Below are 115,343 nucleotides of genomic sequence, written 5' to 3'. Positions count from 1 at the left end.
TGGTGAAGACCCCTACAATTCCGAGCAGGCCGTGCCGCGCGCCAGCCCAGTGAATGACGACGGCACTCCCATTCGCAAAGCCATTCCGGTGGATGCCGTAGATACCCCGGACGAAGACGCGCCCAAGCTCAAGCTGGCCCCGCCGCCGCCGATGAAGATCGAGCTGTGAGGATTAGCGCAGCAGCATCTTGCCCTTTTCTGGATCGAACTCCTTTTCCCATTTCGCCACGACGAGTGTGGCCAACGTGTTGCCGATAAGATTGGTGATGGCGCGAGCTTCGGACATGAAACGGTCGATGCCGATGAGAACCGCGAGACCTGAAACCGGAATGCCTGTGTCGATGGTGGACAGTGTGGCCACCAGCGTGATGAATCCTGCGCCGGTAACCCCTGCGGCCCCCTTTGAGGTCAGCAGGAGGACGCCAAGAAGAACGAGCTGATGCCAGAGGGTTAGCGGTGTGTTCGTGGCCTGGGCGACGAACAGCGCGGCGAGCGTGAGGTAGATGCAGGTGCCATCGAGATTGAATGAGTAGCCGGAGGGGATGACCACGCCGACCACGGACTTGTCACAGCCTGCTTTTTCGAGCTTCAGCATGAGCTGGGGCAGGGCGGTCTCGGAGGAGGAGGTGCCGAGCACCAGCAGCAGCTCGTCTTTGATGAACACCAGCATCTTCCACAGGCTGAAGCCGTTCCACCGTGCAATACCGCCCAGAACGACGAACACAAACAGCCCGCAGGTGAGATAGACACAGGCGAGCACCTTGGCCAGCTTGATGAGCATGCCCGGACCTTCCGAACCCACGGTGTAGGCCATGGCCGCGCAGGCTGCGACAGGTGCGATGCGGGTGATGATGGCGACCAGTTTGAAAAACACCTCCGAAACGCTGTGCAGCAGGTCGAGCACCGGCTTGCCCCGCTCCCCCATCTGGCAAAGCGCCACGGCGACCAGCAGCGCGAGAAACAGGGCCGGCAGCACCGAATCATCTGTAAACGCCCCCACGAAGGTCTTCGGCACGATGTTCATGAGGAAGGCCTTGGTGCTCGTGTCTCCCGCCTTGGCCTGGTATTCGCCGAGTTTTGTGGATTCCTTGGCGGAGGCGTGATGCTCCACCCCGGCACCGGGTTCGATCACGTTTGCCACCACGAGGCCGATGAGTAGAGCGACTGTCGTGACGAGTTCAAAATACAGCAGGGCTTTCCAGCCCACCCGGCCCACGCGCTTGAGGTCCCCCATGCTGGCGATGCCGCAGACCACGGTGCAGAAGATGATCGGGGCGATGAGCATCTTGATCGCCTTGATGAAAACCTCTGCCAAAGGCTGCAGGTCTGTCGCATTGTAGGAATGGCCAAAAATGACGATCGCATTCGTCGGTGGCCAGAGCAGGCCGAGCAGGACGCCCAGCACGATGCCGATGATCACCTGGACGTAGAGAATTTTGAGCCATTTCATGGGCGCGGATGCTGGCAGGTCCGGCGGCAAAAGCCAAGAGGCATTCTTGCACCCTCCGCCGGGCGTGCTAGGCTTGCAGCCCTCCAAACCACCAATCAGCACGCATCATGGGCAAAACACTCTTCGAAAAAGTCTGGGATTCGCACGTCGTCGGCACCCTCGACAACGGCCAGACACAGCTCCTCATCGACACGCATCTCGTCCATGAAGTCACCAGCCCGCAGGCTTTCGGCATGCTGCGTGATCTGAACCTGAAGGTGGCCTACCCGCACCGCACCTTCGCGACCGTCGATCACATCGTGCCGACCGACAGCCAGGTCTCGCCGTTTTCCGATCCTCTTGCGGAAGCGATGATCCAGGAGCTCAACAAGAACGCCAAGGACTTTGGCATCACCTATTTCAGCCTTTCCAGCGGCAAGCAGGGCATTGTGCACGTCGTCGGACCTGAGCAGGGGATCACCCAGCCCGGCACCACGATTGCCTGTGGCGACAGCCACACGGCCACTCATGGTGCTTTCGGAGCGATTGCCTTTGGCATCGGCACCACGCAGGTGCGCGACATCCTCGCCACGCAGACGATGGCGCTGGGCAAGATGAAGGTCCGCCGCATCAATGTGGACGGGCAGCTGCGCCCCGGTGTTTATTCCAAGGACGTGATCCTCCACATCATCCGCCTGCTCGGCGCGAACGGTGGCATCGGCTACGCCTACGAATACGGCGGCAGCCTGTTTGACGCGATGTCGATGGAAGAGCGCATGACCGTCTGCAACATGAGTATCGAAGGCGGTGCGCGCTGCGGCTACGTGAATCCGGACGAAAAGACCTTCGAATACCTCAAGGGCCGCCCTTACTCACCGACGGGTGATGCCTGGGACACTACTGTGGCCCAATGGCGTGCGGTCGCTTCGGATGCTGATTGCGTTTATGATGATGTCATTAACATCAAGGCCGAAGACGTGCCGCCGACGGTCACCTGGGGCACCAGCCCGGACCAAGCCATCGCCGTGACCGAAAACGTGCCGACTGCCGAAAGCGCCACCACCGAGCCTGGGCGCATCTCCATTCAGGACGCGCTTGATTACATGAAGCTGCCTGCTGGTCAGCCGATCAAGGGCACGAAGATTGATGTCGCCTTCATCGGTTCCTGCACCAACGGTCGTCTCAGCGACTTCCGCGAAGTGGCCAAGTTCATCAAAGGCCGCAAAGTGGCCGCGGGCGTGAAAGCCATCGCGGTTCCTGGGTCGCAGATCGTCGATGTGCTCGCCCGTAAGGAAGGTCTGCATGAAATCTTCAGTGAAGCCGGCTTCGAATGGCGTGGCGCAGGCTGCTCCATGTGCCTGGCGATGAATCCCGACAAGCTTGTCGGCGATCAGCTCTGCGCGTCTTCTTCGAACCGCAATTTCAAAGGACGTCAGGGCAGCACCACGGGACGCACCGTCCTGATGAGCCCCGTCATGGTCGCCGCCGCTGCTCTGACTGGCAGCATCGCGGATGCCCGTGAGGTGTTCTCGATTGCTGGTTAATCTTGGAACCCATTGTTTCGAAAGGCGCGGGTCGTGAGATCCGCGCCTTTTTTATGAAGTGCTTGAATCCAGAATTGTGCCGGAAGCGGATAAGACCAGATTCTTGAAAACTGTGGTTCTCATTTCGGCACTCCTCATTCTCGCATGTCTCGCGGTGAACGCGTGGATCATGTCGCCGACGCGCTGGCAATGGCAGCTTCAGCTGGCGACCACGGAGTTCGGTCACTGGCTTACGCTGCTGTCGCTGCTTTTGATTTATCCCGCCGCGCAGTCCTCGCGCTGGCTGGCGTTGGTCTGCCTGCTGCTCGCCATCGTGTTTTTCATTCCTGCCGTGCAGGCGTCGAGCATTGCAGCGGCGCAGGGGCTGCGCTTCTCATGGCTGCGTTTGTGGCAGCCGGTGCATGCTGAGAAATTCAGCGTGAAGTGTGAGCGTCGTACCTTTTGGCGGGAGGGGGATGAAGCGCTGGATGTTGTGATCTATCGGCCAGTTGGTGTTGAGAAACCGCTGCCGTGTCTTCTTATCGCCCATACCGGGGGCTGGGACAGTGGTGATCCGGGAGAATTTGTCGGAGCCAACACGGAGCTCGCTTCTCACGGCTATGTGTTGTGTTCCTATGCCTATCGACTTGCTCCGAAACACCGCTGGCCGGCGCAGGCTGAGGATACGCGTCGTGCCTTTACCTGGGTTCGCAGTCACGCTGCTGAACTCGGCATCGACGTGAACCGGATCGTTCTCATGGGCCGGTCCGCTGGCGCGCAGATCGCTGCTGCCTGTGCTTATGGCATGCCGGAGCTTGGTGCCTGTGGCTGCATCGACGTCTATGGCACGCCCAACATGCATCTCGCCCGCGAGTGGTCTGTGCCTGACGATTTGTTAAAATCCCTGACTCTGGTGCGCCAGTACATGGGCGGCGATCCGCACGAGGCGACGGAAGGTTATCGTACTGCTTCGGCGACTGAGTTTCTCGACTCGCACAGCCTGCCTACGCTGATCCTTCACGGCACTCTGGATTCTCTTGTCGGCATCGGTCACAGCCGCCGTTTCAGCACGAGCCTTGCGCACCGCGACGATCACTTCTTCCTCGAAATTCCCTGGGGTACGCACGGCATGGACTACTTTCCCTCCACGCCGGGCGGGCAGCTTTCCATGTCGGCCATTGTGCGCTTCATGGAACGATTTGCTCATGATGCTCCGTAGTGGAGGACATGTACCGGATTCTCAGTCTCTTCTGCGCGCTCACCTGCTCCGCCTTCGCCGGAGATCTTCAGCTCACTCTGCCACCTGTCGTGTATGCCACGCCGGATGTGCCGATGAGCATCTACCACGACAACATCGTGCTGACGGAGACTCCCGAGTCCTACCGCTTTGAGTTCACCTGCAAGCTGGGCAAAAACGAAGAACGCCGCTGGACGCTCACACCGAGTGATGCCGATGTGGGTGATCACCCGATTGCCATCACCGTCAAAGACGCTGGCGGCAAAGTGCTGGAGCAGGGAAAGACGATGCTGCACATCTCTCCGCGCAAATCGACTTCCTCCAAGCCGCTGCACCTGCTCATCGTGGGGGACAGCCTCACAAATGCGAGCTTTTACCCGAATGAAATCGCCCGCCTGCTTGCTCTGCCGGGCAATCCCAAGGCCACGCTGCTAGGCACTCATAAACCTGCAGGCGTAAAGCAAGGTGTCGCGCATGAAGGTTACGGTGGCTGGAAGTGGTCTGACTTCCTCACCAAATTCGCGCCGGAGACTCCGGGAGTGGCCGCAGGTCCCGTGGCTCGCAAGGCGACCAGCCCTTTTATCTTTCCGGCTGCGGATGGCAAAACCGGCGTCTTTGATTTGCAGCGCTACTTCAAGGAGCACTGCGGCAACCAGCAGCCCGATGTTGTCACTTTCCTCCTCGGCATCAATGACTGCTTCGGCGCCGATCCGAACAACCCGGATGCCAAGATCAATGAGGTGCTCGACAATGCGGACAAGCTTCTCGCTGCATTCCACAAGGCTGCGCCCAATGCCAAACTCGCAGTGGGACTGACTACGCCGCCGAATGCGCGCCAGGAAGGGTTCACGGCGAACTACAAGGACAAGTATCCACGCTGGGGCTGGAAGCGCATCCAGCACCGGATTGTGCAGCTCATGCTCAAGCGTCTCTTCAACCGGGAGAAGGACGGCATCTTCATTGTTCCCACGGAGCTCAATCTTGATCCTGTCGATGGTTATCCGAACAACAATGGCGTGCATCCCAATCCCGTTGGCTACGCCCAGATTGGCGCGAGCTTCTACTCATGGATGAAATCGAAGCTGTGAAGCGGCAGTTGAACGCCACTACTTCGCCACACTCTTCCTCCACCCATTCGTTCCTTCACGGAACAGCTCGTCCTTGAGCTTGGTCCCCAGGCCCGTTCCCGTGGGCAGCTGCGCCTTCCCGTTCACGATGACGGGCAGCGTATCGACCAGCTTGTCGTAGAACGAGCGGATGTGCGCCCGGACCGTCTCCTGAAACACGACATTGGCCGATGAGGCCGCGAGATGCAGGCCGCTGAACAGCGTGAGCGGGCCGGTGCAGTCGTGAATCGTCGCGGGGACGTTGAAGGTCTGCGCCATGTCGATGACACGGCGGGTTTCGCTGATGCCGCCGTTCCAGGTGGGATCGACCATGCAGTAGTCGCAGGCCTGCGCTTGCAGCACGCTCAAATATTCTTTGCGCCCAAGCAGCATCTCGCTCGCCGCGATGGGCAGACCACTCCGACGACGGAAATCAGCCAGCGTGGCTGCGTTATCGACGCGCAGCACGTCTTCCAGCCAGAGCGGTTTGATCTCGCGCAAAGCTTCGGCGATCCGTTCCGCCGCCGGGAGTTGGAAAAACGCGTGCCCTTCGATGGCGATGTCCATTTTCATGCCCACACGATCGCGAATCTCCCGCAGGGGTTTCATGCCTTCTTCGACATCGGTCCAGGAGATGTGCAGACCGCCGTTACGATGTGCCGCACGATCAAACGGCCACAGCTTCATCGCGGTGATGCCTTCAGCCAGCAGTTCCTCAGCGAGGTCACCCGCGGCAAAATGAGAGGCCCAGTTGTCTTGCAACGGTCCCTTGCTGCCGATGTCGCCATAGCCCGGCCAGCCCGGATGACGTGGAGCTTCCGCAGCACCTGCCAGCGCGCCGTAACTCGGACCGCCGCTCGTATTATACACCGGAACTGCATCACGCACCGGCCCGCCGAGCAGGCGATACACCGGCTGGTTGCAGGCCTGCCCAAGAATGTCCCACAGCGCGAGATCAATGGCCGACAGCGCCCGCATCTCCGCTCCCGGATGCCCAAACGGTGTGCAGCGCTCATAGATGAAGCGCCAGTGCGCTTCGATAGCCAGCGCATCGGCTCCGAGCAGGCGCTCCGCCATCCAATCGTGAATCAACGACGCGATGGCATGCGGTGTGTAATACGTCTCGCCGCAGCCGATGAACCCGTCCTCCGTGTGAATGCGGACGAGCAGCAGATTCGGCATGATGCCGGACGGAATGGCGGTTTCGATGGCGGTGATGCGTGACATGACGTGGGTCAGTGGGTGAAAATCTGGTGGAACATGGCGAATGAAATGAAGCCGTAAAACAAGGCGCACAAGACGAGCGCGATCTTGCGCCACAGGGGCGGCCGCAGCTCACGCGGCAGCAGCGTGGTGTTGAGGCGCAGGATTTGCAGCGCGGAGAAGGCCGTGATGGGTGCGGCGGTGGCACCGAGAATCATGAGCAGCAGTTTGGCATCGCCAAGGAATGCGCCGAAGCACGCGACCGCCGTGAAGCCGAGCAGCAGCAGGCCATAGAGCCGCCCCACCGGCATTTTCTTCGGCACCGCACCGCCTGCCCATGCCATGTCTGCCACCACGCGGGCCAGCACATCCACATTCGTCAGCGTCGTGGAAAACAGAATCCAGAAGCCGTTCATGAGGCCGAGAATCCAGAAGCCCTCCCACAGCTTGCGCATCTCCGCCGCTTGAAATACTCCCGCAGCAACACCGGTGACCTGCATGCCGGGCTGAAACAATGACGAGGCCAGATTCACCATCAGAAACATGCCCACGATGCATCCCAGCATCCACAGGCCGGATTGATCAATGATCGCGTAACGCCACCAGTCGCGCCAGCGCTTCAAATTTTCCGCGTTGATCGGAAACACGCTGCCTACGGGGGCCAATGTCTGCTCCGTGCTCCACACGCCGCCCATGTTGCCCGCTTTGGAAGCCATGCCGAAGCCCTTGTCACGAAACCAGTTGGCGATGGCAAGATTGCCAATGCCGCCGCTGCCTGCGAGCGCTGCAAACACCGCCAGCATCACGAAATCGACCTTCTCAGGAACCACTCCGAACGAGAAGAAGCCTGTCAGCGTGCTGCTCCAGTCCTTGAGCGGCACAAAGGTGAAGTTCACCCACAGCAGGAAACCGAAGATGAAGATGATCATCATCCACGACAGCCGTTCCAGCAGCCGCTCGACCTTTTTGCCTGATGCGAGCACCACGGCCGAGATCAACACGAGCGCCACCGTGATCCACGTCACAGTCGGCGCATCGGCATCCGTCGGTGCACGCCCTTGCAGGATCGCAAACGCCACCCCCGCGCATCCAGCCGCCGCCGCAGGCATGCCGAGCTGCGCAAAGCCTGCGAGCGCATAAAACACCCCCCACGCCCGCGATCCCGGCCGCATCCGCATGAAGCCCGTGAGCACCGGCTCTCCCGTGTAAAGCGTGTAGCGCACCGCTTCGAGATTCAGCAGTGACTGCAGAACAAATGCCAGCGTCGCGATCCACAGCACACTGCGTCCATGCTGCACCACAAACAACGGCCCCGCGATCCACTCGCCCATCCCAATGGCTCCCACGAGGAGAATGGCTCCCGGCCCAATGGTGCGCAGCGCATTGCGCCAACTGAATGGCAGTGGCGCTGGGAGATCGTCCGTCTTCCAAGGAGGAAGACAGCCGTGATTCGGGTTGGATGGGGCAGGTTCCATGAGATTTTATCCACCGCTCTTCAGACAGGCGATGATGGCTGGCCAGCTTGAACACTTTGAATCAGCCCGCGCATGTAGCCATAGGCGAACAAGCGGCCCATCATGGTGTAGCCGGGCTCGCCCTCTTCTTCGCCGTCGAGCTGCGGCACATGATCGGGACGCATGGGACCGGTGAAGCCGATGTCGTGATAGGCGCGCATGGCGGCAACCATGTCGGTGGGGCCGTTGTCATGAAACGTCTCGGCAAAACACTCTGCATTGCCACGCACGTCGCGAAAATGAACGTAGCGGATGTGCGGGCCGAGCCGGCGGATGGCGGCGGGAATATCGGCACCCATCTCTGCAAAGGTGCCCTGGCAGAAACAGATCGCATTGTGCCGGCTCGGTGAGAGGCGCATGAGCCGCTCGAAGTTTTCGACGCTGTTCATGATGCGCGCCTTGCCGGCGAATTCGGCCAGCGGTGGGTCATCGGGATGCATGACCATCGTCACGCCGTGTTTTTCTGCCACGGGGAGCAGTTCGGCAAGCATGCGCTCCAAGTTCGTCCACAGGGCGTCTGCCGTGATTGTTTCGTTGCCAGCCTGAATTGCCGCCGAGTTCAAAGACATGGCATGCTGCGCTTCTTTGAGATCAAAGGCCGTCACCAGCGCTCTGCCACGCTCCCTGGCATCCAGTTTGGTGCGCACCCAGTCGGTGCCGGCCATGAAGTTGTAACAGAGCAGCGGAATTTTCGCCTCGCTCATGTGTTCAAGCAGCCGTTTCTTCGCAGCCATGTCAGTGCCATCATCCTTCCCGAGCTTGATCTTCTCGATGGGCAGATAGCCTTCGATGATGCCCAGCTTTATGCCGTGGCGCTCGATTTGCGCCTTGGTTTTCAGCAGAGGCTCCAATTCTGGCCCTGGATATCGCACCGTAATTTCTTCCACGCCGCACTGGGCCGCGAGGGCCAGATGGTGATCATTGAGCGGTGTGAGGACGGAGGCAAGACGCATGAAAGATGGGTGCGGAGTGAACAAACAACGTGGGTGCTCCCGTAGTTTGTGCATGTCGCTCCGCGCTTTTTCGCTCACCATTCTGTTTACCAGTGCCGTCCTTGCTGCGCCGCCTGGAGCCACGCCGCTTTCGCCTCCAACTCCGCCGAAATCTGTGGCTCCTCATGTGCCGGCGAATTGGAAAGCTGGAACGGCCACTGTCGCGGTGACGCCGCAGAAGATGCTCTGGATGGCGGGATACGCGGGGCGCAAAAAGCCTGCGGAAGGCAAGGTTCAGGATCTGTTTGCCAAGGCGCTGGCTCTTCAAGACGAGCAGGGAAACAAGCTGGTGTTTGTCACACTTGATCTCATTGGCGTGCCGCAGCTTCTGCGTCAGGCCGTGGCGCAGCGTGCGGAAAAGGAGTTTGGGCTGCCGCCTGCCAATCTCGTCATGAACGCATCCCACACGCACAGCGGTCCCTCCATGCGCACCACACCACTGACGGACGCCGAGAAGGATAATCCAAAAGCCAAGGATGCCTGGGACTACACTCAGAAACTGCAAAATGATCTCGTCGGTTTGATTGGCAAGGCGCTTGCAGAAATGCAGCCCGCCCGCCTTACCTGGAACAAGGCGCGCTGCGGTTTCGCCATGAATCGTCGTCGTGACTACACGCTGCCGCCCGACCATCCGAACGCCAACAAGGCGCCCAATCCGGACGGTCCCGTGGATCATGAAGTGCCGGCGCTGCGCATCGAAGCGCCTGATGGCATGCTGCGTGCCACCCTGTTTGGCTATGCATGCCACAATACCAGCCTCGGCTTTTACAACTGGTGCGGTGACTATGCGGGCTTTGCGCAGGAATACCTGCAGGAGCATCGCCCCGGCTTCACGGCCTTGTTCCTGATGGGCTGCGGCGCTGATCAGAACCCATATCCACGTCGCAGCGATGTCGTTCCCGGTGTCACGGATCTGGAGCTTTCCATGCAGCATGGTCGTTCGCTTTCGAACGCCGTTGAAATGGCTCTTGTCGTCAATCCGCGTCCTGTAAATGGGCCGATCCGTGCCGCCTACGAGGAGATCAAACTCAGCTACGCCAAGGCGGGGCGCGCAGACCACGACTACCCGGTGCAGGTCATCAAGCTCGGCAACGATCTCACCTTCATCACGCTCGGCAGCGAAGTCGTGGTGGATTACTCGCTGCGCTTCAAGCGTGAGTTTGCCGGTGCCGCCGGTGTCTGGGTGGCCGGTTATTCCAATGATTACACCGGCTATGTCCCGAGCCTCCGCGTGCTCAAAGAAGGCGGCTATGAAGCTGCGGCCGGTTGGGCGGAAAGCGTGGAAGAACGCATCGCCGACAAGGTCCATGAACTGCACCAAAAACTTTCCCGATAATCCATGAAGACGCTCGCACTCCTCCTCGCATTCACCGTCTCGGCTCTCGCTGCCGAAACTCCGCTTTCGCTCACCCTGCAATCGCGTGCTCCTGCTGGCAAAGCGACGCTGGTGAAAGAGGCCTGGCTGCCCTCCCGCACCGCCATCATCGTCTGCGACATGTGGGATCTGCATCACTGCAAAAACGCCGTGACGCGTGAGGTCGAGATGGCTCCGCGGATGAATGAGGTGCTCGAAAAGGCCCGCAAGGATGGAGTGCTTATCATCCATGCGCCGAGCAGTTGCATGAAGCCCTACGAAGGAACGCCCGCACGTGAGCGTGCGAAGTCCGCACCCGCCGCCGCACGTCTGCCTGACAAAATCGCCGAGTGGTGCAAACAAATCCCGTCCGAAGAGATGGCCGTCTATCCGCTGGATCAAACCGACGGCGGTGAGGACGACGATCCCATCGAGCATGCGGCCTGGGCCAAGGAACTTGCTGCGAAGGGGCTCAATCCGAAAGCGCCGTGGACGAAGCAGATCGACGTGCTGCGAATTGATCAGGAGAAAGACGCCATCAGCGACAGCGGTGTGGAGATCTGGAATCTTCTAGAAGCGAGGAACATCGACAACGTGATCCTCATGGGGGTGCATCTCAACATGTGCGTCTCCGGACGCCCCTTCGGCCTGCGCCAGATGGCGAAGAACGGCAAGCACGTCGTGCTTATGCGTGACCTGACGGACACAATGTACAATCCTGCACGCTGGCCGTTTGTGAGCCATAGCCGTGGCACGGAGCTGTTTGTCGCTCATGTGGAGAAGCGCATCTGCCCCACGATCACGTCGGATCAGATCATCGGTGGTACGCCCTTCGCGTTCAGCGATGTCACGGCGGGCAACAAACGCCTGCAGATCATCCTTCTTGGCGACAGCACCACCGAAGCCAGCATCCCGAAGAAATTTGCGCCGGATGAACCGCAGATCGAGGACACGCTGCGCATCAAGCTGGCCGCCGAAGCCGACCTTCCTCCCTGCGATGTGTACAATGAAGGCGTCAGCGGTGAATTCATCCGCCGGCTGCTCGACACCCGCTACGACAAGGCGGTGAAAACCAAGCCTCAGGCCGATTACATCTTCATTCGCTACGGCATCAATGACATTGCCAAACGGCAGGACTTCAAAACGAACTTTCCCAAGGACTTTCGTGAGCTGCTCGCCCGCCTGCATGCGGACCATCCCAATGCCATGCTCATTCCCATGACGGTCATTCCATACACGCTTGAGAGTTTGCATGCGGACATCAATGACGTCGTCAAGAAGATCGCTGCTGAAGAAAAGCTGACGCTCTTTGACATCGCTCCTCGATACCTTGCGGAATTGAAGAAGGGGCCCGACATGCTGAACTACCGCCGCTACTCGCTCGCAAAGATTCCTGAGAATCTGCGCGGCTTTGCCACGCCTTATATCCAGCCTGGCGCGGATCCCACCGTGGTCGTGCTCGACAATCACCTCGACGGCATCTTTGGCCACCTGCCCGGCTGGGCGAGTGACCGTCATCCGAACCTCGCGGGTTATAACGTCATTGCCGATGAGACGGCCAAGTGGCTGGCGCCGGTGATTCGCGCCCGACAAGGTGGGAAGAAGTGATAAGGCCTGATACCTGCTGAAAACGTGCTTTGAGCGAGGCGGGATGTCTTACAGACGCTGCTTTCGCTGGCTGGATGGCGGGTTCAGGACGAAGCGCATTCTTCACCCTGCGAAAGCGGTAGCTCCGATGCAGGCTTGCGCCGTGCATCTGCGCGACCGCACTCCAAAAACGCTGCCGCGGTGCTATGGTTCAAAAACGCCTTGGTGTAGAGCTCTTCATTCCTGGGTATCACTTTTCGCGTGTTTGGAAAGTGCGGCTGTGTTTCTGTGAAGGCACCTCGACGGTGTAGCTTTTCCCATCGGCACTGACGGCGCAGTGAATGTGCTCGGCGGTGCAGCCTTCGGCCAGATCGCCATGGTTGGCGATCATCGTTTTGTCCGCCGTGTTTTCATGATCGTCGCGGACGTTTTCATGCACTTGATACATCGCCTGGATCGTCGGGGTCGATTTGAGCGCGTCCATGGCGGACTTGCTGGTGCCTTTGCGTGGGCCGTTGTTCATGACGGAAACCGTGGGCTGGAGACTGTGGATGAGCATGGGGTTGTTGCTTACATCCAGGCCGTGATGATTCACTTGATACAGATCCACTGTGCCGACGAGATTGTATGGGGAGACGAGTTTTTCTTCGACATTCCATGACAGATCGCCGCCATCAAAGAAGCGGAAGCTGCCGAATTGCAGCAGCATCACCACGCTGTTGGCGTTGTCAGTTGGGTCGGCTGCTTTGGGTGGCACGGAGCCTTTGAGCGGGTTTTCGGGCTGGTCGGGATAGGGTGGGATGAACTGCTGGTTCGCGCCCAGGCAGCGGAGCGTGAGCTTGGGACTGCCTTCGGCTTGTTTGAGTGGCACGATGGCACCGGCAGCCAGCGTGACGCGCTTTTCGACCTTGGCATCACGATAAGGGCGGCTTGTCAGCGTCCAGCGCATGTCCTGGGCCTTGCCGTCTGGACTGCCATCGGGGAGGCCTTTGTCGTAGAGAGTGCCGACCGGCATCAGTTCCGCCAGTTCGGCCAGACCGCCGAAGTGATCGGCATGAAAGTGTGTGATGATGACGTGATCAATGCGCGTGAGTTTGGCCTGCTCCGTTGCGACTTTCTTGATGCGCTGCGGATCGCGTCCGCCGGGATTGCCTGTGTCGATGAGCACCGACTCACCTGCTGGCGTCACAAGCAGGGTCGAGCCACCGCCTTCGGAGTCGATCCAGTAGATGTCGAGCGTCTTGTCACGCGCGGAAAGAGTGAGGGTGCAGGCAAGCAGGGCGGCGAGGATGGATTTCATGGTGGGTGAAGCGCCTTCTTCACGCTCGAAGAAGGCGCGTTCTCTCATCGCAGATGAATCTACCTCCCGGGTGGGTTCACTTCCTTCACCGTTGCGCCGTGGGTGTCGCTGAGGATCAGGATGGCAATTTTTTCGACGTTACTCAGTTCGGCAGGCTTGAGCATCTGGTAGTCGAGGCCGTTGGCGGGTGCGGCTTCATAAGGAGTGGGTTGCGGTGAACCATTTTCGGGGCCGTTGAGGCTGGCGTAGTCGAAGCGGCCGCGCAGGTCGGTGTAGCCGTCCTTGAAGAAGCGCACGGTGCCGTTGTTCAGGCGTGCGTACACTTTGACGTAGGCCTTCGGCAACGGCTTGTCGGTGGTGGTGTCGCGGGTTTCGAGACGGCCGTAGTTTTCGGAGAGTGTGAGCTTCAAGGTGTTGGCGTGATAGGCCTGGGTCTTGCGCTGTCCTGCTCCGAGGACTTCAACGAGTACGTTCGCTTTGGCGAATTCGGCGGGCAGCGCCAGTTCTAGCTTGGTTTGATCCTTCGGCAATGTCTGCGTGGCTGTTTTGTTCGGCTTGATGATGCTGAAGCGTCCGGCGTCCTGGCTCACGAAAGGATTGCTGCTGAAACTGAACTCGGGGTCCATGAGGTAGTAGTTCAGTGTGACCTCTTCGAGGTTTTTCCATGTGAGGGCGATTGTCTTGTTTTCGACTTTGAAATCAAAGCCAGGCTCGGTGGCGGCGAGTTCGGCCTGCTGTTTTTCGCGATCGGGCTTGTCGCCTTTTTCAGTCTTTGCGGTCTTGCCTTCGATTTCTTCGAGCTGCGTGGACACATCTGCGAACAGGAGCTTCCAGCGCGGCACGGGATGATCGGTATACTTCGCGGCAAGACCGCGTGCGGCGGCGAGATCGCCTTCATAAAAGGCGGCGTAGCACTGGAAGTAGTCGTGCTGGATCTTGGTGGGCAGCTTGGTGGCGTCGACGGTCTTGAAGCGTGCGAGTGCTTCTTCCACGCGGTCTTGCAGGAAGAGAAAGTAGGCCACGCTGAAGTTGTCCATGGCATCCAGCTGCGGCTTGTGCGCGAGGATGGCGAGAAGATTGGTGTACTGCTCTAGCACGGCGGGATTGGCGATGCGCCATTCGTCACCGACGCGGTGGGCGCGCTGGTTGACGAGCGGGGAATATTCGAGCTGCTCATAGCTGCGGCGTTCGATGGGATCGAGCGTGAGGAGCTTGCTGGTGAAATACGGACCGCATGCTTCACCAAAACGTACCTTCAACCATTCACGCAGCGTGGCGGCATCGTTGTGAAGCAGAGCATAGGTGTCGATGGTCTCATCGTCGAGATGGTGCGTGCGCATGTATGCCATGAGCTTTTGGTAGAAGTCCACGCTTTGACGGCAGCGCCACGCGACGCGGGCCAGATCGATGGATTCAAGGTTTGCTTGATCAAGGAAAGTGAAGACCTCCGCTTCGCTGCTGTACTGCGAAACATAATCCCATGAGGCTTTGTCCACCTCGGTGAGTTTCGGCACGACATTGAACTCAAACGGTTTTGCGCCTGCCGTGCTGGCGCTGGTGGCGACGTTGACGGGGAAGTGCGAAAACTTGAGGCCGGCCTTGGCGGGCACGAGCGGGAAGTAGAAGTGATATTCGAAGGTCTGTGTGGTGTAAGGCTCCAGCCGGATCTGGCGAGAGTCGGTGGCCTTGCTGCCGAGCATGGGCAATGCACCCTGCGGGATCTGCAGCAGCACCACGGCCTTCACGGGGCTGCTGGTGGGATTGGTGACGACGATGTTTGCTCCATACGATGCGCCGGTGAGAAATTCGGTGGTGACGTATTTTTCGAACTTCTCATTTCCCTCCATGCGGTAGCGGTCGCTCTGACGGAAGAAGCTTTGGGAGACGAGGAGCTGGCCTTGTGCATTGTTTTCGACAACGGCAGGTTTGATCTCTTTGTGATACATGATGCAGGGGCCGCCTGCGGTGAAAGTGAAGGTTCCATTGTCGGCCTTCGTGCTGTGCTTTGGAGCCTCAAAGGGCAGGTCAAGCACGGCGAGCGCGAGCATCATCTCGGTGAAGGTGCGGCTGGCCTCGGCTACGTTGGAAGAAACAAAGCCGCCCTTGGAGCCAGCGGCCACCCAGGCAGCATAATCGCGCCAGAAAGCGTTCACGGTGACGAGTTCGGCGGTCTGGTCTGTGATGCGCAGCTTGTAGTAGTTGTTCTCCGCCCATTCTTTGGTGGGGCCGAGCGCACGGAAGAAGATGCGAACCTGCTGCTGCGAATCCCTGGCAGATCCAGCGTCGAAATAGAGGAGGGTTCCAGCATGGATGGTGGTGCCGCCTGTGTAGGTGTTGGCACCGCTCACGGCCCAGCCTCCTGTGCCGGATTTACGCAACGCTTCTTCTCGTTCTTGGCCGAGTGCGGTCATTTCCTTGGGCATTTCATCTTTGCCTGAGATGTTCTTTGAGGCCGCAAGCTGCTGAAGTTCAACGGTGGTCAGAGAGCGGTCGTATTTGCGGTTTCCAGGCTTGGCTTCGCTGCTATTGCCGAGATTTCCAGATCCCATTGCTGGTGCCGGCGCGGCAAAAGCATCTGCGGGAGCTGCCGCCGGTGCTGGCATCGGTGACATCGGCGGAGGAGGTGGCGCAGGGTTCAACGCCGCGCCGTAATTGGCGCGAAAGCCCTCCAAATCCCCCTTTTCCATCGTGCGGCCACGTAGTGCCGTTTCAAAGAGGTAATCCTGTTGTTCGGGATTCGGTGGAATCATCTCCCATAGCTCGCGGACATGACGTGCGGCATTCGGAGCTTCGTTTTTAATGCGCTGAGCGAGCAGGATGCGCTCGACGATGTTGAGGTGGGCGTAGGCCCATGGTTCCAGATATGGGGAGAGATCGAGGCCGAGCAGGAACTCATCCATGAAGGTCTTGTCCTTCTTGTTGGCGAGGTAGGGTTTCGCCACGGCATCGAAGAAAGGCTTGTCTTTGCGGGAGAGGAAGAAGTTCAGTTCATGGCAGGCGAATTCACCGTATTTGGCGCGCTTCTCATCTTCTTTGAGCTTGGGCCAGTTCAGCAGCCATGCGAATTCGGCCAGATGGCCGTCATTGCTGAGCGTGGTGAAGAGCGAGTGGATGCCTCCGAGTGTGTCGTAGGTTTCAAGTTCGCTGGTGAGGATGTCGGCGAGGGTGAGAGTCTTGCCAGTTTCGAGTACGGTGATTTCTTTTTTCTGCGTGAAGGGAGTCTTCGGATCAAGATTTCGTGCGAGTCGTTGATCGGCGAACTTGGTGGGAGCTTCTGGCAGTGTGAGGGTGCGCCAGGAGGCGTTTTGCAGGTCTTCGGCGTAAATCTGGACATGCTGACGGTCGCCGAGGGCTTTGCGTTCGATGCGGACGACGCCGTCTTTGTCTGGCACCAGGTTGTAGATAACCGGGGCGGAGGCAGCTAGGAAGTCGAGGTTGGTGCCGCCTTGCGGGCCGCTTTGGGCTTTCATTTTCTGTGCTGCCATTTTGTCGGCGTTGTTGGCAATGCCAGCGGCTCCTCCGCGAGTCATGGCGGCTGACTGGCCTCCGAGCTGAGCGAGTTCGTCGAGATCGGTGCTGCGGATCTCCCATGGATTGAGCAGCAGGCCGGGACGGGTGAGCATGTTGCCGGGGAAGAGCTTGGCGTAACGGCGTTCGAGGATGTAGCGGTACTCATCGCCGATCTCACGGCCAGCGGAGTAGAGATTGGGGTTTCTCGCGGGGGTGCCGGAAGCTGCGCCGAAGCGGGTGAAACCGCCGAGCCCGCCGAAGATGCCGCTGCCGGGGTCAAAGCGGGATGCAGCGAAGTGAACGCGTGCGAAGGGACTGCTGTTGGCGAGTTTGACTGTGATGAACTCCTGGCCGTTTTCGATGCTGAGGATGTGGAGCGGTGTGTTGCCTTTGAGTTCAAGTTGGCGGTGTCTGCCAAGCACCCAGCCACCGAGGGTGTCGCCTTGAGTGACTTTGAGTGTGATCAGCGGCTGGTCAGGGATTTTCAGTGAGTAATCGCCTGGTGTGAGGCCGCTGATGGAGAGGAAGCCGTTTTCGGATTTGAGGAGGGCTCCAAGGTCTGCGGTGAAGGTGCCGGAAGACTGAGAAAGGAGTGAGGGAGGAAGGCTGCCGGTGTCATGAATGGGGACGCGAATGGTTTCGCCCTCCTTGGCGTGAATGGTGGTGGAGAGTGTATCCTCGGCATTGAGCAGCGGCCAGAGTGTCTGACGGCCATTGGGGATTTTGGCTGCGACGGATTCGATGCTGGTGAGTTTACCGAGGTTCACGCGGCCTTGGGCATCAGTGCGTAATGGGATGACCTTGGAGCGATTGAACTCGCGGTGCTTGAAGGTGAAAAGAACCTGCTGATCGGCGATGGGTTCGCCGTTTTTCCCCAGCAGTTCAAAGATGCGTTGCCCGTCAAAGGTGCTGAGGTGGCCGTCGTTGACGGCTTCGGTCTTGTCGATGCCGTTGAGCGTCCAGGTGTGGCTGGCGGTGAGATCTTTCTTGGTGCCACCGGCGCTGACAACATTCACCTTGGCACTGAAGGCCACGGTGAGTGAGGCGAGGCGCTCGGGGACGGTGAGCGTGTGCGTGAGGTCGCTGCCGGCGCTGAGTTTAAGGTCTTTGACTTCGCGAGTGGTGGAGATGCCATCCAGCGTGGTGCTGGTGATGGTGAGCTTCGGTTCAGTGAGGAATTCCGGGGCGAGGTGCACCTCTCCGATCATCAGTGCGGTGCGGACGGCCAGTGTGGCCTCGCGGCGCGAGAGAAGCTGCTCGCGTTCGATGTGAAACTGGGCATCGAGGCGGTAGTCCTCGGCATGATGGGTGAATGACGTGAGCGTGGCGAAGCTGCCGGCGGCATCTCCAATGACAAGGTTCTTTGAGCCGGGTTGATTCGTGAACGGAATGACGATGCGTCCGATTTTTTCATCGCGCGTCAGTTTACGGCCTTCAAACCACGCCACGGCATCGTTCACGGGCTGGTGCTTTTCATCGAGGACGAGGATGAGATCTCCGCTGGGGCCGGCTTGCTGCAGGATGTGGAACTGACCGGTGCGAATGAGAGCGCGGCTGCTGCGACCACTGCCGATGAACTCGATGATCCATGCGCCGCGTTTGCCCTTGAGCTCGGGGAATTTGAAGGTCTGTCGCGTGCGTGCGAACGGGCCAACTTCGAAGGCGTGGGTCTGCTCGCTGTTGGCGACGAGGCCGTCGAGATTGAGATCCGTATTGATCTGGCGCTGCTGAGTTTGGAAGAAGTTGAGCGTGTTCAGCTCAAAGATTTTCACGATGAGCTTCGGAGTGTTTTTGACGGTGACGTCGAACTGGATGTCGTCGCCGGGTGAGAACTGGGGTGTGTTCGTGGCGGGGAACTCGATGTCCACGCGGTCCTTGAGCTGCTGAAATTCGGTGGGTGTGATCAGCGAGGCCCAGTGCTCCGGAGAGCCAATACGGTGAGTGATGAGCGCCTCTGCCAGCACGGGGGTGAGCCATTCTTCAGCGATGTAGGTGGTCCATTGCGCGAGGACGTCGTTGGGATCGGAATCGGGCTTCACCTCGGTGGCAAAGAGGTGGAGGAAGTACTCGCGAACGAGCGGCTCGTCCGTGCTGAGGGGAGGGGAAAGCAGCAGCGGCTCGCTGAGATCGGCGTTGAGGTCGGAGAGTTCGCCGGGGATGACGTCCTTGATGTAGGTGTAGTTGATGTAGTTGAGCTGGCGCGGGAGCTTGAGGTATTCAATGAAGCGGGCGCGGTCATACACGCCGTGCTTGCGATCATGGTCCAGGCGCAGGTAGAGGATGCGGGCTTTGAGGGTGTTTTGGGAGGGCGGCAGTTTTTGTGCGAAGGCCCACACGCGGTCGAGCCAGGCCGCGCGCTCAGCGTTGTCGTATTCCAGATTCACATCCGCGCTGGGGGCCATCTTGCGCAGGCGCGTGTAAACGAAGGCCTGCTGGCCGAGCCACTGCGGGAAGGTTTGCAACAGAGCATCAAGCTGCTCTGGCAGCAGGGCACGATGAATGGGAAGAGAGCCGAAGGTGCGAGATTTGTCCGCCTGAAGGTCGGCAATGATGGCCTGCACGAGATTTGGCACATCAGGGCGCTGGAGCTTGCTGAGCACGCTGCGGCGTTGATCGGGCTTGAGCGGCACCTGATCACGAATGAGGGAAGCCAGGGCTTCCTGGGAGAGGGACTCAAGACTGCGATCGTTGTTCAGCGCATCGCGGAGGAAGACTTCGCGGCTGATTTTGGCGGGATCTAGCTCCGTGGGGAGGTTGGGCTTCTGGTCACGCACCTCCTGCTGGTGGTCGTGACGAATGCCCAGACGCTCAATGAGGTATTTGAGTGTGGCCTGGGGATCGCGTTCATAATCCAGGATGGCCTCGCGATTGAGGATGATGCGACGGGCTTCGTTTTCGTCGGGGACGCGCTCACGCCATTGATTGAGGATTTGAGTGAGCCTGGCATTGTCGCGGAGGTTTTGATAATGGAGAGCGTGGAAGAAGTAGTATTCTTTCGAGCCTGGTACGAGCTCGTCGAGGGCTTTTTCGCGGTCGGCAGCGATGGCGAAGCGCTCGATGAAGCCGATTTCATTTTCGGCAAGCACCGTGAGAGGCAGCAGGAGGGCGAGGACGAGCGATTTCATGGCAGGAAAGCGGGTTGGGGTGAATGATGCGGCGAGCATCACGGCTGAGGCGAGCTTTTATTGTAAAGACTCTGTCAAAGGGGGGAGGCAGGGGGGAGGAGGTCCGGCAAAAAACCGTTTGAAACCCAGGGTGCGGCTACTACTATCCTTACCCCCTTACTTTTCCAGATTCCCATGGCCGACGCTGCAAACAAATACGCCCAGAACGCTCCCGGAGCTTACTATGTTGATGACCAGTGCATTGACTGCGACCTCTGCCGCGAAACGGCTCCTGCAAACTTCAAGCGCGACGACGACGGCGGTCATTCGTTCCTCTACAAGCAGCCTGAAACTGATGAAGAGCGTGCACTTTGCGAAGAAGCCCTCACTGGCTGCCCGGTGGAAGCGATCGGTCGCGACGGCGAATAAGCCTTCAGGGCAGTCATTTTAAAGCACACCGTCATGGCTGACGGTGTTGCCGTATCAGGGCAGGTTGAGCCAGCGCTGGGCCACCACTTTGTCCAGAATTACGCACTGGTTTGACTGGGCGTTTGGCGGAAAGGATATCAGCATGGTGTAGCCTTTGAAACCGGTGGGGCCGGTGCTGGCGAGGTCTCTCTCGATCCACTGAGCCAGAGGGGTGCCACGTTCACAATAAGCGTACACTGAATTGTCGCCACCCTCTGACAGCAGCTTGATGCAGAGGTATTTTTTAGAGTCGGAGAACTCGTAATTGTAATACTCAAACAAGCGCACATAGGACCGTACCAGCACGGGGCTGGTGGGACGTTTGGTGCGCAACTCCTGGAACGACATCTCGCCGTATCCGGTGAGGCTTTCCCAGTCGACCAGAAATTTCCCTTGTGGACCACGCAGCATGGCGATTTCCAGCGAGCCTGTGGGCCTGGTGCCTGCATAACTGAAGTAAAGAATTTCAGTGCCATTGATCTGATAACGCGCCTTGCTGACCAACGCCCCAGGTAATGGATCTTTGGCACTCTGCACTTCATAGAAATTTTTCATCAAGGGGGCAACCCGCTCAGAATGGGCCACCAGAGGAACGCGATCCTTCCAAGATTCCGTTTTCCAATACTGGTCCAGCAGCTGCAACGCCTGAACCACTTCATCGCTGGACTCCAGGAGCGGCATCTCCTTGATGGTGGATTCTGCAGGATGCAGTGAAGCATTCTGACTGGGGGAGTATGCCAGGGTGGTGGAGGCGGAAGACGCGGTGGGCGTGATTGGGGGAGTGGCTTCGCTGCTGGCCGGGAGTTTCGGCAGTACCGAAGGAGTGGGTGGGGTGGTATGGGCCGTCTCAAGGGAGATCCCCAGCTTTTCCAGATCCTGGGCTTTCTTCTCGGCGTATTGGGCCTTTTCGATCAGGGTATTGCGATTGGCGACGTTGAAGAAATAGAATTTCCATCCCACGTACAGGGTCAGCGACAGGATGACGCACAGGGTGATGCAAACACCCATGAAGGCGCGGTGAGAACCGATGGAGCCAGAGGTCATTGATTAAAGAACAATTCAGAAGGAGCTTTCCTAATCATGGCGGGGAAGTATCGCGGGCTCAAGCACTTGGTTGATGCATCTCAGTCCCCGCCTAACAGTTCAGACCCATGAATTACCCCGAAAAAGCCCGCCGCGTGATCCAGCTCGAAATCGACGAGCTGCAGCGGCTGCATGCGCGCATTGACGAATCCTTCGCCCGGGCCATCGAGCTGCTGCTCACGGGGGTCCGCCAGCGGGGCAAACTGATCGTCTGCGGCGTGGGCAAAAGCGGCAACATCGGCCGCAAGCTTGCCGCCACGCTCAACAGTACAGGCGCGACCACCGTGCTGCTCAACGTCGGAGATGCGCTGCATGGAGATCTGGGGGTCATTGATCCGGGTGATCTGGCGATCATGCTCAGCTACAGCGGGGAAACGTCTGAACTGCTGGATCTGCTGCCGCATTTGAAGCGCTTCGACATCCCGATCATCGCCATCACTGGCGGCATGCAGTCCACGCTGGCCAGGAATGCGGATGTGGTGCTCGACGTGCACGTCACGCAGGAGGCCTGTCCCTTGAATCTCGCCCCGACCTCCAGCACCACGACGATGCTGGTCTTGTGCGATGCGCTGGCCATGGCTTTGCTGGAAGCGCGGGGTTTTCAAGCCGAGGACTTCGCGAGACTGCATCCGGGCGGCTCGCTGGGCCGTGCCCTGCTTACGCGCGTGAGCGATGTCATGCGCAGCGGAGAGCAGCTCGCGGTCATCCAGCCTGATACGACCGTGCGTGAGGCCCTTCAGGCCATGACCCGCGCGCGCAGCGGTGCTGCCATCGTGACGAATCCGAACGGCACTCTGGCCGGCGTCTTCACTCATGGTGACTTTGTCCGCGCTTTTCAGAAGAACAACGCCATCGCGGACAAGGCGGTGAACGAGTTCATGACGCCGCGCCCGGTGAGCATCCAGGCCAGCAAACTCGCAGCCGAGGTGCTCGCCACACTCGAAAAAAACCGCATCGACGACATCGTGGTGGTCGATGAATCGGGCACACCCGTGGGCATGGTGGATACGCAGGATCTGACCCGGCTGCGGCTTTTGTGAGGCGTGCTCAGAAGTCCGTCACTTCGCGGTAATGCCGCACGCGATAGCCACGCTTGCGAAAGAGCTCGATCAAGCCGGTGTCCGAGGTCAGGTGTCCGGTGCCTACCAGCACCATCACCTTTTCGCCGCGTTTGAGCATCTGCTCCATACGGTCCATCCAGGAGAGATTGCGGGAGGAGAGAAAAAGATTCATGAGGTCGGGGTACTTCTCCGCCTCGCGGAAGAGCATCTCCTTCAGTTCATCCAGCTGGCCATATTTCCAGGCCTTGATCATTTTTTCGAACTCCTCTTTCACGGAGCTGATTTCTCCCAGAGTTTGCTCCAGGAGCTCGCGCTGCTGCTTTTCACTGAGGGAGGCAAAGAGCTGGAGTTGAAACTCCACCGTCTCCAGTCCTTCGGCAGGCTTGCCGTCCTTCTTTGCACGTTCCTCAAAGAAAGAGTCCACGCCCTGATCCGACTTGGCGCCCAGGGCCGCATACTCTGTGGAGGTGATCATGAGCGCCACGAACCACGGACGGAAGTGGTTCAAAGAGGAATCCTTCAGGCCGTGTTTGGCGGCCCATGTTTTCACGGCCTCCCAGGTTTCCTTGCTTACATTCGTCTCGAGCGACTTGTCTGGTGGATACTGGCCGAGCTGGGACATCCGGCTCGTCAGTTCTGATCCTGAAGCCGCGCCTGGCGGCAGTTCCAGGACAAGCTTGTTTGAATACATGTACGCCGCCTCATAGGCCGGGGCCAGGGGGTAGTCTTTCTCGCGTAAAATGTGAATGGTGCCGCACAGGAACAGGCGACCGCCGTTTGGCCCGTCCACCACCCACACGCTGCCATCACCACCGCCGTCGGCGACAAAGGCCGCTGCATCCGGCTTCACGGCAGGCTTCGCTTCTTCACGTTTGCATGCCACGACGCAGACGCAGAGTGCGAGGACAAGGAGGAAGCGTGGGATCGGCATTGTAACGATTCAAACACTCGGCGGGAGCGGGATGCAACCGGGATGTGTGACATCACTCAAGCCAGCACCGGCTTTACCACGCTGCCAAGCACATCCGTCAGGCGGAACTGGCGGCCTTGGAAGCGAAAGGTGAAGCGTTCGTGGTCGATGCCGAGAAGGTGCATCAGGGTGGCCTGGAAATCGTGCACATGGACACCGTCTTTCGCGACGTTGAAGCCGAACTCATCGCTCTCGCCGTAGGTCATGCCGGGCTTCACACCGCCGCCGGCCATCCAGATGGTGAACACGTAGGGGTGGTGGTCGCGGCCCCACTGCTTGGTGTCCTCGATCTTGCCTTGCAAGAAAGGGGTGCGGCCAAATTCGCCGCCCCAGATGACGAGCGTGTCCTCCAGCAGGCCGCGCTGCTTGAGGTCCTTCACCAGTGCGGCACTCGGCGCATCGGTGTCGGTGCATTGAATCTTGAGCTGCGTGTTCAGATTCCGGTGCTGGTCCCAGCCTGCGTGCATGAGCTGCACAAAGCGCACGCCACGCTCGGCGAGACGACGCGCCATGAGGCAGTTGTAGGCGTAGCTGCCCTGCCGCATCACATCCGGGCCGTACATGTCGAGGATGTGCTTGGGCTCGTCGGAGAAGTCGGTCAATTCAGGCACACTCGTCTGCATCTTGTAGGCCATCTCATATTGAGCGATGCGCGTGGCGATCTCGGGGTCGCCGAAGTCCTGCAGCTTCATCTCGTTGAATCCCGCGATGCCATCCAGAATGGTGCGCTTCACCTCACGGCTCATGCCGTCTGGATTGCTCAGGTAGAGAACGGGATCGCCACTGCCGCGAAATTTCACGCCCTGATACTTGGACGGGAGGAAGCCGCTGCCCCAGTAGAAGTCATAGAAGATCTGGCCGCAGCTGGCCTCCTTGTCGCGCGAGGTCATCACCACAAAGGCGGGCATGTCCTCCGCATCGCTGCCGAGGCCGTAGCTCAACCACGAGCCAATCGCCGGTCGGCCAGCCTGCTCGCTGCCGGTCATGAAAAAGGTGATCGCAGGCGCATGATTCACCTGCGTGGTGTGCAGGGATTTGATGAAGCACAGATCGTCTGCGATCGCGGCGGTGTGAGGCAGGAAGTCACTCACTGTCGCGCCGCTGTGACCATGGCGTGAGAAATTGGTGATTTCGCCCAGCAGCGGACGCGCCGTCTGGCCGCCTGTCATGGTGCTGAAGCGCTTGCCTGCTGCGATGCTGTCCGGGATCTGCGTGCCGTGCATCTTTTTGAGCATCGGCTTGTAGTCATACAGGTCCACATGCGAAGGCGCGCCGTTTTGCAGCAGGTAGATCACCCGTTTTGCTTTTGGCGCGAAATGCGGCAGCGCCGGGGCCATGGCATCCGGCGCCTGTGCTGCAAAGCCTTCTCGTGTCAGCAACCCGCCCAGCGCTGCGCCACCGATCCCCATGGCCGTTTTCCCAAACAGGGAACGGCGGGTCAGGTGAAGGCGATTGGCGTCGAGGGGATGCATGGCAGGGCAGGAAGGTATCGGACTCAATGCCGCGGCTCTTTCAGGTAGGCGTCCAACGCGCGGGCCAGCTGACCGCCCACAGTCATGTAGTTCTCCGCTGTGCTGTTTGGCGTGTTCCAGGCTGTTTCCAGCGTGATTGAAATCGTGCCTTCACCGCCATGCGCACGGGCCCAGCCACTGCTCATGCGGCCGCGTTCCTCCTCCGTCTTCACATACGTGGCATAGCGGTACTTCGGCTCCACCTTCAGAGGTCCCGTGAGGTGCGCCGCTGCCAGATCCATCCAGCGCTGGTAGTTCTCGCGCTGGAGGCCGGTCATGCGCTCAAAGCCGAACGGGCCGAAGAAGTACGGCGCGCGATCCGTGGGGCCGGGATTGTGCAGGTCCAGAAACACATCCAGCCCGTGCGTGGCCTGAATCTCGGAGATGCGCTTCTGTGCTGCGGCCACTTCGGGGTGATACGGTGCGTCCGACCAGTCGCGGTTGTGATCCTGCGGCAGCGACTCCTTGCCTCCCGCTCCGAGGGTCACATTGTCCACGTCCATGATGGGAATAAAATGCACGCAGCAGCGCTTGCGAAAATCTTGAGCCTCCGCGCTCGCGAGCCATTCCACGAAGCCGCGCCCCACCCACGCGCCGCCTGCCTCCCAGGCATGCTGACGCGCATTCACCCACACCTGACGTGGCGCGCTGGGCCTGCCGATGCGGATGCCCTTCACCGGTCGGTCATTGCGCGTTTTGGCGAGTTCAAAGCGCTCTGCTTCCTCTCCCAGCTTCGCTTTCACCCCGGCCAGCACGCTCTCTGCCGTTGCTGGAACAAACGGAGGCCCCCAGGCCAGCCAGAGGCTGGGGCCTTCCGCCTGCACTTGGTACACCGCCACCTTGTCTGCGGTGCGCTCCGCTTTGATGGACTGCTGCCAGGTTTTGCCATCGTGGCTTAGCACCGCCTGATCCGGCTGGCACCAGGAAGAGGCCAGCACGGTGTCAGGACGAAAAGGCCGCGTCTGCCCCTGTACCTCCAGCGTGATCTTCTGTCCTGGAGTAGTGCCGTCCAGCCGCAGGAACCACCAGCAGGGCCAGCCACGCCCTTCATGCAGCGCGGGCATGATGCGCAGCTTTCCCGCCGTCTGATCAAGCGTCACCACCTCCGCATTGCCGCCTTCAAAGTCTGTGACCACCCGTAGCTCTGCATGGGAGGCCACGGTGCCGAGAAACAGGAGAAAAAGAGCTTTAATCATGGGGGCAAACAACGGTGCCAGTGGCTTGACCTGCGCATAAAACTTTTGGCTACGCTTATTCTTCTCACCGCAAAGAGGTCCATTCTGGCGGCCAGCCAATTGCTTTGAGACTTGCCATTGGGGGCAGGTCTCGGCTTAGATGCTTCCATGAAACAGCTCCTTCTCCTGCTCATTGCTCCCGCATGTTTGTGTGCAGCCGATCCCATCGAACTCAAGCTCTGGCCAGACGGCGCACCCGGCCAGATGCTGCCGCATTCCAAGGGGACGGAGGATTTCATCCGCACCAAGGCCGGCAAAAGCACCATCACCGACATTCACGATCCCACGATCACCGTGTATCGTCCGGAGAAACCCAACGGCACCAGCGTCATTGTTGCTCCAGGCGGCGGCTTTGTCTTCCTCTCCGCCATTCATGAAGGCAGCCAGGTTTGCGAATGGCTCAACACCCTTGGCGTCACCGGCGTCCTGCTCAAATACCGCACGCCGACGCGGGATGAAACCGCTCCGCATGAAAAGCCGGTGGCCGATGCTGCGCGGGCGATCGCGCTTGTTCGCGAACATGCCAAGGAATGGAATCTTGATCCGAAACGTGTCGGACTGCTGGGTTTCAGTGCGGGAGGAAACCTGCTCGCCCACATCGCCTGTGACCGCGCGGCAAAGACCGAGTTGCCAGATTTTGGCATCATGATCTACGGCGGTGGTTTCGTGGACTTCAAAGATCCCACCAAGCTCAAGGAGGGCTTCACCGTGCCGAAAGACGCTCCGCCCATGTTCCTCGCCTGTGCTCATGATGATGGCCAGAATCCCACTGCCGCCACCGTGCTCTACCTCGAGTATAAAAAACTCGGCATTCCGTGCGAAGTGCATCTCTTCACCAAAGGCGGACACGGCTTCGGCATGCGCGATAACAAGCAGCCGATCAACGCCTGGCCGCAGCGCTGCGCGGAATGGATGGAGTCCATGCACTTTTCTTTGAGTGAGCAGCAGTTTGATCGTGAGATCGAGCAGGCGGAAAAGAAGCTTCAATCGAAGTTTAGCCAGATGGGCTTGCTCATGAGCGAGATGAAAGAAAAGGAGCTGAACGAGATCACGGTGCAAATTCAGGAAGCCCGCCGTCTGGGGCAGACGGCCGCAGTTGCACGACTGCAGCAAAGGCTGGCCGAACTTGCGGATGCCAGCAAGCAGCAGGTCAAGGATGATTCCCCCATGCGCGCGCGCATCAACGAGGAGCTCATTCAATTGAAAAAAGAAAAGCTCGAACTCGAAGCCCGGCGGCAGATGTTTCTCGACAGTCAATCCGCTCCTAAACAGCCTTGAGTCTTGCAAGACGCCGGGATTTTCGGCTTAGTGCTTGGCATGAAACCGTTTTTGCTCTCTTTGCTGGTCGGGTCATCACTCGTCGCTGCCGATGTTTCTTCGGTGGTGAAAAAGGAACTGCCATCACTCGTTGCTCTCTACAAAGAGCTGCACACGAATCCAGAGCTATCGCTGCATGAGACGGAAACGGCGGCGCGCATTGCCAAAGAGCTGCGTGAGGCCGGGCTGGAGGTCACGGAGAATGTCGGTGGTCATGGTGTCGTTGGCGTGTTGAAGAACGGGGAAGGCCCGGTGATTTTGGTGCGTACGGATCTCGATGCGCTGCCGGTGAAGGAGCAGACGGAGGCCCCCTATGCGAGCACGAAGGTGGTGAAGGACGATCTCGGACGTGAGGTGAACGTGATGCACGCCTGCGGCCATGACGTGCATATGGCCAGCTTTGTGGGAACGGCGCGGGCCCTGGTGAAACTGCGGGATCAGTGGCAGGGGACGATTGTCATGATCGGCCAGCCGGCGGAGGAACGGGTGCTTGGTGCGCGGTTCATGCTGCGCGCGGGATTGTTCTCAAAATTTCCCAAGCCTGACAAGGCCATCGCGCTGCATTGCTCCTCTGACATGGCGCATGGCACGGTCGGCATTGTCGAAGGCTTTGCACTAGCGAATGTGGACTCCGTGGAAATCGTGGTGAAGGGCGTGGGCGGGCATGGCTCGATGCCGCACCTCTGCAAAGACCCCATCGTGCTCTCGTCACAGATCGTGCTGGCCTTGCAGACAATCGTCAGCCGTGAGGTGAGGCCCGGTGATCCGGCGGTGATCACGGTTGGCAGCATTCATGGGGGCACGAAGAGCAACATCATCTCCGACGAAGTGCGCCTGCAACTCACGTTGCGCAGCTACAAGAAGGAAACGCGGCAGCACTTGATCGACTCCATCAAGCGCATCGTCAAAGCCCAGGCCGTGTCCGCCAGCATGCCCGCTGACAAGATGCCGGAGGTGCTCGTGTCAGAAGACAGCGCCACGGCGCTCTATAACCAGCCGGAGCTGTGCCAGGAGGTGCGCGGATTCATCGGGGCGGCCATCGGTGCAGAGAATGTCATCACTCGCGAGCCTGTCATGGGCGCGGAAGATTTCTCCGAATACGGCATGACGAAGGACAAGGTGCCGCTGTGCATGTTTTGGCTCGGCACGCAGCCGCCTGCAGTGGTGGCCGCAGCCAAGGCCAAGGGCACCTCGCTGCCGTCGCTGCATTCGCCGTATTTCAAACCTGTTCCTGAGCCCAGCATCGAGACTGGCGTGACCGCGATGACCTCGGCGGTCATGGGCTTGCTGAAGAAATAAGGCGGGCCGCTTTTACTTCCGGCTGAGCTTGTAGAACAGCCAGCCGCCCATGCCGAGGAAGATCACATTGGGCAGCCACATGATGAGGTGCGGCATCGCCGCAGGTGTGTCATTGAGCGTGTCTGCCAGAATGATGAAAACGATGTAAACCGTGGCCGTGATCAAGCTCAGGGCAAAGCCCGAAGAGGTCTCACGGCGTTGAGCAGTCACCCCCAGTGGAATGCCCACCAAGGCGAAGGTGAAGCAGGCCATCGAAAAGCTGTAGCGTTTACTGAGCTCGGTGAGAGACAGGGAGCGCGTCACAGGGGTCAGAGCTTCGCCGGTGACAGTGTCCTTCCAGGTGCGCACTTCCTCGGCCAGTGCGCTGGTGGTCTTCATGCTGGCATTCACCCGAACGGTGTCTTTCTGCATTTCTGAGAGCGGCAGTTTCAACCACTGCTTGTTCATGGCCAGTCCGCCGAGCTGGCCCTGACCATCGACTGGCACGGTCTCTTCCGTCATGCCTTCCAGTTCCATCTGCAGATCGATCGAGCCGGGAGTGGTATGCAGGGTCGCTTTGTTGGCGTGGATGTAGGTGCTGGCCTCGGAGCCCTTCAGCATGACGATGTGCATGTCTGTGAGCGTCTTGTCATGACGCTTGCTGGTGTAAATGCGGTAGCCGGGCACACGCTCCAGTACCTGGCCCTCTTGGAACAGGGTTTCAGGGTTCTTCACCGCCACCTGATAGAACAGCCGCTTCATGCGGTCCTTCGCCGCTGGCGCGAGGCTCACATTCACCCACAGGCAGATGCCGCTCAGTGCTATGGCCAGGACAAAGACTGGAGCGCAGATGCGCGGCATGGACATGCCGGTCATGCGCAAGGAAACCAGTTCGTTGTCGGCAGACAGCCGGCCAAACACGAGCAGAATCCCGGTCAGGAACGCCCAGGGAATCGTGAAAATGAGCGAGAAGGGAATGACCAGCATCACGAACTCCGCGATCACCGAAGTCGGCAGCTCTGTGTTGCCCAGGAGTTGGTCCAGCTTTTTGTAAACATTGCCCAGCACCATGACGCCACTGAGCAGCGCCACACCGATCAGCGTGGCTGATGCGACCTGGCGGCCAAGATAGCGGTCAAAGATGCGCGGAAACATGTGGTGTGGATACGAGGCTAGCGAGTCTTCAGCAGCGGGCAATTTGAGATTGCCATAGGCTGCTTCAAACGACGGCCTTCTTCACCTTGCCGAAATCTGTGCCAAGGAAGCGCTTGGCAAGGTTCTCCGCCTGTTCGGAATGATCGGTGAGGTAGATGTCGAGAGTGGGTTTCGATTTGGTCGTCCGCAGCAGGCTGCCCTGTTCGAGGCTAGCTTTCACATGCGCCGCGCAGGTGCTGGCGGAGTCCACCAGGCGAACTTTTTGCCCGAGAATGCGCTTCAGCACCGGAATCAGCAGCGGATAGTGGGTGCAGCCCAGCACCAGGGTGTCGATGCCCTTGTCCAGCATCGGCTTCAAATACTCACGCAGCACGGACTTGAGCGCCGGATGATCCGTCCAACCCTCCTCCACGAACGGCACCAAGAGCGGGGTGGCACGCGCCTCGATCATGATGTCTGGCCGCCGCATGGCGATCTCATGCTGATAGGCATGACTGCGGATCGTGCCAGCGGTGCCGATGATGCCCACGCGTTCGCATGTGGCGTCTGCGAGAGTTGCCTCCACCCCGGGACCGAGCACTCCAATCACCGGAACGCGAAACGTGGACTGGAGCAATGGCAGGGCATGCGCGGTGGCTGTGTTGCACGCCACCACCACTGCTTTCACGCCATGGGAGACGAGGAACTGCGTGTCCTCCATCGAGAAGCGCCGGATCGTGTCCGGGGATTTGGAGCCATACGGCACACGAGCCGTGTCACCGAGATAAACGATCGACTCATTTGGCAGCAGATCCCGCAGCGCCCGCACGACGGTCAGTCCGCCAACGCCGGAGTCAAAAACGCCGAGAGGGCTGCTGGCGGTGACGGGGGGACTCATGGTTGGAATCAACTTTTCCGCGTGAGCTCCACAATGATGGCCTTCTGCGCGTGCAGACGGTTTTCAGCCTGGTCGAAGATCAAGTCGGCGTGGGCTTCCATGACTTCCTCGGTGATTTCCTTGCCGCGATAGGCTGGCAGGCAGTGCATGACTAGGGCACCGGGATTGGCGTGCTTCATGAGGCCGGAGTTGATCTGCCAGGGCTTGAGGGTCTCGATGCGGTCGGCGCTTTCGGCTTCCTTGCCCATGCTGACCCAGACATCAGTGTAAACGACATCGCAGGCGCCCACGGCTTCGGCGGGATCATCGACGATGCTGACGGTGTTGCCGGGCACACGATGCATGAAGCTTTCCTGCGGCTGAAACGCCTTGGGGGCTCCGATGACGAGCTCAAACCCGAGATGGACCGAGGCCCAGATCCAGGAGCGGGCCATGTTGCAGTCGCCATCTCCCAAGAAGCAGATGCGTTTTCCTTTCCAGCTGCCGAGGCGTTCCTGAATCGTCTGCAAATCCGCAAGCACCTGGCAGGGGTGCTCGTCATCGGTCAGGGCGTTGATGGTGGGGATGCCGCTGTATTTGGCGAAATCCACCACGTCCTGCTGGGCGAAGGTGCGGATGACCGCGCCATGAATCATGCGGCCCATCACCCGCGCAGTGTCCTTGATCGGCTCGCCACGGCCCAGCTGGATGTCGGCGCTGGAGAGGAACATGACTGCGCCGCCCAGTTCGCGAATGCCTACTTCAAAGCTGACCCGCGTGCGTGTCGAAGACTTGCTGAAAATCAGCGCCCACTGCTGGCCGGTGAGCACCTGAGGTGATGCCTTGCGGTCCTTTTTCAGCACGCAGCCAAGATCGACGATTCTCTCGATTTGTTCCCGGGTCAGTTCTTCGATGGAAAGGAGGTGTTTCATATCATGGCGGGTTTTACGCGAGCTGATCGAGCACGCTCTTGAAGATGGCGAGCCCTTCGTCGGCATGGGCTGCGGTGATGTTCAGTGGGGAGAGCCAGCGCACCACATTGGGGCCGGCTGGAGTGACCATCATGCCGGCATCCAGCAACTGCTGGGCAAGGAAGATGGAGGGCAGCTTGCCGCCGGATTTCGCGGCGATGGCTTCGGCATTGAGTTCAAAACCGATGAACAGGCCGAGCTGGCGCACCTCTTTGATCAGCACATGATTCCAAGTGCACGTTGCGGCAGCGATGGCGGCACCTCGCGCCTTGGCATTGTCACAGAGATGCTCGTCCAAAATCGTGCGCAGTGTGGCGATGCCCACGGCGCAGGCGAGGGGCGATCCGCCATAGGTGGTGCCATGTGTGCCGGGGCCGAGAGTCTTGCTCAGGTCGCGGCGGTCATTGACCCAGAAGGAACCCAGCGGGAAGCCGCTGCCAATGGCCTTGGCCCAGCTGATGCCATCGGGCTGAATTTCATCCCCCGGAATGATGCTGCGCCAGCCGGCCATCTCGCCTGCACGGCCAAAGCCGCACTGCACTTCATCCAGCAGCAGCAGCAGATCTTTTTCGCGGCACAAGCGCTGGGCGGCGCGCAGAAACTCGGGAGTGACTGCGTTCACGCCGCTCTCTCCCTGAATGGGCTCCATCAATATGGCGACCGTCTTGTCGGTGATCGACGCTTCGAGCGCCGCGATGTCATTGAAAGGCGAATAGACGAACCCCGGCGGCAGGGGACCAAATCCTCCATGGATCTTCTCCTGCGCCGTGGCAGTCATGGCGCCGAAAGTGCGGCCATGAAAGGAACCGGTGAAGGTGATGATCTCGTAGCGCCCGCCTGTCTGCTGGCCGTATTTGCGCGCCAGCTTGAGCAGGCCTTCATTGGCCTCCGCGCCGCTGTTGCAGAAGAAGCACTTGCCGGCAATGCCGACGCATTCTTCGACGAGGATGCGCGCCAGTTCGGCCTGCTTGTCGATGCAGTACCAGTTTGAAACGTGGATGAGTGTGTTCGCCTGCTCTGTGAGGGCTTTCACCACAGTGGGTGGGCAGTGACCAAGCGGGCACACGGCCACGCCGCCGGCGAAGTCGAGATACTTTTTCCCATCACGATCCCAGACGTACGGGCCTTCGCCACGCACCGGCCAAACGTTGTAACGACCGTAGTTCGGCAGGACAAACTCCTGCATCAGTTGATCACTCGTTCTCATCTCAGGATTACAAATGGATTTCGGTGCCGATCCCGCCGTCGGTGAAGATTTCGAGAATCAGCGCATGCGGCAGACGGCCGTCGATGAGATGCACTTTGCCCACGCCACCACGAAGGGAACCGAGCGAAGAGTCCACTTTGGGAATCATGCCGCCGCTGATGATGCCGTCTGCTTTCAGCTTGGCGATGGAGGCCTCGTCGAGGCTCGGAATCAGCGTCGCATCATCCTTCGGATCACGCATCACGCCGCGCACGTCGCTAAGGAAGATCAGTTTCGTTGCTTTGAGGCGCTTGGCCAGACCACAGGCTGCGAGGTCGGCGTTTACGTTGAGCGTTTTGCCAGAGGCAAGCTCACGGGCGACAGGCGAAACCACAGGTACGAATTCGCCGGCCACAGCGGCCTGGATCAGCCCGAGCTTGCAGTCGTTGACTTCACCGACCCAGCCGAGATCGCCCTTCATCTTTTCGCCCAGAAAGACTTCCGTGCCGGGAATGCCGACGGCCTTGCCGCCAAAAGCATTGATCTTGGTCACGATCTCGGGGTTGATCACACGGGCGAGAGTTTCCTCGACGATCTTGATCGTTTCGTCGTCGGTGACGCGCATGCCGTTGATGAACTTGGCCTGCAGGCCGGACTCGGTCATGGCCTTCGAGATCGCCTTGCCTCCACCGTGCACGATGACGGGATTGATGCCCACGGCTTCGAGGAAGACGACGTCGCGCAGAAAGGAGTCCACCTGCACGGGGTCTTCCATCGCACTGCCGCCGACCTTGATCAAAAAGGTGCAGCCACGGAAGCTCTGCATGTAGGGCAGGGCTTCAAGAAGTACGGCGGATTTGGTGATTTGAGCGTCGAGTGGATTCATCGCGATGAAGGTGACTGCGTGAACCGATCAAGCGAAGCCTTTCTGGCGTTTCGCATGAACGGCGGCGGAGTATTCCGAGCTGTTGAAATCCACGTATTCTTCGGACAGGTCGCTGGTGTAAACGGTGTAACCGCTGGTTCCGAGATTGAGATCAATGGTGACGGTGAACTTTGGTTCCTTCACGACCTTCTCCAGTTCCGCCACAGGCGTGTGGTTGACGAGTCCGCCTTTGCAAGCCTGCAGACCGCCGAAATAAATGTCGATGAGTTCCTCACGAATTCGCGCGCCGGAATAACCCACAGCGTGAATGATGCGGCCCCAATTTGGGTCGCAGCCATGGAAGGAGCACTTCACGAGGAGGGATTTGGCGACGGTCTCGGCCACCTTGCGGGCATCGGCCAGCGTGCGGGCATTGCGGACGCGGATCTCGACGAACTTGGTCACGCGCTCGCCGTCGCAAACGATCATCTTGGCCAGTTCTAGCATCACCTTGTGCAGCGCGCAGCGGAAGAGCTCCGCCTCGGGCGAGCCCTTTTTGATCGTTGGCGCATCCGACTGGCCGTTGCTCATCACGATGACGGTGTCGTTCGTGCTGGTGTCGCCGTCGATGGTGATGCAGTTGAAGCTCTTCTCCACGGCGTAGCGCATGGAGCGGTGCAGCTCATCCTTGCCGATCTTTGCATCGGTGGTGATGAAGCAGAGCATGGTGGCCATGTTCGGGCAGATCATCCCCGCTCCTTTGGCGATGCCGCCGATGCGGAAGCTGCCTTTGCCGCATGGCACATCGACCGCGAAGGACTTGGGCTGCGTGTCGCTCGTCATGATCGCACGCATGGCATCCTCGGAGCCGTCGGACTTCAGCTTGGCCACCGCGTCGGGTACTTTGACAATGACACGCTCAATCGGCATCGGCATGCCGATGATGCCGGTGGAGCAGACGAGCACCTGGCGCATTTTCACGCCGAGCTGTTCTGCCACGGCCTTGGTCATGGCCTTGGCGTCCTGAATGCCCTGCACGCCGGTGCAGGCGTTGGCATTGCCGCTGTTGGCGATGATGGCACGGGTGTCGCTTTCCTTGATGTGTTGCTGGCAGACGCGCACACAGGCCGCGCGGACTTTGTTCGTCGTGAAGACCGCGTCCGTCGTCGTTGGGCCGTCGGAAACGATGAGCGCCAGGTCAAGGCGGGTGGCTTCAGGATTCTTGATGCCGCAGGTCACGGCGCTGGCGCGGAACCCCTTTGCGGCGGTCACGCCGCCGTCGATGACTTTAAAAGAGACGCGGCATTCGCGTTCGTCGTGTGCTTTGGTCGCCATAAAATTAGACGTACAGCAGGCCTGCGGTGGCTTCAAAGCCGCAGATGAGGTTCATGTTTTGTACAGCCTGGCCGGAGGCGCCTTTGCCGATGTTATCTTCGGTGCTCATCAAGATGAGCTGCCCTGCGCGGGCGTCATAGGACCAGCCGATGTCCACGAAGTTGGTGCCGGTGACGTTTTTGGTGTCTGGAGACTGATTCACCCCCAGCAAACGCACGAAGGGCGCTGAATCGTAGGCCGAATGCAGCGCGGCGCTAATTTGATCAATCGTGACTCCCGGCTGCAGCTGCGCAAAGGTCGTGGTGCAGATGCCGGAATGCGTCGGCATGAGGTGCGGGACAAAAGAGAGCTTCACCTCACGACCGGCGGCGAGAGCGAGTTCCTGGCCGATTTCGCTCAGATGCCGGTGCAGCGGCACGCTGTAGCTGCGCACGCTGTTTTGCACCTCACAGAACAGCAGGGGGATGCTTTCCTTGCGTCCGGCGCCGCTGGCACCGCTCATGCTGGCCACGGCTAGAGGAGATTCCGCCAGCAGGCCAGCCTTCAGCAGTGGAAGGAGAGGCAGCAGAATGCTGGTGGGGTAGCAGCCCGGGCAGGCGATGAGTCTTGCGGTCTTGATCTGCTCCGCGCGTATTTCCGGCAGGGCGTACACGGCTTCATCCAGCAGTTCAGGCGCAGGATGGGCGTGGCCGTAAAATTCCTCATACAGTGCCGGACTCCGCAGACGGAAGTCCGCGCTGAGGTCTATCACCTTGAGTCCCAGCTCCAGCAGGGGCTTGGCATATTCAGCGGATACACCGTGAGGCAGGGCTAGAAATGCGATTTCGGCACCGGCGGCTTTCAAGGCAGCGGCGTCAGGCGCGGTGAAGGTCAGTGAATCGGCCACGCCCACACTGCGGAAGCGCGGAAACTCCTTGGACAGGGCTTTTCCAGCCAGAGAACGCGAGGTCACAGCCACCAGTTCCACGTTAGGGTGGCGCAGCAGCAGGCGCAGCAATTCTGCTCCAGAGTAACCACTGGCTCCTACGACGGCGACTTTGACGGGTGCGGACATATTGCGGGGGGCGGAGTATGGGATGTCATGGGGGCCATGCAACCCTGAAATAGGTCATTTCTCGCCCCTCCAGAGCACGCATCGTGCCGCTTGTCAGCGGGCTTCGCCTCGCGCACTGTCAGCACCCCCATGAGCGATCCCACGCCTGAACCCCCAGAGACCGAAAAACCCAAAGCGCCTGGCAGCCCGGAGGAGATCACGCGCAAGTTGGAGGATTTCATTAAAAACACCCTGGGCGGCCAGGTGCTCTTCACCCGCGTGGAAGGCCCCGGTGGTCGCCCCGCGCCAGAAGGCGAGGAAAAGCCCGTCGAAGAGGCCAAGCCTGACCATGGCCGGGTCTTTGAGTTCAACTACCGCCCGGCCGACATCAAGGCGCACCTCGACCGTTTTGTGATCCGTCAGGATGAGGCCAAAAAAGTGCTCGCCACTGCAGTGTGCGATCACTACCACCACGCCCAGATGCTGCGGGATGATCGCGCATCTGAGTCCGGCGGTGCCAGGCTCGAATTCTCCAAGCAAAATGTCATCATCATCGGCCCCACCGGCGTCGGGAAGACCTACCTCGTGAAACACATCGCCGATCTTATCGGCGTTCCCTTTGTGAAGGCGGATGCCACCAAGTTTAGCGAAACCGGCTACGTCGGCGCGGATGTGGATGACTTGGTGCGTGATCTCGTGGCAAAGGCCAATGGCGACATCGAGCTCGCGGAGCATGGCATCATCTATCTGGATGAAATCGACAAGCTTAGCAGCGGCCCGGAAAGACTCGGGCGCGATGTGAGCGGGCGCGGCGTGCAGACCACCCTGCTGAAACTCATGGAGGAAACCGAAGTGGCCCTCTACGCGCCGAACGACATCCGCAGCCAGATGCAGATGATGTTCGACACTCGCAAAGGCCGCACCGGCCGCGAGGTGGTGAACACACGCAACATCCTCTTCATTGTCAGCGGTGCGTTTGGCGGTCTGGAAAAGATCATTGAGAAGCGCACGAACCGAAAGTCCATCGGCTTTGTTTCCGCAGACACGAAAGACGCCACCTCGGAATATTTGTTCCGCGAAGCGCGCACAAAGGACTTCATTGACTACGGTTTCGAGGCTGAATTCATCGGGCGCCTGCCTGTGCGCGTCGTCTGCGATCCTCTCAGCGCGGATGACATGTTCCAGATCATGAAAAACTCCGAGGGCAGCCTCATCCGCCAGTATGAGCGCGAGTTTGCCGCCTACGGAGTCAAGGCCGTCTTCAAGGACGATGCCCTGCGCGAGATCGCCAGCCGCGCGGAGGATGAAAAGACCGGTGCACGTGGTCTTGTCACCGCCTGGGAGCGCGTGCTGCGTGACTTCAAATTTGAAATGCCCAGCCTCGGTCTGCCGGAATTGCGGGTGGATGGCGCGCTCGTGAAGGAGCCGGAGCAGGTGCTTGCCAAATATCGCGCCGAAGCCGTCAGCCAGTTCAGAGAACTCGGCGCCGCCCATGCGGGTGAGGTCAGAGCTTTTGCGGAGCGCTTTCAGCGCGAGCACGGCTTCCTGCTCGACTTTGACAGCGAAGCCATCGCAGCCGTCGCCGCCCGCGCTCGGCGTGAAGGTCTGCATGTGGAGGCCATGTGCGCGAAGCTCTTCAAAGATTATCCCTTTGGCCTCAAACTCGTCACTCGCAGCACAGGCGCGACGAGCTTTGTCATCACTCCGGACGCCATCGCGAATCCTGACAAGTATGTCAGCGAGCTCGTCGTAAACGCCTGCCGCAGCCAGCCGGAGCCGGTTTCCAACAACAACATTATCGACATCACCCCTGACACTCCTGCCCATGAATCGTAATCATGTCGCCGCCATGTTCATTGGCGTGCTGGTCTGCATCCCGTTGCTGGCCTTGTATCATTTTGGTTATTTCAAAGCCACGGCCGAATGGTTCGCAGTGCTGTATGCGCGCGGTTTTATTTTGCCGGCCGGCGGCTTGAAGCAGATGCTCTGGCTGCAATACGGATACTACACATGCATGGCCTTCATCAGCGCCTGGGTGTGCATTGAGATGCCCTCACAGTGGCGCCGTTTTGCTTTCCTTCTTGGCGGCACCTTCCTCACGACCACTTTTGCCTGCATCATGGCCATGAGCGGCGTTTTGTTTGAGCCCATATCGGGCTCGCTGGCGCTGTGGTTCGCCGGTATCGCTGGCATTGCCGTGGGCGGTTCGGTCAATGCTTACCGCTGCCATGTCATGCGCGATTACTTCGTCGGGCGGCTGTCCACGCGTCTGTTTGAGGAGCTAGCGGATCAAAACAACCCGGCGAAAATGACGGAGCGCCGTGAAATCACCGTGCTGACCTGCCGCCTGCTGAATCATGGGGAGCTTGCCACGGGCATCGAGGCATCGCAGTTCGAAGAGCTGGCCACGCATTTTCAGCGCAGCATTTCAGGCTTTCTCATCGAGCGCGGTGCCTATCTGGATGACTGCAATGCGCGGCAGGTGCGCGTCTTCTTCGGATTCCCGCTCACAGACGAGCATCATGCTTTGCACGCCGTTCAGGTGGCCGCCGTGTTGCGCAACCACGTGGCCACTCTGACGCGGGAGATTGAGCAGCGCTTCGGCAAGAAGGCGCAGATTGGCGTGGCATTCAGCACCGGGCCGGCGGTCTGCGGTCTGTTTGGGGTGAGTCACTTCGAAAGCTTCAGCGCCGTGGGTGATGTGATCGATTTTGCCTCGCAGCTATGCGTCTTGAACGCAGAGTACGGCAGCAAGGTGCTTTTGAGCGCGAGGACGTATGCACTGGTGAAGGACAATGCCGAGGTGCGCCCGATGGAAATGGTCAGCACCGTGGGTTCCAGCCAGATGAGCGAGGTGTATGAACTGCTTGCAGAAAAAGGCACGCTGCCTGAGCCGGACATCCGCGCCCGTGATTCCTTCTGGCAGGGCGTGGTGCAGTATCGCAAAGGCGATCTGAAGCAGGCGCAGGAAAGCTTCCAGAGTGCCGTCATCGAGGGCCGTGAAGATGCTCCTCTCAAGTACTTCATGGACCGCGTTGATCTGGCTCTGAAGGAAAAATCTTCGCCGGGTAAAGAGACACCCAAACATTCGCGCAAGCTCGCGGTGACCTGAGTTTTTTTTGCCGTGCGTATCGACTATCCACCTGCGATCCAGCGACTCGTCGCCCAGCTCAAATCGCTGCCGGGCCTGGGGCCGCGCAGTGCGGAGCGTCTCATGATCTGGCTGCTGCAAAAGAGTGATGAGCGCATCCCCCTGCTTTCCAACACGCTGCTGGAGGCTCGGGAGCGCATCATTCCCTGCGATGATTGCGGGTTCTTCATTGAAAGCGACAGCGAGTGTTTGCTCTGCCACGATCCGCGCCGCCAGCAGCACCAACTTTGCGTGGTCGAGCAGGCTGCAGATGTGTTGCGCATGGAGCGGTCAGGCGCATTTCAAGGCTTGTACCACGTCCTCGGCGGCAGGCTTTCGCCGCTCGATAATGTGACCCCGGAAGACCTGCGCATGGAGTCACTGGTCAATCGCGTGCGGGACCTTCACACCGAGGAAGTCATCATCGCCCTCGGCTCCGATGTCGAAGGGGAGGCCACCGCCAGCTACATTGCTGATCTGCTGCGTCCGGCTGGCATCGCCGTCACTCGCCTGGCGCAGGGCATGCCTGCCGGGGGAGGACTCGACCACGTGGACGAACTCACGCTGTATCAGGCCCTGCACGGACGGCGGAAGATGGGCTAGTGAAAAAATAATTTAGTGTACCGGATTCTTCGCTCGACTTTCGAGAATTGTTTTTAACTGTCGTTCAGTATGAGCCAATACCATATTGCCCGCGACGGTCAGCAGCTTGGAGTTTATTCAGAACAGGACATTCAGGCGGGCCTTGCATCAGGCAGCATCATGTCAACTGACCTGCTGTGGAAGGAAGGACAGGCGGAGTGGCAGCCGGTGAGCGGTATCTTTGCAACGGCCTGGCAGGTGCCGACGATGCAATCTGCGGCATTTAACCCTTATGCGGCTCCACAGAGCAATGTGATCTCTCCTTCGATGAAACCCTCCATGCAACTGGCCTCTCTGGGGCAGCGGCTGGGGGCGGCTGTGCTGGATATGGTGCTGGGTGCCGCGGTGGTGGGCATTCCCTACGGCGTGGGGATGACCAGCATGGCTGGGAGCAGCGGGCGCGGTGAGATGACACCTGGCGCATCAATCGGCCTCGCTGTGGCCGGCATCGCCTTTCTAGGACTGTTGATCTATAATCTGGTGCTGCTGACAACAAGGGGGCAGACGCTTGGCAAAAAATTGATGGGTATTCGCATTGTGTCGCATCCAGACTGCCAGAATGCAGGCTTTGTGAAAGCTGTGCTGCTGCGTGGCTTTGTGAACGGCCTTATCGGGGCGGTTCCACTGCTTGGTTTTTTCTATGCCCTCACAGATATCTGTTTCATCTTTCGTGAAGATCGCCGCTGCATCCACGATTTGATTGGCGGCACCCAAGTCGTCAAATGCTAGGAGCAGCCTCTGCCTCCTGATCACTCCAGCCCCAGCGCTGCCACCTCGTCTTCATCCAGTCCGAGATAATGCCCCAGTTCGTGGAGGAAGGTGATGCGGACTTCGTGGCGGTAAGTCGCCAGATCACCGGCGCACTCGTCCCACAGGTTGTCTAGAAACAGGCGGATCCGCGGCATCTCGTCCGGAGTTTCCGGCAGCCCATCAGTGCGGGAGAGACCTTCAAACAGCCCCAGCAAATCGGGATCTAGATCCTCATCAATATCGATCAGTGCATCCATCTCCGTCAACTCAATGCGGCAGTCTCCTGCCTCGTTGCGAATCTCGGTCGGCAATGAGAGAAGCGTGTCTTTGACGACTTTGGTGGCGATGGCGAGGAGGCGTGGGAATCGCATGATGGTTTACTTGCCTGCTTTCTTTTCGGCGGCGGCTGGCTGTGATTTTTTCTTCAGGGTTTCGAGCTCTTTCTGCTGTTCCTCGGCCTGCTTTTGCAATTGCTGCATGCGGTCCCACAGTTTTTTGAGATCGGCGGGGCTCTCCAAGCCCGCACGGATGTCCTGCACCGATTTGGCAGCAGCTTCGCGGACGGGATCAATGCGAGCATTGCCGCTGGCTAGCAGGGGTTCCAGCACCGCGAGCGCCTTGGGATCGCGCAGTGTGCCGAGGGCCCGGGTGCTGGCGAGCCGCCAGGAGTTGCGCGGGTCCGTAAGTTTGCTGGCAAGGAATTCACGCACTGCATCGCGTTGCGCGTTGGTGGGGCGTCGTGCAAGGAAGGCGACTGCATCGAAGGCGATGCCAGCATCGCGACCACGGAGATCATTGAGGGACTGAAGCCGTGCCAGCAGCTCAGGAACGACGGATTCATCATCCTGAGCGCGGAGCGCCCTGATCGCTGCAAGCTGAAGCGCGCTGTTATAGCTGGTTGCTTTCAGCTGCTTGCGAAGTTCGGCGGCGACTGCGGAATCTCCGGGGCGAGCGCCCCAGGTTTCGATGATGCTGGCGAGAATGTCGGGGTTCTTTTCGCTCTGGGCCATCTTCCACAGGGTTTCCTGCGACTCGGGTGTGTTGAGTGCAGCAAGAGACTGTACCACGCTCCTGCGCACGCGTGCGTCGGGCTGATTGCTGCTGCCTGCGATCAATGCCGCACGGGCTTCGGGTTCGGCGATTTTCGATAGGGCTTTCGCTGCCTCGGCACGGACGGCGTGGAAGGCATCTTCACGCAGGGCCTTGCCAAGTTTGTCGATGTGTTTGCTGTCAAGCGAGCTGATGGCGAGCAGGCGGCCGAGGACATCAGATTGCAGTTGTTTGTCGAGCATGGGGCCCGGTGGTGTGAATGCGACTTTGGCCAGCACGGTGTAGTCGGGATCGATGCGCACCAGTTCCGGTTGGGCGGGCAGGGGGAAATAAAAGTCTTCCACTTCTTTGCTGACCTCTGCTTTGACACGCAGCAGCTCTTTTTGTCCGGGGATGGCAAAGCCAACGGGCAGCGGCACGCGGAAGAGGCGCACCTGTTCGCTGAGCTTCTGAGTCTGCCGAACGGTGATCCGGGCCTGTTTTGAAGCAGCGTCCCATGCATAGTCGATTTTCAATTCCGGCACGCCGCCGTGGAAGAGCCACTGGTCGAAAAACTGATCAAACGAAAGTCCGCTGATTTCTTCAATGACGTCCTGCAGATCTTCGGTGCGGACGATGCTGTTGCGATGGCGCTCTAGATACGTCCGGATGCATTTGCGATACAAATCCGGGCCGAGCTGGCTGCGCAGCATGTGCAGCACCCAGGCACCTTTTGGGTAGGCGCGGGAGTCGAACTGCTGCATCGGGTCGCCATAGTCGCGCCAGACGATGGGGCGGGTGTCGTTCGCTTGAAACACCTGCTGGGCTTCTTTCCAGAGGGCGTATTTCATCGCATCCGCACCGAGTTTCTGCTCCTCATAAAGGAGGGTGTAGTAGCTGGCGAAGCCTTCGTTGAGCCAGAGATGAGACCAGTCACGGCAGGTGACGAGGTCACCGAACCACTGGTGAGCGGTCTCGTGAGCATCGAGTTCGTGCAGGGAACGCAACTGCTCGGTGTCGGAGTTAAACAGCATGTCGGCAGCTTCAAAGGTGCAGCTCGTGTTTTCCATGCCGCCGGCGATGAAATCGAGGCAGTAAACCTGATAGTACTTATCCCAGGCAAACGGCACGCCGATTTCCTTTTGGTAGAATTCGATGATCTTGCGGGTGTCGGTAAAAGCGTTTGCCGCTTGTGCGCTGTGTGACGGAGGAACCAGCATGGCGAGTGGCAGATTTCCCGCCTTGTCCTCCAGCTTGTGGAAGTAGCCAGCAGTCATCGCGATGAGGTAGTTCACATGCGGCTTGTCCTGCAGCCAGTGAAAGGTCGTTAGGCCATCATTGCCGGGCTTTTCGCTTTGTAGTGTGCCGTTGGAGATGACCTGCATGCCCTTGGGCACATGGCAGATGACTTCGCTGGTGAAGCGCTCATTGGGGTAATCGTAGCTGGGGAACCAAAAGCGGTGCTCCTCCGCCTCGCCCTGGCTCCAGACCTGGGTGTCGCCTATTTTGTAGCCCATCTCCGGCGTGCGGAAATACAGGCCGTGATCTGGCTGCACCGCAGAATAGGTGACGGTGACCGTCGCCTCTGCGTCTGGTGCAATCGCTTTCGCGAAGGTGATGATGAGTTTGTCTTCCGTGACCTGATGCTCCGCGATCTGCGCACCAGCGGCCGTGATGGAGGCGATCTTCAAATCCACCGCATCCAGTTCCAGTTTCTCCAAAGGAAGAGCGATCGGTTTGAAACGTAGAGTCGCCGTGCCTGAGATCGTACGCTTGGCAAAATCCGGTGTCACATCGAGCTTCACATGCAGAATGTCCGCCCGGCGATCTCGTGCATATTTTCTGCCCGGAATCAGTTTCAGCGGCTGCGGCAGCAAATGCTTGTTGCAGTGCAGGCATTCGGTGGAGTCGGCGGCGGCCTCCAGGGTCAGCAAGCCGACAGCAAGAATCATAAGGGGGATGCGCATGATGGCGGCGAGCATCCCGAACTGGATGCAGGGTGGCAAGCACAATCAGGAAGGAGTGCCTCCTTGGTGGCGTATTTGGCAGGGACATGCTGACCTTTTCCGACCACAGCCAGGGTTCTTCTCGCCTTCAGCGGCGTGATTTCCTGCGCATTGGTGGCCTGGGGCTGGGCGGGCTCGGGTTGAGTGATCTGATGGCGCTCAAGTCGCTGGCGGCATCCAAAAAATCGCTGCTCAAGGACAAGTCGGTCATCTTTTTGTTCATGCACGGCGGGCCGTCGCAGTTTGAAACCTTTGATCCGAAGATGGATGCGCCATCGGAGATCCGCAGCGTCACGGGCGAGATCAAAACCAAGCTGCCGGGGGTGACGTTTGGCGGCACGTTTGAGAGGCTGGCAAAGCTGGCGGACAAGTTCAGCATCGTGCGTTCCTTCGTCACCGGAGATGCGGTGCATGACATCAAGACTATCGTAGGCAAAGACACGATGAAGGCGAATCTGGGCTCGTTGTACTCACGCATGGCGGGGCCGCTGCGGAAAAGCAGCGCGATGCCGACGAATGTGGCGTTGTTTCCGCAGGCGGTTTCAGCCATGGCAGGGCCTGTGATCAAGCAATTCGGCGACTTCACCTCCAGCGGTGAACTGGGGGCGACTTACCAGCCCTTTGTGCCTGGGGCAGGCAGCGGTGCGCAGGCGGACATGACCTTGAGCATGCCGCAGAACCGGCTGGATGATCGTCGCACTTTGCTTGCTTCGCTGGATCAATGGCAGCGCACCATGGACGGCAGCCAGTCCGTCGCAGGCATGGCAGAATTTCAAACGCTTGCCTTCGATGTGCTGCGGCGCGGTGTGTCGGATGCGTTTGATCTTTCCAAAGAGGATCCGCGCCTTATCGCGCGCTACGACACGGCTGCGCTGCTGCCCAAAGACCGCATCAGTACGCAATGGAACAATCGCGAGCATTATGCCGACAATGCCGCAACGCTTGGCAAGCTGCTGCTCATGGCCCGCCGGTTGTGCGAGCGCGGCTGCGGCTTTGTCACCGTCACGACGAGCTTTGTGTGGGACATGCATGCCGATAACAACAACGCCCCTTGCCGCACCGGGATGGACTACGTGGGACGACCGTTTGACCACGCGGTTTCCGCATTGATCGAGGACATTGAGTCACGCGGTCTCAGTGAAAAAATCATGCTCGTCTGCTGTGGCGAGATGGGGCGCTCGCCCAAGATCAATGTCAAAGGCGGGCGCGATCACTGGGGCGGCCTGGCGCCGCTCATGATCTATGGCGGTGGCTTGAAGATGGGCCAGGTCATCGGGCAATCAGCACGCAATGGCGGAGAGCCCGCTTCAGAGCCGATCACGATTCCCGATTTGATCGCCACCATCATGCATACGCTGGTGGATGTGGGGGAGGCGCGAGTGACCGACGGCCTGCCGCCGAGTCTGATGAGTGTCCTTTCACGCGGTGAGCCGATCCGCGGTCTTGTTTGAAGTTCCATCATGCGTTGCCTCTTTTTCCTATTCTTTCTCCCTGCCATTTTCACGCTCCAGGCGGCGGAATCAGCCACACGCACGTTTTATATCTCCGGCATCGAATGCGGCAGCTGCGTTTACATGGTGCAGCAGTCCATCGCAGAAACGAAGGGGGTGGTGAATGTCACCGTGGTTCAAGCCATCGGCAACTATGCCAGCGTGACCTTCGATCCGAAGGCGGTCAGTGATCAGCAGATCGCCCAGGCCGTGCGTGAAGCTTACCCGCTCCATGGCATGCCCTATCTGGCGTCCCTGAAACTCAGCGTGGCGAATTATGCCAGCAATGCATCCAGGGTGGAGAGTCTCTTTTATGAATGGAGAAAATTTCTGAAACTGGAGGTCGTGGACAAGGCCAAGGGAACCTTGCTGGTGCATTTCCTTCCCTTGGAGGTGGATAAGAAGAAGGCCAGCCCTCGGGGCTGGAGTCTCGCGCAATTGGAGGAGGCCGTCATCAGACACGGCGTGAAATTCACACTGGATCAGGCTGGGCAGTAAGAAATCACTCCGCCTTCTTCTTTTTGCCTTTGTCCTCGCCTTTCTTCTTCTCGCCACCAGAGGTGGCTTTGACCTCGGCATCGGCGGCGGGAATGGCAGCACCGAGTTTGGCCTTGATGTCGCTCATGCCGACTTCTTTGGCAAGGTTGGTCCATTCATACGGGTCTTGGGTGTGATCGTAGAGTTCTTCGGTGCCATCAGCATAGCGGATGTAGCGCCAGTTGGCATCGCGCACGGCGTGGTTGCCTTTGCCGTGCGTGCATATGGCCACGCCGTCCCATTTGGCGGCGGGGTCTTTGAGCAGCGGCATCAGGCTTGCGCCTTTGACATGCTCCGGCACGGGCAGACCGGCGAGCTCGCAGAGGGTGGGGTACATGTTCAGGTAATCAACCGGGGCCGTGCAGGTGGTGCCCGGCTTGGTGACACCAGGGGCGACAATGGCCATGGATGTGCGTGTGGTTTCCTCCCACAGGGCAAACTTCCGCCAGTGCTCCTTCTCGCCCAGATTCCAGCCGTGATCGGTCCACCATACGATGATGGTCTTATCCTTGCGAGGGCTTTGATCGAGTCCGTCGAGCAGGCGTCCCACTTGGTCATCGAGGAATGAAATCGTGGCGAGATAGGCTTGCACCGCCTTTTTCCATTGGTCGCCTTTGATCACGGCGGCATGATCGCCCTCGGGGCCGGCCATGCGCACGCCCGCTTTGGGGATGTCATCGAGGTCATGCTCTTTGGTCACAGGCAGCTTGATGTCAGCGAGTGGAAAGCGGTCATAGTACTCCTTGGGCACATACCAAGGTAGGTGGGGCTTGATGTAGCCGAGGGCGAGGAAGAGCGGCTTGTCCTGCGGCGCGGTCTTCAGCTGGTTGATGGCCCAGTCGGTGGCTTTGTAGTCGCCCATGTCAGAAGGCTTGGCATCCACCGGCCCCCAGTCAAAGTGGCCGCGGTTGAGGCCGTTTATGTTTTCCTCGTGTTCCTGAATGGAGGGAAAAAGGCCCTCCCATTTTGTCCATGAATCGGTGCGTCCTTCGCTGCCGTAGCCGTGGTAAATTTTGCCCCCGCCGAGGGTGTTGTAACCGCTGGCGAGAAAGTGGCGGTTGATGGTGAGCACATCCTTCATCACGCCCTGCGCCGGATCACCGTTGGTGTAGATGCCCGTCTGCCACGGACGCAAACCGCTCATCAAAGCCGCACGCGAAGGATTGCAGGCTGGTGCGGCGCAATGCGAATTGGTGAACGCCGTGCCACGGGCCACGAGGCGGTCGATGTTCGGTGTTTTCGTCTGCGGGTGGCCACCGAGATAGGTCACCCAGTCGTTCAAGTCATCGACGGCAATGAAGAGGACATCGGGTTTCGATTGAGCGACCGCAACAGAGCTGAGCAGCAGGAACAGGGCGAAGAAACGATTCATGGCCCGCCTTCAACGCGGCCATGGTCAGGGTCTTGCAGTGAGGCTTTGCTCAATCGTCGTCCTTTTCAAGACGATAGAGGGCACCATCTTGAGAGAGCAGCACGGGTTCGCCATCGAGATCTGCCGTGACGAGGGTGGGGTTGAACTTGTGTTCCGGGTCCTTGCGATGAAGAACACTGCGGCGGACGGGAAGACCGCTGGCAGGATCGATGCCCAGCGCCCAGACACTGCCGTAGCCCCAGTCGGCGAAGATAAACGCTCCGTCGAGCTGTGGCAGTTTTTGGCCGCGGTAGAGCAGACCACCGATGATGCAGATGCCTTCGCCACGCATGCGGGTGTAGGCATGGACGGGATCGGTAGTTGCCGTGTTCGGGAGATAGCTATGAGCGTGGAAGGCGCTTTTTGCAGGGCCGTCGCGATCACTCCAGCCGTAATTGGCACCGCTTTCGACGCGGTTGATCTCCTCCCAGAGGTCCTGGCCAACATCTGCGCACCAGAGCTGGCCGGAGCGAGCATCAAAGGATAGCCCCCAGGGATTGCGAAAACCGAGGGCGAAAATTTCGGGGCGCACGGTCTGCACTTTGGTGAAGGGATTATCATCTGGGATCGCGTAGGGCAGCTTGCCGCTGCGGCCGTTCACATCAATGCGCAGGATTTTACCATGCAGGACCCATGGGTTTTGCGCCAGACGATAGGGGTCATCACGGAGGCCGCCGTCACCGAGCGCAATGTAGAGACAGCCATCCGGCCCGAAGGCGATGTGACCGCCCCAGTGATCTGCCAGCGGCTGAGGAATCTCCATGAGGACGCGTTCCGTCTCTGGCAGTGCATCAGGGGTGGAGTCCTTGGAGGCGCGCATCTCGCTGATCACCGTGCGGCGGGGGTCGTTTTGCGAGTAGCTGAGGTAAAACAGCCGGTTTTCAGCGAAGCGGGGATGAAAGGCGATGCCGTGCACGCCCTCCTCGAAGAGCACGACGCCCTTCATCTTCTCGCGGAAATCGAGAAAGGGGCGCCACTGGCCGCTGCCATCCAGCCGCACGGCGCAGAATTCACCCCGCTGCATGGCAATGACCTGCTCTCCGCCGGCATCCGGCATGGAGGCCAGCATGACGGGGGAGTCGAATTCACGGTCAAAGGCGAGTTTGCGCAGCACGATTCCCGGCATCGGCTCTTCCGGGATTTCCAGCGGCGGAATTTCCGGCACTGCCGGGACGGGCAGGGGGGAGCCGATTTCTGGAATGGCAGGGTAGCTGAAAGCTGGCGTGAAAAAGGCCGCCAGCGTCAAGGCGGCGGGCAGCCCAATGCGGTGGAATAGGAAATTTTTCATCGGGAGATTGGGAATTCTGACTGCATGGACCATGCCATCCTGACAGCCATGGGTCTTGTTTTGCTCGAATTACATGGGAAGAATGCAGATGGCATGAGATTTTCTGTGACATGGTCTGTCGAGTGCCCCCTGCGTCCTTTGATTCGTGGACTGACCCACGTCCGGACGTGCTGGCTGGGTTTGCAAACCTGATTCTGGCGGATATACGCGCGACAGGCAGCTGTAGACACCCGCGAGAAAGTTTTTCCACGTCTTGCACTCCTCCCATGGCATGCCAAAGATGGGTGCTCCTTTACGATGAGCGACCCAATCAGTCACGAGTGCGGCATAGCAGTGGTGCGGCTGAAAAAGCCGCTAGGATACTTCTATCAAAAATACGGCAACGCCCTCTACGGCTTTGACGCCCTGCAGGCCATCATGACCAAGCAGCGCAACCGAGGCCAGGACGGCATGGGCATCGGCTGCAGCAAGCTGGGCATGCCCCCCGGTCTCCCTTACATGTTCCGCATGCGAAGCACCGAGAGCGTGGAACGCATCGGCCAAGTCTTTGAGGATGAACGCAAAGAGTTCAAACGCATCGCCCGCCGCATCGACAAGCAGCGCAAAGATGAGCGCGACCAGGAAGGGAAGGAATTCGTCTCTTTTGAGGACGATCCGGACGCGATCAAACGCGAGTTCGAGATGGCCGGTGAGATTTACATCGGCCACCTGCGCTACGGTACCAGCGGTGACTTTGGCAAAGGCGCGCTGCATCCTTACATGCGCCGCACCACCTGGCCCACCCGCACGCTGATGGTGATGGGAAACTTCAACCTCACCAACACCCGCGAACTCAACGAGGTCATGATGAAGCGCGGGCAGCACCCCGTTTTCGGCACGGACACGCAGAGTGTGCTCGAAGAAATCGGGTTTCAGCTCGATGAGGCGCACACGAAGCTTTACCACGTCCTGCGTGACTCGGGCATGCCTGGGGAAGACATTCCGCAGCACATCAGCGAGCAACTGGATGTGACCGAAGTGATCAAAGAATCCGCCAAACGCTGGGATGGTGGTTATAGCATCGTCGGCGTCATCGGCAATGGCGACCTCTTCGCCATGCGAGACCCCAGCGGCATCCGCCCCTGCCATTATTACGAGAACGACGAGATCTTCACCATCGCCTCCGAACGCGTCGCACTGATGTCCGTCTTCGGTGTCAATGAAGAGGACATCCACGAAATCCCGCCGGCGCACGTGGCCGTGATCAAAGCGGATGGCGGCATGACCATCCAGAAGTTCACCGAGCCGCGTGAATTCAAGCCCTGCTCGTTCGAGTGCATTTATTTCTCGCGCGGCAACGACTCCGCCATCTACCACCAGCGCAAGGCGCTCGGTGAGCAGCTGGTGCCGCAGGTCGTCAAGGCCATCGACAATGACTTCGAGCACACCGTGCTCAGCTTCATCCCGAACACGGCTGAGACGGCCTACTTCGGTTTCCTCGACGGCCTGCGTAAAAGTCGCCGTGTCGTCGTCAAAGAGGCGCTGATGGACATGCTCAAGCGTGGTGAGTTTGACGAGGCCAAGCTGGATGACCTCGTTTTGCGCAACTGGCCGCGTGGCGAGAAAATCGCCCTCAAGGACATCAAGATGCGCACCTTTATCGCCCAGGAGACGGGGCGTGATGCCCTCGTGTCAGGCAGCTACGACATCACCTACGGTGTGGTGACACCCAAGGACAACCTCGTGGTCATTGACGACTCCATCGTCCGTGGCACCACGCTGAAGAAAAGCCTGCTGCGTATCCTCGCGCGCACCAATCCGAGGCGCATCATCGTGTGCTCCACCGCTCCGCAGATTCGCTACCCCGACTGCTATGGCATCGACATGGCCGAACTCGGCAAATTCATCGCCTTCCAAGCGGCCATTTCACTCCTGCGCACGCGTGGAATGTCGCACATCGTGCATGAGACCTACCTCGCCTGCAAAGCCGAGATGAAGAAGCCGAAGGAAGAAATGCGCAATGCCGTTAAGGCCATCTACGCACCCTTCACCGACGAGGAAATCTCCGCACGCATCGCCCAGATGATCAGTCCTGAGGACACGCCTTGGCATGGCACCGTCGAAGTCATCTACCAGACTATTCCAGATCTCCACAACGCTCTTGGTGCCGAGTATGGCGACTGGTACTTCAGCGGTGACTATCCGACGCCCGGCGGCTATTCGGTGGTGAACCAGTCCTTCATTCTCTATTGCGAGGCCAAAGATGGCCGGGCTCATGAGGCGCTGCTGTAAGTCACTTGAGAATCAGAGCGCGAAGCGGCACGAGGGTAGCCGCCGTGCTCTGTGCATTATTTCCTGACGAGCGAAGCTCTTGGGTCGAGAAATTCATTGAGCCCAAAACTTGCTCAATGTCGGACTGCGGGGCGCACACGCGGTTTCCCGCCTGATATTCGCGGTCAACTGCGGCGCAGTCATCCCTGGCCGGGATCTGGAAGCGAATCCGCTCTATCTGCACTGACTTCGCGAATGGATTGTGGTATTCGAACACGACATTCCTGCCGGAACCGTTCGGCCTCCATCTGAAATCGAGCTGCTTGATTTCGGACTCGGTGAGCTCACGCCATTCCGGCCCCTGGGCATTCGGCCTGGCTTCTGCCGAGGCATTCGATGCCCCATTTTCATTGATATCCTCAATCCGTCGTGACTCGGCCCGCTCCAACTGATCTGCTTCCAAGTAAGAGACAAAGATCCGATTTGCCTTGCCGGAGAAACGGTCCACCAAGACCAATCTGTTATTGAGAGTCACGATCTCCTTTCGGAAGCCAAACCAAAGCAGAGATGCGCCAGTGAGTGCACCGAGGACGAAGGAGATGAAGAGCTTCATGGCTGCGGATTATGAAATAGCATGTGCGCGGATTTTGCGGCAAGGCAAAAATCCGCGAGGCATCAGACGGAGGCCTATAGCAGGCTATTCAGTGCATTTTACACTACGCCAAAGGCGCACACTTCGTTTTTGTTTGCGCAGAGTCTCGTCAGATGAAACTCGGCGCAGAGCGGCGGAGCTTCGCGTTTGAGGATGTCGAGCAGCGGATACTCATCGTGGCCTTTGAATTTGATTGTGACGATGAAGTTGCGCATGCGCTTCTCGCGCAGCCACTCGAGGAGAAGGTCTATGCTGCGCTGAGGTGCGGCGATGACATCGCAGACGAGCCAGTCCACGGTTTGCGGTGGCTTGTATTTGAAGGCGTCGGCCACTTGGAAATGCAGGCGAGGATTGCGCATCAAATCCTCACGCAGCTCTGAACGGTCGATGGCAATGACGTTCGCTCCTCGTTGGATGGGCACATAGCTCCAGCTTCCCGGTGAAGCGCCGAGATCGACACAGGTCTGCCCGCGCTCAATCTGGCGTCCCAGACGCTTTTCGGACTCAACCAGTTTAGTGAAGGCACGGGAGGGGGCGCTTTTGTCATCGGCCAGCGGCACTTCGCCACGGGGGAAACAGGAAATAAAACTGCGCAGAGCATAAGGCTGCGGTGCGAGCGAGGTGGAAACCCAGCCGGTTTCGGGGGAGGTAAGAATGCACTGCACGAGGGAGGTTTGCGCATCAAAGACAGCGTCGGATTCGACCAGGGAGCGCAGCAGCTTTCTGCGCCGCTTTTTCAGGCGTTCCACCAAACTGGCATGGATCAATTCACAGCGGTGCTGCCCGGCTTTGCCTTCACCGTATTGCGGCCAGAGATGCAGACGCCAGGGCTGGTCATCGGGAAACACGTCGGCGATGGCTTCGATGATGCGGTCCGCCCAAGCATTGATGGAAGCGGCATGGATTTCAACGGCGTCAGGCAGTGTCTGGCGCGCGAAGGCGAGCAGCAGTCCTTCCAGCTTAAGATCTGCGGCAATGCCGAGGCCTTCGATTTCGCGTTGTGCAGCATCCGGTGCGGCGCGGCTCAGTTCATCGGCGAGGAACGGCGATGTATCAGGTTCAGCGAGGAAAAGATGCACGCTAGGCTCGAACGATCATGGTTTGGCAGGCGCTGGCTTTGCCGGTGTCGCCTCTTTGAAGGGAGACACGACACCGAGCGTGGACGGCAGGAAGTCATCGGTGCGGAAGCAGGAGGCAGGCAGGCCCTCGGCATTCATGAGATTGGCGCCTTCCGGCCAGCTGGCCCAGGCATAGCGCACACCGATCGGCTGCGGCACGGACTCGCTCCAAACAACGACTTCGCTGCCTTCGATCTTGGCTTTGGCCCATACCCACTTCTGATCAGCTCCGGCGATCTGGAAGCTTTTCGGTTCACCTCCATCACGGGTTTTCAGACCCGAGCCGGTGTGGGTGAACTGAACGCGAATCTTGTTACCCTGAACGACGGAGGAAAGGTAGAGCGGGCCGCAGGATTCGGCGCCGGACTTGCCGTAGTCCTGAGCTAGCGCCAGCAATGCGAGACGTCGGCCGACCTCTTGCTTGTTCTTGGGATGGATGTCGTTTTGCTCGCCGATGTCGTTGATGATGGCGATGCCGCATTTGTCGAGCGTCTGAGCCGTCAGCGTTTGTGCTTCCTGAAGTTCGGCCCAGGTGTCGGGGACGCCGGGGTCTGTGGTCACGGGCTTGCCGTTGCCAAAGTTTGCCAGCTGCACAATGTAAAACGAGAACGCGTCCACCCATTGTTTGCGCCAGTCATTGATCATGGTGGGCAGGAGTTCCTGATACTGGAAGGCGCGGCGTTGGTTCGACTCGCCCTGATACCAGATGACGCCTTTGATGGCGTAGGGAATCAGCGGGGCCACCATGCCGTTGAAGAGTACAGCGGGGTGGTGCGGCGTCTTGGTGGGATCTTCCGGCGGGCGCGGTGCTTGGGGCTTGGCCTTCTTCTGATTGACGGGCAGCTTGGCGTTTTCAGCATCGATTTTCTGCACCTGCGCCTGCCAGTCGGCCTTAACTTTGTCAAAGGCTGCCAGTTCCTTGGGGCCATCCCATTTGGCGACGGCATCTTTCCAATCGGTGAGCAATTCGGCGGCGCAGGGCCGTTCTTCGAGCGCCTCGCGGCTCGTCCAGGCTTCGACACGTGTGCCGCCCCAGGAGGTGTTTATCAAACCGACCGGCACTTTCAGCACCTGATGCAGGTGCCGGCCAAAGAAATAACCCACGGCGGAGAAATTGCCCACATTGGCGCTGGTGGCCTCTTTCCATGCGCCTTTGCAGTCGGTCTGGAGCGCCATGCTCGGGCTGCGTTCGACATTGAACATGCGAATCTGGGGATGATTGGCGGCGGCGATTTCCTCCTGAGCCTTGCCGGCCTGCTGAACGGTCCATTGCATGTTCGACTGCCCTGAGCAGACCCACACTTCGCCAACGAGGACGTTTTTCAGCGTGATCGTGTTTTTCCCTGCCACCACGAGATCGGCGGGCTGGGCATTGGCATTCATGGGGTTCAGCGTGAGCGACCATTTGCCGGTCTGATCCGTGAGCGAACTGTGCGACTGATCACCGAAGGTCACTTTCACGTCTTCACCGGCTTCAGCGGTCCCCCAGACGCGAACGAGCTGTGACTGCTGCAGAACCATGCCGTCGGAGAAAATGGCTGGCAGTTTGACCTCGGCCTGCAGGCTGGTGGCCAGCAGGAGGAGACTGAGAATGGCGTATTTCATGGTGAATTGTCGTATGAGGGCGGGGCCGGGCAAGTAAGCCAAATGTCAGAGCAGGGTGCTGTCATCTGAGCGCTCCAGACGGCCGATCTTCTTTTTGATCGTCTCCAGCAGCACCGTCATTTCATGTACGCTGCGGAAGCACTCTTTCTGCGTCTCCTCATCCGCCAGTCCGGGCACGGCGGGGTGGATCTTCATGAATTGCAGCGCGATGTTTTTGCAGGCTTCGCGGATTTGAGCGATGGCGGCGGGTCTGTCCATACCGTCAGCGTAGAGCGCCCGCCCGCAGGTGCAAGATGCGGATCAGTCTTCGCGCGGCTTCCGCACACGAAGCGAATCCTTGAGGCTGACAAAATCCGAGAGCAGGAAGATCACGGTGAAAAAGGCCAGCAGCACCTCCATCATCGTGACCAGCTTGGCCGGGATGGTCAGCGGCGTGACATCGCCAAAGCCGAAGAAGGAGAAATTCAGCACGCTGAAAAAGAAAAATTCGAAGAGCTGCTCACTCTGGTTCCACGCGGCGTCGATCGAGCTGAAACTCGCCGGTTCCGCCGTTTCCAGGCACCAGTAGTCGAGCGCAAAGGCCAGCGTGATCTGCGCCATGTTCACTCCCATGATGCCGAGAACACGGTGATAGGGCATGTCATCCTGCGTGGCCATCAGGATGTGCTGGAGGTTTTCGACGAAAAAGAAGACTGTCTTTGCGAGTGCAGCCGCCAGCACCACCAGGCAGAACGTGCGAGCGCTCAACCAGTGCGCCCCCCACAGTGCCTGCAGCCCTGCGGCCACCAGAACAATGACCACGACCTCACCGCCCTGGCGGATGACCTGCCTTGCAATGCCCGGTTCATTTTTCATTGCACGGATTTGAGACTTTCTTGCCCCCTTCGTCGAGCGTAATTTCGTCCGGCATTCGCCATTCGCCTTTCCGATTTCTCATTTTACCTCCGCCCATGAATCTCGTCTCCACCGCCATCCGCTACTCCACCTACCTGCTTGCCGTTGCGGGCGTGATCGGCATGGGGTTTGTGCTCCAGACCATCCGCAGCCAGGAAACCAAGATACCGCCACCGCCTGTCCTGCCGCCTCAGAAGAACGCGCCCGATGACATCGCGGCCACCGGCATCCTCGAAGCCAAGGACGAAAACGTCGCCATTGGCGTGCCGGCACCGGGTCTGGTCGAAGCGGTCAAAGTCGCGGTCAATCAAGTCGTGAAGGAGGGCGATGCACTGCTCATCCTGGATGATCGCGAACTGCGCGCCTCGTTGCTCAAGCAGCAGGCGGCCATCGCCATTGCCCAGGCGAACATTGCCATCAACCGCGCCCAGCTGGCGAAGGTGCAGGACATGCTCGACCGCATGACGTCCATCACCGATCAGCGTGCCATCAGCCAGGACGACCTGCGCAACCGCACCAACGACGTGCTCGTGGCCAAGGCGCAGATGCAGGCCGCTGAAGCGCAGCTTTCCTCCGCCAAGGCCGACGTGCAGCAGACCGAACTGCTTATCGACCGACTCACCGTCAAGGCACCGAAGGCAGGCACCATCCTTCAGGTCAACATTCGTGCCGGCGAATACGCCTCCCCGGCGAACAAGGAGCCCGCGCTTGTGCTGGGAGACATCTCCACGCTGCATGTCCGTGCGGATGTGGATGAACAAAACGCCATGGAAGTGGCTTCTGATCGCGACGCCACCTTCTCGCTGAAGAGCGACTCTTCGAAAAGGTTCAAAGCGCAATTCGTCCGCATCGAGCCCTACGTCATCCCAAAGGTCTCCCTCACCGGCGCCAGCACCGAACGCGTGGACACCCGCGTCCTGCAGGTCATTTACAAACTCGACAAACCCAAGGACCAGCCTCTCTACGTGGGGCAGCAGGTGGATGTGTTCATTGCGCGGAAGAAGTGAGCCATTACCCTGAGACGAGCCTAAGGGGGCGAAAGACCGCGCATGATGTCCGCAGAGACTCGTTGAGTCTCCCCGATTTCCACGCATGAATACTCCCCTCAATCATTCGCATGCATTACCTTTCCACCCGCGGCCAGACGAAGCCGCATACTTTTTCTGAAGCCGTTGAAGCCGGGCTGGCACCGGATGGCGGACTGTTTCTGCCGGAGAAGCTGCCGAACATCGCTGACAAACTGCCGGCGTGGTCAAAGCTGACCTATCCGCAGCTCGCGGCAGAGTTTTTTACGCTCTTCGCGCCGGAGATCAGCAATGCGGAGTGGCATCAGCTCACGGCGGAGGCGTACCGGCGCTTTGATTCGCCCGACGTGGCTCCGCTGAAGAAGATCACGGACAAGACTTACGTGCTTGAGCTGTTTCACGGGCCGACGCTGGCCTTCAAGGACTTTGCGCTGCAGCTTCTGGGACTGCTCTACAAACGCCAGGTCGAGCACACTGGCAAACGCCTGTCCGTTCTCGGTGCGACTTCGGGGGACACGGGTTCAGCGGCGATCCATGGCTGTCTGGGGCGCGATGGCATCACGATTTTCATTCTCTATCCCAATGGCCGCGTCGCGCCGTTACAGGAGCGCCAGATGGCCTGCACGGGAGCGGACAATGTTTTCGCCATTCCCGTGCCCGGCACCTTTGACGACGCGCAGCGCGTGGTGAAGGAGACCTTTGGCGACACCGCTTTCGCGAACTCGGTGAACCTCTCCGCCGTGAACTCGATCAACATTGCCCGCGTGCTGGCGCAGTGTGTTTATTACATCTGGGCGTCATTGAAGCTGCCGGAGAGTTCACGCGCTACGGCGGAGTATGTCGTGCCCACCGGAAATTTTGGCAATGTGCTGGCCGGATGGATGGCTCAGCAGATGGGCATGCCCGCAGGTGGCTTCCGTGTGGCTACGAATCAAAACGACATCCTTCACCGCTTCTTCACCAGTGGTGAGTACAGCCAGAGCGACGTGCACCCCAGCCATGCTCCGAGCATGGACATCCAAGCTGCATCGAACTTTGAGCGCTTCCTCTATTACATCCTGGGTCAAAGCTCCGAGCGCGTGCGTGAGGTGATGACGCAGATCAAATCCGGCGCTCCATTCAAGATCGAACTGCCCAAGACCTCCCTGCGCTCCACACGCATGGATGATGATCAGATCGTCCGCGTTATCGCCCAGATGTGGAAGGACTGGCAATATGTGCTGGATCCGCACACCGCCTGCGCCTTCACCGACATGGCGCAGGACCGCGTCAGCGTCGTGCTGGCCACCGCGAGTCCGGCGAAGTTCCCCGAAGTGGTGCAGCAGGCCACGGGCAACGAGCCTACGCATCCGACGCTCGAGGCGCTGAAGTCGAAATCGCTGCAAACCTGGCCGATGGCTGCGGATGTGGCGACGGTGCAGGAGTTCATCCGGCAACGAACAAGTCACTGAAGCAAGGCTTGACGTGCAAGGCGGCAGCTTGGTTTAATACCCAAAAGGCCCCTCATGAAACTACCGTCCCTTTCCTTCGACTTCATCAAATCAACGGACCTTTCCCCCTACCTGACCAAGGGGGTGGATTCGGGCAATGGTGTGACGCTCATGATCGGAGATTTGTACACCTACCTGTTCCTTGGCAGCGGGCCGCTGCTGGTCATCGCTTCTTTCGTGCTGGTGAAGGTCATGTATGGGCGGGTGAAATTCTTTGCGCTGGAATATGGCAACGGTGGTTTCTTTGGCCGCCTCAAGATCATCGGGCCGTCCATCATCCTGGGGGTGGCGCTGTTTTTACTCGGTGGGGGGGCAACCTGGCTGGGATGGCAGAGCATGGGCTATTCTGTGACTCTTAGCGCCCAGGGGCTGCATGAGGTGACGCGCAGCCAGTCCATTCGATATGAATGGTCCGATGCGACGAGCGCTGCTGAGCGCATCAAATCGACGGATTTCTGGGTGGCCTTTGCCAAGGGGGGGGCGCAAATGCCGCGTGGATTTTCAGCAGCGCTACATCGGCGAAAAACTCCAGGACAAGGCGATCACGATTGTCGAGCAGGCGCTGGCCTATTCCAAGGTGCCGCGTCTCAAACAGGACGGCAGTTCTATTTCAGCGCCTTGACCAGCACCTTTGAGTTCCGTCCGCTCTTGTCGTACTTTTCACGACGGCTGAGGGGCAGGGCATCAGGGTCGGTCACGGTGTAGCCCATTTTTTCCTCGAAGAAGCGAAAGGCCTGCGTGCTGAGAGCCACGATGATCTCGCAGTTTCTCTGCCGCGCCTGTTCTTCAGCGAAGGCCACCAGCTTGCGGCCGTGGTTCTTGTTTTTGTGCGAGCGACGCACAAAGAGGCAGGCCAGTTCGGCGATCTTTCTGCCGTCCTCCTCATAAGCATGCACGGCCACGGAGCCGATGGGATTGCCGTCGAGTTCGAGCACGAAGAAGTCTTTGATCTTGGATTGAATCTGGTCGCGCGTGCGTGGCACCAGCGCGGCATCGTCCACGCTCTGCTGCATCATGGAGAGCAGGGCAGGGACGTCGGAGGCGCGGGCCTTGCGGATCTGCTGGTAATCATCCGCATGGATCATCGTGCCGACGCCTTCATTGGAGAAGAGTTCGGCCAGCAGCGCTTCATCCTGAGTGCCATCCACGATGTGAACCCGCGGCACGCCTTCCTGGCAGGCCAGTGCGGCGTAGCGCAGCTTTGAGAGCATGCTCACGTCATGCTTGGAATCCTTGCGCTTGTGCATCTCCTTCGCTTCCGCGACGGAAAGCTGCTCCAGGCGGGTGCCATCGGCGGCGGTGATGCCGGACTCGGCCACGAAGATGACTTTCGCCGCCTGCAGGGCGATGGCGACCTCCACGGCCACTGCATCAGAGTTCAACCGCAGCGTGGCGCCTTTGCCGTCATAACCGAGCGGTGGCAGAATGGGGATGATGTCGGCTTTGAGCAGTGCCCGAAGCGATTCTTCATCGACGCGCTCGATGCGGCCCGTGAATTCGAGATCAATGCCATCTATCACGCCCGCTGGATGCACTGCGAGCGCATTGGAAACAGCCACGGGCATTTCCAGTGCGGTCAGATCAGCCATCAGGTCGCTGCACTGCCGCATGATGGCGTCCACCGCGATCTCGATGCCTGCGGCGTCGGTCCGGCCCATGCCGTCGTCATTGTAGAGAGAGATGCCGCGTTTCTCGGCCAGCATGCGCACCTGCGCGCGTGCGCCAAAGACGAGCACGACCTCGATGTTCAGAGATTGCAGCACCGCCACATCTTGGAGCAGGCTGGCAAAGCCCGGCTGCATCATCAGTGCGCCATCAAAGGCGATCACAAAAACGCGCTGCCGGAATTGTGGCACATAGCGCAAGATGCCGCGCAAGTCTTCGAAGCGCTGCTGGGGTTTGGCGGGGTCGTTGTTCACTGTTGGAGTGATCAAGATAGCACAACACCAGCAATTTCGTCCCAAAGTTTGTCGATCTCCTTGGGGCCGTGCGAAGGCCTGCCGGCTTTCGAGAACCAGTAGTCCGCATTCCACTGGTCGCCTTCGATCACATGGAGCAGCGCATGAATCCAGGAACCCATCTTCGTGTGGATGTCCTGGGCGATGTTGTGCGCGGCGTCCCAGTTCCCCTGCTTCGCATGCCAGAGGGCGAGCGCTTCAGGGGAAAGAGCTTCAGCCTGAGCTTGTGTGGCGTTTTTGAGTTCAGCGGCGGTCATTTCAATCGTCTTCTGGAAGCGGCTTGCCCTTGGTTTCAGGAGCGAATGGCAGAACGAGGATGCCCATGAGGAAGATGGCGCACATGGTCATGGCCGCGTAGCGCAGGGGCAGCGCTGGATCCTGGGCAGCGAACTTGCCATAGATGCCGGAAGTGAGGGTGGCGGAAAAGAAGCTGCCACCAGCGGCGGCGAAACGGCCCAGGTTGTAGCAAAAGCTGGTGCCCGTGCTGCGCAGCTTGTTCGGGAACAACTCCGGCAGATAAATGGCGAAGCCGGCGAACACACTCAGCTGCGCGGTGCCCATGAGGAACATCATCCAGCGTGCTGAGATCGGGTCGCTCATCTTCCAATAAACGAGGAAGGTGGAAATAAGTGCGGCACTGAAGCCCAGGAAGAAGGCCAGGCGGCGGCCCAGCTTGGCCACATTGGTGAACAAGGTCATGCCCACGGCGGCACCCATCATGTTCCAGAGATAGGCCACGGAGATGGCGTTGTTCACTTCGGCGGCCACCTTGTCAGGAGCAACGCCCGCCTTTTCAAAGTACTGTTTGAACACCACCTTCTGCAAATCGACGGCGTACTCGCCGATGGCCCAAAGGCCGATCACGCCCGTGCTGGCGATGACAGCGCCCACGAACAGGTTTTTGCGCCAGCGGGCGCTGGCCAGCAGGCTGGCATATGGGGCGAAAATACTTCCCTTTGGCAGCTGGTTGGTGTCCTTGAGGTGCTGCCATGAGGCAGGCTCCTTGAGGTAGCCACGGGTGAAGATGATCATCAGCGCAGGGGCCGCGCCGATGAGGAACATCCAGCGCCAGCCCGATCCGGCGGTAATGGTGTGGTTTGCTTCCAAGGCATCAATGCCGATTTTTGCAAAGCCTGCTGTGATGTTCCCGATGGTGGACAGAATTTGCAGCAGTCCAAGGCACTGGGTGCGCGCGCCATTGGGAACGGTCTCGGCGATCAATGCCACGGCAAGGCCAAACACGCCGCCCACGCCCACGCCGGTGAGGAAGCGGAAGATGGTGAAGTCGAGCTGGGTGCGGCTGAAATAGCTCAGGCCGGTAAAGGCGGAGTAGATCAGGATCGTCAGCGTCAGCATTCTGGCGCGGCCAAATTTGTCTCCCAAGGCACCGAAGGTCAGTCCGCCGACACCCCAGCCGATGAGGAAACAGGCGGTGACGACCTTGCCGAAGGCCTGCAAATCAGGATTCGTCGGCGGCAGCTTCATCAGCTCCACCAAGGCCGGCACACGAGCGAGCGAAAACAGGCGCTGGTCCAGGCAGTCAAAGAACCATGCGGCAGACGCGACGATCAATACAAACCAGTGGTAGCCGGTCAGCTGCTTGTACCAAGGCGCATTGGAATCGGGAAGGGACGGGGTGCTCATGAGAAGCGCGGATGTTGAATGACGTGGAGGAGGATGACAATCCCGAAATCAAAGGAATCATGCCGCACCAGAGGGGCCGTTTCTTTCACCTATTCGTGGTCGGCTGGAGAAGTTTATGAGGCCGGAAAGTGTGGCAGGTACGTTCTGCATGAACTTGCTTGAACAAGCGCATTGAATTTTGACCATTGGCCTTTAAACACTCTTATGCGCAAAAACGTCGCAATCCTCCTACCACTGACGCTTGCCTTCGTTGTCGCGGCCTGCGCCACTTACGACGGCTCTCGCGTGGCACGCTGGGAGTCGCGCTTTGCGCCGGTTCCACCCGGAGCCATGACGCCGGACCAGCTGCTCGCGGAAACGCACATCAAGCTCGACATTATCCCCGCCGGCACGGTGGGCCGCCGCTACTACCGGCCGATGAATCCGCGCTACATCACCATTCACAGCACGCAGAACTACACCGGCAATGCCTATCAGCACGCGCTGGCGCTGAAGCGCGGCGCCCTGCGTGCGACGAAACGCAAGGGGGGCAACCGCATCGGCTTTCTCACCTGGCATTTCACCGTGCAGGATGATATCGCCATCCAGCACCTTCCCTGCCGTGAGCAGGGCGAGCACGCTGATTTCGACGGCGTCGGCAACAATTACAGCATCGGCATCGAAATGTGTGAGCACCATGGCAATGACCTTGGCCAAACCATTGACCGCACGGCGCGGCTGGCCGCGTATCTGATGCGTGCGTATAACATTCCGCTGGATCACGTGGTGCCCCACTATCATTGGCCGCGTGTCGGCGTCAGTCCGCTTCACAAGGACTGCCCGCATTTCCTGCTGGAGAATGGCCGCCCGGGGCAGACCTGGCGGTGGTTTCAGGGACGTGTGCAGTTTCACTACAACCGCATGCTGCAAGGTCCGGCAACGCCGCTGGGTTGAAAAAACATGAATGCGGTCCTGCTCCAGTTTGCTTTTGCTCTCACGGCAGTTTCTGTCTGCTGCGGGCAGAGTGTCGGCGCATGGCCGGAAAAGCCGGTGCCCAGCACGAGCAAGCAGGTCGCCATCCTGGAAGACAAGCGCCTCAATGAAAGCTCCGGTCTGGCGCTGGGTGTTCGTGATCCCTCGATTTTCTGGACCTTGAACGATTCTGGCGGCGAGCCCTGTGTCTTTGCCATCGACCGCGGTGGTAAAACGCGTGCCAAGGTGCGTGTGAGAGATGCGGCGAACTTTGACTGGGAGGACATCGCCTCCGGTAAAGATGAGCAAGGAGCTCCGACGCTCTTCATCGGGGACATCGGCGACAACCTTTTCATCCGCGCGTCTATTCAGGTCTATCAGATCCCCGAGCCTGAAATCAGTACTGCGGGTAAGCCTGTGGCGGAAACTGAAACCGCCGCACCACAGATCTGGCGTGCCAACTATCCTGACGGGAAGTACAACTCCGAAAGCCTGCTCGTGCACCCGCGGACCCGCCGACTTTACGTCCTGACCAAGAGTGATGACGGCAGGTGCGCGCTCTACGCTTTTCCACAGACCTTGCAGCCGAAGGTGAGCATGGTGCTCGAAAAAGTGGCCGATCTGACTTTTCCGAAGTTAATTCGCGCCGGCAAGCGACCGCATGACAACTGCATGACCACTGCGGCATGCTTTTCGCCGGACGGATCACGGATGGTCGTCGCCACCTACAGCAGCCTGTATGAGTGGCTGCTGCCCAAGGAAAAATCACTCGCCGAGGCCCTGAAAGAAGTGCCGGTACGCATCGAACCCGAACTCCTGCGGCAGTTGGAAGGCGTCTGCTATGATAGTGACAGCCGCACGCTGTGGATTACCAGCGAACACCTGCCGACACCTCTGATTCGGATCACACGCTGATCCACTTATTTGACCCACTCGAAAAAGCCCATGGCTTCGAGTTCGCCGTGCAGCCTGTCCTTTTGTGCAGGGCTGAGCGTGGTGTTGGGAAGGCGCGCCGGACCGACATCGACCCCGAGCATGGCCATCACAGCTTTTGCCGCACCCATGTAGCCGTAACTGACAAGGGTGCTGATGATCTGCACTCCGCGGAACTGCTCCCGCTGAGCAGCGGCAAAATCGTTCTGCGCAAACGCGGCCAGCAGGCGCAGGTAAATAGGAGCGGCGAAATTGAATCCGCTGCCGACCGCACCCTTGGCACCCATCGCCAAAGCGCCGAGCATGTGCTCATCGCAGCCGAAGGGCACATCCCAGGCACCATTGTCGGCACGCAGCGCGTACTGGTAGGCCATGAGGTCGGGATTGGTGAACTTGATGCCGGCCAGATTCGGGATGCGCTTGCCTGCCTGCTGCAGGAAATCGGGCACCGGGAGATTCACGCCGGTCATCGAAGGAATATCATAGTAGTAGAAAGGGGTGTCCGGCGCTGCTGCGGCGATCTGGGCCATCGTCTCCACCAGCACCTCGACGTTCTTGGGCTTGAAGTACATCGGCGCCAAAGCTGCGATGGCTGCTGCGCCCAATTCCTCGGCCTGCTCCGCCAGCGCTTTCGCATCGGCAACGCAGTTAGCTCCTACGTGAACGACCACGCGCATGGCGGTGCCCTTCGTGACCGCCATCCAGAATTTGGCCAGGAGATGGCGCTCTTCATAGGTAAGCGAGTGGCTTTCGCCGGTGCTGCCACCGATGAAAACGGTGTTCACTCCTTTCGACAGGAGGAACTCCAGTTGTTTTTCCACGACCTTGAGATTGAGGGAGCCATCGGGATGAAATGGAGTGTGGGTGGCCGTGACCAGGCTGTGCAGGCGTTGGGAGTCGGGCAGGTTCATCATAATGCTCCAAACCTGCGATACACGAAATCCTCTGCAACATGATTCATGGTGGTGAGTTTGTTTGTCCATGCGCGCTGCCTTTTTCATCCTTCTCCTGCTGTCCGCCATGCTTCGTGCCGATGACTGGCCGCAGTGGCTGGGGCCTCAAAGCGACAGCGTCTGGCGCGAGTCCGGCATCATCGACACCTTTCCAGCAGGTGGTCCCAAGGTGCTATGGCGCGCGAAGATCGGTGGTGGCTACACCGGTCCGGCCGTCGCGGAAGGCCGGGTTTATATCATGGATCGCCAGGTGGCTGAGAAGAGCAACGTGCCCGGCAATGCCTTTGCGCGGGGCATCATTCCCGGCACCGAGCGCGTGTTTTGTCTGGATGCGAAGTCGGGTGCGCTCGTTTGGGAGCATCGCTACGAATGCACTTACACGATGAGCTATTCCACCGGCCCGCGCTGCACTCCGGTGGTGAGCGGTGGCAAAGTGTGGACTCTCGGCGCGGAGGGAAACCTCCTGTGCCTTGATGCCGCAAACGGCAAGGTGCTATGGTCGCATGACTTCAAAGCCGAATATGGAGCGAAGACACCGATGTGGGGTTTTGCCGGACATCCGCTGCTCGATGGACAGCGCCTGATCTGCCTCTGCGGCGGACCCGGCAGCGTGGCGGTCGCTTTTGACAAGGACAGTGGCAAAGAAATCTGGCGTGCGCTGGATGCGCGCGAGCCCGGCTACTGCCCGCCGACGATGATTGAGGCAGGCGGTATGAAACAACTCATCCTCTGGCATCCGCAGGCGGTAAACTCGCTTGATCCTGCCACGGGCAAAGTGCTCTGGTCCTATCCATGGGATGTGCGTTTTGGCCTCACCGTCGCCACCCCAAGGCTTGCGGGAGATCTGCTCCTCTTCAGCTCGTTCTACACCAGTTCAAAATGCTTCAAGCTGGATGCCTCCAAGCCTGCGGCCACGCTGCAATGGGAAGGCAAAAGCTTCAGCGAAAAGAACACTGACACACTGCACAGTCTCATCAGCACTCCGTTCATCGAGAACGGTCACATCTACGGCGTGTGCAGCTACGGTCAGCTCCGCTGCCTGAAGCTCGACACCGGCGAGCGCCTCTGGGAAACCTTCGCCGCCACCACCGGCGGCCCTCCCGTCCGCTGGGCGAACGCCTTCATCATCAAACATGAGAACCGGTTTTTCCTCGCCAACGAGCAGGGGGATCTCATCATCGCCAATCTCACGCCAAAAGGTTATGCAGAGACCAGCCGCGCCAAGCTGCTGAAACCCACCACCACCGATCCACGCCGGGCTGTGGTGTGGTCACACCCCGCTTTCGCAAATCAGTGTGTCTTCATGCGCAATGACGAGGAGATTGTATGCGCGTCACTGGCGAAGTAATCCTCTGCCCCGAAGAATTCCCTGCTGGCTGCCGTATGGTTGCACATGCCTTCCGCCTCACCCCAGCCTGTTTGTTCCGGTCCCTTGGACCGACGTGGCTTCATGCGCTTCGGAATCACGGGGTTTGCGAGCCTGGGCTGGCCGGGATTGCTCAAGCTGCGCGCTGAGAATGCCTCGAAGCCTGCGCGTGAACGCACCGCTGTCATTTTGGTGTGGTTGCGCGGTGGTTGCTCGCACCTCGACACCTATGACCCCAAACCGGACATCGGCAGTGAGTATCGTGGCCCATTCAAGACCATCAAAACCAAGGTGCCCGGAATGCAGCTCACCGAGTTGATTCCATTGCAGGCAAAGATTGCCGACAAATTCACCCTGCTGCGCTCGATGACGCACACCGGCGGCGGACATCCGGCTGGATCGCTGCAAATGCTCAGTGGAGATACGGATGCGCGTGACAAACCCAAGCCCTTGCTGCCGGACTGGATGACCGTGGCGAATTTCATGCGCTCGAAAAACAAGCGCGGCAGTCCGCTGCCGAACTACATCGGCGTGAACCCGATCATCAATTACGACAGCTTCACCATCGCCGGACCGGGCTTTGTGAATGCCGCCTATTCGCCGCTTGCGGTGCTGAATGATCCCAGCCGTCCGGATTTCGCTGTGCCAAACGTCGGCCTGTCCGACCCGTCCAAGCTGGCCCGTCTGAATGACCGCATGGCCTTGCTGCACAGTCTCGACAATCTGGAACGCAACGTCGATGCCGCAGGTGAAATGGGCGCGATGGATCAGTTCGAAGCCCAAGCGATGACGCTGCTCACCAATCCGCAGACGCGGCATGCGTTCGATCTCTCCAAAGAAGACAAGCGCACGCGCGAGCGCTACGGCATGCATCGCTGGGGGCAGCAGCTGCTGCTGGCGCGCCGGCTGGTTGAATCGGGTGTGGAAATCATCACAAGCTGCCTTGATGGACCGCAATGTGGTCGTGTGGGCAACTGGGACGATCACGCCGTCAACCACCATGTCTTTGATGCGCTACGCTTCCGTGCCGGAGCCTTCGATCAGGCCGTTTCTGCGTTGATTGAGGATGTGTATGCGCGTGGCCTCGACAAACGCGTGCTCGTTGTGGTCAGTGGGGAGTTTGGGCGCACACCCAAAATCAGCCACGTCGCCAGTTCCGGCGCCGGCGAGGCCAGTGCACCGACGGGTGTCGTGCAGCCGGGGCGCGACCACTGGCCGCGTGCCTTTACCAATCTCTGGGCCGGTGGCGGCCTGCAAACCGGCGGCATCATTGGAGCCAGCGACAAACGCGGCGAAGACGTGGTCGAGCATGCCTGCTCGCCGCACGATTTCCTCGCCACGATTTATCATCATCTAGGAATCGACTCCGCCAAAGAAACCATCAACGACTTCAGTGGCCGCCCCACCCCCATTGTGCCTAACGGGACGCCCATCAAGGAATTGATTCGAGTGTAGGTGAGAGGAGGCAGGGCGGGGTGGCGAAGCAAATTGCCTCACATCCCCTTCGGCATCCACGGATCCAGCTTGCTCACTTCCGCCTTCGCGGCTGAGCTGACAGGGATGCCCCAGGCATCGAAAAATGGACCGAGGTTCTTGTTCGTGATCTTGGAGTAGCGCACGAGGAACTGGTCGCGGCGCTCGTCATCGCCTTTCGGAGCGGGGCCGAATGAGGTGTCGTCAAAGCTGTAGAGATATTTGCGCCAGCTCTCCCAGCCGAACTCCTGCATGAGCTGAATGTAGGTGGTCAGCGCGGTGAAGGGCTCGCTTTTCCAGACCTGCCATTTGTTGGACGCCTTCTTGATTTTTTGGATGTTCTCCTTGCGTGCCTCCTCAGTGATGGCGGTGTGGCCGATGAGCCAGTCTTTCTTCAAGACGGCGTCATAGCAGTACATGCCGATCACGTTGTTGGTGACCTCGCCGGTGCCATCGAAGGTGAAATCGCCACGCTGATGGTTGTGGCCGATTTCGTGGTAGAAACCCCAGCCGGGGAACTTCAGTTTGCCAAAGGTCGTCATCTCCGGTGCGGCGCTCGTCGGGATCATGATGGGATAGCCGCTGTGCATGTAGCCGGCGCTGATCTGCACATCCGCCACGATGCGTTCGGGGCGTTTACGTTCGGCAGTTTGATTGGTGATGTCGTCCTGCGCTTCGACGACCTTCTTCCAGAACTCCATGAGCTGGGTGGGATTGTTGATGGCGCGCGCGACCTCGGTGGGGCAGCTCACGATCATCTTGTCGCAGGCGAGTTCGGCCCACGGGGCGGGGCGCTTTTTGATCTCGCTCCATTTGGTGTCGTCATCCTGGCCGAGAACGAACAGCGGCGCTGGCACGGCGTTTTGAATCGTGGCGGTGAAAGGCTCGTCGTCCTTGGCGCGGCCTGGAACTTCGATGTAGATGAGCCCGCCAAAGGCGCTGGCGGTTTTCGTGGTGGCGGTGGCCAATCCGACGCTGCGGGTGATGTCCGGCGCGCGTTCCCATTTGTCGAGATGGTAAAGCGTGTCGCTGTGGCAGCCGATGCGTACGGCATATCCTTTGTCGGCAAGTTTTTCCGGTAGTGTGACGGTGATGGTGTCGCCTGCCGCTGCGTAGAGGCCGGTGCTGGTCCAGCCAGGGATGCTGGGAGTCACTTTGATCTCTCCCGAGACACGTGGTGCACCCTCAGGCACTTTGCCGGGGAAGGATTCATGCGCGGGATGTGCGGCCACGCCTTCACCAGCGGCAAGACGTAGCACGCGTGTCTCCATGCCGAGGCGCAGGCGCTGCGCCGCATGCTTATCGGCGGTGAGCGGGGACTGAGCTGTCGGCACTACGGCATCGGCGCCTGCGGTGCCCAGTGCGGCAAGTACGGCGGCCTTCAAATTGCTGCGGTCCGGCGGTTGGGCTGCCATGGCGATCTGGATGGCGTTCGTGCCCTGCTTCATCTGCTCAGCCGTCAGCGCCGGGCCGCCGTCGCGTTGCTTTTTGATCGCGCTGATGGCTTCCGAGGCGTTCATCATTTGGGGCAGTTCCGCGCGTGCTTCAAAGCTGCGCAGTTGGTCGAATGCGCTCATGTCCGTGATCGCGATGCCTGCGGGCATCAGCGCCTGATTGAGGCCGTGTGACACCGCCAGGTCTTTGCCGCCGCTGGTCTGGCTGAACGCCCAGCCTGTCATGCCGCCGATGAAACCACCGCCGCCTTTGACATACTCCGCCACCGCCGCGCCCTCTTCGGCGCTGATGATGCCCTGCATGTTGACGATGACGACATCGAAGTCGCGCAGGCTTTTCTTGTCAATCTTGTCAAAGGTCTCCACTTTGAATTCGTGCTGCTTGTACAAATTGACCGCATTCACGCCTTTGAGGCCCAGACGGGGCTTTTCTTTGTTGGCCGCCCAATTCACGCAGTTCTCCATGAGCTTCGCGTGATCTCCGCCTTCACCCCCGGCGAGGTAGCTGTTGTGACCAAAAAGAATGACGCGCCCCTTGGCATAACCTGCCGCCGCTGCGACTGCGATCTCGACCCCATCTTTGTCAGGCGCGGAGAGAATGGGGAATGCCATGTTTCCCCAGATGCCGATGGGGCCCGGCGCACCTGCCTTCGGCACCGATTTGACGCCATCGAGGATTTTGGCGCGTTCGGCATTCACGAGCGCCGGGGGCATCTGCGCATGCAAGACCCCGACAAAGGCGAGGAGGACGAGGGTGGTGGCTGATTTCATGGTTGGGTTGGGAAAATGAGGCTCTAGCGGTAGATCACGACGAGGAACACCAGCGCGTCCCCTTTGCCGGTGTTGACAATGGCGTGCGGCACGTCGGCGCGGTAGGTGCCGGAGTCGCCTTTGCCGAGTTCTTCACTGTTTTGGTCGGATTCAATGCGGACGCTGCCGTCCTCCACGGTCAGGAATTCGCGGGTGCCTTCAAAGTGAGCCTGGCTGCGCAGGGTGCCGCCGGGGCGCAGCGTCATCTCATAAAACTCCACGTCCTTTTCGAGGTTTATGGGGGAAAGAGTGCGGATCTCGCACTGCTTGTCGCTGCGATAGACCTGGGCGCGGTCGCTGGCCCGGATAACCTGGATTTTCGAAGCGCTGGCCTCGGCGCTTTCGATCAACTCCTGCAAGGTCAGCCCAAAGGCCCGGGCGATGCGGAAGGTCACCGTCAGCGTCGGATTGGCCTTCTCGCGCTCGATTTCGCTGAGCATGGAGCGGCTCACACCGCTCGCCGTGGCGAGTTCTTCGAGCGACCAGCCGCGGTCCCCACGCAGTTTTTTGACGCGTTTCCCCAGATTCTCATTGATGGCCTCAGGGCTGGATTCAATAGGGGGGACGGCTTTGGGTTTTGGGGGCATGGGTGTCGGTATAACGGATGAATCTCTTGTAAATTAGAAATAATAGTCACATGCTCAAATCATGATGCGTTGATATGACTGTTGACCTGCCCAGCTAGAACGCTAATTTCCACCATGCCTGCACGACCCAATGTCCGCTCTGAACTCGAAGCCGCCATGCGCCAGAGAATCCTGGTTATTGATGGTGCCATGGGCACGACCATTCGCGGCTATGGGCTGAAGGAGGCCGACGCACGCGGCACCCGCTTCCTGTCCAACGAGAAGGATCTGCTCAACAACGGCGACATTCTTTCCATCACCCGCCCAGATATCATCGAGGACATCCACCGCCGCTTCCTGGAAGCCGGGGCTGACATCATCGAGACCAATACCTTCAGCGGCACCAGCATCGCCCAGGCGGAGTTTTTCAAAGAGGTGCCAGAAGGACGGCGCAAAGATCCTGAGTTCTTCCAGACCGTGCTGGAGGACAAGTTCCTCAACGATCTCGCGTGGGAGATCAATTTCGAGTCCGCCAAGCAGTGCCGCAAATGGGCCGACCTCGTGGGCGAAAAGACCGGGCGGAAACGTTACGTGGCAGGGGCCATCGGGCCGCTCACCGTATCGCTTTCGCAGTTCCCAGACCTCTCCGACCTCAGCTTCCGCTACGTGACGTTTGATCAGGTGAAGGAGGCGTACAAACACCAGGTGCGTGCCCTCATCGCCGGTGGGGTGGACACTTTGATGGTCGAGACGATCTTTGACTCCCTCAATGCCAAGACCGCCCTCGTGGCGATCCGTGAGGTATTTGCTGAGGATCAGGTGGAGCTGCCTGTACAGATCAGCGCGGCTGTCGGCCCCGGTGGTGAAACGATGATTTCCGGTCAGGTGACCGAGGCTTACCTCAATGCCATGCGGCATGTGAAGCCGCTGTCCATCGGTCTGAACTGCTCCCTTGGGCCGGACAAGATGCGCCCCTTCCTGGAGGAGCTTTCCTCGAAGGCTGACTGCTTCGTCTCTGCCTATCCGAACGCCGGCATGCCCAACCCGCTGGCACCGACGGGCTTTGATCTGCTCCCACCAGACATGGCCGCCTATGCTAAGGACTTTGGCAGCAGCGGTTTCGTGAACATCATGGGCGGATGCTGTGGCAACACGCCGGAGCACATCGCCGCCATTGCCAAGGCGGTGGAAAACCTCCCGCCGCGTCAGGTTCCCGCTGACCCGCACACGATGCGCCTCAGCGGCTCGCAACCCTTCGTGTTTGCCCCAGGTGCTCCTGCTGCAGACGACCCGGAGGCCAAGCCCACCCGCCCGCCTTACCTCATGATCGGCGAGCGCACGAACGTGGCCGGATCTCCAAAGTTCGCCAAGCTCATCAAGGAGGGCAAGCTGGAGGAGGCTGTGGCCGTGGCCCGTCAGCAGGTGGAGAGCGGCGCCAATGTGATCGACGTCTGCATGGATGAAGGTCTCATCGACGGCGTGCCCACGATGACCAAATTCCTCATCCTGCTCCAGACCGAGCCGGAGGTGAACAAGGTGCCCATCATGGTGGACTCCTCCAAGTGGGAGATCATCGAGGCCGGTCTCAAATGCCTGCAAGGCAAGGGCATCGTGAACTCCATCTCCCTCAAGGAAGGCGAGGAGAAGTTCAAGGAATACGCCCGCAAGATCAAACAGTATGGCGCAGCCACCGTGGTCATGGCTTTCGATGAGCAGGGCCAGGCCGCCACGTATGAGGACAAAATCCGCATCTGCGAACGCGCCTACCGCATCCTCGTGGATGAAGTCGAGTTCCCGCCGGAGGACATCATTTTCGACCCCAACATCCTCACCGTGGCCACCGGCCTGGAGGAGCACAACAACTACGCGCTCGACTTCATCAACGCCACGCGCTGGATCAAGGAGAACCTCCCTTACGCCAAGGTCAGCGGCGGCGTCAGCAACATCAGTTTCAGCTTCCGCGGCAACAACAAGGTGCGCGAGGCCATGCACAGCGTGTTCCTTTATTATGCCATCAAGGCGGGCATGGACATGGGCATCGTGAATGCCGGCATGCTCGAAGTGTACGAGGAGATCCCCAAGGACATGCTCGAAAAGGTGGAGGACGTAATCCTCAACCGCCGCCCGGATGCCACGGAAATTCTCGTCGATTACGCCGAGCAGTTCAAAGGTCAGGCCGGCACCACCAAGAAGGTGGAGATCGACATGAGCTGGCGGCAGGGCCCTGTGAGCAAGCGTCTCGAACACGCCCTGCTGCGCGGCATCACGGACTTCATCAATGAAGACACCGCCGAAGCGCTGGCGCAGCTCGGCAAACCTCTCTCTGTCATCGAAGGTCCCTTGATGGATGGGATGAGTGTCGTGGGTGATCTCTTCGGCGCTGGCAAAATGTTCCTCCCGCAGGTCGTGAAAAGCGCCCGCGTGATGAAGCAGAGCGTGGCCTACCTGCAGCCCTTCATGGAAATCGAGAAGGCCCGCAGAGCACGTGAGCGCGCACTGCTGCTCGAAGTCGCCGCCAAGACCATCACCGCCCTGGAAAGCGGCAGCTCCGTCTCTGTGGTCGAATCCTTCAGCTACACGCCCAGCAGCGGCCTGAGCCTCGAAGAGCGCCGTGCTGAAGTGAAGCTCGCTGCCGAACTCGGCGCTGTGTTTGAAGTGGAGGGCGAGGCCGCCCTGCAGCAGAAACTCGAAAGCCTCCGTAAAGACGCTTCGAATTCCGACCGTGTCGTTGCCCCTTTCCTCAATCATGCGCAATCCACGGCTGGTGGTGCCGCCGGTTCTGCCAATGGTCTGACCGCCGAAGACCTGATTCCTGCCGAGGCAGCCAAACAAGGCGGTGGCAAGATCGTTCTCGCCACCGTCAAAGGCGACGTGCATGACATCGGCAAAAACATCGTGGGCATCGTGCTGGCCTGCAATGGCTTCGAAGTCACCGACATGGGCGTCATGGTGCCCTGCGACAAGATTTTGGAAAAGGCGCTCGAAGTCGGTGCCGACGTGATCGGCCTCAGCGGACTGATCACGCCTTCGCTGGATGAGATGGCGCATGTGGCCAGTGAGATGGAGCGTCGTGGCTTCAAGCAGCCGCTGCTCATTGGTGGTGCCACCACCAGCCCGGCGCACACCGCCATCAAGATCGCGCCAAAATACAGCGGCAGCATTGTGCATGTGCTGGATGCCTCCCGCAGTGTGCCTGTGACGACTTCTTTGCTCAGCGAAGATCAGCGTGAAGCCTTTGTGGCCAGCAACGAAGCACGTCATGCTCGCCTGCGTGAGGAGTATGGCAAGAAGAAGGATCGCGTGCTTCTCAGCATCGCCGAGTCCCGCGAAAAAGGAGTCAAGTTCGACTGGGCCACACAGGACATCGCCACGCCGACGTTCCTTGGCACGAAGATCTATGAAGGTCCTCAGCTTGTCGCCGCGCTGCGCGAGTTCATCGACTGGTCGCCCTTCTTCCATTCCTGGGAACTGCGTGGCCGCTGGATCGCTGCCGAGCAGCGTTTCTCCTCCGCTCAGGAAGATGTGGAGATGAAGGGCAAAGCCGAGGCGGAGGCGCTCAAACTTTACAAGGATGCCAATGATCTGCTCGACCGCGTCATTGCCGAAAGCCGGTTCAACCCGCGTGGCATCATGGGCTTCTTCCCCGCCAACGCCATTGGCGATGACATCGAAGTCTACACGGACGAGTCGCGTGCAACGGTAAAAACCACCTTCCACACCCTGCGCCAGCAGGTCATCAAGAAGGACACACCGAACTATGCCCTGAGTGACTACATTGCGCCGAAGGACAGTGGCCGTGCCGACTACATCGGCGGGTTCGCCGTCGGCATTCACGGCGCGGATGAGTTCGCCAAGGAGTTCGAGGCCGCGCACGATCCCTACAGTGCTATCATTGCCAAGGCCGTGGCCGACCGTCTTGCAGAGGCCTTCGCCGAATACCTGCACCAGCAGGCCCGCTACGCCTGGGGCTATGAAAAACCCGGCGAGCTTTCCCGCGAGGAACTCATCAAGGAAAAGTATCGCGGCATCCGTCCAGCGCCCGGCTACCCCGCCCAGCCTGACCATACCGAGAAGCCCATTCTGTTTGATCTGCTCGATGCCGCTGCCAAGACCGGCGTGGAGCTGACCGAGAGCATGGCCATGCATCCCGGAAGCGCTGTGAGCGGCCTGTACTTTGCGCATCCTGAGTCACACTACTTTGGCATCAGCGTGCTGGGCAAGGACCAGGTGGAAGACTACGCGCAGCGCAAAGGCATGACGCTTGCAGAAGCAGAGCGCTGGTTAGGGCCTTGGCTGGGCTATTGAGGCATTACCGAAACCACCCACGGATGCGATCAAGCAGGCCGCGTCCCTGTGGCCGGTGCTGCACCTGCGGAGGTGGTGCCCGGTAACCCATGTGCTCCGTGCAGAAGGGTTTGGGAACCAAGTCGTAAGGCAGGGCGTCTTCATAAGCCATGCCCGCCTGGCCGCAGCCATCGGTGGCCAGCAGGCTGCTCACGCGGCAGAGGGTCACGCGTGAGAGCGGCAGCGTGACCTTGGGCACCTCCGTTTTGTAGCCTAGCGTGACGGCTTTTTTCATTACGTCGGCCCAGATGGGCAGCGCGAGGGTGCCACCGTAGCCGCCTTCGACAATCGTCTGCGGTTTGTCGAGGCCCACCCAGATGCCGCAGCTCACGCGATCTGTGAAACCCGCGAACCAGGCATCCTTGTAATCATTCGTGGTGCCGGTCTTGCCACCCCCGGGTTCTTTGAAACCGTATTCATTGCGCAGGGATGCCGCAGTTCCCCGATCCAGCACCTGGGCGAGGATGTTGCGCATCAGGAATGCCACGCTCGGTGTGATGACCTCGGATTCGAGCACGGGTGTCTGGTAGATGATGTTGCCTGCTTTATCGACAATGCGGTCGATGAGGAAAGGCCGGCGGCGCAGGCCTTGATTGGGGAAGATGCTGATCGCGCTGGTGAGCTGGCGCGGATTGCCGCCGATGTTGCCGATGAAAATCTGCGGCGTGCGTTCGGCCGGCTTGTTGAAGCCGGCGTTGGTGAGCAGATCGATCACACGGTCAATCCCTGCGTAGTTACCTAGGCGAAGGGTCATGGTGTTGCGGCTTTTCACGATGCCATCCGTCAGCGTGGTGGGGCCGAGGAATTTGCCATCCGAGTTCTGCGGACTCCAGCCCGGATCAGCCCCGTCAATTTCACCGGGCTGGATCGGCGCATCATTGATCAGCGTGCCAGGCATGAAACCAGAGGCGATGCCTGCGGCATACACGAAGGGTTTCACCGTCGAGCCGATCTGCCGTTCCCCCTGGGTGGCGCGGTTGTATTTGCTGTGGCGGTAGTCACGGCCGCCTATGAGTGCGAGGATGCCCCCGGTGCTGTTGTCCTGCACCATGAGCGCCGCCTGCAGATACGGCGTTGAGGCAATTTCCTGCGCGCCGTCCCAGGTCTTGTCAAAATCCGCCTTCTTCGGGTGCGCATAGCCATGCTGCTTTTCCACAGCCGTCAGCCGCTTCTCCACAGCCGCTTCCGCAGCGTCCTGCAGGCTTTTGTTCAGGGTGGTGAAGACCTGCAGTCCGCCGTCCTCGATCTCCTGCTGCTCCAAAATCAAATCCAGATCACGCCGCACGGTGTCCAGCGCGTAGCCGCCCTGACTCTGAAACACAGGCTGCGCATGCAGGGCGATGTCCGCATACTTGGCTGCGATCTCCTCCTCCGGCGTGATCACTTTCGTTTCCAGCATGCGCTTGAGCACGGTGTCGCGTTCCTTCAGCGCGCCTTCGTAGTTGCGGAAGGGCGAGAAACGCACCGGGCTGCGGATGATGCCCGCGATCATCGCCGCCTCGCTCAGGCTGAGCTGGCTGGCATGCTTGCCAAAGTAAACCTGGCTGGCCCGCTGCACCCCGTAGATCCCTGGACCGTAGAAGATGCGGTTGATGTAGTGCTCGATGATCTGGTCCTTGGTGCAGGCCTTTTCGATGCGGCGTGCCAGCATCATCTCCACCAGCTTGCGGTGGATGCTGCGGTCATCGAGATCCGGGAAGCTGTTCCGGGCGAGCTGCATGGTCAGCGTGCTCGCGCCCTGCACCACCCGCATGTCCTTGAGATTGCGCAGCATGGCGCGTGCCACGCCTTTGTAGTCGATGCCGCCGTGATCGTAGAAGCGTGAGTCCTCACGTGCCAGCAGGGCTTTGACAAACCATGGCGACACCTCGCTCAGCGGCACGATGATGCGGTTCTCGCCATGCATGCGGCCGAGGACCTCGCCTTTGTAATCCATCACGATGGTCCGCTCCGGCATGTCCCCGAGCTTGGTCAGGTCGTAGGCTTTCGCCAGATGGCTGTAAACGCCGATGATAATCGCCGCTCCAAGTGTGCAAAGCAGCGATCCTCCCATGAGAAAAATCACCCCAAGCCGCTTGAATGACTGCCAGCGCGACAGAGTGGGTTTCGTCGGCTTGCGCTCTTCAGTGGGCTTCTTTTTCATGTGTGCAGGCATCGGGTCGCTGGTTTTAGACCAAAGATCAAGCCTCAGACGATGAACTCGGTGTGAACTTCAATTTCACATTTCATTTGGAAGCCGATCCAGTCGAAATGAAATCGGGCGGCACCCGGTAGATGCGGGTACTCAACTCATCAGAAAGTGCCGCCGAGGTCAGGACAACGGCGTGGGCATCCACCCGGACTTTCAGACCCACCGCATGGGCGATGTGATCCAGGGCGCTGCGCAGAGAAATCTCCCGAACATCGAGGCTGATCTTCTTTTTCTTTTGCTCCTCACTGGCCCCAAGGATGATCACATTGAGGTTCTCGTCGGCAAAGATCCCGAGTTTTTTCACGGCCAGCTTCACGTAAGCCACCGCTTCTTCCAGCGTGGCATCTTTGAATTGGACCTCGCCAAGCATGATCGGTTTGGAGCAATCCGTGATAAACGCTTTCGTGGAATGCAATCCCGCCAGGAGAATCAGCGCGCAAAACCACCCTAAGGCGAAACGAGATCGTGGGTGCATGAATGCTTTCATGGGGAATTCGACCGATCTTATGAAATGCCGCTTCAGAAGGCAATCCTACTTTGGGCGTGACATTTCGCCTTCGGTTCACGTACCCTACGACCGCAACTACTCCATCCGACCATGAAAGCACTCTGCCTCTCCATCCTCATCGTCACCACGTTCGGTGCGTCCGCCGCATTGCTCGAATCACCCCAACAGGGTGGATTGCAGATCCAGTCTCTCAGTTCGCTCAGCTTTGGGCCGGAAGGTCTGCTGCTGGTCGCGGAGCCGGCCACGGCCAGCGTGGTGGCCATTCAGACGGGCGATACCGGACCCAAAAGCGAACGCCTCGCCAAACCTGTGGCGGACATCGGCGCACAGATCGCCGCCGGACTTGGGGCGAAGATGGAGGACATCACGGTCAAAGATCTCGCGGTGAATCCTGCCAGCGGGCGCATTTATCTCGGCGTGCAGCGCCGCCCTGACAACGCGGTGCTGATTGTCAGCGTTGGCGCGGATGGCAAAGTGGCTCCGCTGAATCTCGCGCCCCTGGCCTGGGTGCGCATCACCCTGCCGGGCGGCACTGCCAGCAAGGTCACCAACATCACCGATGTGGCCTTCGACAAAGACCGCGTCTTTGCCACCGGCACCTGCAATGAAGAATTCGCCTCCCGCATTTTCACGATCCCCGTGCCGCTCAAAAACGGTGCCACGGCCAGTGTGTTCAGTGCGGAGACGTATCATGTGGCGCATCGCAAGTGGGAGACCAAGGCGCCGATCCAGAGCTTCATCCCTTACCAATCGAAGGAAGGAACCTTCGTCGTCGGCGCGTTCGCTTGTACGCCGGTGGCCAAGTTCAAGGTGGACGACATTCAGAGCGGAGCGCAGGTCAAAGGCGTGAGCATGGTGGAACTCGGCAGCGGCAACCGTCCTCTGGATCTCTTCAGCTATTCCGACAAAAGCGGCAAGGAGTGGCTCGTGGTGCACACGCAGCGCTTCAAGCAGAACGCCTTTGGCCCCAGCAAGATGTGGGGCGCGCGCATCAGCATGGATTACCTCGATGCCAAGGCACCGGAGAAGACCAATGAAAACGCTGCGCGTCGCGATGAGAAGGAACCCAAAGGCCCCGAGGGCATCGAGATCGTGGATGCCCTCTTTGGTGCTGTGCAGGTGGACAAGCTGAGCGACACCGAAGCCGTGGTGCTGCGAGATACCGAAGGCACGCTGAGCCTCGAAGTGGCAGCTCTGCCGTGAAACGTTGGCTCAGCATTTTGAGTCTTGTCTGCTCTGCGGCATTGGCTGCTGAGGTCCGTGTGAACGAGTCCGGGCAGATCGAGGCCCATGGCCGTGATGTGCGCGTGTTTCGTGGCGATGCCGCCGAACCTCTATTTGGGAGCGTGGTGAAGACGCGTGACAGCGTGTGCTTTGCCGCCGCACTGCCTCTGGCACCGGCAGAAACCTACCGCATCGAGATTCAAACAGCCGACGGTACTTGGAGCACTCAGCGGCTGAAGTTCAATCTTCCGGCGGCTGCTGCGCCGACGGTGAGCATCGCGCCCTCTCCCACCGTGCTGCCTGCCAATGCGCTTAAGCTCTACCTGCACTTCACTCAGCCGATGGAGCAGGGTGTGTTTCTGGATCGCATCACCTTGCAGCGTCAGGATGGCAAAGTGGTGCACGGCGCTTTTCGTGAGACTGAACTGTGGTCACCGGATGGAAAACGTCTCACCCTCTGGTTGCATCCCGGGCGGCAGAAGACCGGTGTGAACCTGAACATCGATGAAGGGCCTGTTCTGCAGGAGCACAGTGAGCATATGCTCAAGATAGCTGGCAACTGGCGCTCGACCACCGGTGTGGTTCTTGGCAAGGAAACCGCATTTAAACTCGCCGCCGGGGCTGTGGATCATATCTGTCCCAATCCGCTGCGCTGGCAGATCACTGTGCCGAAAGCGGGTACTCGTGATCCGCTGGTGGTCAGGTTCGATGAACCGCTGGATCCCTCAATGCTTGTCTCCGCATTGAAGGCGCAACGTGGTGAGGGTGAAGTGGCAGGTGTGGTGAGTGTGGCCGCAGATGCACGCACTTGGTCATTCACGCCAGTGGTGGCTTGGACGCCAGGGGACTGCGTTTTGAAGATCGACCCGCTGCTCGAAGATCTGGCGGGCAACAACCTGCTCGGCCCCTTTGAGGTGGATCGTGATGCGCCGGCGAAAGCGGCCGCTACGACCACGCTGAGCTTCAAGGTGGGCGGATAGAAATGCGCCGAGCCTTCAGGAAATCGAGGAACAGGCTGCAGAGGTCATGCGGCTTGTATTGGCGCTCCAATTGGGACTAGAACTGGAGCTGGACGTGGCTGCCAGCAGGGTGGTCGTGGGAGGGTGGGGTGCGCACTCCTCACTGGGCGGGGGCATAATCTCCAGATTGGCATTGCGCTGCTGCCAGGCGTTGCTGAGTTTATGGACAAGAGTGTCGATTTGGTTGATGTCCTTGGCGGTGACCTGCAGCAGAGGAATACCGAAGCTCGAAAAGATGTCGTCCACCAGATGGCGGTCGCGTGGTTTTCGGCTGGCCTTGCCGGGGCTGTCGTCCTCAAATTCGATGGCCACCATGGGCAGCCAGTCTCCTTTGCGGTAGATAAGGAAGTCGATGTGGCGCTGGCAAATCTTAAGAAAGCCCGCAACGTTTTCAGCATGAAGGATTTCGAACAGGCGCGGCTTGCATTGAATGTGGCAGCGTTGGGCGGTGATGTTCTCTAGGCAGGCATGAAACAGAGCTTCGTCGGACGATAGCAGGGGGTAGGGGGTGGGGGATGTTTCAGGGGAAGAAAGGGGAGGATTAGCAGAAGCGGGCTGCATAACCCATCATTTATGGAAATTATAACCCCATCAACCCGGCATTGGTAAGAAGCATGTAAGATGGCTTGAATGGGATTTTAGCTTAATCTGAAGAATGTTCTATTGAACAGTTGTTGGTTTTCGCGAGAATTGGGTCCGCCAATGCCTGCTAATCGTGCCATTCCTGATTCCCAACCGCTCGTAGACTGGCTGTTTCTCGACCTAAATAGTTACTTCGCCAGCGTGGAGCAGCAGTTGCACTCGGAACTCCGGGGGAAGCCGATCGCAGTGGTGCCGGTGGATTCAGATGCGACCTGTGCGATTGCAGCCAGCCATGAGGCCAAGAAATTCGGAATCAAGACCGGCACCAACATCGGCGAGGCAAGGCGGCGCTGCCCGGACCTCATCACTGTCATGGCCAGCCACGATGTGTATGTGGAATTTCATCACAAGATCATTGAGGAAGTGGAGCGGCATTTCCCGGTGCACGTGATCTGTTCGATCGACGAGATGGCCTGCAAGCTGGATGCGCCGCGCCGCCGACTGGATGCTGCGCTGGAACTGGCCAGGCGCATCAAGCAAGGGCTGCGGGAGCGGGTGGGCGAGTGCATCACCTGCTCCATCGGTCTGGCGCCGAACCGCTTTCTGGCAAAGGTGGCCAGCGACATGCAGAAGCCGGATGGTCTGGTGGTGCTGCTGCTGGAAGAACTGCCGGGACGGCTGCTGGAACTCAAGTTGAGTGATCTGTGCGGGATCGGCCGCCGCATGGAGCCGCGCCTGCATGCCTGCGGCATTCGTACGATGGAGGATCTGTGGGCGGCAGGGCGCGAGACGCTGCACCGGGCCTGGGGTGGCGTGGGCGGAGACCGGTTCTGGCATGGCTTGCATGGCGGCACGACGGAGGATGACGTTCCTCCGGCGCATCGCACCATCGGACACAGTCATGTGCTGGCTCCCGAACTACGCACACCACCGGCTGCGGGCATTGTGGCTCGCAGACTGTTACTGAAGGCTGCGAGCCGGCTGCGCCGCATGAAGTACCGCGCCAGACACCTGCACCTCAGCGTGCGCACGGAGGACGGGCCGCGCTGTGAAGCGCAGGCAAAGTTTGAGGAGGGATCTGACAGCATCGTACTGGCACGCGTACTGGCGGAGCTATGGCAGCAGGTGATGAAGCAGGCGCGCTGGCAGCGGGTGAAAAAGGTCTCAGTGACCCTGTTTGGCCTGGTGGCCGAGGCATCCCCGCGGCAGCTCGAACTTTTCGACGACTCGGGTGCATCGGCACCCAAAGAACAGCGCGAGCAGCTCAGTCGTGTGCTGGATGAGATCAATCAGAAGTACGGCCGCGACTCCGTGGTGATCGGTTTCACACCTGACACCGTGCGCACGTTTTCGGGCACCAAGATTGCCTTCACACGCATTCCAGACCGGGAGGAGTTCAAAGAGTAGATCCTGATGAAGTGAGGGCACAAAAAAGCCGTGGGAGACTCTCCCACGGCTTAACTTGAAGGGCTTGATCGTAGAGACCGGTTACTTGGAGCTAAGCAGGTCCCGGGTGCGGCGGCGGGTGATGATCAGCGTGCCGAGGCCAGCACTCAGAATCAGAAAAGCCGAGCCTGGCTCAGGAATCGAGGCGCATTCGCAGCCGTTCACAGCAACGAGGAAATAAGGGTCGCTATTGACGGCCATCGGGCTGCCAGCGCCATTGTGGGTGTCTGCGGCCAGCGTGAAACCGGAAACCAGCACACCGGGGCCGACCAAGGCGTCCAGATTGAGTTTCCAGAGGTCAGTCTGGGCGATTGGATCAAGACTCGTCAGGATGCTCATGGCGTTGTTTGCCAGGATGTCTGCAGTCGAGAAGTTACCGAGCAGCGAATTGCCGATGCCGTAGATGGAGATGGTCGGGGCCACATGACTCGGGTCGGCGTCGGTCGAGTATTCATTCAGGCCGAAGTCTCCCAGAGTGGCGGACAGGCCGTTGCTCGAGACCAGTTGATCGAAAGCGATGTTCAGTCCGGTAGAGGCTGTCTGGATACCGGGGGCATAGCTCGCATCGTAGAGGCCGATGCCAAAGTCCGTCTGTATGCCGTAAGCATTCTCATAACGGACCCCGAAGCCACCTTGGAAATCAAAATTCACATTTGGATTGGCCCCTGCCGATGTTCCACCATCCAAAGTGAGTGGAGTGAGATTTTGCAGTGCCGTGATTCTGTAGTTTTCGCCAGCCGGAGCATAGGGCTGATCCAGTTCGATGGTCGATGCGGCAAAACCAAGGCTGGTAAAAGCAAGCAGCATGGCCGCAGCAACAGCCTCAATGGGCTTACGTTGCAGCTGGGGAGCAGAGGATAGCGTTTTCATGGTTGCAAATGTTAACAGATTTGACACTCAAACTAGATTCACTGAATCCAAATGAAGGACTGGTGATAATTTATAATTGAAACAATTCTCTGTAAAGCGTTTCAGTTATGAAATTTTCAATTAATTATGCTTAAATGGCGAGATTGCTAAATGAAATGATCGCTTTTTTGCAATTCATTTACAATAATTTACTCATTTATGACAATTGTGACAAAATGATTACACCTCCGAATGAGGGGGGATTTGAGAGGTCATGCGGCTACCACCAAAGAATCGATGGAAAACCGGCATTTTGAGGTTCGGCCGTCGCAATTTGCTCGTGGCAAATGAGGAAGCGGGCGTCTCATTCGACATCTGGACGAAGCTAGATGTCAGTCAAAATGGTGTGGAAATGACTCCTGCCAGTTCTTGATAGTGATTCACGGCTCTATGCGGCTCAAGGACTGATCCAGCGGCAGGGCAAATGAGCTTTCTCTACTCATTTTTATTCTACCGCCTTGACTGTTTCTTTGCCCGTGGTCGCAGTAGGCGGATCGGCGAGAGGGCTGGCTGGCAGAGAACTTGGCGCTGGAGGACCCATGAGTTCCGGCGGGGTGGTGTAGGCGATCAACTGAGTGACCGTGGCAAAGCGATAGCCTCGAGCCGTGAGGTCATCCAAGGTGGCTGGCATGGCGGCGACAGTCGTCTCATGGATATCATGACAGAGGATGATGGAGCCTGGGCGCGTCTGGCTGTGAATGCGATCATACACCTTTTGCGCACTGCGGGGGTGCTGCCAGTCCTGAGGATCCACATCCCAGAGGATGGCCGGGTAGCCGAAGGCTTTTTCGATGCGTGCGCGCTGTGATACACGCACAGCACCATAGGGCGGGCGGTACAGCAAAGGCGCGGTGCCACAAGCTTTTACGATAGCGTCGTGCGTGCGGCGCAACTGGCTGTCCACGCTCTCGGGGCCGAGCTGGGTGAGCAAAGGATGTGACCAGCTGTGATTGCCCACCTCATGTCCTTCTTCCACGATGCGGCGCACCACGTCGGGGAAGGCGGCGGCATTTTTGCCGACCAGAAAGAAAGTGGCATGAATGCCACGCTGCTTGAGCAAATCCAGCAGACGCGGGGTGAGCACAGGATCAGGGCCGTCATCAAAAGTAATGGCGATAAGCGGCAGTTTCGTCTCGCAACGGGTGTAAACGCTCTGGCGATTGGCAGGCAGCACTCGGGGCAGTTTGGCGGTGTCTGGCAGGATGGGCTGTGGGATATCGTCCGCCGGAAGCGCGCGCCGCACCTCGATCTTCAGTGGCGAACCGTTCACCTGCGCGGTGAGCGTGGCAGAAGTGCTGAGGAGGAGGGCGAGCAGGCGCGGCAGAGACATGAGGACCCAAGGTCGTATGCTGTGGAAGCTTTGACAACAGGCCTCGGCTGTTTCTTTGCCTGCTGGGCACCGTGAAAATATCCGCCTAGAAGCGGTAGGTCACCGAGAGGCGAAACATGCGCGGTTCGATGGGGTGTACGTGGACGCCATCGACCGGGGCGGCATCACTTTTAAGCTGGGAGGCATAGTAATAAGAGACATCGTAGTCACTGCGGTTGAGCAGGTTCAGGCAGTCCATGGCGACCTCCCAATTGTTTTTGCGATAGCCCAGGCGGGCATTGACCTGAACAGAATCGCGCGAGTGCACATCGACAACCTGATCCAGCGGCCGTGGCGAGATGTAGCGCATCCGCAGCGATCCAAACAACCCCTGCGCAGCGCCAAGGGTGACGCCGGCGTTCAAGGTGTAGGGAATGGAGTTGGGGACTTTCTGGTTGGACGGATTTTGAGTGATCAGGAACGCGTCCGTGTAGGTCGCTTCGACGTCGACCATCGTCCAGTCATTGGGCCGCCAGTAGCTGGAAAGCTCCACGCCATAGCGCTGTGAAGCCGGGCCGGGGCTGGAGGAGCCGGTGTCGCCCTCATAGATCAGTTCTGAGCCGCTGTGCAAAGTCCAGAACGAGAGCGTATTGACCAGCTTGGGGATGGATTCATTGCGAATGCCAAACTCGGCGCCGTAGGTCCGCACCAAGGGCGTGGCGCGTGTGGAAGGCAGGCCCGTCGCAGGATCGATGGTTGAGATCACCCCACGGGCATCATTGCTGTGAAAGCCAGTGCCTGCATTCAGGTAAAACTCGGTTTCAGCCCAGGGCCCAAAGACGACGCTGAGCTTGGGGCTGATGATGCCGCGTGTGAGGGAGCCTGAGTTTCCTGGGATGTTGCTCTTTGTCACATCAAACTGCATGATGTCTCCCCGTAGGCCCGGGATGATGCGCAGCCACGGGGTGGGCTTGAGCTCCGCCTCAGCGTAAAGCCCCCAGGTGTTCTGGATGATGTCATTGAGGCTGATGGTGTTCCAGCGCTGGCGCTGGGTGGTGTTGTAGAGACCGAGGCCGTTGATGAAGTCCGTGCGCATCTGCACCCCGAGAGTGAAGCGCTGCTCCTGCCCCAGGGCATCCCAGCGCCAGTCGCGTGTGACCTGCCCGCCGACAAACCAGCGGTGGTCCTGCTGCTCGAACTGGTCTCCCTGCACCGGATTGTCCATGAAGAAGGTGAAATCAGAGAACAGATCGAGATCATAGTAACCCGCGTACAAATTGGTGCGGGTCGTGGTGTGGTCGCCTTCGTGCACCCAGTCGAAGGACAGGCTGTGGCGCTGCGAATTGCCGCCATCGGTCGGGTCGAGGTTGCCATAGCGGCCGATGAGACTGCCGATCACGCGCTGCGGCACCTGGTCGGTGGAGGTCCATTTGCCGCGGTAGCCCATCAGCGTGATGTTGACGTTGTCCGTGGCGTCATTCCAATGCCAGCGGGCAAAACCATTCAAGCGAACTGCATTGGCGTGCAGATCCCATGGGCCATTGTAGTACTGATGTTCGAAGGCCACAGTGAGCTGGCCGGCCCCCGCCTTGATGGTGTCTGCAATCAGCGTGCGCTCGTATTGATACTCGCCCAGCGTGGTGCTCAGAATGCCCTGCGGAAGGGAGTCAACCAGCTTGAACCGCGCCGAGCCCGCGGAGCTCAAATCCCCGTGCTGGGCATAATAGGTGCCCTTCCAGTATTCGAGCTGGCCCACCAGTTCTGGAATGAGAAAGTTCATGTCCGCATAGCCCTGGCCGTGGGCGTGGTTTCGCAGATTGACCTGCATGCCATCGACGAAAATGGAGAAATCGTTGCCGTGATCCAGGTTAGTACCGCGCAAGTAGTACTGGTTCGCCTTGCCATCGCCACTGTGCTGGGTGGCGATGAATCCGGGAATGCTCTCCAGCAGTTCGCCGCGCCGGGAAAAGGGCCGCGCCAGCAGTTCCTTGGCGCTGGTCTGGCCTTTCGAAGCCGAGGTGGCGATGCCGATGAGGCTCTCAGCCTTGCCCTCAATGACGATTTCGGGCATTTCGAGCGTCAATTCTTCAGCCAGTGAGCCACCTCCATCGGGAGCCTCTATCGTTGACTGCGCTTGGCTCAGCAGCGGCATCAAGGCGATGACGAGGCTGATTCTGGATAGGCGGAAGACTGGCATTGGAGGAGGGGTTGCGGCAGTTGGGACGACCAGCCGCGGCGGGTTCCCACAAAATGACCGCAGATTTTGCTCTTTGCCGCTCGTTGGCTATGCTGATCCCCTCATGTCCGCCAAATTGACCCGCATTCTTCTTGCCGATGACCACGCCGTGGTCCGCAACGGCTTCCGCATGATCCTCGCTGCGCAGTGGGACATGGAGGTCGTGGGAGAGGCCGCCAATGGAAGGGAGGCTGTGGAAAAAGCCATCAATCTCCAGCCGGATGTGGTGGTGCTGGATGTGACGATGCCCGAGCTCAACGGCATCGAGGCGGCGCGGCAGATCACCAAGGCAGTGCCAAAGGCGCGCATCCTGGCGCTCTCCATGCAGAAGGATTCCGTCTATGTGCGTGAAATGCTGCGTGCGGGAGCCAACGGCTATTTGTTGAAGGACAGCAACGAGAGCGATCTTCTCTCGGCTGTGCGAGCCGTCGCCAATGGCAAAGGATTTCTCAGTCCGGAGGTCAGCGACGCGGTGCTGGATGACTATCGCAAGCATGTCACCAACCCGATCGATCTGCTCTCACCACGGGAACGCGAGGTGCTGCAGATGATCTCGGAGAGCAAGACCAACAAGGAAATCGCCTCCGTGCTGAACCTGAGCGTTTACACCGTGGAAGCGCATCGGGGCCGGATCATGGAAAAGCTCAACTTGCACTCGATCGGTGAGCTGGTGCGTTTCTCCATTCGCAACGGTTTGATCGACTAAAGGATTAAGCAGGTGAATGCCAAGGATTGAGGGGAGCGTGGAAAACTACGGCCGTTTTGTTGTTGGCTTCGTTTGAAGGGCAGGTTCAGATAAATCTCCCACCCTTTAGTCATCCTATTCCTCCTGCATGCCTGCCACTTCCACGACCTCATCCGCAACTTTTTTCAAAGACCTCTCGGCCGGCCTCGTCGTCTTTCTCGTGGCACTGCCGCTTTGTCTGGGGGTGGCGCTGGCGTCCAATGCACCGCTCTTTTCAGGCATCGTGGCAGGGATCATCGGCGGCATTTTGGTGGGAGTTCTCAGCGGTTCACAAACGAGCGTGAGCGGACCTGCGGCAGGTTTGACCGCCATCGTGGCCGCACAGATCGGCAAGCTGGGATCATTTGAGACATTCTTGCTGGCGGTGATGATTGCAGGTGTGCTGCAGATCATTCTCGGTGTTTGCCGTGCGGGTTTCATTGCGGCGTTTTTTCCCACGAGTGTGATCAAGGGACTGCTGGCTGCCATCGGTGTCATCTTGGTGCTCAAGCAAATCCCGCACGTCGTCGGGCACGACCCAGACCCGGAAGGTGACATGAACTTCCTGCAGCCCGACCAGGAGAACACCTTCACCGAAATTTGGTCCGCGATGTTTGACATCCAGCCAGGTGCCGCGCTGGTGGGTGTGCTGTCCATCTTGACGATGGTTTTGTGGGATAAAATCAAGCCATTGAAAAACAGCGTGGTCCCTGCGCCGCTGATTGTGGTGCTGCTGGGTGTGGGGGTCAGCATGCTGCTGAAGCAGTTTGGAAGCGCCGCATGGGTCATCGAAGCCTCGCATCTGGTGCAGGTTCCGGTGGCGAAAGACCTCAGCGCGTTCATGGGCCTTCTGGTGTTTCCGAATTTCTCCGCTCTGGGCAATCCGGCGGTATACGGCGCTGCCATCACCATCGCCATCGTCGCCAGCCTGGAGACGCTGCTAAACCTTGAGGCGGTGGACAAAATTGATCCGCAGCAGCGCAGCAGTCCGCCCAACCGGGAGCTGATCGCACAGGGGATTGGCAATGTCACAGCAGGTCTGATCGGCGGACTGCCCATGACGAGCGTGATTGTGCGCAGCAGTGTGAACATCAATGCCGGCGGCAAAACCAAGCTGTCCGCTTTTTTTCATGGCTGTCTGCTGCTGGGCTGCGTTCTGCTGGTGCCCGGCTTGCTGAACCAGATCCCCCTTGCCGCGCTTGGCGCCATTCTGCTCATGACCGGGCTCAAGCTCGCCAGTCCTAGCCTGGTCAAACAGATGTGGAAGGAAGGAAAGAACCAGTTTCTGCCCTTCATAATCACTGTCGTTGCCATCGTTCTGACAGATCTGCTCATCGGCATCGTCATTGGTCTTGCAGTCAGCATCGGATTCATTTTGCACAGCAACATGCGCCGTCCTCTGCGCAAGTTCATGGAGCAGCACATCACGGGCGACGTCCTGCGCATTGAGCTGGCCAATCAGGTGAGTTTTTTAAGCCGTGGCACGCTCGAGGAAACCCTGCGCAGTGTTCCAAAGGGCGGCCATGTTCTTCTCGATGCGCGCAGCACGGATTACATTGACGCGGACATCCTGAGCCTGATCCACGATTTCCAGCACAAGACTGCCACGGCGCGCGGCATCAAACTCAGCATGGCGGGATTCAAGGACAAATATCCCCAGATCACAGACCGCATTCAGTTTTTGAATTACAGCAGCCGCGAAGTGCAGAGCGGTCTGACGCCGGAACGTGTGCTGGAAATCTTCAAGGAAGGCAACGAGCGGTTCCGCGAAGGCAGGCATCTCACGCGTGACATCGGCCGTTTGGTGGATGCGACTTCCGCAGGTCAGTTCCCCATGGCGGTGGTGCTGAGCTGCATTGATTCGCGCACGCCGGCAGAACTCGTTTTTGACCTGAGCCTGGGAGATGTTTTCAGTGTGCGGATCGCGGGCAACATCGCGCGCGACAAGGTGCTCGGAAGCATGGAGTACAGCTGCGCCGTGGCGGGTGCGAAGATGATTCTGGTCATGGGGCACACCTCTTGCGGTGCGGTCAATGCCGCCGTGGATCTCATTTGCAGCAATCAAACCGCCGCCGAAGCCACAGGCTGTGTCAATCTCGATTCGCTCGTTATCGAGATTCAACAGTCGGTCGATCTCAGCACCTGCAAGCGTGGCAGCGCTTGGCTGCCCGGGGAAAAGGAGGCCTACGCCAATGAAGTCTCACGCCGGAACGTGCTGCGCACCATGCGCATGATCACGGAGCGCAGCAGCACCCTCGCAGGCATGGTTGAAGCAGGAAAACTGGTGCTTGTCGGAGCTTTGTATGATATTCAGACCGGCATGGTTTCCTTTTTCCAGACCCAGGGTTCCTCCAGGTCACCGCTTTCCATACCCATGGTTGAAGCGGTTTGAGTCTTTTACCTCGTCATGTCGTTCACCTTCCTCCGCATCACCGAACGCTACGTGCTGCGCGTTCTCGCGCTGGGTTTCCTGCTGGTGATGGTGCTGCTGGGAACGGCTGGCCTCATCGCCGTTCGCCAGAGCCAGGGCATCCGGCACGGTGTGGAGCAGATGGCGCGGGACCAGTTCCTCATCGCCAGGCTGCGGCAGGATGTGCAGTCGGAGGAAAACACCATGACCGGGGTGCTGCATCAGTTCGCCCAGTTTGAACTGAAGCGTGCCGATCTGGCAAAGCTGCTGCAGGAGCTGGACGAAAGCGACCGCCAGATTTCTCGATTGGGACCCGAGGTGCGATCTCTGGCGGATGCGGAGCTATGGGCGGATCTGGACAGAGGCGTCAAAGCCTTCACTCAGGAATCACATCGGCTGCTGGAAAGTAATGAACCGGTGCAGCGGGACAAGCTGGAGACCCTGTTCCTGCATCACGGCCGGGTCGTCGAGCTGGTCAACAAGCTCATCAAAAGCAGCTCGGAGCATCTGACCAAGACCGAACACCAGCTGGAGAAGCAGTCGCAAGATCTCAGTGATGACTCCACCCTGCTGCTGGGTTCCAGCACCGTCCTGGCCGCGATATGCGCTATTTTGACCATTGCCTTTGCCCGCAAAAGCATCCAGCGCATTCGCTGGCAGTCCGAGGAGCTGAGCCGTGTGTCCTGGCACATGCTGCAGACTCAGGAACAGGCCGCACGACGCTTCTCCCATGAACTGCACGATGAATTGGGCCAGTCGCTGGCCGCCGTGCGCTCCAATTTGACGAAGGGCTCCACCCAGGATCTTCCTTCACTGCGCGCCGATTGCCTGCATCTGGTGGATGAATCCATCGCCAACGTCCGCGAACTCTCGCATCTGCTGCGTCCTGTCATTCTGGATGATTTTGGCCTGGATGCCGGCCTTCGGTGGCTGGCGGAAAAATTCGGGCAGCGCACGCGTCTGCAAGTGGATTACGATTCTGATTTCACGGGACGGCTTGCGGATGAAACGGAAACGCATCTCTTCCGCATCGCCCAGGAGGCTTTCACCAACATCGCACGGCATTCAGAAGCCACGCTGGTGAAGATCCGCCTGGCGCATCGGGGTCAAAATATCATCCTCACCATCGAGGACAACGGCAAGGGCCTGCCCAATCACACCGGAGAAATCATTTACAGTCCCAGCCTCGGCATGGTGGGCATGCGTGCACGCGCACGGCAATCGGGAGGCGAGCTGACCGCCACCAGCGTGATGCCTCAGGGGCTACGAATCGAGGTCGTGGTTCCGCTCCAGACACAGTCCGCCTGAGATGGGCCATGAACGGCAGGCCGCCGCAGGCAGGGGGGGCGCAACGCTGACATATGCACGAGTGTGAATATAACAGGTGAAAATGCCCCTGCTAGCAGTAGTGAAATACCCCTTGATGAAGGGATGGCGCAGCTGCGCTGCACACCCTTTAGTAAGCATCTAAATCTTTGATGAATACGTCCACCCATGTCGGCACCTGTGGCTGTTACGCTGCCAGCCAGGACACTTGCCCGGCAGGAGGGAGGCTTGAGCATCTCCGGCAGGCGGTGGAGCATGCGGCTCATTTCCTGCCGAGTCAGGGGCCTCTGGGTGTTTTCTTGCATTACAACACGCTCCGTTCGTTGCGGCACCTGAGGTTTGAAGATGCAGCCATTGAGGGCGGGAATTTGTTCAAGGCAGAGCCTTTTCTTTCTGAAGAGACCTATCAAACGGAGCGGAGCAGGCGGCGCATTCTCGATGAAGACATCGACGCGGTTCTCAGCTGCGAGCCTGATGCGGACATCCTGTCGGGCAGGCTCAGGCGGCGTGAGCTGAGGCGCGTGATGCTGGCTCCCGGTGTGCGCCGGGTGAACGGCATCAATATTTCCTGGCAGGTGGAGGAGGCGGGCTGGCTGGATTCATTCCGCAATGATCTGCCGGAGTCCTCCGCCACTGCGCTGCGCAGGGATTCCCCTCAGGCGCTCTGGAATGCATGCCTGGCCCGGGTGAAACCGCAGCCAGCACCAGATCCGGTGAGGCCGAAACGGCCCCGCGATGTCGTGCTGGCGCAGCATGGCATCGACATGGATGCGCTCATCCATCCGCCGCTCATCCGGCTCACTGGGGCCTATCTGGACCAGGGCATCGCCTACTGGCCCATGCCGCATCGTGACAAGGGCCTGCTTAGGGCTGTGCGCAAAATCATGCCGCAGGCGTTTGCCATATTTCCGGCGCATCTCAGCGGCGTGCGCGCTGAATTTTTGAGGCAGGAGTCCGCCAATATGGACGCGGACGCCGTCGTGCTGGAAGCGCTCGAACAGCTCGCCGTGCCCTTGGAGCAGTGGGAGGAGTTTGTCACGGAGGAACTGCTCGCGTTGCGTGGCTGGGCGGGCATGGTCCGCATGCTGGAGGTGGATCCCACCCTGGCACCGCATGATCGTGTGCGCTGCTCTCTCTTGGAGTTTCTCGCGCTGCGCCTCACCTACACCGTGGTGGCGCTCAAGGACATTTCCGGCGACACGGCTGCATGGAGCACCACCCCGCTGCCTGTGCCGCGCTTTGATCCGCTGACTCATGTGGCGCGCGTGTTTGATGTATTCCAGTTGCTGGGCATCAGCAGCAGTGAGCTTGCGGCTTTCACGGATGGGGAACTGGCACGGCTTGATCAGGAGATCCGCGCCTGCCATGAGACCGAACGCCGGCGGCTTCTGCATCTGGCCTACGAGCGCAGGCATGAGCGGCGTGTATTGATTCCGCTGGCCAGGCATCGCAACATGCCGTGCATTGTTCCAAGCAGTAATCGGCTGGTCGCACAGGTGGTCTTCTGCCTTGATGAGCGTGAAGAGTCGATACGGCGTGCTCTGGAAGAGGTCGATCCCACGATCGAGACGGTGGGGGTTGCGGGCTTTTTCGGCGTGGCCATCAATTATGCCGGCATTGATGACCCGGGCGGAGTCTCGTTATGCCCTGCGGTCATCGATCAGCAGCATTCCGTGCGTGAGGTGCCGGTGGAGGATGATGCGCATCTGCAAAAGCAGCGTCAGGGATTGCGGCGTGTGTGGGCCGGTGTGGTGCGCAACGGCTTCATCTCCACGCGTACTCTGCTGCGCGGATGGATCAGCACGGCCTGCCTCGGTTTCCTGAGCCTTTTCCCGCTGGCGCTGCGCGTGCTCACACCGCTGGCCTACGGTCGTTTCATCAAGTGGCTGAACCGTGCCTTCCTGCCGGAGCCGAAGACGGAGTTTGCCTTCATGCGTGATGATGAAGCCTCCCGGGGAGCCACCACGGGGCTCATGCGCGGGTTCACCACCCAGGAGCAGGCGGAGTGTGTTTATGAGGTGCTCGGGCCCGCCGGGCTGCATAAGGGACATGCGAGATTGGTGGTCATTCTCGGCCATGGCTCCACCAGCCTGAACAACCCCTACGAGTCCGCCTACTGCTGCCAGGCCTGTGGCGGGCGCACCGGCGCACCGAATGCCCGCCTGTTTGCCCTCATCGCCAATCGTCCTGCCGTGCGTGAAGCCTTGCGCGCCAAAGGTATCGTCATTCCCGAGGACACCTGGTTTCTCGGCGGCTACCACGACACCTGCAATGAGGATATTCATTTCTTCGACATGGATCTTCTGCCTGAGGCCCACCATGGGGATCTAATGCGCGTCCATCAGTCGCTCGACAAGGCGCGCACGCTCAACGCCCATGAGCGCTCACGCCGGTTTGCGGCGGCAGGCTATGACATCACTCCGGAATCCAGCCTGAGGCATGTGCAGGAGCGCGCGGAGCACATCGGCGAGCCGCGTCCTGAGTATGGCCACTGCACCAACGCCGTGGCCTTCGTCGGGCGGCGTGAGGTCACCAAAGGTCTGTTCATGGACCGCCGTGCCTTTCTCGCTTCCTATGATGCCACCAAAGATCCCGCCAATGAAGCGCTGGCACAAGTTGTCGGTGCGGCGATTCCGGTTTGCCACAGCATCAACATCGATTATTACTTCTCCACTGTTGATAACTATGTTTACGGCAGCGGTACCAAGCTGCCGCATAACATCATCGGGCTGGTTGGCGTGATGAACGGTTATCAGGGTGATTTGTGCATAGGCCTGCCGGCGCAGGCGGTCGAGCTCCATGAGCCAGTGCGCATCCTCTTCATTGTCGAAACCACGCCTGAGCGTCTGATGCGCGTCATCAAGGCAGACAATGAGCTCAACGAAATCGTCTGCAACCAGTGGATTCGCCTCGCCACCATGGACCCTGATGACGGGCATGTGGAGGTGTACCGGAACGGTGTTTTTGAGAGGCTTGAAGGCAATGAGGAGCCGCTTCCCGTAGTTGCCAGCTCACTGGCTTGGTATCGCGGCAAAATGGAACACCTCGCCCTGGCCCGCATCGACTCCCGGGCCGCCTAAAAGCCTGCCATATTCCATATGTTTTCATGCCTCTAAAAACCCTGATTCCTCTGCTTCTCGCCACACCTGGCGTGCTCTTCCTTTTGCTGAGCACCGTCTGGCTGCTGGGTGGCACCGTGGCGGAGCGCACCATGGCGAGGACCACGAAGATGGCTTATGCCTTTCTCGCGCTTCTCGTGGTCATGACCGGCTGGCGCATGAGGGCGGAGGGGCTGCATTCCGTGCGCGTGATGCTGGGGGACTGGTTCACCGTGGGGCATTATGGCTATCCGCTGTCCCTGCTGGTGGACGGGCTCTCACTGCCGCTGGTGGGCTTGACCGTGGTGCTGGCCGGCATCGTGGGCTCCTTTTCCGTGCGCTACCTGCATCGTGATCCGGGTTTTTACCGCTTCTTCCTGCTGCTGCACCTTTTCACTTTTGGCGCGCTCCTCGTCTTCACGGCGGACTCGCTGGATCTGCTCATCGTTGGCTGGGAAATTGTGGCCATCACCTCGGTGCTGCTCGTCGGGTTCTTCCAGTATCGGCCTGAGCCTGTGCGCAATGCCCTCTGGGTCTTCGCCTCCTATAGGGTGGCGGATTTGTTCATGCTGCTGGCCATTTTCCTGACGCATCACTGGTTTGGCACCACCTCGTGGGCGGGCTTGTTCAGCGGTGAATGGCCTGGCTGTCAGAGCCTGATTCAGGGCACCAAGGGCACAGTCATTGCTGTGCTGCTTGTGATCGCAGCCGGAGGGAAATCTTCGCAGGGACCGTTCTGGGGCTGGCTTCCCCGGGCCATGGAGGGGCCCACACCTTCCAGCGCCGTGTTTTATGGAGCCATCTCCATTCATACCGGGGCTTACCTGCTGCTGCGGATTGAGCCGCTCATTCACCAGTCGCAGATCGCCACCGGGCTCATCATCATCACCGGTCTGGCCACAGCCTTTCTCGGCACGCTCGTTCACCGCACCTCCGCCGACGCCAAGACCTCGCTGGCCTATGCAGCGCAGACGCAGATCGGCCTTATTTTTGTCGAGATCGGCTTAGGCTGGACCACCTTTGCTGTCATCCATCTGGTCAGTCATGCCATGCTGCGCACGCTGCAGTTCCTGCGCGCGCCGTCCATGCTTCGTGACTATCACCGGGTGCATGCCGCCGCTGGTGGAAAGATGAGCCCCACTGGCAGCCATTACGAATCTCTGCTGTCGCCCGCTTTGCAGCTCTGGCTCTACCGCCTGGCGCTTGGCCGTGGATTTTATGACGCGATCGTGGAGCGCTGGATCGTGGCACCTGTCCAGGCGGTGGCGCGCTGGCTCGCCATTTTTGAGCCGCAGCCGCCCAAAAAGCAGCCGGCGGGGGATACACCCGCACAGGCGGTTGAAAGCACGGTCTCCTGATTCAAGAGAAACGCCATGGAGCACCTTTCATTACCATACATCACCATCGCACTGGCGTCCCTGCTGGGTGGTGTGCTGGCATGCTGGAAGGCGGCGCGTCCGCGAAGGGTTGCGGTTGCGGCAGCAGTGCTCGCTTTCATCTCCTTCCTGGCTGCCGCGTATGAGTCAGGCACTGCGGGGCAGGGGGGGCTGCATGATCCGCTGCTGCCTTGCTTCCTGGCGGATGGTCTGAACGCCGTGCCCATGGCCTTTTATGCTGCGCTGACTCTCTGTGTCGTGGTGCTGGCGCCTAGGCGCGATGCGGCAGAAAGAGCTCCTGGCGGAATGCTGCTCATCTCCCTCTCCATGCAGACGGCTTATGCCGCTGCTGGCTGGATTCCCATGGTGGCGGGCTGGTGGCTTTCCTGCGTGCCGTTTGCGCTGGGCATGTTTGGTGAGCAGAGCGAGAGCCGTCTCACCAGCGGCATCCGTCTGGCCAGCTGTGTGGCCTTGACTGCAGCCGTGCTGCTGCTGGGCAGCGCGTCGGTCAGTGATCTAGCACATGGCGGGAAACTGGTCTTCGGCCTGCTCATTCTGGCGGTCGTTTTCCGCAAAGGATTGTTTCCCCTGCATGCCGGAGTGGTGCAGGCCTTCGAGCACGGGCCGCTGCTGCCCAAGGCGCTGCTCTTCAACGGCCATCTCGGCGTGGTGCTGGTGGCGCGAACGGAGGCTGCCGCGTTGCCGGAGGCTGCCAGGCATGCCTTTGACGTGCTCAGCATTGCCGCCGTGGCCACGGTGGGCATTGCCAGCCTGCGGGCTTTTGCGGAAAAGAAACCGCGGCGGCTGCTGGCATACCTCTGCATCAGTCAGGCGAGTTTCATGCTCGCGGGCATCACCAGTGCGAATGCCGAAGGCATCACCGGGGCGCTGACGCATTGGCTGGTGGTCGCGGCCGCCTCTACGGGACTTATCTGCATCGTGCGTGCCCTGGAGGTACGGGTCAGCAGCAGCGAGGATCCGCTGATGCATCTGGGACTGGCGGCCAAGGCCCCCAGGCTGGCCACATTTTTTCTGATCTGCGGGCTGGCGCTTGTCGGCCTGCCTGGGACGCTGGGCTACTGCGCCGAGGAGCTCATATTTCACGGCATGTTGCAAAATCACCTGGTGGCCGGCATCGTGCTGCTCGTCGCCACGGTCTTCAATGCGATCAACCTGCTGCGCTTGTACAACACCCTGTTTCTGGGTGTGCTGCCAAAGCATGTGATCAACATCCCCGATGCCCTGCCGCGCGAGCGCTGGCCGTTGACCGTCTGCGTGGTTTTTTTGATTTTCGGCGGTCTGCTTCCCAGCACGATCATTGGCTGGCGTGCCGATGCCGCGCAGGTCCTTGAAAAAGCCTTGGGTGTGGAGGATCACTGACCTTCATCATCCCACCAACTCATCAGCATTTGCCGGGCCCGGTAAATGCGGCCCTCGGTGCCTCGCACAGAGCAATTCAGCACTTTGGCGCATTCCTCATGGCTCAGGCCTTCCATGGCGCTGAGCATCAGCGCCGTGCGCAGTTTTTCCGGCAACTGTGCCAGCCCACGTTCGAGTTTTTGCATCTCGCTCTGCCATTCCGCGCTCGCATCTGGGGCATTCTGCGGACAGGGCAGCGGCTGGTCGATGTCGTTGATCGTTGTCGTATTTTCACGCTGACGTGAGGCGCGCGATTTGGCGCGGTCACGGCACAGGTTCAGCGCGATTTGATACAGCCAGGTCGAAAGCTTGGCCCGCCCCTCAAACTCAGGCAGCGCCTGCCAGGCGCGTACAAAGGCATCCTGGCAGACTTCACGCGCATCCTCCACACAGCGCAGCCAGCGGCAGCAGAAGGTGAAAAGCCGCGCTTCATGCTGCCGGACGATCCATTCAAAAGCAGCCATGTCGCCCGCTTGCGCGGCACGCAGGTGCAGAGCCTCCGCTGAATCATCAGCGGAGGCTTCGGCCTGCGGCACTAGCAGTGCATCAATCGCGGGTGAGGCTGTCATGGGTCCACTCCAGAAGTTTGGCGGCCTGCGCGGGACGCAGGTAGCGCTTCATCACAAAAAAATGATCCAGCGTGGCTTTCTGCAGCGCCCCTTGAGCCTTGTTCAACCGCTCCAGGGCCGCATTCATCGCAGCTTCGTCCACTTTGGGCTCACGGATGGTCTGGGCCAGCGCCACATCGGCCAGGCGCACATCATCCTTCAATTTCAGGCGAAGCTTTTCAAACTCCGCTTCTAGCGGTTCCAGTTTCTCATGCTGTTCGGGCGTGATGTCGAGGTGCTCATGCATCCACGCATGCAGATCTGTTGGTGCATGATCGTGGGCGTGGCTTTCACCATGGCGGTGCAGCGTCCAGTCCGTGACCAGCCATGCGGTCCCGCCAGCCAGAGGCGCGGAGAGGAGAACCGAGATTAGCATCCATTTCACTCGTGAGGTCATTGCGGCTTTCCTGTGCGAAACAGTTCCATGGTGGGTGGGGTGGTATGGATGGTATCGCGTGAAGCCAGTGCCCACCCGATCAGGCTCGCAGTCACAATGCCCGTGAGGGCGGCCAGAATCAGCAGCCACTGGACAAAGGACCGCCAGCGTCTGGCCCGGCCATCATCAACCCGTACGCGTGCCATGATCGCTTCCTCCAGTGCGCTCGGCACGGCCGCCGGGGGGGCGGTTGCGGCATGTTTGAGCATGCGACTTAGATCCGAATTGTTCATGGCATGCGATCTATGCACAAAGATTCGCTATTTTTGAATCAATTTCTCACATCAGGGGTCTAAAACGATAACAACACCCGCAGGTCATGAACACCCAGCTCCAACTTCCCTTCCGGGGATGGAGTCGTGCCGAAGAAAGCTCAAAGCACGGCTCAGGGGGAGGAAAAACGCCCCGAATCGGTTTGGTTCTATCCAGTGGCGGCGCGCGCGGACTGGCGCATGTCGGCGTCATTCAAGTGCTCGAAGAGGAAGGCATTTCCATCGCGGCGCTGGCAGGCTGCAGCATGGGGGCCTACGTGGGCTCCTTGTGGGCCGCTGGACTCAGTGGCACCCAGTTGGAAGAGCGCGCCCGCGAGATCAAAGACCGGCCCACTCTGAAAGCTCTCATGGATTTTATCATCCCGCCCTCAGAAGGGCTCATCCGAGGTGAGAAACTGCGCAAGCATCTCGAACGCGATCTTGGCGAAAAGACTTTTGCGGATCTCCAAAAACCTCTGCTGGTCATTGCCACCGATCTGGATCGCCTCACGCCCTATGTCTTCGATTCCGGCATCGTTTCGCACGCGGTGCATGCCAGTTCGGCCATTCCGGCTGTGTGTGCTCCGGTCAGGCTAAATGGTCGGCGTTACACGGATGGCGGTGTTTCCGAGCCCCTGCCGGTGAAGCTGCTCAAAAAACGCTTCAATCTCGACGGCATCATCGCAGTGAATGTCATGCCTGCACCGGAAGAATTCGAATCCAATAGTGATCACACTTTCATGCAGGCCGACAAACCTGCTGACCGCGCCTTTTCGCGCATCTTCCGCACGTTCTGGCAGAAGGTAAACCTGCTCGCCAACGGAAACGTGCTGGACACTTTCCGCCGTGCTTTGATGGCCGCGCAGCTCCACCTCATCAAGAAAGAGGAAGCCGCTGCCGACGTGGTCATCCATCCGCATTTTGCCACTTCGACGTGGCATGATTACGAGAATTTTGAGCAGTACCTGCAGGCCGGTCGTGACGCTGCAACCGCCGCGCTGCCTGCCATGCGGGCCCTGCTTCAGACCGAACCCAACCTCAACCAGGAGACAATCAGCCATGAAATTGCTCCACCACACACCCGATTGGAACTCCACGCCGCATGAGGCATGGCGTGACTGGCAGCTCAAGCAGCTGCGTGATTATCTGCACCACCGCGTGATTCCCTTCAGCGCGCACTACCACCGCGTTTTTGAAGAGCACGACATCCAGCCGCTCGACATCAAATCATTCGAGGACTGGAGCCACGTGCCATTCACTTCAAAGAAGGATCTCGCCAACCCGCGCGATTTTGTGCTGGTTCCGGATGAGGCGGTTCTCCGCCGTGAACCCGGCATGATTTGCACTGCGCTGCTGCATGGTCGTGCTGCTGCGAAGAATAAGGCGGAGGCGGAATTCCGCCCCCTTCTGCTCACCAGCACCACCGGACGTTCGTCGGATCCCGTCCCGTTTCTCTACACGAAGCATGACCTGCATAATCTCGACATCAGCGGCAGCCGCTTGATGCTGGCAGGGCGCTCGCAGCGGGACTTCAAGCACATCAATCTCTTCCCTTATGCCCCCCATCTGGCCTTCTGGCTGGCACACCATGCGGGGCTTGGTTTTGGCACCTTCATGCTGAGCACCGGAGGCGGCAAAACCCTCGGCACCGACGGCAATATCAGGCTCATCGACAAAATCCAGCCTGATATCCTCATCGGCATGCCCACCTTCATTTATCATGTGCTGCGTGAGGCCTATGAAACCGGCAGGCAGTGGCCCCAGTTGAAAAGGCTCGTCCTGGGCGGTGAGAAAGTCGCCGATGGCCTGCGTGCCCGCCTGCGCGATCTCGCCACCCAGCTCGGCAGCCCGGATGCGCATGTCATGGCCACCTATGGTTTCACCGAAGCGAAGATGGCCTTCCCAGAATGTGTCGGCCAATCTCACGAAGCCAGCGGCTACCACCTGAGCCCCGATCTTGGAATCGTAGAGCTGATCAATCCAGAAACAGGACAAGTCGTCCCAGATGGCCAGGCTGGTGAGATTGTCTTCACGCCGCTCAATGCACGGGGCACCGTCGTGCTGCGCTATCGAACAGGTGACATCGCCGAAGGCGGCATGACCTGGGAAAAATGCCCCAACTGTGGCCGCACTTGTCCGCGCCTGCTGGGCCCCATCTCACGCGTGAGTGAAGTGCGCGAGCTGCATGTGGACAAGCTGAAGGGCACACTGGTGAACTTCAACCTGCTCGAACATCTGCTGGATGATCAAAAAGGCATCGCCGCCTGGCAGATCGAACTGCGCAAGCGCCATGATGACCCGCTCGAAATGGACGAGGTGCATCTGCACCTCACCGCTGAACTCGGCGTGCGCGAATCTGAACTCGAACTGGCCGTGTCTCGCCGCTTTCACGAAGCCACGGAGATCACGCCGAACGGACTCCATTTCCACTCAATGTCCGAACTTCGCGATCAGCTCGGCATCGGACGCCTCCTGAAGGAGGAGAAAATTGTCGATCATCGCCCCAAAGCCCAACCCGCCGCAACCCATGTGGCACTCAGCTCCTAACGCCATGAAAACTCCCTCACTTGTCATAGTTGCCGCTGCGCGCACGCCATTCTCGCGCGCCGGAACCGATCTCGCGCATCTCGATGCGGTTGAGCTCGGCCGTCACGCTGTTGCGGCGCTGCTCACCCGCACTAGCATTGATCCGATGCTGGTGGACGAAACCATCCTTGGCTGTGTCGGCCAGCCTCCAGAGGCGATGAATATCGCCCGCGTCATCGCGCTGCGCGCAGGACTGCCGGAATCGAAACCCGCCATGACCGTACATCGCAACTGCGCTTCCAGCCTGGAGGCGCTTACCCTCGCGCACGCAAAGATGTGCGCAGGGCAGGGGGAGGTCTTCGTGGTCGGCGGCACGGAAAGCATGAGCAACATGCCGTTCTATTTCTCACGGCCTGCCGTTGAAAAATTCACCGCGATGAGCCGCGCGCGGGATTTCACCGGTCGTGCAAAAGCCGCGCTGCATTTCCGCCCGTCTGACTTTGCTCCCGTCATCGGCCTTAAACTCGGACTGACGGACCCCGTTTCGAGCTTGAACATGGGACAAACTGCGGAAGTGCTCTCGCGTGAGTTTGGCATCACTCGCGATATGCAGGACGCCTTTGCCATGCGCAGTCATCTGTGCGCCACGCGGGCGAATCACCTGCTCAATCAGGAGATCGCACCCGTTTTTGGTCGCAACGTTGTCGCGACGGACAATGGCATCCGTGCCGACTCCAGCCTCGAAAAGCTGGGCAAACTCAAGCCGCTCTTCGACACGGTCACCGGCACGGTGACTGCAGGCAACTCCAGCCAGATCACCGATGGTGCGGTGGCCTTGCTCGTCGCCACTGAAGAAGCCGCTGCGGCACACAATTGGAAGCCTCTGGGACGCCTTGTCAGCTATGCAGCCACGGGCTGTGATCCTGCACGCATGGGGCTGGGCCCGGTGCGTGCGCTGGATGCCGCACTTCATCGCAGCGGCTGGAAACTGGATGAAGCCGACGTCTTCGAAATCAACGAAGCCTTCGCCGCCCAGGTGCTCGCGGTCATGAAATGCCTCGCCGATCCCGCCAGCGCCCGCCGCGCCGGATTGGAATCACCGCTGGGTGAAATCGATCCCGCGAAGATCAATGCCTGCGGCGGAGCCATCGCCCTGGGCCATCCCGTTGGCGCCACCGGTGCGCGCCTTGTTCAGACCGCGCTCAATCAACTGCATGCCAGCGATGGCAAACGCGCCGTGATCAGCCTTTGCGTGGGAGGGGGGCAGGGGATGGCGGCCTGCCTCGAAGCATTATGAATTTAAAGCTGAACATTCTCATCCAACTCAAAGCCATGAAAACTTTCCTCAACTCCCCCTCAATCATCCACGATCCGCCACACGTGCTGGAGGACATCATCCACGGTCATCCAATGCCGCCGAAGCATTTCCGGCACGAAATCGATTTCGACGGTATCGCCTGGATCACTTTTGATTCCCCCAAATCCTCCGTCAATGTCTGGAACGAAGAGACCCTGCGTGAGTTCAATCATCTGCTTGAAACCATCGAGCACGACACCCGTGTCAAAGCCTTGGTTTTGCGCAGCGCCAAAGAGCGCATCTTCATCGCAGGCGCTGATATCAAGGCCATTCGCACCATGCAGCATGTCCGGGTTAATGATCTCATCTGGCTCGGACAGGCCGTTTTTGACCGGCTGGCCCGGTTGAAAGTGCCAAAGATTGCCGCGATTCACGGCGCCTGCATGGGCGGCGGATTTGAAGTGACCCTCGCCTGCGACTGGCGCATCGCCAGCGATCACGACAGCACCAAAATCGGCCTGCCAGAAACACAGCTCGGCATTCTGCCTGCTTGGGGCGGTTCCACACGACTTTCACGGATTATTGGAGTGCGCAAAGCGCTCGACCTCATCACCACCGGCAAATTGCTCAATGCCACTGCCGCCAAACGTGCAGGACTCGTAAGCCACGTGGTGCCAGCTGAGCGTCTTGAGATACTGGCCCGTCGCCTTGCGAGGGAAAAACGCCCAGTTATGAAGTTCCGGTTTGAAAATGTGTTCTCTCCAGTCATCGGCTATCTTGCGAAACGCAAGGTGCTCGAAAAGACACGCGGGCTTTATCCTTCAGTCACCAAGGCGGTTGATGTCGTCACGCACGCAGTTCATGGCGAGATTGAGAAAGGTTTGCTGCTTGAGCGCAACGCGGTGGCCGAACTGATCAAAAGTCGTGATTCGGCCCGGTTGATCGACCTATTTTTCAAGCGCGAAGAAGCCAACAAGCGACCTGCCACAGGCGGCACGGCGCTGCCCATCCACGACGCCACCGTCATCGGTGCGGGTGTGATGGGGGCTGGAATTGCGCATATCTTAGCTTCGCGTGGCATCCGTGTGCTAATGACGGACGTCACCAACGACAGCCTCGCGCGTGGACTGGAACGGATTCATGGCCTCGTTTCAGATGCCACGCGTCGAAGGCTGGTGTCCAAGGTTCAGGCGCGGGACACGCTGGACCGAATCAGCACGACGCATGTGCCGGTGCCGCTCAACAGGCACCATCTTGTGATCGAGGCTGCAACGGAGAGCATGGAATTGAAAAAGAAGATCTTCGCGGATCTGGCCTCTCGTGTCTCGGCGGACACCATTCTGGCCACGAACACCAGCGCGTTGTCTGTGTCGGATTTGGCAAAAACGGTGCCCCATCCGGAGCGCGTCGTCGGTCTGCATTTCTTCAATCCGGTGCATCGCATGCCGCTGGTGGAGATCATCACGCTGCCAGAAACTTCACCGGACGTGCTGGCCACGGTGGTTAGTTTTGTGCAGAAGCTCGGCAAGACGCCGGTGGTCGTCAAAGACAGCCCGGGATTCCTGGTGAACCGCATTTTGGTGCCCTATTTGATGGAGGCCGTGCGGCTGCATGAAAATGGAATTTCAGTGAAGGACATCGACGAGGCGATGCTGGAGTTTGGCATGCCGATGGGGCCGATGCGCCTGCTGGATGAAATTGGTCTCGACGTGGCGGCGCATGTTGCCAAGACGCTGGCCAGTGCTTTCCCGGATCGTTTTCCGCATACGGATGCTCTCGACAAAATGGTGAACGAAGGTCACCTCGGAAAGAAAACGGGGCAGGGCTTCTACCGTTATGAGAACGGCAAGGAGATCTTGCCCAAGACTCATGCCGATCTGCCGAGGCACGAAAGCATCCAGACGAATCTTGCGCTCCTGATCAGCCAGGAGGCAATGCGTTGTCTCAAGGAGGGCATCGCACGCAACGCGGATGACATCGATCTGGCCATGGTGCTCGGCACCGGCTACCCGCCGTTCCGTGGCGGGCCCATCACTTTCGCCCGGGATACGGGCATCATTGATTATTAAAATCCTCAACTGGAGAACCAAGCCATGAAAACTACTCTGGAAGAATCGAAGCCTGAAGCCAGGACGCAGATCGACACCTCCCGCATGAATGCGGGTCAGCGTGCCGCGCTCGAAATGGCGGAAGCCGCGCGTGATGAACGACGCAACACCGGAATCGCCGCCGGCCTCTTTTTTGGCGAGCCTGACTTTGGCAAACTGCTGCCATTTCCAAAACAAAGCGGGGAAGACCACGATCAGGGAGATGCGTTTCTGCACCGGCTTGAGCGAGTGCTGGATCTCTATGCGGATCCTGATGAAATCGACGCCAAGGGTGAGATTCCTGAGATGCTGCTGAGTGAACTGGCGCGGATTGGCGCCTTTGGCATCAAGATCCCCGTGCGATATGGCGGGCTGGGGCTTTCGCAGACGAATTATTCGCGCGCGGCCATGCTGCTGGGGAGCCGTTGTGGCAACCTCGCGGCGCTGCTTTCTGCGCATCAGTCCATCGGTGCCCCGCAGCCGCTCATCTTGTTTGGCACGGAAGAGCAGAAGGCCAAATACCTGCCGCGCTGCGCCAAAGGGGAGATCAGCGCCTTTGCACTGACGGAAAATGAAGTGGGGTCAGACCCGGCGCGGATGAAGACGACGGCCAGACTCGACGCGGATGGCGAGAACTACATCCTCAACGGGGAAAAGCTCTGGTGCACGAATGGCACGAAGGCCGGATTGATTGTGGTGATGGCCAAAACACCAACACCCGAGAAGCCCAATGCCACCACGGCATTCATCGTCGAGACGAACTGGCCTGGAGTAGAGATCCTGCACCGCTGCCGTTTCATGGGGCTCAAGGCACTCTACAACGGGGTCATTCATTTTGACAACGTGAGGGTGCCGGTGGCGAATGTGCTGGGCGGGGTCGGCCGCGGCCTCAAGGTGGCGCTGACGACGTTGAACACGGGGCGCATCACTCTGCCTGCCGCATGCACCGGCTTGTCGCAGCGCTGCCTCGACATCAGCAAACGATGGGCGCGCTCGCGTGAGCAGTGGGGGCAGCCGATCGGCCGCCATGCAGCCATCGCGGACAAACTCAGCCGCATGGCCGCAGACACTTTCGCGATGGAAAGCATTGTGCGTTATGTCTCGGCGATGGTGGATCGTGACAAGCATGCCGATGTCCGTCTTGAGGCCGCCATTGGCAAGCTCTGGGGCAGCGAAAAATCCTGGCGCATCATGGACGATACGATGCAGATGCGCGGCGGTCGTGGATTTGAAACCGCCGCTTCACTGAAAGCACGCGGGGACGTGCCCGAACCCGTGGAGCGTCTGTTCCGAGATTCCCGCATCAACACGATCTTTGAAGGCAGCAGCGAGATCATGCGGCTGTTCATCGCGCGTGAGGCGCTGGAACCGCATCTCAATCTCGGGGCAGATGCGGTGAATCCCACCCTACCGTGGAAGGTGCGTGCCAAAGCTGCCATGCGTGCCGCAGGCTTCTATGCCACCTGGTACCCGCTGAAGTGGCTGCCGCTGGGCGCTGGAGGCGCGAGGGATTTGCTGCATCCATCCCTGCAGTTCGAGCTCGATGACATCGCCCGGCAGAGCCGGGTGCTGGCGCGGCGGCTGTTCCTTGCGATGGCTCTTAATGGTCCCAAACTGGAAAAGCGGCAGGTGCTACTGGGCCACTTTGTGGATGTGGGCGCCGAGTTGTTTGTTTGGGGCTGCACGCTGGCCCATGCGCAAAGCAAAGTGAACGACTCGTCCATGTCCGAGATGGAAATCGACAAGTTGGTGAGGCTGGTGCGCTTTTTCGGCAAGATGACGCGTGAGCGCATCGCCAGCAGTTACCGGCATCTCAAGGAGAACCTGGATGCCGAGAGCTGGCGGGTCGCGCAGGAAGTGTGAGCGCATTTTGTGCTGGCCTGATGCCTGCTGATGGGTTTAGAACGTGACCGGTTCCACGAACCGGTCACATTCACTTCATCCTTCCCACGCCATGCTCAAAGAATTCAAAGCGTTTATCCTCAAGGGCAACGTCGTCGATCTCTCTACGGGGGTGATCATTGGCGCGGCCTTCACAGGCATTGTCACGGCATTTGCCAAAGGAATCGTTGAGCCGCTTCTGGCGCTGTTTGGCGGAGGTCCAAGTCCGAAGCTGACGATCCCTCTCCGGGAGGTGAGCCTGCAAGTGGCCAAGATGGGAGCGGATGGCAAGCCGCTGGTGCAGGCCGATGGGACGCCGGTCATGGACACGGTGAAAAAGATTATCGAGCTCGATATCGGCAGCATCATCGGGGCGGTCATCAGCTTTTTGATCACGGCGGCGGTCGTGTTTTTTGTGATCGTCAAACCGATCAACAAACTGATGGCACTGACGCGGAAAAAAGAAGCGGACGCGCCGCCTCCTCCTCCGCCTGCTGAAATCGTGCTGCTCACGGAGATCCGTGATCTGCTGAAGAAGTAACCTTTACGGCGACTCTGCTTCTTCGCTGCACTCGACAAACACATGGTGTGGTCGATGTGAAGCGGGCAGGGGGCGAGGAGCTGCCCTTGTTCCACAGGAACAAGGCTGCTTTAGCCGCCTCCGCCGCCCTCTTCTTCGGCGCGCTCGACGAAGCGCATGGCGTGGTCGATGAAGCGGAGGAGGACGTCGTCGGTGGGGCCGTTTCGGTTTTTGGCGAGGATGAGCATGGCCTCGCCCTTTTTCTTTTCTTCGGCCTCTTCGTCTTCGACTTCCATCTTGGCGCCGGCGTAGTCGGAGCGGGTGAGGAGACCGACCATGTCGGCGTCCTGTTCGATGGAACCGGACTCACGCAAGTCGGAGAGCACGGGACGCTGGCCTTTGCGGGATTCGACGGCGCGGTTGAGCTGGGCGAGGACGATGATGGGGACGTTCAGTTCTTTGGCGAGGCCTTTGATACCGGCGGAAATTTCGGCGATTTCGATCTGACGGTTGTCCTTGGCGCGGCGGCTCTGGGAGGTCACGAGCTGAAGATAATCGATCATGATCATCTGGATGCCGTGCTGCTTTTTGAGGCGGCGTGATTTGGCGCGCATCTCCATGATGTCGAGACCTGGGGTTTCATCGATGAAGATCTGCGCCTTCTGCAAATCGCGTGTGGCTTTGGCGAGGGCGTCCTGCTGAGCGCGGGAGAGGAGACCACGAGAGAGGTCCTGCATGCTGAGGCGTGCGCGGGAGACGAGGAGACGACGAACGAGCATGGTGGCGCTCATTTCCAAACTGAACACGACGCAGGGGGTGTTGCAGTCCACGGCGATGTGCTCGACGATGTTCATCGCGAGGGAGGTTTTACCCATCGACGGACGTGCAGCGATGACGAACATTTCACCGCCCTGCAGGCCGGAGCTCATGGCGTCGAGCTTGCTGTAACCGGTGGACAGACCACGCAGCTGGCCGGGATGCTCCAGCATGTACTGGATGCTGTCGATGGCGTCCATGACGTGGGTGGAAAGGGACTTGATGCCCTCCTTGGCACCGACGGATTCACGGACGGCGAGCACCCGTTGTTCGGCATGGTCGATGAGCGTGTCGATGTTCTCGTCCATCTGCTCTTTGCCGTGCTCGTAGGCGTGATGGATGTTCAGCGAGCTGGCGTGGATAAGCTCCCGCAGGATGTGCTTATCGAGGACGATCTTCTTATAATAAGGGAAGTGCGAGGGGATCGGAACGAAGGCGAAGAGTTCCGAGATGGCGGCTGCCCCACCGACCTTGTCGAGGAGGTTTTGCTCACGCAGCGCATGAGTGAGCGTGACGGGATCGATGGGAAGGTTTTTGTCGTAAAACTCCAGCAGCTTTTCGTAGATGGTGCGATTGGCGTCGTGATAAAAGGCCAGTGCAGGGAGATTGACGCGGCAGTCACTGAGGCGTTCGAGGGGATCCTGCAGGAGGCAGGAGAGGACACCTTTTTCGGCTTCGTCACTGAAAGGAAGCGCGCGATTGAAGGAAGCGAGGAGCTCCTCTGCGGTGGGGATTTCGTTTTTCTTTTTGAAGTTCTCCCGCTTTTTGGCAGGCTCAGCAGCACCGTTTGGAGGTGTTTCTGCTGTCGTATTGGGAGTGGAATTTTCGGCCATGGAGGACGTTCAGGATGGAGGGCTGCGGATTTGCGTCAATGGCGTGCTCAATCGTGATGCCGTCAGATTTGGCGTCTTTTGGGGTGATTTCGGGTGTTTTGAAAAAACCGCGTCAACGGCACCCCCTCAGAATTTTGTGTGTGAGAATTTGTGCGACCCAATAATATACTTTCATCAAAAGCTTGATGTGTCTTTGGTCGTGTCGAAAACTGAACACCTCCGGAACTACCGGGTCAAACGCCCCTCCAAATCACAACCACCTATGTTACTTACAGCACTCAAACTTAAACTCGCGGCTCTCGTCGCGGTCGCAGGCATCGACACTGCCGAAATGCCAGGAGCTTCCAAAGAGTTCACGGACATCCTCACAGCCCTCAAGGCTGACCAGGACAAAGTTCAGGCGAACCCTGGCGCCGGCCCAGATGTCAACAAGTCCTTCAATGACGCCGTCGCGAAAGTGCGCGAACTGGCGCAGAAGGATGACAAGGACGCCGTCTATGCTCTTGCCCATTGGGGAGTGCTCAGCGGTGCTAACATCAACGAAGTCGCCGCTCTGTTCCGCAAGGCCGCCGACAAAGGACAGATCCTCGCCAAATCCGAACTCGCCCAGGTGCTGATGCAGGCTGGTGCGCAGAATCCGGATGCCGTGAAGGAAGCCATCAAGCTGATCAAGGAAGCTGAAGCTGCCGACAACAAAGTGTCCCGTCGCATGCTGGCCCAGCTTCACCTGCAGGGCGTGACCGAAGGTGAAAAGGGTCTTGTGGTGGTGGAGAAGAGCCCAGCGAAAGCCAAGGAGCTTCTGGAAAAAGGTGAAAAGGCAGGAGACGGCGAAGCCACTCTCGGTCTGGCACAGATCTACTCCGCCGGAGTGGAAGGAATTCCCCAGGACCAGAAGAAGGCGCTCGAATACCTCATCGAAGCCGGCAAGCAGGGCAGCGCAGTTGCCCTGAGCACCTATGGTGCCCGTCTTCTGAATGGCGACCCTGACACGAAGGAAAGCCCGAAGCTGGTGCAGAAGGATGTGCCTGCCGCACTGAAGATGTTTGAAGAAGCCGCTGGAAAAGGCCTTGCCGCTGCCAACCGCATTCTTGGCCAGATCTATGAAAACGGTGTCGGCGTTGATGGCGCTGATGTGAAGCAGGACGTGACCAAGGCTTTCGACTACTACACCAAGGCCGCCAATGGCAATGACCCCCAGGCACTCTTCCGCCTCGGCAATGCCTTCGAAACCGGCATCATCAAAGACCCTAAAGGTGCTCGCGACAACAAGGACAACATCCTGATCCAGCCAAATCCAAAGAGCGCCCTCGACCTCTATCGTCTTGCCGCCCAGAACAACCTTGCCGAAGCATTCTACAACGTCGGCGTGTATTATGAAACCGGCACGGTGGTGGACAAAGATCCTGCCAAGGCATTCACCTTCCTGATGAAGGCTTCCACGGCTGGCATCGCCCAGGCCATGAACCGTCTTGCTGGCCTTTATGCCAACGGAACCGGTGTTGCTCAGGACGTGGTGGCAGCCGCAGGCTGGTACCAGCGTGCAGCTGACATGGGCTTCGCCCCTGCGCAGATTGCTCTTGGCATCCTCTATGAACAGGGTGCAGGCGTGCGTCAGAGCCGCATGGTGGCCGCAGGCCTCTATGCCGATGCAGCCCAGCAGGGTGTGGCACTGGCCATGCTTCGCCTCGCCAACCTGTATGCAGTCGGTGTGGTTCCCGGCACTCCTGAACTTCCCCGTGCCTGGGCTTATGCCAATCAGGCTGATGAAGTCTCCAAGAAGAGCGGCAACAAGGCTGACATGGATGTCACCGCCAACGTGATCAAGCAGCTCGAAGGCAAGATGAAGCCTGAAGAAATCGCCGAAGCGAAGAAGATCTTTGAAAAGCTTCCGAAGCCACAGGCAGGCGCAGCTCCGGCAGCCCCAACCGTGCAGGATTCCGCTCCCACCAAAGCTGGTGATGCGAAGAAGAAGAAATAGCACTTGTCAAAACAGAGCTCTTTGCTAGTCTCCGGCTCCCCAAATCAGGGGAGCCGGTTTTTTTTAATTTCCGGGGCATTAGCTCAGTTGGTAGAGCGCCTGCATGGCATGCAGGAGGTCAGCGGTTCGAACCCGCTATGCTCCACCAAATCCCGTGCAGTTGAACTGCTGGTGACCCATTGAACCGCAGCCAGCCATTTCCAAAGTTTGAGACCCGACGGCTCTGGAATGCAAACAGAAGATTGACGAGCCTTAAAAGCGACTCGTAGTTCAGATTGCACCGCCCCAAGCAATTTGGCATGGTGAAACAGGCCTGAATATCCACTTCACCATGAAAATGAAACGCACCACGAAAGTGAAGGAACTCAGATTGCAGTTAGACACCCGGATTTTTCCGCTCAATATCCTTGCCGTTTCATCTGGGTTTGTTAACAAATCGACCCACAGCAGGCATTTTATATGAAGTTTACCATCAGCAAAGAATCCTTCCTGGACGCCATCAACCAGGTTCAGCATGTGGTCAGTTCGCGTACCACACTCGCCATTCTCTCCAATGTGCTGCTCAAGGCGAAGGATGGAAGGCTTGAACTCACGACCACCGACCTCGATGTCGGCGTGACTTGTTCGGTTCCCTGCGAAGTCGATGAGCCAGGGGCCACCACACTTCCAGCGCGCCGTCTTGCCACAATCGTGCGCGAACTGCCGTCCGAGGAAATCGAAGTCAAGGTCGACGAAAAAAACGTCGCCTCCATCCGCAGTGGTCCGAGTTATTTCAAAGTACTGGGCCTGACCAGCGAGGAATTCCCCGCGCTGCCCCGTTTTGATGACGCGCGTGAGTTCCGCATCGAGCAGCAGGTGCTGCGCGACTGCCTGCGCAAGACCAGCTACGCCATCTCCACGGACGAAACGCGCTATGTGCTCAATGGCATTCTCTTCGCCTTCAAGGACAACGCCCTGACGATGGTGGCCACGGACGGCCGCCGTCTGGCCATGGTGGAGCAGGAACTGGAGTTCCCCCAAAGTCAGGAGATCGACATCATCGTGCCCACGAAGGCCGTGAACGAGCTTTCCCGCTTGCTGGGAGATTCTGGCGAGGTGGCCATTCGAGTCACCGGTTCACAGGTCGGCTTTGATCTGGGCGAGAGCCTGCTGGTCAGCAAACTCATCGACGGGAACTATCCGAACTACCGTCAGGTCATTCCTGGTGAATCGAAGGAACGTATTCCGCTGGAAAGGGAAGCCTTTCTCCGGGCCATCTCCCGCGTGTCCCTGCTGGTCACCGAAAAATCGAACTCGATCAAATTCATCTTCACGCCCGGAAGCGTGGAAATCGTGGCCACTTCTCCGGATGTCGGGGAAGCACGTGAAACCGTGGCCATCAATTACAAGGGCGTCCCAATCACCATCGCCTTCAATCCAGAATTCGCGATGGCCCCGCTGCGCAATCTGAGCGCGGATGAAGTGCATCTGCACCTCATCGATGAAATCAGTCCCGGGGTGCTGCGCAGCGGCACGAATTTCCTGTATGTGCTGATGCCCATGCGTGTGAATGCCTGATCCTGTTTTTCCTTCCATCCAACACGCCATGAAACGACTCCTGCAGGCATCTTTGCTGATCGTGACCGCCACCAGCTTCACCGCATGCGATGGCCCGAATCCGCCGCCGCCTCCCGGCGGGCGCGGAGGACGTGGGCGTTCTTTGGATGTACCGCCCCGCTATGGAGTGCCACAGGAGCAGACGCAGTATTTCGACGGAGTCGACCTTACCAATCCCAATGCAGCAGCGGTTCAGCCCCCTAATCCCAACGCTCCTGTGACCGGTGACAACGTCACTCCTCCTCCAACGAACGAAAATACGACGGCACCGCCACCCGTGTCAGTGACACCTCCCGGCAGCACACCGACTCCTGCCGCCCCCGCTCCTGCGGAGATTCCCTTCGCCACCCGTATCACCGGCAAGCCTGGCTTTGTGAAAAGCCCGTTTGATCCGAATGGACAGGCCATTGACGTGCGTGACTTCCAGTCCGGTCAAAAGGCCCGCTGCCCCTACACGGGCAAAATTTTCCGTGTGCCCTGATCTTCTGCGCCGCCCGCTTCCTCTCCTGACTTAGGAGCGGGAGCGGGGTCGATTCTGCCGAGGTTTGACTGAGCCGTGTCTGCGGCCTTTCGGATTTGTCCCGTTTCCATCCTTTTTGTGTCCGTCGAACGTTCCATTGCCATCTTCAGTCCCGGTCTACTAGGCGGATCACTGGCCAAAACGATCCAGCAGCGCATGCCTGGTCTGGAAGTCCGTGTCTGGGCCAGACGTGAAGATGCTGTGGAGGAGGTCCGGCAAGCGCTTCCCGGGGTGATCGCCAGCAAAGATATCCAAGAGGTTATACGGGGGGCTTCCATCGCCGTTCTGTGCATGCCGATCCAGTACATGCCGGGCATTGCACAGCAGATCGCCGGATGTGAATTGTCGGATGACTTGATCGTCACGGACGTCGGCAGTGTGAAGGGCGGAGTGGTGGCGGACTTGGAGGCGATTTTCATGCAAACCAAAGCGGCCTTTCTGGGCAGCCACCCCATGGCAGGCTCCCAGCGCACCGGGCTGGCGAATGCACGGGGAGATCTTTTTCACCAAGCGGCCTGCATTTTGACGCCGACCGCGCACACCAAGCCGGAGCATCTGGGCAGATTGCGCACTTTTTGGGTCAAGCTGGGCTGTCGCATCCAGGAAATGACGCCGCAGCAGCATGACCACTGTGTGGCGCGCATTTCGCACCTGCCGCACAGCATGGCGGTGCTGACGACGCTGGCGGCCCTGAGCCAGGACACCCGGGTACTGGACAGCTCTGCGGGTGGTTTTCGTGACACCACGCGTGTGGCGGGAGGAGACCCGGACATGTGGGCGGGCATTCTGATGCAAAACCGCACGGAGGTGATGGCAGCCCTGCAAGATGCCTCATCTGTCATGCGAGAGCTTCTTGAAATGCTCCAGAGCATGGACGAAGTAGCCCTCCGCCGATTTCTCGCGCAGGCCAAAGCCCTGCGCGACCTCCTTCCGGCGGTCTGAAGATCATGGCCAGCCTCAAGTCGAAGAAACTCAAAAGCATTCCCGCCGAAATCACCGTTCCCGGTGACAAAAGCATCTCCCACCGTTCCGCCATGTTTGCCGGACTCGCGAAGGGCACGACCATCATTGATGGCTTCCTGCCCAGCGAGGACTGTCTGTGCACCGTGCATGCCATGCAGGCGCTCGGCGCCACCATGGAGCCTCTGGAGGAAGTGGAAGGCGTGGGTCTCGTGAAACTGGCGATCACCGGCAACGGCATGAAACTGAAAGCGCCGGAAAAGCCCGTCGATTGTGGGAACTCAGGCACGACCATCCGCCTGCTTTCCGGCATCCTTGCCGGGCAGGACTTCAAGACCGAGCTGTTTGGCGATGCCTCTCTTTCCAAGCGTCCGATGAAACGCGTCGCTGATCCTCTCGGTCAGATGGGCGCGATGATCACCGGGCAGGGTGAGAAAATCTGTGCTCCGCTCACGATCACCGGCGCTCCCTTGAAATCGATTTATTACAAGCTGCCTGTGGCCAGCGCCCAGGTGAAAAGCGCCATTCTGCTGGCCGGGCTCTACGCATCTGGCAAGACGACGGTGGTGGAGCCGGTGGCAACCCGCAATCACACTGAGCGACTGTTCACGCACTTTGGCATCAAATGGCTGCGTGAAGACGACTGTGTGAGCGTCTATGGCGGCCAGGAACCCCAGGCCAACGACATCGTGGTGCCAGGGGACATTTCCAGTGCGGCATTTTGGATGGTGGCCGCTGCGGCCACGCCGGGGGCGCAGATCACCCTCAACAATGTGGGGCTGAATCCTACACGAACAGGCGTCATCAACGTTCTTTTGCGCATGGGTGCTCTGGTCACCAGTTCGGAAACGCATTCCGAAGGCGAGCCGCGTGGCAACATCACGGTACGCGGTGGCGATTTGAATGCCACGGTGATCGGTGGGGCGGAGATCCCCAATGTCATCGACGAACTGCCCATTCTGGCAGTGGCGGCTGCGCTGGCCCGTGGCAAGACGCTGATCCGTGACGCCTCCGAACTGCGAGTGAAGGAGACGGACCGCATCGCTGCTGTTGCTTCGAATTTGCGCCTGATGGGTGTTACTGTGACCGAGCATCCGGATGGCATGGAGATCGAAGGCGGAGCCCAACTGCAGGGCGCCACGCTGCCTTGCTACGGTGACCACCGCATCGCCATGGCGTTCTTGGTTGCGGGCATGTTTGCTGAGGGCACCACCACGCTTGAAGGCTCGGAGTGCATTTCAACGTCCTATCCGGGCTTTGAGCGTCATCTCGATCTCTTTCTGAACGGGGACGATGGTGCGCGTCCGATTCCTGTCATGTCCGCCATCCCTCAGCCGATGGTGGATAAAATGAATCGTGACAAATCATGAGCGTGGCGCATTCCGTGATCACGATTGACGGGCCAGCGGCCTCCGGCAAGAGTAGCATTGCGCGCCTTGTCGCCCAGCGGCTGGGGCGCACGTACGTCAACACGGGCAACATGTACCGGGCCATGACGTGGGCGGTGCTACAGGCCGGGGTGAACCCGCAGGATGCGGATGCCGTGCGCGCCGCTGCGGCTGGCATTGTGATCGAATCGCCCGTGGTGGACGGCAAAACGCAGGTCTGCATTTCCGGGCGGACGCTCACGGATGCGGAGCTCAACAGTGATCCCGTCAATCGCGCGGTGTCATTCATTGCCCGCGTTGATGAGGTGCGTGACCGGCTGGTGGCCTATCAGCGTGCGCTGGCCGCCGATGGTCCGCTGGTCATGGAAGGGCGGGACATTGGCTCGGTGGTTTTTCCCGACAGTCCGCACAAAATTTATATTGATGCCAGCGAGGAGGTCCGCGCCAGCCGGCGTGGCGCGCAGGGGCTTTCGGATCAGATTGCCGAGCGGGATCGCATTGACAAACAGCGCAAAAACAGCCCGCTTGTGATCCCTGCAGGAGCCATGGTCATTGATAATTCCCACATCACACTCGACCAGGCGGTTGATCAGGTGATCGCGGTGCTGCAGCTTTCTTAACCGAGAACGGACAATGAACTTCTCCTACTGGTTTGGTCATCGAGTCTTTCGCGAACTTGCGCATGGGTTGTTTGATTACCGCGTGGTCGGTGCGGAAAAACTGCAGTTCTCGGGTCCTGCCATCATTGCGTGCAACCACGTCAGTTTTCTCGATCCTCCGCTGGTGGGAATCGCCTTTGATGAGATGGTTTATTCCTTTGCGCGCAAGACGCTGTTTGATCATCCGCTTGCGGCTAAGATTTTGAGGAGCTGGCAGGTGCTGGCGGTAGATCGTGAAAAACCGGATACGGCTTCGCTCAAGAACATCATTCGATTGCTGCGTGATGGGAACAAAGTGATCATGTTTCCTGAAGGCACCCGCAGTTACGACGGGGTGCCACAATCTGCCGAAGCGGGTGTGGGGCTTTTTATTGCCAAAAGCAAAGCTCCGGTGCTGCCTGTTCGCCTGTTTGGCACCTATGAGGCTTATCCGCGAGGTGCCAAGACCCTGCGACCTGCCAAGATCACCCTTGTCGTCGGCGACCTCTGGCAGCCTGATTTGAAAAGCTACGCGGAGTCTGGCAAGGAGCTGTATCAAGCCCTGGCCGATGAAGTCATGCACCGGATTTCGGAATTGAGAGTGTGATTTGCACTACTCACGTCTGAATTGAAACCAGGAGCGGCGGAAGATCTGAAAGCTGAAATCCCGGGTATTGACTGGGTTTACAAGATTTTCCCGCATAATTTGTTACAGAAGTTTCTTCTTCTGATTAATCTTATTCGTGTAATGGAACAACGTCTGCTTAGAATTTGAAATCCAACTTCGCCCTTCTGTAATGTCTCAGCTCCGATCCTTGATCGTGAAAACCGCACTTCCGATCAAATCGAAATCCGTACCGATTCAAAGCACACAACTTGGGCATGAAGAATTCAGCCCAGAGGGTGGTCCATGGCTGGTGAGGCAGTCGTTTCAGCGGGCGGAAACGATCTGGCTGTCGTCCATGCTGGGGGCGTATTTTCCGTCACTGCCGCGGGTGCTGGACATTCTCAATGAGGGGACGCAGACGAATGTCATGCTCGGTACGGCACCTGGAGAGGTGGTGAGGCAGTATTGCAGCCGGGTGGGACCGCTGCCGATTGGGATCGCCTGTGTGCTGGTGTGGCGGCTGGCGTCGGAGCTTGAGGCCTTGGAATCGTTCCTGCCTGAGGCGGTTTCTTTTGTGGATCCGCTGAACTGCCGGGTGGGGTTGTGGCAGCAGGACTTTTTGCAGTTGTTTGTGGATCGTTTTGAGTCGCGGCCCTTGGGGCGTGCTGAGAT

At 59.2% G+C, this 115,343-nt stretch carries 90 protein-coding genes and 1 tRNA gene (2 of these 91 only partly in view); 49 read left to right on the top strand and 42 right to left on the bottom strand.

Annotated features, from left to right (window positions below; genetic code table 11):
• A protein-coding gene (locus tag AC3RLQ_RS16280; protein ID WP_493029747.1) for a transglycosylase domain-containing protein crosses the window boundary here: on the top strand, positions 1 to 169 show its 3' portion. Its footprint begins 2,348 nt before the window's first position; the window shows 169 of its 2,517 coding nt (coding positions 2,349–2,517); its start codon lies beyond the left edge, outside the window; its stop codon occupies positions 167 to 169.
• Between the two features lie 3 nt (positions 170 to 172).
• On the opposite strand, the gene dctA is transcribed toward AC3RLQ_RS16280, so the two are convergent.
• Positions 173 to 1,450: a C4-dicarboxylate transporter DctA gene (gene dctA, locus AC3RLQ_RS16275; protein WP_493029746.1), complete on the bottom strand. Its 1,278-nt coding sequence runs from the start codon at positions 1,448 to 1,450 to the stop codon at positions 173 to 175.
• A gap of 107 nt (positions 1,451 to 1,557) precedes the next feature.
• Here dctA and leuC point away from each other — a divergent pair, with 107 nt between their 5' ends.
• The 3 genes from leuC to AC3RLQ_RS16260 all read left to right on the top strand — a co-directional run bounded on the left by leuC (position 1,558) and on the right by AC3RLQ_RS16260 (position 5,277).
• Positions 1,558 to 2,973 carry a 3-isopropylmalate dehydratase large subunit gene (gene leuC / locus AC3RLQ_RS16270; protein WP_487680093.1) on the top strand — a complete coding sequence of 472 codons (1,416 nt, stop codon included), beginning with the start codon at positions 1,558 to 1,560 and terminating at the stop codon, positions 2,971 to 2,973.
• Positions 2,974 to 3,085: 112 nt separating this feature from the next.
• Positions 3,086 to 4,171 carry an alpha/beta hydrolase fold domain-containing protein gene (locus AC3RLQ_RS16265; RefSeq protein WP_493038733.1) on the top strand — a complete coding sequence of 362 codons (1,086 nt, stop codon included), beginning with the start codon at positions 3,086 to 3,088 and terminating at the stop codon, positions 4,169 to 4,171.
• 8 nt (positions 4,172 to 4,179) lie between these two features.
• Positions 4,180 to 5,277 carry an SGNH/GDSL hydrolase family protein gene (locus tag AC3RLQ_RS16260; protein WP_493029745.1) on the top strand — a complete coding sequence of 366 codons (1,098 nt, stop codon included), beginning with the start codon at positions 4,180 to 4,182 and terminating at the stop codon, positions 5,275 to 5,277.
• An 18-nt stretch (positions 5,278 to 5,295) separates the two neighbouring features.
• On the opposite strand, the gene AC3RLQ_RS16255 is transcribed toward AC3RLQ_RS16260, so the two are convergent.
• Genes AC3RLQ_RS16255 through AC3RLQ_RS16245 form a run of 3 tightly spaced genes read right to left on the bottom strand, consistent with a single transcriptional unit; the run spans position 5,296 to position 8,965 of the window.
• Positions 5,296 to 6,522, bottom strand: a complete 1,227-nt coding sequence (locus tag AC3RLQ_RS16255; protein ID WP_493029744.1) for a mandelate racemase/muconate lactonizing enzyme family protein — start codon at positions 6,520 to 6,522, stop codon at positions 5,296 to 5,298.
• Positions 6,523 to 6,530: 8 nt separating this feature from the next.
• The gene (locus tag AC3RLQ_RS16250) at positions 6,531 to 7,973 is read right to left on the bottom strand and encodes an Nramp family divalent metal transporter (RefSeq protein ID WP_493029743.1); all 1,443 of its coding nucleotides are present in this window, start codon (positions 7,971 to 7,973) and stop codon (positions 6,531 to 6,533) included.
• Positions 7,974 to 7,993: 20 nt separating this feature from the next.
• On the bottom strand, positions 7,994 to 8,965 hold the full coding sequence (locus tag AC3RLQ_RS16245; RefSeq protein WP_493029742.1) for a mannonate dehydratase: 972 nt from the start codon (positions 8,963 to 8,965) through the stop codon (positions 7,994 to 7,996).
• A gap of 52 nt (positions 8,966 to 9,017) precedes the next feature.
• Here AC3RLQ_RS16245 and AC3RLQ_RS16240 point away from each other — a divergent pair, with 52 nt between their 5' ends.
• Together AC3RLQ_RS16240 and AC3RLQ_RS16235 are read left to right on the top strand one after the other, a co-directional pair.
• Positions 9,018 to 10,340, top strand: a complete 1,323-nt coding sequence (locus AC3RLQ_RS16240; RefSeq protein ID WP_493029741.1) for a neutral/alkaline non-lysosomal ceramidase N-terminal domain-containing protein — start codon at positions 9,018 to 9,020, stop codon at positions 10,338 to 10,340.
• 3 nt (positions 10,341 to 10,343) lie between these two features.
• Positions 10,344 to 11,966 carry an SGNH/GDSL hydrolase family protein gene (locus AC3RLQ_RS16235; protein ID WP_493029740.1) on the top strand — a complete coding sequence of 541 codons (1,623 nt, stop codon included), beginning with the start codon at positions 10,344 to 10,346 and terminating at the stop codon, positions 11,964 to 11,966.
• Between the two features lie 229 nt (positions 11,967 to 12,195).
• Here AC3RLQ_RS16235 and AC3RLQ_RS16230 read toward each other — a convergent pair whose 3' ends face one another.
• Together AC3RLQ_RS16230 and AC3RLQ_RS16225 are read right to left on the bottom strand one after the other, a co-directional pair.
• Positions 12,196 to 13,245, bottom strand: coding sequence for a ComEC/Rec2 family competence protein (locus AC3RLQ_RS16230; RefSeq protein WP_493029739.1), 1,050 nt, complete (start codon positions 13,243 to 13,245; stop codon positions 12,196 to 12,198).
• Between the two features lie 59 nt (positions 13,246 to 13,304).
• Complete coding sequence (locus AC3RLQ_RS16225; protein ID WP_493029738.1) at positions 13,305 to 19,880, bottom strand: autotransporter-associated beta strand repeat-containing protein; 6,576 nt, start codon at positions 19,878 to 19,880, stop codon at positions 13,305 to 13,307.
• A gap of 174 nt (positions 19,881 to 20,054) precedes the next feature.
• Here AC3RLQ_RS16225 and AC3RLQ_RS16220 point away from each other — a divergent pair, with 174 nt between their 5' ends.
• A complete protein-coding gene (locus tag AC3RLQ_RS16220) occupies positions 20,055 to 20,288 on the top strand; it encodes a ferredoxin (RefSeq protein ID WP_395732995.1) in 234 nt (77 codons plus the stop codon).
• A gap of 54 nt (positions 20,289 to 20,342) precedes the next feature.
• On the opposite strand, the gene AC3RLQ_RS16215 is transcribed toward AC3RLQ_RS16220, so the two are convergent.
• Positions 20,343 to 21,371: a hypothetical protein gene (locus AC3RLQ_RS16215; protein WP_493029737.1), complete on the bottom strand. Its 1,029-nt coding sequence runs from the start codon at positions 21,369 to 21,371 to the stop codon at positions 20,343 to 20,345.
• Positions 21,372 to 21,478: 107 nt separating this feature from the next.
• Here AC3RLQ_RS16215 and AC3RLQ_RS16210 point away from each other — a divergent pair, with 107 nt between their 5' ends.
• Positions 21,479 to 22,450: a KpsF/GutQ family sugar-phosphate isomerase gene (locus AC3RLQ_RS16210; protein WP_493029736.1), complete on the top strand. Its 972-nt coding sequence runs from the start codon at positions 21,479 to 21,481 to the stop codon at positions 22,448 to 22,450.
• Between the two features lie 7 nt (positions 22,451 to 22,457).
• On the opposite strand, the gene AC3RLQ_RS16205 is transcribed toward AC3RLQ_RS16210, so the two are convergent.
• Genes AC3RLQ_RS16205 through AC3RLQ_RS16195 form a run of 3 tightly spaced genes read right to left on the bottom strand, consistent with a single transcriptional unit; the run spans position 22,458 to position 26,148 of the window.
• Positions 22,458 to 23,402, bottom strand: a complete 945-nt coding sequence (locus AC3RLQ_RS16205; RefSeq protein WP_493029735.1) for a TraB/GumN family protein — start codon at positions 23,400 to 23,402, stop codon at positions 22,458 to 22,460.
• 56 nt (positions 23,403 to 23,458) lie between these two features.
• The gene (locus AC3RLQ_RS16200) at positions 23,459 to 24,913 is read right to left on the bottom strand and encodes a DUF1501 domain-containing protein (protein ID WP_493029734.1); all 1,455 of its coding nucleotides are present in this window, start codon (positions 24,911 to 24,913) and stop codon (positions 23,459 to 23,461) included.
• Positions 24,914 to 24,936: 23 nt separating this feature from the next.
• The gene (locus AC3RLQ_RS16195; protein ID WP_493029733.1) at positions 24,937 to 26,148 is read right to left on the bottom strand and encodes a M14-type cytosolic carboxypeptidase; all 1,212 of its coding nucleotides are present in this window, start codon (positions 26,146 to 26,148) and stop codon (positions 24,937 to 24,939) included.
• 147 nt (positions 26,149 to 26,295) lie between these two features.
• Here AC3RLQ_RS16195 and AC3RLQ_RS16190 point away from each other — a divergent pair, with 147 nt between their 5' ends.
• Together AC3RLQ_RS16190 and AC3RLQ_RS16185 are read left to right on the top strand one after the other, a co-directional pair.
• Positions 26,296 to 27,465: an alpha/beta hydrolase gene (locus AC3RLQ_RS16190; RefSeq protein ID WP_493029732.1), complete on the top strand. Its 1,170-nt coding sequence runs from the start codon at positions 26,296 to 26,298 to the stop codon at positions 27,463 to 27,465.
• 39 nt (positions 27,466 to 27,504) lie between these two features.
• Entirely contained in the window at positions 27,505 to 28,803 is a 1,299-nt protein-coding gene (locus AC3RLQ_RS16185) for an amidohydrolase (RefSeq protein ID WP_493029731.1), read from the top strand.
• A 12-nt stretch (positions 28,804 to 28,815) separates the two neighbouring features.
• On the opposite strand, the gene AC3RLQ_RS16180 is transcribed toward AC3RLQ_RS16185, so the two are convergent.
• From AC3RLQ_RS16180 to argC, 7 genes are all read right to left on the bottom strand, one after another.
• Positions 28,816 to 29,937 carry an LptF/LptG family permease gene (locus AC3RLQ_RS16180; RefSeq protein WP_493029730.1) on the bottom strand — a complete coding sequence of 374 codons (1,122 nt, stop codon included), beginning with the start codon at positions 29,935 to 29,937 and terminating at the stop codon, positions 28,816 to 28,818.
• Between the two features lie 64 nt (positions 29,938 to 30,001).
• Positions 30,002 to 30,814 carry a glutamate racemase gene (gene murI, locus AC3RLQ_RS16175; RefSeq protein WP_493029729.1) on the bottom strand — a complete coding sequence of 271 codons (813 nt, stop codon included), beginning with the start codon at positions 30,812 to 30,814 and terminating at the stop codon, positions 30,002 to 30,004.
• A gap of 8 nt (positions 30,815 to 30,822) precedes the next feature.
• The gene (gene argF / locus AC3RLQ_RS16170) at positions 30,823 to 31,725 is read right to left on the bottom strand and encodes an ornithine carbamoyltransferase (protein WP_493029728.1); all 903 of its coding nucleotides are present in this window, start codon (positions 31,723 to 31,725) and stop codon (positions 30,823 to 30,825) included.
• Between the two features lie 13 nt (positions 31,726 to 31,738).
• On the bottom strand, positions 31,739 to 32,971 hold the full coding sequence (locus AC3RLQ_RS16165) for an aspartate aminotransferase family protein (RefSeq protein ID WP_493029727.1): 1,233 nt from the start codon (positions 32,969 to 32,971) through the stop codon (positions 31,739 to 31,741).
• Positions 32,972 to 32,978: 7 nt separating this feature from the next.
• Positions 32,979 to 33,836, bottom strand: a complete 858-nt coding sequence (gene argB / locus AC3RLQ_RS16160) for an acetylglutamate kinase (RefSeq protein ID WP_493029726.1) — start codon at positions 33,834 to 33,836, stop codon at positions 32,979 to 32,981.
• A gap of 27 nt (positions 33,837 to 33,863) precedes the next feature.
• Positions 33,864 to 35,150, bottom strand: coding sequence for a bifunctional glutamate N-acetyltransferase/amino-acid acetyltransferase ArgJ (argJ, locus tag AC3RLQ_RS16155; protein WP_493029725.1), 1,287 nt, complete (start codon positions 35,148 to 35,150; stop codon positions 33,864 to 33,866).
• A gap of 4 nt (positions 35,151 to 35,154) precedes the next feature.
• The gene (gene argC / locus AC3RLQ_RS16150; protein WP_493029724.1) at positions 35,155 to 36,204 is read right to left on the bottom strand and encodes an N-acetyl-gamma-glutamyl-phosphate reductase; all 1,050 of its coding nucleotides are present in this window, start codon (positions 36,202 to 36,204) and stop codon (positions 35,155 to 35,157) included.
• Positions 36,205 to 36,333: 129 nt separating this feature from the next.
• On the opposite strand from argC, the gene AC3RLQ_RS16145 reads away from it, so the two are divergent.
• From AC3RLQ_RS16145 to AC3RLQ_RS16130, 4 genes are all read left to right on the top strand, one after another.
• Positions 36,334 to 38,019, top strand: coding sequence for an AAA family ATPase (locus AC3RLQ_RS16145; RefSeq protein WP_493029723.1), 1,686 nt, complete (start codon positions 36,334 to 36,336; stop codon positions 38,017 to 38,019).
• Entirely contained in the window at positions 38,009 to 39,295 is a 1,287-nt protein-coding gene (locus AC3RLQ_RS16140) for an adenylate/guanylate cyclase domain-containing protein (RefSeq protein WP_493029722.1), read from the top strand. Before AC3RLQ_RS16145 ends, AC3RLQ_RS16140 begins: the two co-directional genes overlap by 11 nt.
• A 12-nt stretch (positions 39,296 to 39,307) precedes the next feature.
• Positions 39,308 to 39,916, top strand: coding sequence for a recombination mediator RecR (gene recR / locus AC3RLQ_RS16135; protein ID WP_422317908.1), 609 nt, complete (start codon positions 39,308 to 39,310; stop codon positions 39,914 to 39,916).
• Between the two features lie 69 nt (positions 39,917 to 39,985).
• On the top strand, positions 39,986 to 40,684 hold the full coding sequence (locus AC3RLQ_RS16130) for an RDD family protein (RefSeq protein ID WP_493029721.1): 699 nt from the start codon (positions 39,986 to 39,988) through the stop codon (positions 40,682 to 40,684).
• A gap of 20 nt (positions 40,685 to 40,704) precedes the next feature.
• Here AC3RLQ_RS16130 and AC3RLQ_RS16125 read toward each other — a convergent pair whose 3' ends face one another.
• Together AC3RLQ_RS16125 and AC3RLQ_RS16120 are read right to left on the bottom strand one after the other, a co-directional pair.
• Positions 40,705 to 41,076: a metallopeptidase family protein gene (locus AC3RLQ_RS16125; protein ID WP_493029719.1), complete on the bottom strand. Its 372-nt coding sequence runs from the start codon at positions 41,074 to 41,076 to the stop codon at positions 40,705 to 40,707.
• A gap of 6 nt (positions 41,077 to 41,082) precedes the next feature.
• The gene (locus tag AC3RLQ_RS16120) at positions 41,083 to 43,701 is read right to left on the bottom strand and encodes a M1 family aminopeptidase (protein WP_493029718.1); all 2,619 of its coding nucleotides are present in this window, start codon (positions 43,699 to 43,701) and stop codon (positions 41,083 to 41,085) included.
• Between the two features lie 86 nt (positions 43,702 to 43,787).
• On the opposite strand from AC3RLQ_RS16120, the gene AC3RLQ_RS16115 reads away from it, so the two are divergent.
• Positions 43,788 to 45,191, top strand: coding sequence for a DUF1501 domain-containing protein (locus AC3RLQ_RS16115; RefSeq protein ID WP_493029717.1), 1,404 nt, complete (start codon positions 43,788 to 43,790; stop codon positions 45,189 to 45,191).
• A 9-nt stretch (positions 45,192 to 45,200) separates the two neighbouring features.
• Positions 45,201 to 45,728 carry a heavy-metal-associated domain-containing protein gene (locus AC3RLQ_RS16110; RefSeq protein ID WP_493029716.1) on the top strand — a complete coding sequence of 176 codons (528 nt, stop codon included), beginning with the start codon at positions 45,201 to 45,203 and terminating at the stop codon, positions 45,726 to 45,728.
• A 4-nt stretch (positions 45,729 to 45,732) separates the two neighbouring features.
• Here the strand turns inward: AC3RLQ_RS16110 and AC3RLQ_RS16105 are convergent, their stop codons facing one another.
• Entirely contained in the window at positions 45,733 to 47,139 is a 1,407-nt protein-coding gene (locus AC3RLQ_RS16105) for a sulfatase (protein ID WP_493029715.1), read from the bottom strand.
• Between the two features lie 49 nt (positions 47,140 to 47,188).
• Entirely contained in the window at positions 47,189 to 48,466 is a 1,278-nt protein-coding gene (locus AC3RLQ_RS16100) for a PQQ-dependent sugar dehydrogenase (RefSeq protein WP_493029714.1), read from the bottom strand.
• A 297-nt stretch (positions 48,467 to 48,763) separates the two neighbouring features.
• Between AC3RLQ_RS16100 and AC3RLQ_RS16095 the strand changes: the two genes are divergently transcribed.
• On the top strand, positions 48,764 to 50,737 hold the full coding sequence (locus AC3RLQ_RS16095) for an amidophosphoribosyltransferase (RefSeq protein WP_493029713.1): 1,974 nt from the start codon (positions 48,764 to 48,766) through the stop codon (positions 50,735 to 50,737).
• Position 50,738: 1 nt separating this feature from the next.
• Here the strand turns inward: AC3RLQ_RS16095 and AC3RLQ_RS16090 are convergent, their stop codons facing one another.
• From AC3RLQ_RS16090 to AC3RLQ_RS16070, 5 genes are all read right to left on the bottom strand, one after another.
• The gene (locus AC3RLQ_RS16090; protein ID WP_493029712.1) at positions 50,739 to 51,329 is read right to left on the bottom strand and encodes a hypothetical protein; all 591 of its coding nucleotides are present in this window, start codon (positions 51,327 to 51,329) and stop codon (positions 50,739 to 50,741) included.
• 98 nt (positions 51,330 to 51,427) lie between these two features.
• Entirely contained in the window at positions 51,428 to 52,447 is a 1,020-nt protein-coding gene (locus tag AC3RLQ_RS16085; protein WP_493029711.1) for an SAM-dependent methyltransferase, read from the bottom strand.
• Between the two features lie 15 nt (positions 52,448 to 52,462).
• A complete protein-coding gene (locus AC3RLQ_RS16080; protein WP_493029710.1) occupies positions 52,463 to 54,091 on the bottom strand; it encodes a sialate O-acetylesterase in 1,629 nt (542 codons plus the stop codon).
• Between the two features lie 45 nt (positions 54,092 to 54,136).
• Positions 54,137 to 54,349: a hypothetical protein gene (locus tag AC3RLQ_RS16075; protein ID WP_395732968.1), complete on the bottom strand. Its 213-nt coding sequence runs from the start codon at positions 54,347 to 54,349 to the stop codon at positions 54,137 to 54,139.
• Between the two features lie 42 nt (positions 54,350 to 54,391).
• Entirely contained in the window at positions 54,392 to 54,946 is a 555-nt protein-coding gene (locus tag AC3RLQ_RS16070; RefSeq protein WP_493029709.1) for an ion channel, read from the bottom strand.
• Positions 54,947 to 55,041: 95 nt separating this feature from the next.
• On the opposite strand from AC3RLQ_RS16070, the gene AC3RLQ_RS16065 reads away from it, so the two are divergent.
• The 3 genes from AC3RLQ_RS16065 (at position 55,042) to AC3RLQ_RS16055 (ending at position 58,205) form a co-directional block, all read left to right on the top strand.
• On the top strand, positions 55,042 to 55,992 hold the full coding sequence (locus AC3RLQ_RS16065) for an efflux RND transporter periplasmic adaptor subunit (protein ID WP_487686515.1): 951 nt from the start codon (positions 55,042 to 55,044) through the stop codon (positions 55,990 to 55,992).
• A gap of 110 nt (positions 55,993 to 56,102) precedes the next feature.
• Positions 56,103 to 57,461, top strand: a complete 1,359-nt coding sequence (thrC, locus tag AC3RLQ_RS16060) for a threonine synthase (RefSeq protein ID WP_493029708.1) — start codon at positions 56,103 to 56,105, stop codon at positions 57,459 to 57,461.
• A 54-nt stretch (positions 57,462 to 57,515) separates the two neighbouring features.
• The gene (locus AC3RLQ_RS16055) at positions 57,516 to 58,205 is read left to right on the top strand and encodes a hypothetical protein (RefSeq protein WP_493029707.1); all 690 of its coding nucleotides are present in this window, start codon (positions 57,516 to 57,518) and stop codon (positions 58,203 to 58,205) included.
• Here AC3RLQ_RS16055 and argA read toward each other — a convergent pair.
• Genes argA through AC3RLQ_RS16040 form a run of 3 tightly spaced genes read right to left on the bottom strand, consistent with a single transcriptional unit; the run spans position 58,106 to position 61,102 of the window.
• Positions 58,106 to 59,434 carry an amino-acid N-acetyltransferase gene (argA, locus tag AC3RLQ_RS16050; protein WP_493029706.1) on the bottom strand — a complete coding sequence of 443 codons (1,329 nt, stop codon included), beginning with the start codon at positions 59,432 to 59,434 and terminating at the stop codon, positions 58,106 to 58,108. The two genes, AC3RLQ_RS16055 and argA, sit on opposite strands and share 100 nt — an antisense overlap.
• The gene (locus AC3RLQ_RS16045; RefSeq protein WP_493029705.1) at positions 59,431 to 59,715 is read right to left on the bottom strand and encodes a hypothetical protein; all 285 of its coding nucleotides are present in this window, start codon (positions 59,713 to 59,715) and stop codon (positions 59,431 to 59,433) included. The genes argA and AC3RLQ_RS16045 overlap by 4 nt, the downstream gene beginning before the upstream one ends.
• Before the next feature lies 1 nt (position 59,716).
• Entirely contained in the window at positions 59,717 to 61,102 is a 1,386-nt protein-coding gene (locus AC3RLQ_RS16040) for an MFS transporter (RefSeq protein WP_493029704.1), read from the bottom strand.
• A gap of 204 nt (positions 61,103 to 61,306) precedes the next feature.
• Between AC3RLQ_RS16040 and AC3RLQ_RS16035 the strand changes: the two genes are divergently transcribed.
• Both AC3RLQ_RS16035 and AC3RLQ_RS16030 read left to right on the top strand, forming a co-directional pair.
• Positions 61,307 to 62,035 carry a peptidoglycan recognition protein family protein gene (locus AC3RLQ_RS16035; RefSeq protein WP_493029703.1) on the top strand — a complete coding sequence of 243 codons (729 nt, stop codon included), beginning with the start codon at positions 61,307 to 61,309 and terminating at the stop codon, positions 62,033 to 62,035.
• 6 nt (positions 62,036 to 62,041) lie between these two features.
• Entirely contained in the window at positions 62,042 to 62,968 is a 927-nt protein-coding gene (locus tag AC3RLQ_RS16030; protein WP_493029702.1) for a hypothetical protein, read from the top strand.
• 5 nt (positions 62,969 to 62,973) lie between these two features.
• Here the strand turns inward: AC3RLQ_RS16030 and AC3RLQ_RS16025 are convergent, their stop codons facing one another.
• Positions 62,974 to 63,900 carry a dihydrodipicolinate synthase family protein gene (locus tag AC3RLQ_RS16025; RefSeq protein WP_493029701.1) on the bottom strand — a complete coding sequence of 309 codons (927 nt, stop codon included), beginning with the start codon at positions 63,898 to 63,900 and terminating at the stop codon, positions 62,974 to 62,976.
• Between the two features lie 67 nt (positions 63,901 to 63,967).
• On the opposite strand from AC3RLQ_RS16025, the gene AC3RLQ_RS16020 reads away from it, so the two are divergent.
• Both AC3RLQ_RS16020 and AC3RLQ_RS16015 read left to right on the top strand, forming a co-directional pair.
• Entirely contained in the window at positions 63,968 to 65,287 is a 1,320-nt protein-coding gene (locus AC3RLQ_RS16020) for a PQQ-binding-like beta-propeller repeat protein (RefSeq protein WP_493029700.1), read from the top strand.
• A gap of 102 nt (positions 65,288 to 65,389) precedes the next feature.
• A complete protein-coding gene (locus AC3RLQ_RS16015; RefSeq protein WP_493029699.1) occupies positions 65,390 to 66,760 on the top strand; it encodes a DUF1501 domain-containing protein in 1,371 nt (456 codons plus the stop codon).
• A gap of 38 nt (positions 66,761 to 66,798) precedes the next feature.
• On the opposite strand, the gene AC3RLQ_RS16010 is transcribed toward AC3RLQ_RS16015, so the two are convergent.
• Both AC3RLQ_RS16010 and AC3RLQ_RS16005 read right to left on the bottom strand, forming a co-directional pair.
• A complete protein-coding gene (locus AC3RLQ_RS16010) occupies positions 66,799 to 69,003 on the bottom strand; it encodes a M60 family metallopeptidase (protein WP_493029698.1) in 2,205 nt (734 codons plus the stop codon).
• A gap of 23 nt (positions 69,004 to 69,026) precedes the next feature.
• Positions 69,027 to 69,629 (bottom strand): helix-turn-helix domain-containing protein, encoded by a 603-nt coding sequence (locus AC3RLQ_RS16005; protein WP_493029697.1) that lies wholly within the window; start codon positions 69,627 to 69,629, stop codon positions 69,027 to 69,029.
• Between the two features lie 114 nt (positions 69,630 to 69,743).
• On the opposite strand from AC3RLQ_RS16005, the gene AC3RLQ_RS16000 reads away from it, so the two are divergent.
• The gene (locus AC3RLQ_RS16000; RefSeq protein WP_493029696.1) at positions 69,744 to 73,913 is read left to right on the top strand and encodes a vitamin B12 dependent-methionine synthase activation domain-containing protein; all 4,170 of its coding nucleotides are present in this window, start codon (positions 69,744 to 69,746) and stop codon (positions 73,911 to 73,913) included.
• Positions 73,914 to 73,917: 4 nt separating this feature from the next.
• On the opposite strand, the gene AC3RLQ_RS15995 is transcribed toward AC3RLQ_RS16000, so the two are convergent.
• Together AC3RLQ_RS15995 and AC3RLQ_RS15990 are read right to left on the bottom strand one after the other, a co-directional pair.
• Entirely contained in the window at positions 73,918 to 76,095 is a 2,178-nt protein-coding gene (locus tag AC3RLQ_RS15995) for a transglycosylase domain-containing protein (RefSeq protein WP_493029695.1), read from the bottom strand.
• Between the two features lie 82 nt (positions 76,096 to 76,177).
• The gene (locus AC3RLQ_RS15990) at positions 76,178 to 76,630 is read right to left on the bottom strand and encodes a hypothetical protein (RefSeq protein ID WP_493029694.1); all 453 of its coding nucleotides are present in this window, start codon (positions 76,628 to 76,630) and stop codon (positions 76,178 to 76,180) included.
• A 111-nt stretch (positions 76,631 to 76,741) separates the two neighbouring features.
• Between AC3RLQ_RS15990 and AC3RLQ_RS15985 the strand changes: the two genes are divergently transcribed.
• Positions 76,742 to 77,854: a hypothetical protein gene (locus AC3RLQ_RS15985; protein ID WP_493029693.1), complete on the top strand. Its 1,113-nt coding sequence runs from the start codon at positions 76,742 to 76,744 to the stop codon at positions 77,852 to 77,854.
• Positions 77,851 to 78,855: an Ig-like domain-containing domain gene (locus AC3RLQ_RS15980; RefSeq protein WP_493029692.1), complete on the top strand. Its 1,005-nt coding sequence runs from the start codon at positions 77,851 to 77,853 to the stop codon at positions 78,853 to 78,855. Before AC3RLQ_RS15985 ends, AC3RLQ_RS15980 begins: the two co-directional genes overlap by 4 nt.
• 15 nt (positions 78,856 to 78,870) lie before the next feature.
• Here AC3RLQ_RS15980 and AC3RLQ_RS15975 read toward each other — a convergent pair whose 3' ends face one another.
• Positions 78,871 to 79,455, bottom strand: a complete 585-nt coding sequence (locus AC3RLQ_RS15975) for a DUF2726 domain-containing protein (RefSeq protein ID WP_493029691.1) — start codon at positions 79,453 to 79,455, stop codon at positions 78,871 to 78,873.
• A gap of 141 nt (positions 79,456 to 79,596) precedes the next feature.
• On the opposite strand from AC3RLQ_RS15975, the gene AC3RLQ_RS15970 reads away from it, so the two are divergent.
• Positions 79,597 to 80,883 carry a Y-family DNA polymerase gene (locus AC3RLQ_RS15970; protein WP_493029690.1) on the top strand — a complete coding sequence of 429 codons (1,287 nt, stop codon included), beginning with the start codon at positions 79,597 to 79,599 and terminating at the stop codon, positions 80,881 to 80,883.
• A gap of 81 nt (positions 80,884 to 80,964) precedes the next feature.
• Here the strand turns inward: AC3RLQ_RS15970 and AC3RLQ_RS15965 are convergent, their stop codons facing one another.
• The 3 genes from AC3RLQ_RS15965 to AC3RLQ_RS15955 form a co-directional block, all read right to left on the bottom strand.
• Positions 80,965 to 81,792: a PEP-CTERM sorting domain-containing protein gene (locus tag AC3RLQ_RS15965; protein ID WP_493029689.1), complete on the bottom strand. Its 828-nt coding sequence runs from the start codon at positions 81,790 to 81,792 to the stop codon at positions 80,965 to 80,967.
• Between the two features lie 484 nt (positions 81,793 to 82,276).
• Positions 82,277 to 83,161 carry a polysaccharide deacetylase family protein gene (locus AC3RLQ_RS15960; RefSeq protein ID WP_493029688.1) on the bottom strand — a complete coding sequence of 295 codons (885 nt, stop codon included), beginning with the start codon at positions 83,159 to 83,161 and terminating at the stop codon, positions 82,277 to 82,279.
• An 85-nt stretch (positions 83,162 to 83,246) separates the two neighbouring features.
• Positions 83,247 to 85,337 (bottom strand): TonB-dependent receptor, encoded by a 2,091-nt coding sequence (locus tag AC3RLQ_RS15955; RefSeq protein ID WP_493029687.1) that lies wholly within the window; start codon positions 85,335 to 85,337, stop codon positions 83,247 to 83,249.
• Between the two features lie 103 nt (positions 85,338 to 85,440).
• Here AC3RLQ_RS15955 and AC3RLQ_RS15950 point away from each other — a divergent pair, with 103 nt between their 5' ends.
• The 6 genes from AC3RLQ_RS15950 to AC3RLQ_RS15925 all read left to right on the top strand — a co-directional run bounded on the left by AC3RLQ_RS15950 (position 85,441) and on the right by AC3RLQ_RS15925 (position 95,690).
• Positions 85,441 to 86,082 carry a response regulator gene (locus AC3RLQ_RS15950; RefSeq protein WP_397384597.1) on the top strand — a complete coding sequence of 214 codons (642 nt, stop codon included), beginning with the start codon at positions 85,441 to 85,443 and terminating at the stop codon, positions 86,080 to 86,082.
• A 127-nt stretch (positions 86,083 to 86,209) separates the two neighbouring features.
• Entirely contained in the window at positions 86,210 to 88,492 is a 2,283-nt protein-coding gene (locus AC3RLQ_RS15945) for a bifunctional SulP family inorganic anion transporter/carbonic anhydrase (protein WP_493029685.1), read from the top strand.
• Between the two features lie 15 nt (positions 88,493 to 88,507).
• The gene (locus AC3RLQ_RS15940) at positions 88,508 to 89,818 is read left to right on the top strand and encodes a sensor histidine kinase (protein WP_493029684.1); all 1,311 of its coding nucleotides are present in this window, start codon (positions 88,508 to 88,510) and stop codon (positions 89,816 to 89,818) included.
• A 170-nt stretch (positions 89,819 to 89,988) separates the two neighbouring features.
• On the top strand, positions 89,989 to 92,916 hold the full coding sequence (locus AC3RLQ_RS15935) for a DUF2309 domain-containing protein (RefSeq protein ID WP_493029683.1): 2,928 nt from the start codon (positions 89,989 to 89,991) through the stop codon (positions 92,914 to 92,916).
• Between the two features lie 26 nt (positions 92,917 to 92,942).
• Positions 92,943 to 94,292, top strand: coding sequence for a proton-conducting transporter transmembrane domain-containing protein (locus AC3RLQ_RS15930; RefSeq protein WP_493029682.1), 1,350 nt, complete (start codon positions 92,943 to 92,945; stop codon positions 94,290 to 94,292).
• A 15-nt stretch (positions 94,293 to 94,307) separates the two neighbouring features.
• The gene (locus AC3RLQ_RS15925; RefSeq protein WP_493029681.1) at positions 94,308 to 95,690 is read left to right on the top strand and encodes a proton-conducting transporter transmembrane domain-containing protein; all 1,383 of its coding nucleotides are present in this window, start codon (positions 94,308 to 94,310) and stop codon (positions 95,688 to 95,690) included.
• On the opposite strand, the gene AC3RLQ_RS15920 is transcribed toward AC3RLQ_RS15925, so the two are convergent.
• Genes AC3RLQ_RS15920 through AC3RLQ_RS15910 form a run of 3 tightly spaced genes read right to left on the bottom strand, consistent with a single transcriptional unit; the run spans position 95,684 to position 97,006 of the window.
• Positions 95,684 to 96,298, bottom strand: a complete 615-nt coding sequence (locus AC3RLQ_RS15920; RefSeq protein WP_493029680.1) for an RNA polymerase sigma factor — start codon at positions 96,296 to 96,298, stop codon at positions 95,684 to 95,686. The two genes, AC3RLQ_RS15925 and AC3RLQ_RS15920, sit on opposite strands and share 7 nt — an antisense overlap.
• Complete coding sequence (locus AC3RLQ_RS15915; RefSeq protein ID WP_493029679.1) at positions 96,276 to 96,713, bottom strand: Spy/CpxP family protein refolding chaperone; 438 nt, start codon at positions 96,711 to 96,713, stop codon at positions 96,276 to 96,278. The genes AC3RLQ_RS15920 and AC3RLQ_RS15915 overlap by 23 nt, the downstream gene beginning before the upstream one ends.
• Before the next feature lie 17 nt (positions 96,714 to 96,730).
• Positions 96,731 to 97,006, bottom strand: a complete 276-nt coding sequence (locus AC3RLQ_RS15910; RefSeq protein WP_493029678.1) for a hypothetical protein — start codon at positions 97,004 to 97,006, stop codon at positions 96,731 to 96,733.
• Between the two features lie 182 nt (positions 97,007 to 97,188).
• Between AC3RLQ_RS15910 and AC3RLQ_RS15905 the strand changes: the two genes are divergently transcribed.
• The 6 genes from AC3RLQ_RS15905 (at position 97,189) to mscL (ending at position 105,356) form a co-directional block, all read left to right on the top strand.
• Positions 97,189 to 98,130, top strand: coding sequence for a patatin-like phospholipase family protein (locus AC3RLQ_RS15905; RefSeq protein WP_493029677.1), 942 nt, complete (start codon positions 97,189 to 97,191; stop codon positions 98,128 to 98,130).
• Positions 98,084 to 99,571: a phenylacetate--CoA ligase family protein gene (locus tag AC3RLQ_RS15900; protein ID WP_493029676.1), complete on the top strand. Its 1,488-nt coding sequence runs from the start codon at positions 98,084 to 98,086 to the stop codon at positions 99,569 to 99,571. The genes AC3RLQ_RS15905 and AC3RLQ_RS15900 overlap by 47 nt, the downstream gene beginning before the upstream one ends.
• Before the next feature lie 4 nt (positions 99,572 to 99,575).
• A complete protein-coding gene (locus AC3RLQ_RS15895) occupies positions 99,576 to 100,847 on the top strand; it encodes a thiolase family protein (protein ID WP_493029675.1) in 1,272 nt (423 codons plus the stop codon).
• Positions 100,848 to 100,882: 35 nt separating this feature from the next.
• The gene (locus AC3RLQ_RS15890) at positions 100,883 to 102,916 is read left to right on the top strand and encodes a 3-hydroxyacyl-CoA dehydrogenase NAD-binding domain-containing protein (protein ID WP_493029674.1); all 2,034 of its coding nucleotides are present in this window, start codon (positions 100,883 to 100,885) and stop codon (positions 102,914 to 102,916) included.
• A gap of 24 nt (positions 102,917 to 102,940) precedes the next feature.
• Positions 102,941 to 104,797, top strand: a complete 1,857-nt coding sequence (locus tag AC3RLQ_RS15885; protein WP_493029673.1) for an acyl-CoA dehydrogenase family protein — start codon at positions 102,941 to 102,943, stop codon at positions 104,795 to 104,797.
• 91 nt (positions 104,798 to 104,888) lie between these two features.
• A complete protein-coding gene (mscL, locus tag AC3RLQ_RS15880) occupies positions 104,889 to 105,356 on the top strand; it encodes a large conductance mechanosensitive channel protein MscL (protein WP_493029672.1) in 468 nt (155 codons plus the stop codon).
• Positions 105,357 to 105,466: 110 nt separating this feature from the next.
• On the opposite strand, the gene dnaB is transcribed toward mscL, so the two are convergent.
• Positions 105,467 to 106,984, bottom strand: coding sequence for a replicative DNA helicase (gene dnaB, locus AC3RLQ_RS15875; protein ID WP_493029671.1), 1,518 nt, complete (start codon positions 106,982 to 106,984; stop codon positions 105,467 to 105,469).
• Between the two features lie 262 nt (positions 106,985 to 107,246).
• Here dnaB and AC3RLQ_RS15870 point away from each other — a divergent pair, with 262 nt between their 5' ends.
• The 9 genes from AC3RLQ_RS15870 to AC3RLQ_RS15830 all read left to right on the top strand — a co-directional run.
• Positions 107,247 to 108,962, top strand: a complete 1,716-nt coding sequence (locus AC3RLQ_RS15870; RefSeq protein ID WP_493029670.1) for a tetratricopeptide repeat protein — start codon at positions 107,247 to 107,249, stop codon at positions 108,960 to 108,962.
• A gap of 72 nt (positions 108,963 to 109,034) precedes the next feature.
• Positions 109,035 to 109,110 (top strand) — tRNA-Ala (locus AC3RLQ_RS15865).
• A 311-nt stretch (positions 109,111 to 109,421) separates the two neighbouring features.
• A complete protein-coding gene (gene dnaN, locus AC3RLQ_RS15860) occupies positions 109,422 to 110,519 on the top strand; it encodes a DNA polymerase III subunit beta (RefSeq protein WP_397384526.1) in 1,098 nt (365 codons plus the stop codon).
• 28 nt (positions 110,520 to 110,547) lie between these two features.
• The gene (locus AC3RLQ_RS15855; protein ID WP_493029669.1) at positions 110,548 to 111,039 is read left to right on the top strand and encodes a hypothetical protein; all 492 of its coding nucleotides are present in this window, start codon (positions 110,548 to 110,550) and stop codon (positions 111,037 to 111,039) included.
• 117 nt (positions 111,040 to 111,156) lie between these two features.
• The gene (locus AC3RLQ_RS15850) at positions 111,157 to 112,020 is read left to right on the top strand and encodes a prephenate dehydrogenase (protein ID WP_493029668.1); all 864 of its coding nucleotides are present in this window, start codon (positions 111,157 to 111,159) and stop codon (positions 112,018 to 112,020) included.
• 5 nt (positions 112,021 to 112,025) lie between these two features.
• The gene (aroA, locus tag AC3RLQ_RS15845; RefSeq protein ID WP_493029667.1) at positions 112,026 to 113,408 is read left to right on the top strand and encodes a 3-phosphoshikimate 1-carboxyvinyltransferase; all 1,383 of its coding nucleotides are present in this window, start codon (positions 112,026 to 112,028) and stop codon (positions 113,406 to 113,408) included.
• Positions 113,405 to 114,046, top strand: coding sequence for a (d)CMP kinase (cmk, locus tag AC3RLQ_RS15840; RefSeq protein WP_493038715.1), 642 nt, complete (start codon positions 113,405 to 113,407; stop codon positions 114,044 to 114,046). Before aroA ends, cmk begins: the two co-directional genes overlap by 4 nt.
• Positions 114,047 to 114,059: 13 nt before the next feature.
• Complete coding sequence (locus AC3RLQ_RS15835; protein WP_493038713.1) at positions 114,060 to 114,671, top strand: lysophospholipid acyltransferase family protein; 612 nt, start codon at positions 114,060 to 114,062, stop codon at positions 114,669 to 114,671.
• 214 nt (positions 114,672 to 114,885) lie between these two features.
• Positions 114,886 to 115,343: the start of a hypothetical protein gene (locus AC3RLQ_RS15830; protein WP_493038711.1), read on the top strand. 1,687 nt of this gene lie beyond the right edge of the window; 458 of the gene's 2,145 nt are visible here — the first part of the coding sequence; it begins with the start codon at positions 114,886 to 114,888; its stop codon lies off the right edge, out of view.

The sequence above is a fragment of the Prosthecobacter sp. GW821-HT29F12 genome, assembly GCF_058803405.1.
Note: the sequence above shows the minus strand (reverse complement) of the source record. Positions and strands in the feature narration are given on the sequence as shown.

What these genes read in the sequence shown, in the direction of transcription:
- dctA (WP_493029746.1), bottom strand. Translation starts at nt 1,450, where the DNA reads ATGAAATGGCTCAAAATTCTCTACGTCCAGGTGATCATCGGCATCGTG.
- leuC (WP_487680093.1), top strand. Translation starts at nt 1,558, where the DNA reads ATGGGCAAAACACTCTTCGAAAAAGTCTGGGATTCGCACGTCGTCGGC.
- AC3RLQ_RS16260 (WP_493029745.1), top strand. Translation starts at nt 4,180, where the DNA reads ATGTACCGGATTCTCAGTCTCTTCTGCGCGCTCACCTGCTCCGCCTTC.
- AC3RLQ_RS16255 (WP_493029744.1), bottom strand. Translation starts at nt 6,522, where the DNA reads ATGTCACGCATCACCGCCATCGAAACCGCCATTCCGTCCGGCATCATG.
- AC3RLQ_RS16250 (WP_493029743.1), bottom strand. Translation starts at nt 7,973, where the DNA reads ATGGAACCTGCCCCATCCAACCCGAATCACGGCTGTCTTCCTCCTTGG.
- AC3RLQ_RS16245 (WP_493029742.1), bottom strand. Translation starts at nt 8,965, where the DNA reads ATGCGTCTTGCCTCCGTCCTCACACCGCTCAATGATCACCATCTGGCC.
- AC3RLQ_RS16240 (WP_493029741.1), top strand. Translation starts at nt 9,018, where the DNA reads ATGTCGCTCCGCGCTTTTTCGCTCACCATTCTGTTTACCAGTGCCGTC.
- AC3RLQ_RS16235 (WP_493029740.1), top strand. Translation starts at nt 10,344, where the DNA reads ATGAAGACGCTCGCACTCCTCCTCGCATTCACCGTCTCGGCTCTCGCT.
- AC3RLQ_RS16230 (WP_493029739.1), bottom strand. Translation starts at nt 13,245, where the DNA reads ATGAAATCCATCCTCGCCGCCCTGCTTGCCTGCACCCTCACTCTTTCC.
- AC3RLQ_RS16225 (WP_493029738.1), bottom strand. Translation starts at nt 19,880, where the DNA reads ATGAAATCGCTCGTCCTCGCCCTCCTGCTGCCTCTCACGGTGCTTGCC.
- AC3RLQ_RS16220 (WP_395732995.1), top strand. Translation starts at nt 20,055, where the DNA reads ATGGCCGACGCTGCAAACAAATACGCCCAGAACGCTCCCGGAGCTTAC.
- AC3RLQ_RS16215 (WP_493029737.1), bottom strand. Translation starts at nt 21,371, where the DNA reads ATGACCTCTGGCTCCATCGGTTCTCACCGCGCCTTCATGGGTGTTTGC.
- AC3RLQ_RS16210 (WP_493029736.1), top strand. Translation starts at nt 21,479, where the DNA reads ATGAATTACCCCGAAAAAGCCCGCCGCGTGATCCAGCTCGAAATCGAC.
- AC3RLQ_RS16205 (WP_493029735.1), bottom strand. Translation starts at nt 23,402, where the DNA reads ATGCCGATCCCACGCTTCCTCCTTGTCCTCGCACTCTGCGTCTGCGTC.
- AC3RLQ_RS16200 (WP_493029734.1), bottom strand. Translation starts at nt 24,913, where the DNA reads ATGCATCCCCTCGACGCCAATCGCCTTCACCTGACCCGCCGTTCCCTG.
- AC3RLQ_RS16195 (WP_493029733.1), bottom strand. Translation starts at nt 26,148, where the DNA reads ATGATTAAAGCTCTTTTTCTCCTGTTTCTCGGCACCGTGGCCTCCCAT.
- AC3RLQ_RS16190 (WP_493029732.1), top strand. Translation starts at nt 26,296, where the DNA reads ATGAAACAGCTCCTTCTCCTGCTCATTGCTCCCGCATGTTTGTGTGCA.
- AC3RLQ_RS16185 (WP_493029731.1), top strand. Translation starts at nt 27,505, where the DNA reads ATGAAACCGTTTTTGCTCTCTTTGCTGGTCGGGTCATCACTCGTCGCT.
- AC3RLQ_RS16180 (WP_493029730.1), bottom strand. Translation starts at nt 29,937, where the DNA reads ATGTTTCCGCGCATCTTTGACCGCTATCTTGGCCGCCAGGTCGCATCA.
- murI (WP_493029729.1), bottom strand. Translation starts at nt 30,814, where the DNA reads ATGAGTCCCCCCGTCACCGCCAGCAGCCCTCTCGGCGTTTTTGACTCC.
- argF (WP_493029728.1), bottom strand. Translation starts at nt 31,725, where the DNA reads ATGAAACACCTCCTTTCCATCGAAGAACTGACCCGGGAACAAATCGAG.
- AC3RLQ_RS16165 (WP_493029727.1), bottom strand. Translation starts at nt 32,971, where the DNA reads ATGAGAACGAGTGATCAACTGATGCAGGAGTTTGTCCTGCCGAACTAC.
- argB (WP_493029726.1), bottom strand. Translation starts at nt 33,836, where the DNA reads ATGAATCCACTCGACGCTCAAATCACCAAATCCGCCGTACTTCTTGAA.
- argJ (WP_493029725.1), bottom strand. Translation starts at nt 35,150, where the DNA reads ATGGCGACCAAAGCACACGACGAACGCGAATGCCGCGTCTCTTTTAAA.
- argC (WP_493029724.1), bottom strand. Translation starts at nt 36,204, where the DNA reads ATGTCCGCACCCGTCAAAGTCGCCGTCGTAGGAGCCAGTGGTTACTCT.
- AC3RLQ_RS16145 (WP_493029723.1), top strand. Translation starts at nt 36,334, where the DNA reads ATGAGCGATCCCACGCCTGAACCCCCAGAGACCGAAAAACCCAAAGCG.
- AC3RLQ_RS16140 (WP_493029722.1), top strand. Translation starts at nt 38,009, where the DNA reads ATGAATCGTAATCATGTCGCCGCCATGTTCATTGGCGTGCTGGTCTGC.
- AC3RLQ_RS16130 (WP_493029721.1), top strand. Translation starts at nt 39,986, where the DNA reads ATGAGCCAATACCATATTGCCCGCGACGGTCAGCAGCTTGGAGTTTAT.
- AC3RLQ_RS16125 (WP_493029719.1), bottom strand. Translation starts at nt 41,076, where the DNA reads ATGCGATTCCCACGCCTCCTCGCCATCGCCACCAAAGTCGTCAAAGAC.
- AC3RLQ_RS16120 (WP_493029718.1), bottom strand. Translation starts at nt 43,701, where the DNA reads ATGCGCATCCCCCTTATGATTCTTGCTGTCGGCTTGCTGACCCTGGAG.
- AC3RLQ_RS16115 (WP_493029717.1), top strand. Translation starts at nt 43,788, where the DNA reads ATGCTGACCTTTTCCGACCACAGCCAGGGTTCTTCTCGCCTTCAGCGG.
- AC3RLQ_RS16110 (WP_493029716.1), top strand. Translation starts at nt 45,201, where the DNA reads ATGCGTTGCCTCTTTTTCCTATTCTTTCTCCCTGCCATTTTCACGCTC.
- AC3RLQ_RS16105 (WP_493029715.1), bottom strand. Translation starts at nt 47,139, where the DNA reads ATGAATCGTTTCTTCGCCCTGTTCCTGCTGCTCAGCTCTGTTGCGGTC.
- AC3RLQ_RS16100 (WP_493029714.1), bottom strand. Translation starts at nt 48,466, where the DNA reads ATGAAAAATTTCCTATTCCACCGCATTGGGCTGCCCGCCGCCTTGACG.
- AC3RLQ_RS16095 (WP_493029713.1), top strand. Translation starts at nt 48,764, where the DNA reads ATGAGCGACCCAATCAGTCACGAGTGCGGCATAGCAGTGGTGCGGCTG.
- AC3RLQ_RS16090 (WP_493029712.1), bottom strand. Translation starts at nt 51,329, where the DNA reads ATGAAGCTCTTCATCTCCTTCGTCCTCGGTGCACTCACTGGCGCATCT.
- AC3RLQ_RS16080 (WP_493029710.1), bottom strand. Translation starts at nt 54,091, where the DNA reads ATGAAATACGCCATTCTCAGTCTCCTCCTGCTGGCCACCAGCCTGCAG.
- AC3RLQ_RS16075 (WP_395732968.1), bottom strand. Translation starts at nt 54,349, where the DNA reads ATGGACAGACCCGCCGCCATCGCTCAAATCCGCGAAGCCTGCAAAAAC.
- AC3RLQ_RS16070 (WP_493029709.1), bottom strand. Translation starts at nt 54,946, where the DNA reads ATGAAAAATGAACCGGGCATTGCAAGGCAGGTCATCCGCCAGGGCGGT.
- AC3RLQ_RS16065 (WP_487686515.1), top strand. Translation starts at nt 55,042, where the DNA reads ATGAATCTCGTCTCCACCGCCATCCGCTACTCCACCTACCTGCTTGCC.
- thrC (WP_493029708.1), top strand. Translation starts at nt 56,103, where the DNA reads ATGCATTACCTTTCCACCCGCGGCCAGACGAAGCCGCATACTTTTTCT.
- AC3RLQ_RS16055 (WP_493029707.1), top strand. Translation starts at nt 57,516, where the DNA reads ATGAAACTACCGTCCCTTTCCTTCGACTTCATCAAATCAACGGACCTT.
- AC3RLQ_RS16045 (WP_493029705.1), bottom strand. Translation starts at nt 59,715, where the DNA reads ATGACCGCCGCTGAACTCAAAAACGCCACACAAGCTCAGGCTGAAGCT.
- AC3RLQ_RS16040 (WP_493029704.1), bottom strand. Translation starts at nt 61,102, where the DNA reads ATGAGCACCCCGTCCCTTCCCGATTCCAATGCGCCTTGGTACAAGCAG.
- AC3RLQ_RS16035 (WP_493029703.1), top strand. Translation starts at nt 61,307, where the DNA reads ATGCGCAAAAACGTCGCAATCCTCCTACCACTGACGCTTGCCTTCGTT.
- AC3RLQ_RS16030 (WP_493029702.1), top strand. Translation starts at nt 62,042, where the DNA reads ATGAATGCGGTCCTGCTCCAGTTTGCTTTTGCTCTCACGGCAGTTTCT.
- AC3RLQ_RS16025 (WP_493029701.1), bottom strand. Translation starts at nt 63,900, where the DNA reads ATGATGAACCTGCCCGACTCCCAACGCCTGCACAGCCTGGTCACGGCC.
- AC3RLQ_RS16020 (WP_493029700.1), top strand. Translation starts at nt 63,968, where the DNA reads ATGCGCGCTGCCTTTTTCATCCTTCTCCTGCTGTCCGCCATGCTTCGT.
- AC3RLQ_RS16015 (WP_493029699.1), top strand. Translation starts at nt 65,390, where the DNA reads ATGCGCTTCGGAATCACGGGGTTTGCGAGCCTGGGCTGGCCGGGATTG.
- AC3RLQ_RS16010 (WP_493029698.1), bottom strand. Translation starts at nt 69,003, where the DNA reads ATGAAATCAGCCACCACCCTCGTCCTCCTCGCCTTTGTCGGGGTCTTG.
- AC3RLQ_RS16005 (WP_493029697.1), bottom strand. Translation starts at nt 69,629, where the DNA reads ATGCCCCCAAAACCCAAAGCCGTCCCCCCTATTGAATCCAGCCCTGAG.
- AC3RLQ_RS16000 (WP_493029696.1), top strand. Translation starts at nt 69,744, where the DNA reads ATGCCTGCACGACCCAATGTCCGCTCTGAACTCGAAGCCGCCATGCGC.
- AC3RLQ_RS15995 (WP_493029695.1), bottom strand. Translation starts at nt 76,095, where the DNA reads ATGAAAAAGAAGCCCACTGAAGAGCGCAAGCCGACGAAACCCACTCTG.
- AC3RLQ_RS15990 (WP_493029694.1), bottom strand. Translation starts at nt 76,630, where the DNA reads ATGAAAGCATTCATGCACCCACGATCTCGTTTCGCCTTAGGGTGGTTT.
- AC3RLQ_RS15985 (WP_493029693.1), top strand. Translation starts at nt 76,742, where the DNA reads ATGAAAGCACTCTGCCTCTCCATCCTCATCGTCACCACGTTCGGTGCG.
- AC3RLQ_RS15975 (WP_493029691.1), bottom strand. Translation starts at nt 79,455, where the DNA reads ATGCAGCCCGCTTCTGCTAATCCTCCCCTTTCTTCCCCTGAAACATCC.
- AC3RLQ_RS15970 (WP_493029690.1), top strand. Translation starts at nt 79,597, where the DNA reads ATGCCTGCTAATCGTGCCATTCCTGATTCCCAACCGCTCGTAGACTGG.
- AC3RLQ_RS15965 (WP_493029689.1), bottom strand. Translation starts at nt 81,792, where the DNA reads ATGAAAACGCTATCCTCTGCTCCCCAGCTGCAACGTAAGCCCATTGAG.
- AC3RLQ_RS15960 (WP_493029688.1), bottom strand. Translation starts at nt 83,161, where the DNA reads ATGTCTCTGCCGCGCCTGCTCGCCCTCCTCCTCAGCACTTCTGCCACG.
- AC3RLQ_RS15955 (WP_493029687.1), bottom strand. Translation starts at nt 85,337, where the DNA reads ATGCCAGTCTTCCGCCTATCCAGAATCAGCCTCGTCATCGCCTTGATG.
- AC3RLQ_RS15950 (WP_397384597.1), top strand. Translation starts at nt 85,441, where the DNA reads ATGTCCGCCAAATTGACCCGCATTCTTCTTGCCGATGACCACGCCGTG.
- AC3RLQ_RS15945 (WP_493029685.1), top strand. Translation starts at nt 86,210, where the DNA reads ATGCCTGCCACTTCCACGACCTCATCCGCAACTTTTTTCAAAGACCTC.
- AC3RLQ_RS15940 (WP_493029684.1), top strand. Translation starts at nt 88,508, where the DNA reads ATGTCGTTCACCTTCCTCCGCATCACCGAACGCTACGTGCTGCGCGTT.
- AC3RLQ_RS15935 (WP_493029683.1), top strand. Translation starts at nt 89,989, where the DNA reads ATGAATACGTCCACCCATGTCGGCACCTGTGGCTGTTACGCTGCCAGC.
- AC3RLQ_RS15930 (WP_493029682.1), top strand. Translation starts at nt 92,943, where the DNA reads ATGCCTCTAAAAACCCTGATTCCTCTGCTTCTCGCCACACCTGGCGTG.
- AC3RLQ_RS15925 (WP_493029681.1), top strand. Translation starts at nt 94,308, where the DNA reads ATGGAGCACCTTTCATTACCATACATCACCATCGCACTGGCGTCCCTG.
- AC3RLQ_RS15920 (WP_493029680.1), bottom strand. Translation starts at nt 96,298, where the DNA reads ATGACAGCCTCACCCGCGATTGATGCACTGCTAGTGCCGCAGGCCGAA.
- AC3RLQ_RS15915 (WP_493029679.1), bottom strand. Translation starts at nt 96,713, where the DNA reads ATGCTAATCTCGGTTCTCCTCTCCGCGCCTCTGGCTGGCGGGACCGCA.
- AC3RLQ_RS15910 (WP_493029678.1), bottom strand. Translation starts at nt 97,006, where the DNA reads ATGAACAATTCGGATCTAAGTCGCATGCTCAAACATGCCGCAACCGCC.
- AC3RLQ_RS15900 (WP_493029676.1), top strand. Translation starts at nt 98,084, where the DNA reads ATGAAATTGCTCCACCACACACCCGATTGGAACTCCACGCCGCATGAG.
- AC3RLQ_RS15895 (WP_493029675.1), top strand. Translation starts at nt 99,576, where the DNA reads ATGAAAACTCCCTCACTTGTCATAGTTGCCGCTGCGCGCACGCCATTC.
- AC3RLQ_RS15890 (WP_493029674.1), top strand. Translation starts at nt 100,883, where the DNA reads ATGAAAACTTTCCTCAACTCCCCCTCAATCATCCACGATCCGCCACAC.
- AC3RLQ_RS15885 (WP_493029673.1), top strand. Translation starts at nt 102,941, where the DNA reads ATGAAAACTACTCTGGAAGAATCGAAGCCTGAAGCCAGGACGCAGATC.
- mscL (WP_493029672.1), top strand. Translation starts at nt 104,889, where the DNA reads ATGCTCAAAGAATTCAAAGCGTTTATCCTCAAGGGCAACGTCGTCGAT.
- dnaB (WP_493029671.1), bottom strand. Translation starts at nt 106,984, where the DNA reads ATGGCCGAAAATTCCACTCCCAATACGACAGCAGAAACACCTCCAAAC.
- AC3RLQ_RS15870 (WP_493029670.1), top strand. Translation starts at nt 107,247, where the DNA reads ATGTTACTTACAGCACTCAAACTTAAACTCGCGGCTCTCGTCGCGGTC.
- dnaN (WP_397384526.1), top strand. Translation starts at nt 109,422, where the DNA reads ATGAAGTTTACCATCAGCAAAGAATCCTTCCTGGACGCCATCAACCAG.
- AC3RLQ_RS15855 (WP_493029669.1), top strand. Translation starts at nt 110,548, where the DNA reads ATGAAACGACTCCTGCAGGCATCTTTGCTGATCGTGACCGCCACCAGC.
- aroA (WP_493029667.1), top strand. Translation starts at nt 112,026, where the DNA reads ATGGCCAGCCTCAAGTCGAAGAAACTCAAAAGCATTCCCGCCGAAATC.
- cmk (WP_493038715.1), top strand. Translation starts at nt 113,405, where the DNA reads ATGAGCGTGGCGCATTCCGTGATCACGATTGACGGGCCAGCGGCCTCC.
- AC3RLQ_RS15835 (WP_493038713.1), top strand. Translation starts at nt 114,060, where the DNA reads ATGAACTTCTCCTACTGGTTTGGTCATCGAGTCTTTCGCGAACTTGCG.